This window comes from Lysobacter sp. K5869, assembly GCF_018847975.1.
GTDB lineage: Bacteria > Pseudomonadota > Gammaproteobacteria > Xanthomonadales > Xanthomonadaceae > Lysobacter.
The window spans coordinates 342,793-454,172 of record NZ_CP072597.1; the positions used below are offsets into that span (position 1 = coordinate 342,793).

The following is a 111,380-nucleotide window of genomic DNA, read 5'->3' on the forward strand; positions in this document are numbered from 1 at the left end:
AACGCAAGGCCGACTTCAAGCGCGAGAAGGACCACATGGACGAGGTGAAGGAGTACATGGACAAGCACCCGACGTATTTCCCGGGCTACAACGACTGGGTGCTGGAGTTGTAGCCGCCGAACGCGTGGCGGCGATCACTTCGCAGCCAACGCCTTGGCCGCTGCGCGCTTGCGCAGTTGCCGGCGCAGCAAGTGTTTGACCAGCGGCCCCGGCACCCGCCAGCCGCGCCAGCGCAGATGGCCGATGCGGTAGGTCGCCGTCGCGGTCGCCAGCACCCGGCCTTGTTCGTCGGTGAGGCGGCCGGCGGCGAAGCACAGCTGCCCGCGCCAATGTTCGATGCGGCCGTAGCCGAAGATGCGCCCCGGCCGCGCGGCCTGGACGAACACGGTCTTGGATTCGACCGTCACCGCGATGCGGTCGGGCGGCAGCTCGGCGTAGATCGCCGGGCCCATGCAGTCGTCGAGCATCGCCGCCAGCATGCCGCCGTGTACTTGGCCGAGCGGGTTGGTCAGCGCGTCGCCGACCTCGAAACTCACGCTGACGCTGCGGTCGGCGGGATTGTGGGCGTGGAAGCACCAGCCCAGCGTGGTCGCGGCGGCGGGCAGCGGCAGGCGTCCGTCGACCATCGCCCAGAACGTGTTGTCGGGCTGCATTCGCGCTTCTCCTTCCCATCGGTCAATCGGCGGCGAGCGACACCGCGCACAAGACGAAGCCCAGCAGCGACAAGCCCAGCGCACTCGCCACGCTGCCCACCGGCGTGCGCGCGCCGGTGGCGCGGCGCAAGCCCGCTGCGATCGCGACCGGCGGGGCCAGCGCCAACAGGCAATACGCTTGGAACAGCGTCAGCGACGCCATGCCCGGCCGCGACAATACGAACTCGTTCAGCAGCAACGCACCGGCCGCGACACAGGCCAGCCACGCGGCGCCGACCGCGCGCATCAGCGCGAGCAGCAACAGGCGCATGCGCGGCGGCACGCTGTCCCAGGATTGATCGGCCGCGGCGCGGTGATACGGCATGAATGTCCGCCGGGTCAGATAGGCGAGCGCGAACGCCAGCACGATCGCGAACGCGGCGACGTAGCAGGTCGCACCCATCCAAGCCCATGCACTCATGTCGGTCTCCCGCCGATGGCGCGGCCGCGGAGGAACGCGCGCCGTCTGCGCTGGCTACAACGCCCGCGCGCGGCCGCCGTGAACCGGCCGGCGCACGCGGCGCGGCCGGCTCGCTCACCGCGACTCACCTCGTTCGTGAACGCGTGTGACGCTAGGCCGCGATCCGCTGCGAGCGCGCCCACACAAGCCTCGCGGCGTCCGCGCCGGCGTGACGCGCGGCGGCAAAAAACTGCGGATGCGTGCCAGCGCGGCTTCGCGCGGCCTTGAACATCGCTTGCGTCCAATGCGCTTGCGCGTCGGCCCATGACCGACCTCCCCCATGCGGCACGCACGCGCACGCCGTGCGGCCGAGCGCGGTGCCGCGATCCGGCGGCATCGCGCGCGCGTCGTTCGCCGCGGCGCCGGCTTCGCGAGCGCGGCTCACGGCTGAACCTAAGCCGCTATCGGTGCGAAAACGCGAACGCCCGCGCTAACGCGGGCGTTCGCAGGTCCGGTCGTGCAGGCTGCGCCGCTCAGCTCAACGGCTGCAGCAACAGCATCAAGCACAGCACCCACATGAACAACGCGATGCCGCCGTCGAGCACCCGCCACGCGCGCGGGTTGCGGAACACCGGTTCCAGCAAGCGCGCGCCGAAGCCCAGCGAGACGAACCAGACGATGCTGGCCGCGCAGGCGCCGATCGCGAAGGCCCAGCGCAGTTCGCCGGCATAGCGCGTGGACAGGCTGCCGAGCAGGATCATGGTGTCGAGATAGACGTGCGGGTTGAGAAAGGTGAAGGCCAGACAGGTCAGCACCGCGGTGCGCAGGGTCTGCTGCTTGGCATTGCCGGCGTCGAGCGCGCCGGTGCCCAGCCAGGCGCGGCGCGCGGCCAGGAAACCGTAGACGCCCAGGAACGCGGCGCCGCCGAAGCGCAGCACCTGCAGCAGGCCGGGCCAGGCCTGCACCAGCGCGCCGATGCCGGCCACGCCGGCCAGGATCAGGACGATGTCGCTGAGCGCGCAGATCGCCACCACCGGGCCGATGTGGCGGCGGACCAGCCCCTGGCGCAGGACGAAGGCGTTCTGTGCGCCGATGGCGATGATGAGGCCGGCGCTGGCGAGAAAGCCGGCGAGGGCGGCGGCGGAAAACATGGCGGACTCCAAAACGATGACGACGACGGGGGACGCGGCATCCTGCCGCCCCGCCCGGATTAAGGCCAGCTAATTTTCCTTTACAGTGTCAAGAATTTCTAATGACGGCCGCCGGCCGGGAGCGCGCCATGGACCTCCTCCACCCGCAGTTGGCCGCGTTCGCGGCGGTGCTGGAAGAAGGCAGTTTCGAGGGCGCGGCGCGGCGGCTGTCGGTCACCTCTTCGGCGGTGTCGCAGCGGATCAAGGCGCTGGAGGACCGCCTCGGCCAAGTGCTGGTGGTGCGGCAAGCGCCGTGCCGGCCGACCCGCGCCGGCGAACGCCTGCTGCGCCGGGTCCGGCCGATGCAGGCGCTGGAAGCCGAGGCGCTGGCCGATTTCCTGGTCGAGGACCGCGCCAGCGCGGCTACGCGGCCCGTGGCGATCGCCGTCAACGACGATTCGCTGGATACGTGGTTCCTGGCGGCGATGGCGCAACTGCACAGCCAATACGGCTACCTGTTCGACGTGCGCGTCGACGATCAGGACCACACCCTGGACCTGCTGCGCAACGGCAGCGTGCTCGGCGCGGTCACCGCCGAGGCCAACGCCTTGCAGGGTTGCAACGTGCATCCGCTCGGGACGATGCGCTACCGCGCCATCGCTTCGCCCGAATTCGCCGCGCGCCATTTCGCCGGCGGCGTCGACGCGCAGGCCTTGGCGCAGGCGCCGATGATCGTGTTCAACCGCAAGGACGAGCTGCAGTGGCGCTTCGTCCGCCGCATCACCCGCGCGCGGCTGACGCCGCCGATCCATTACGTGCCGACCTCCAGCGGCTTCGTCGAGGCCGCCGCGCGCGGCCTGGGCTGGTGCCTCGCGCCGGAGCCGCTGGCCGGGCCGTATTTGCGCGCCGGCCGGATCGTGCTGATCGATCCTCAGCGCCATCTCGATGTGCCGTTGTACTGGCAACACGCGGCGGTGCGTTCGAGCGTGCTGCAACGCATCGGCCAAGTGCTGCGCGAAACCGCGGCCGAAGCCTTGCGGACCTGACCCGCGCGGTTGCTACCATCGCCCCGATCCACCGCGCGAGGCGTTCGTGTCCGCTACCGCTCCTTCCTCGCCGCCGGGCACCGCGCGCGAAGTGTTCGCCGCGTTCGCGCGCCTGGGGCTGACCGGCTTCGGCGGGCCGATCGCGCATCTGGCCTATTTCCGCGAGGAATTCGTGCGCCGGCGCGGCTGGCTCGACGACGCGCGCTATGCGCAGTTGCTGTCGCTGTGTCAGTTCCTGCCGGGTCCGGCCAGCAGCCAGATGGGATTGGCCATCGGCTTGTTGCGCGCGGGCTGGCGCGGCGCGCTGGCGGCGTTCGTCGCTTTCACCTTGCCCTCGGCGCTGGCGATGTTCGCCTTCGCCGCGCTGGCGCCGCGCTTGAACCAAGGCCTGGGCGCCGCCGCCGTGCACGGACTGAAGCTGGTCGCGGTGGTCGTGGTCGCGCACGGCTTGCTCGGTATGGCGCGGCGATTGACGCCGGATTGGCCGCGCGCCGCACTCGCCCTCGCCGCGGCGGCGCTGGTGTCGCTCAGCGGCAGCGCGTGGGCGCAGTTGCTCGCCATCGCCGCGGGCGGCGTGCTCGGACGCTGGTTATGCCGATCGGCGCGAACCGAAACCGCCTCCGGCTTCGCCCTGCCCTATGGCCGCCGCGCCGCCCTCGCCTTCGCCGCCGCGTTCGCGCTGGGTTTGGCGCTGGCCTTGCTGTGGCCGCAATCGGCGAGCGCGACGCCGACCGCGCTCGCCGCCGCGTTCTATCGCGCCGGCGCGCTGGTGTTCGGCGGCGGCCATGTGGTGCTGCCGCTGCTGCAGCAAGCGGTGGTCGACAGCGGCTGGATCGGCGCCGACCGTTTCCTCGCCGGCTACGGCGCGGCGCAGGCGATGCCCGGGCCGATGTTCTCGCTGGCGGCGTTTCTCGGCGCCGAAACGCCGCTGGCGGCGCCCGCGGCGGTGGGCGCGGCGATCGCGCTGGCGGCGCTGTTTCTGCCCGGTTTCTTGATCCTGCTGGCCGCGCTGCCGGCGTGGAAGACGCTGGCCGGCCGTCCCGCCGCGGCCAGCGCGATGGCCGGCGTCAACGCCGCGGTCGTCGGGCTGCTGGCGGCGGCGCTGTGGTCGATCTGCGGCGCCGGCGTGCGCGGCTGGTCGGATACCGCCATCGTCGCGGTCGGCTTCGCGCTGCTGGCCGTCGCGCGCTTGTCGGCGCTGTGGATCGTGTTGTGGTGCCTCCTCGCCGCGGTCGCGGCCAGTCTGCTCGGCTGACCGCGCGCGCTCAATCGATATGAACCATCTCGATTCCGCGCGCCGTGCATAAGCGCAACGGCGCGCCTTTGCGCAAGCTCTGCATGGGGTAACAACGGCATTGCGTCGAAGCCGCGGGCTGCGCGCCGGGCGGGACGAAGACGGGGCCATCGTAGACGCACGCGCTCTGGCATTGCTCGCTCACCCGGCAAGCCTTGCCGCCATCGCGCGTGGGCAGATTGCAGCCGGGCATGCGGCCCCGGCCGCTGAGCGTCCCGCCCCAATCGCCGCGCAAGATTTTGCAGCGCCGTTCGAGTCGAGCGACGCAAGCGCGCGTGGGATGCGCGAAGCAGGCCGCCTCCCGCGTGCGATAGTCCGCCGCTTCCTCGGCGTGGCCAGCGAAGACGAGCAGGCCGGCGGCCGCCAACAGGACGATTCTGGCGCTCATGCATTTGCCCTCGAGACGATACGCGTAGGTCCGCAATGCAACGGCCCGGGATGGGCGACGGGGTTTCGCTCCCGGCGCGTTCATCCGCAAACGCATTCCCCTTGGCGTTGCGCGGGGCGCCGTTCCAGCCGCGCCTACGCCGGCGAATGTCGTAAAACCGTCGCCCCGGCGGCGCCGCTGCGAGCAGATCCGGCAAGGTCTGCCGCCCGATTCGCGGTAAACGCGAAGGCGCCCCGGCGCGCTCGTCAGTCGCTGGCGCGCCTGTCAGTTTCGCGTCAGCGTCGCGACCGTTAAGGAATGCTAATGTCGCCCGTGGTTTACCCGCACGGCGATCCAACAGGACCATGACTATCAGCCCGTTCGCCGCCACCGCCGCCGCCCGTGCCGGACACCCGCTCAGCCGCCTCGCGCTGCTCGCCGCCGCCTGCCTCGCCCTGTCCGCCTGCGGCGGGGGCAAGGACAAGAAGGCCGGCGACGGCAAGGACCGCGCGGTCGAAGTCGGCTATGTGGTGATGCAGCCGACCACGGTCGCGCTGACCAACGAATTCAACGGCCGCGCCGTGGCCTTCCAGAGCTCGGAAGTGCGGCCGCAGGTCGGCGGGCTGGTGCAGCGCCAGTTCTTCCAGGAAGGCAGCCTGGTGCGCGCCGGCCAGCCGCTCTATCAGATCGATCCGAGCCTGTACCGCGCCTCGGTCGAGCAGGCCGAGGCCGACCTCAAGAACGCGCGCGCCGCGCTCACCGCCGCCGACCTGCTGGCCCAGCGCAACAAGTCGCTGGTGGCCACGCAGATGATCAGCCGCCAGGATTACGACAACGCCTTCGCCGCCGCAGGGCAAGCGCGCGCGAACGTCGCCCAGCGCGAGGCCGCGCTGTCCACCGCGCGCATCAACCAGCGCTTCACCACGGTGCCGGCGCCGATCGACGGCCGCATCGGCCGCTCGCTGGTCACCGTCGGCGCGCTGGTCACGCCCGATCAGGCCGCGCCGCTGGCGACGATCCAACGCCTGGATCCGATCTATGTCGACGTACAGCAATCCGCGCAGCAGTTGCTGGCGCTGCGCGAGCAGCTGTCGTCCGGCAGCGTGCAGGCCAGCGAGACCAGCGCGCGCATCGTGCTGCCCAACGGCAATCTGTATCCGCAGCCGGGCACGCTGCAGTTCTCCGAAGTGCTGGTGGACGAATCCACCGGCACCGTCACCCTGCGCATCCGCGTGCCCAACCCGGACGGTTTGCTGCTGCCGGGCATGTTCCTGCGCGCGCGGCTGGCGCAAGCCACGCAGGCGCAGGCCTATCGCCTGCCGCAGCAGGCGCTGGTGCGCGGACCGACCGGCGACGCCTTCGTCTGGGTGGTGGGCGCCGACAACAAAGCCGTGCAGCGGCCCATCGGCGCCGACCGCGTCGACGGCAGCGACTGGATCGTCAGCACCGGCCTCAATCCCGGCGACAAGGTCGTCACCCAAGGCATCGGCTCGCTGCGCCGCGACTCCGTTGTGCGCGCGGTGCCGGCCTCGACGCCGCAGAAACTGCAAGCGCCCGACGCCGCTTCGGCGGCGCGTCCGGCGAAGCAAGGCTGAGGCGCGCGCATGATTTCCCGCGTTTTCATCGAGCGCCCGATCTTCGCCTGGGTGCTGGCCATCGTGGTCATGCTCGGCGGCGCCTTCGCCATCCGCAGCCTGCCGATCTCGCAGTATCCCAACGTCGCGCCGCCCAACGTCAGCATCCGCGCCAACTACCCCGGCGCCTCGGCCGAGACCATCGAGAACAGCGTCACCCAGGTGATCGAGCAGACCCTGACCGGCATCGACGGCATGCTGTACTTCAGCTCGACCTCGACCTCGCGCGGGCAGGTCACCATCTCGGTCACCTTCGACACCAGCGTCGATCCCGACATCGCCCAGGTGCAGGTGCAAAATCAGGTCCAGCAAGCGATTCCGCGCTTGCCGCAGCAGGTGCAGCAGCAGGGCATCGTGGTGCGCAAGGCGAATCCCGACGATCTGATGCTGGTGGCGATCTACGACGAGAACAACACCGTCACCAACCGCGATATCGCCGACTACCTCACCACCAATTTCCAGGATCCGATCTCGCGCATCGCCGGCATCGGCGACGCCAACGTCTACGGCAGCCCGTACGCGATGCGGGTGTGGCTGGATCCGAGCAAGCTGGCCTCGTTCCAACTGATGCCCAGCGACGTGGTCGCGGCGATCCGCAGCCAGAACGCCGAGGTCGCCGCCGGCCAGATCGGCGATCAGCCGCAGCCGGCCACGCAGATGCTCAACGCGCTGGTGACCGCGCAGACGCGCTTGCAGACCGCCGAGCAGTTCCGCCAGATCGTGCTCAAGACCCAGCCCAACGGCGCCTCGGTGCGCTTGCAGGACGTGGCGCGGGTGGAGATCGGCTCGGAGAACTACAACTCCTCCAGCCTGCTCAATGGCCATCCCGCCGCCGGCATGGCGCTGCAGTTGGCGCCCGGCGCGAACGCGCTGGAATCGGCCGAGCTGGTGCGCGCCGAAGTCGCGCGGCTGGCGGCGAACCTGCCGCAGGGCTGGAAGGTCGCCTACCTCAACGACGCCACCGACTTCATCAAACTGTCGATCAGCGAGGTGGTCAAGACGCTGATCGAGGCGATCGTCCTGGTGGTGATCGTGATGTTCGTGTTCCTGCAGAGCTGGCGCGCGACGCTGATCCCGGCGATCGCGGTGCCGGTGGTGCTGCTGGGCACCTTCGGCATCATTTACGCCGCCGGGTTCTCGATCAACACGCTCACGTTGTTCGGGTTGGTGCTGGCCATCGGCCTGCTCGTCGACGACGCCATCGTCGTGGTCGAGAACGTCGAGCGGCTGATGCACGAGAACCCGAACATGACGCCGCGTCAGGCCACCATCGCCTCGATGCGCGAAATCAACGTGGCGCTGATCGCCATCGCCTTGGTGCTGTCGGCGGTGTTCCTGCCGATGGTGATGTTCGGCGGCTCCACCGGCGTGATCTACCGCCAGTTCTCGCTGACCATCGTCTCCTCGATGGCGCTGTCGGTGCTGGTCGCGCTGGTGCTGAGCCCGGCGCTGACCGCGACCTTGCTCAAATCGCCGCATGCGCTGGCGGCCGAAGGCCCGGGTTGGATCGCGCGGCGCGCGCCGGGCTTGGCGGCGCTGCCCTCGCGCCTGGGCCACGGTTTCAATCGCGCGCTGGAATCCGCCACCGGCCGCTATCTGAGCAGCGTGCAGTCGATCTTCCGCCACCGCTGGGTCGCGCTGCTGAGCTATGCGCTGATCGCCGGCGCGCTGGCGCTGCTATTCCTGCGCTTGCCGACCGGCTTCCTGCCGTCGGAAGACCAGGGCCGGGTCAACATCCAGTTCCGTCTGCCCGGCGGCGCCACGCTCGGCCGCACCAGCGAGGTGCGCGATCAGGTCAACGACTACCTGAGCAAGAACGAATCCGAACTGATCAGCGCCGCCTTCATCGTCGCCGGCGGCGGCGGCCCGACCGCGTCGCAGAACTCGGGCCAGGGCTTCGTCAGTCTGGTCGACTGGTCGCAGCGCGAGAACGCCGACGGCAGCGCCGACGCGATGATCGGCCGCGTGTCCAAAGCGCTGACCGGCCTGCGCGACGCCAGCGTGTTCGTGCTGGCGCCGCCGCCGATCCGCGGCTTCGGCCAGACCAGCGGCTTCACCCTGGAACTGCAGAACACCAGCGGCATGTCGCGCGCGGACTTCGCCGCGGCCAGCGACAAGCTGATCGCCGCCGCCCAGCGCGATCCGCTGCTCGGTTCGGTGCGCCCCACGCTGTTGCCGGACACGCCGACGCTGCGGGTCAACAGCGACGCGCAACTGCTCTCCAGCCTCGGCCTGACCCAGGACTCGGTGAATTCGACCCTGTCCACCGCCTGGGGCGGCACCTACGTCAACGACTTCATCGACCGCGGCCGGGTCAAGCGCGTGTACGTGCAGGGCGATGCGCCGTTCCGCAACGAACCGCAGAGCCTGTATCAATGGCATGTGCGCGGCGCCGACGGACAGATGACGCCGTTCTCGGCCTTCGCCACGCTCGGCTGGGCGCAGGCGCCGACCGCGCTGCTGCGTTTCAACGGCGTGCCGGCGACCGAGTTGCAGGGCACGCCCGCGCCCGGCGTCAGCAGCGGCACGGCGATGGCGCGCATGGAAGAGCTGGCGCGCGCGATTCCCGGGGTGAGCGTGGCGTGGTCGGGCCTGTCGTTCCAGGAACGTCTCTCCACCGGTCAAGCGCCGCTGCTGTACGCGCTGGCGCTGCTGCTGGTGTTCCTGTGTCTGGCCGCGTTGTACGAGAGCTGGTCGATTCCGATCGCGGTGTTGCTGGTGGTGCCGCTGGGCCTGATCGGTGCGGTGGTCGCGGTGACGCTGCGCGGGCTGGAGAACGACGTGTACTTCCAGATCGGCCTGATCACCACCATGGGCCTCGCGGCGAAGAACGCGATCTTGATCGTCGAATTCGCCGAACAGGCCGAGCGCCGCGGCAAAGGCACGGTCGAGGCCGCGCTGGAAGCCGCGCGCCTGCGCCTGCGACCGATCCTGATGACCAGCTTCGCCTTCATCTTCGGCGCGCTGCCGCTGGCGCTGTCGACCGGCGGCGGCGCCAACAGCCGCATCGAGATCGGCACCGCGGTGGTCGGCGGCACGCTCACCGCAACGGTGCTGGCGGTGTTCTACATCCCGCTGTTCTATCTGCTGGTGCGCAAAGCGGCGCAGAAGCTCGGCGGCTTGCGCCATCGCGGCGGCGAGGGGCCGCAGGCGCACTGACGCGACCGCGCTAGGGCGCGGTCGCGCGTGCCGGCGCCCGCGTCGCGCTTTCCGCGTTCCCGGCTCGCGTCGCGCGCGGGGCTTAGCCTTCGTTCAGACCCTGCGCACGCGCTGCAGCGATCGCGCGAAGCCGCATGCGCACGAGGTTTCGCGGTGTTTTTTCGCGCGACACCGCGGCCACGAACGCCCGGGCACAGACGCCCGGCGCCACCTCGCCCGCAACCCCTGTCGCAATACAACGCCCCTGGGCTGGCTAGAATCGCCGGGCCCGCGCCGGCCATGACGGCCGCGCGCTACGCGCACTTCACCTCCAGGAAGGACATCCCCCAATGAAGAATCGAATCGCATCGCTGAGCTTGCTGTTGTCCCTGGGCTTCTCGGGCCTGCTGCACGCCGCGCCGCTGGGCGCCGGCGCGACCGGCCAGGTCGAGGAAGCCGACGGCATGATCTCGATCGAAGGCACCAACCACGAGCGCAGCTTCGTCGGCACCGGCGGCGAACTGCACATCGTCGGCACCAACAACCGCATCACCGTCACCGGCCCGCTGTCGCTGGTCTCGGTCGACGGCGCCGGCAACACCGTGCAGGTGGATTCGGTCAAGCGCGTGGAGATCGTCGGCGCGCAATCCCACGTCTACTACAAGTCGGCGCCGACCAAGACCGGCCGCCCCGCGAGCTCGGTGACGGGCGCCGGCAGCGGCGTGTCCAAGCGCTGAGCCGATTGGGCTTTATCGCAACGGCTTCCCCGCGCGGGGCGCGGGGAAGCCGTTTGCGTTTCACCGTCCGCGCGAACGCGGCCGAGCCGTAACCTCGCGCAACCAGGGCGGCTGCGGATCGAACTCGCGCGCCAACCGATCCACGAACGCGCGCGTCTTCGCCGGCACCAATCGTCCCGGCGGCAGCACGACGTGGATCGCGCCGTCGTAATCCATGCGCCATTGCGGCAGCACGCGCACCAGCGTCCCTTGCGCGAGCTCTCGACCGATCAGCCATTCCGGCGCGGGCACGATGCCGGCGCCGCCGATGCACGCCGCCAACAGGCCTTCGCCGTCGTCGGACACGATCGCCGCGTCGATGCGCTGCACGCTGCGCTGGCGGCCGCCGACGAGTTTCCACTCCGGCCAGAACCGCGCCTTCGGCATGCCCAGGCAAGCGTGGCGTTGCAGGTCGTCCGGACGCTGCGGATGGCCGCGGCGTTGCAGATAGGCCGGCGCCGCGCACAGCAGGGTTTCGAATCCGGCCAAGCGGCGCGCGACCAAACGGCTGTCGGCGAGCTCGCCGATGCGCACCGCCGCGTCGAAGCCGTCGGCGATCAGATCGACGAAGCGGTCGGTGTGCGACAACTCCAGGCGCAGCTTGGGATAGTCGGCGAGAAACTGCGACAACCACGGCGCGATCCAGCGCTGCGCGAACGCGGCCGGCAACGCGAGGCGCAACAGCCCTTGCGGCGCGGCCGCGGCTTCGGCGGCTTCGACGTCGGCCGCGGACAGTTCGCCGAGGATCGCTTGCACCCGTTGCAGGTAGATGCGGCCCACCTCGGTCAGCGCCACGCGCCGGGTGGTGCGCGACAACAAGCGCACGCCGAGCCGCGCTTCCAGCGCGTCGATGCGCCGCGACACCACCGACGCGTCGCGCCCCAGCGCGCGCGCCGCCGCGGCGAAGCCGCCGTGTTCGGCCACGGCGGCGAAGGCTTCGATCTGCTGCAGTTCTCCGCCGGATCGTTCCTGCATAGGATGCACGAGTGATTTGGGTTTCCGCCCGATTATCGCCTTTGGCCGCAGGAATTACAGTGACCCTGCTTCGCCGCCCAAGCGGCGCCTCCCTCACTGGAATCCCTCATGTCCCCACGCGACGCCGTCTTCCCCGCCGCCCGGCACGATCTGTACCGCCTGCACCGTTATTCGCCCGCCATCCGCAGCGGCGGCTTCCTGTTCGTCTCCGGCCAGGTCGGCAGCCGCGAGGACGGCTCGCCGGAGCCGGACTTCGCCGCGCAGGTGCGGCTGGCCTTCGACAACCTCGCCGCCGTGCTTGCCGCGGCCGGCTGCAGCTTCGACGACATCGTCGACGTCACCAGCTTCCACACCGACCCGGAGCATCAGTTCGAGACGATCCAGCAGGTGCGGATGGAGGTCATGGGCGAAGCGCCGTATCCGAACTGGACCGCGATCGGCGTCAACTGGCTGGCCGGCTTCGACTTCGAGATCAAGGTCGTCGCGCGGCTGCGCGAGCACGCCGCGGGCGCAGCCTGATCGCCGCAAGCCGCGCTCGTGGCGCTGCGCAACTACGACGATTTCTATCGCCTGTACTGAGCGCGCGGCTCAGGCCCGCGCCGCGCGCACCGCATTCAATGCGCTGAGCCACAACACCGCGCCCGCGCCCAGGCACAGCAGCGGAATCGCCGCGGCGATCGGCCAGCGCCATGGCAACACGACGGCGAGCGCCACCATCGCCGCGCCGGTGAGGTAATGCGCGCGATTGCGGAACAGCGAGGCCAGCGGCAAGAAGTGCAGCCCGACGATGGCGACGCCGGCGGGCACGATCCACTGCGTGCGGTGAACCACGTTCAAGCCCACCACCGCGGCGGCGAACGCCGCCCATTGGCCGATGTTGACCCAGCGAAAATGGCGTTCGGTCCGCTGCGTTTCCGCCGGATCTTCGGCCGGCGGCGCCGGCGGCTCGGCGCGCAACGCCCGCCAGTGGATCAGGAACAACGCCGCGCCGGCGGCGACCGCGATCGCGGCCAGCCACGGCATCGATGGAAATTCGCCGAGCACCCCGCCCACCAGCCACATCGTGCCGAAGGCAGCCATGAACATGCCGCCGCGCGCGCGCGATCCCGTCATCGTGCTTCCCCTGGTCACCGCGCGCGATGCGCTGTTCGAGCGTGGACTGTAGCGGCCGGCGTGGGCGGCTTCGTCTCCCAGAAGTCGTGCTTGCGCGGCGATAGCGGAACGATGCGAAGCACCTGCCCCCAGCACAGGCCGCGAACTCAGGCCTTGTAGCCCACCCAACCTTTGAAGGTGAACGCCGCATAGAACGACTCGACTCCGTCGAACCCCGCTTCGCGCAGCAGCGCCGCATCGCGTTCGGGCGCGAGCACCGGCAAGCGCTCCCGGATCGCGGCGATCGAGCTTTCTGCCTGTTCCGCGGGCGCGCCGCCAGCGGCCGCGTACGCGGCGTAGCGCGCGAGCCAGCGCGCGGCGCCGTCGGCGGGGAAGCTGTGATGGGCGACGACCAGCGGCGCGCCGGGTTGGAGCCGGCGATGCAGTTGGCGCAAGGTCGCGAGGCGTTCGGCTTCGGGCAGAAAATGCAGGGTGAGCAGGCAGGCGGCCGCATCGAACGGGCCGTCGGGCGCGGTGTCGATGTAGCCCTCGTGCAGGCGCGCGCGCGGCGCCAGCGGGCCGAGCGTCGCCGCCGCCAAACGCAGCATTTCCGCCGACGGGTCGACGCCGTCGAAGCGCCAGCCCGGTTGCGCGCGCGCGAACGCGGCGAGTTCGAGCCCGCCGCCGGCGCCGAGCACCAGCACGCGCGCATCAGTGGGCGCGCGTTCGGCCAGCAGCAGGCCGGCCATCGTGTGCAGGTCGCGCAAGCCGGGGACGATGCGCGCGGTGCGCTCGGCGTAACGCGCGACGGCTTGCGGGTCGGAGAAAGCGTCGGCGGGGTTCATCGACGGGTCGCGGGTGGCGATTGGGCGAAAGATTCGGGGCTCGATTTCACGTAACAATTAATGTTCCATGTAGCCCGAGCTGTCAAGGCCAGCCCCAGCCGACGCGCGCGAACGCCGCGCTCCATCGACGCAAGCGCCTCTGAGGCCATGAAAGGTTCTTCCCGAAACGGCGACGCCACGCCGCCCGCGAACGCTCACTCCACGTCCGCGCCCGGCGGATGCCAATGCCGGTACACCGAGTAACTCACCCCGACCGCGCCGATCAGCACCGCCGGCACGTACAGCGCCCGATACTCGGCGACGCTGAAAAGCCCGACCCCGAGCGTGCCGCCGATCAGGAAGCTGACGATGATCAACAGGCACAGCGACACCCGCCGCCGTCCGACCGGCAAACCGCGGATCCAATGGCCGATCGCCAGACCGATGTCGGTGAACAATCCGGTCAGATGCGTGGTGCGCACGATCGCGCCGCTGTAGGTGGTGACCATCGCGTTCTGCAAGCCGCAGGCGCCGGCGGTGAGGAACACGCCGAGCACCGAGTGCCGCTCCAGCAGCGGCACCGCGGCGATCAACAACGCCGACTCCACCGCCAACGCCACGCCGTAGCGACGGCCGAGCCGCAAGGTGCTGTTCTGGATGATGAGGCCGCTGAGGATCGCGCCGGCCACGAACGACAGCGCCAACGCGGCCAATTCCAGCGCGACCGCGGGCCGGCCCTGGCCGATGGCCATGCCGAGCAAGGTGGTGGTGCCGGTCAGATGGGTGACGGCTTGATGTTCGTAGCCCAGGTAGCCGACCGCGTTGATCATGCCGGCGGTGGTCGCCAGACACGCCGCGCCGACCCAGACCCACCTCGGTAATGCGATCCCCATGGCCACCTCCGCTCGCGTCGATTCTAGCGCGGCGGATCGCGAGCATCGGACTGCGGCTGCGGGCGGGGAACGGCTACGCATCGCGGATGCCCGTCCGTGGCGGGTGGAGCCGAAGGCGCGGGCGCGGCGCTGGTTCTGTCGCGCGGCGCGACGAACCGATCTTCGCGGCCGAAACGCAGGACTGTGCTGCGGGGCGCGTTATCGCATCCGGCCAGCGCCGAGCATGCCCACTCTTGGATCAACTCCGGGCGCCTCGCCCGGCCCGTCGAAAAAGAAGCTTGTCATGACGATGTCCTTCCGCGCCGCTGCGCTCGCGCTCGCCCTGGTTTCGTTCGCGGCCTTGTCCGGCGAAGCCGGATCGCAACCGGCCGCACCCGCGACGACCCAGTGGATTTGCTTCTACGCCTCCGACCAGCATCCGGAGATCGGCGAGATCGGCTTCCTCGTAGAAGGCGGCCGCCGCTGCCCGTTCGTGCGCAACGATCCCACGTACGGCCCGATGATCTTCGTCCGTCGCGAACCCTGGAACTGACGCCCGCCGGGCGCCCGCGGCGATGCGGGCGAAGGGACGCCGCCGTCGCGGCGGCGTCCCCGTTCGCTCACGGAACGGTCGCCCGGATCAAATCTTGGTGATGCGGATCCAGTTGATGTTCCATCCGCCCTGCTGCGCGAACACGCCGACGTTGTAAGTGCCGGCGTTGACGTTGACCGTGTGCGACACGGTCGTCCAGTTCTGCCAGCCGCCGCTCGCCGGCACCTGCACCTGACCCAGCACCACGGCGCCGGCGTTCAAGTCCAGCGACAGCGCTCCGCCGCTGGGGCTGGCCACGCGGTATTCGACCCGGTAATTGCCGCTGCTCGGGAAGGTCACGTTGTTGTAGGCCATCCAGTCGCCGGTCTCGATCCAGCCGACGTTGTAGCCGCCTTCCGAACAAGCCTCGACCTGCACGCCGTTCTGCGCGCTGAAGTTCTCCGCTTCCAGCGTGGTGCTCGGGCCGGGGTTGCTGCCGCCGCCGCTGTAGACGCGCACGTAGTCGACGTGCATCTTCGCCGGCAGCTTGCTCTCGTCGACGTTGAAGCCCGGCCAGTTGCCGCCGATGGCGAAGTTCAGCAGCAAGAAGAAGTCGCGGTGAAACTCCTCGGTGCCGTTGACGCTGTTCTGGATGCTGGCCTCGTGGAACTTGTTGCCGTCGACGTACCAGCGGATCGCGTTGGCGTCCCATTCCACCGAGTACACGTGCCAGTCGGCCACGCTCAGCGGCGTGTTGCCGCCGTACTGCGCGTAGTTGCCGTTGTGGTCGCGCCAATGGATGGTGCCGTAGGTGCGGTCTTCGTTGTTGACGTGCTCCATGATGTCGATCTCGCCCGAATCGGGCCAGCCGACCTGCGGCAGGTTCGCGCCGAGCATCCAGAACGCCGGCCACGCGCCCATGAACGAGGGCAGTTTCATGCGCGCCTCGATCTTGCCATATTTGAAGGTGCGCACGCCCTGCGTCTTCATTCGCGCCGAGGTGTAACGGTAGCCGCCGAAATCCTCGCGCTTGGCGGTGATGACCAGGGCGTTGTTCTCGATGCCGGCGTTCTCGCGCCGGTAATACTCGAGTTCGTTGTTGCCCCAGCCGCTGGTTCCGTTGCCGGTCTCGAAGACCCAGGACGGGCCGATCGACCCGTTGAACTCGTCGCTCCACACCAATTGCCAGTTCTGCGCCCAAGCGCCGCCGGCGAACAGGGACACGACGAGGAACGCCGCGATCCGCATCAGCTGTTTCATGATTGTCTCCTCGTGGATGGTGAACACCGCTACGAGGCGGGACACGACGCGGCCGCGCGCCCGCATCGCTGCGCGGGGCGCACGAACACACCGGAAGGCTTTACGCGATGGCGCCGATCCCGCCTTCTCCAACGACGCTGTCCCGGGCGCGCTGGAGAGCCGATCCTAGGCGAGCGCGCGGCGCCGCGCCGCGACCGAGGCGACAGTTCGCGCGCTTTCGCGCCGATGCGTGACGCGCGCACGCTCGGCGCGTGAGGGCGATTGGGGCGCAGCGCGGCGAAAAACGCTCGGCACTGGACGATGGGAAGATGCGCTGCCTCAACTCGCGGCGAAAACGCCCGGCAACGCCGGCAGTTCGAGCGACTGCAGATACAGTATTCCGGCGCAAGTTCGGATACAGAAACGAAGAGGGCGCCGAACGGCGCCCTCTTAGAATCGCGGTCGATGCGCCGACGCTTACTTCGCGCGCACGATCTCGAACCCGCTCACGTCCACGCCGAGATTGAAACCGCGGCCGGTGCCGCTGACGGCCAGCGACACCTGGCCCTTGGTCATCGCCAGCGCCTCGCCGCTCTTCACCACGCCCGCATTGGCGCCGGCGGTGACGTAAGTGCCGTAGATCTCGCCGATGCCCTTGAGCTTGGTGAACTCGCCCTTGCCGTTTTCGATGCTGTACTTGCCCGCGGTCAGGCCGGCGCCGCGCACGTGGATGCGCACGTTGGCGCTCTGGCCGTTGTCGCAAGTGACACGGCCGCTGCCGTTGATGTGTTTGTAGATGACGGCCCAGCCTGAGGTATCGAACGTCATGTGGCATTTGGTCTCCGCACCGGCGGCGCGAGCCGGTTGGACCGCGAAACTGCCCGCCAAAGCGAAAGCCAGGACCGCTATACCCGCGATGCGCATGGTCATGCCTGTTTCTCCTTGAGTGAACCGGTCGGGGCCGGCGAAGCGCCCGCCGATGGGGCGCTCGCAGGCTGCCCGTACAAGCTGGAGCGGCCGACGTTAGCGCCGCGCGAAAAAGCCTGCGCGAGGCTGAATCGTTCGGACACGAGCGGCAAGAAACGCCGCGCAAGCTGAGCGGCGCCGCAATGCGCGCGTCGCGCATCGGTTTCGATCGCGCCACGCCCGCGACCGCGGGTCGCGCGCGGCGAAGTACACCGTCGGCGTGTATCGCTCGAGGGATCGGGCCCACTGCCTGATCGACATCGGCATCGGCGGCGCGGCGAAGATCGGAGGCGCGCGGCGCCGAGCGACGCGCCCGGTCGTGGTGGCGACGGCCGGCGCGCTACGCAACGCCGGCCTGGGCGGATACTCTGCGCACCTCCTCCGTTCGCGGTCACGCCGATGCGCCTGCTCCTGTCCGCCCTGCTCTGCATCGCCGCCACCGCCGTGCCCGCGCGCGCCGCCGAATTCGCGCTCGCGCAGCGCTGGATCCACGGCGCGCCCGGCGAACCGGCGTTGCAGGTGCAGGCCGCGGCGCCGGGGCTGTGGATCTTGCGCCAATCCAAAGCCAGCAACTTCGAGGCGCCGTTCCTGTATCTGATCGCCGGCGAGCGCGGCGCGCTGCTGCTGGACACCGGCGCCGAGCCCGCCGACGGCGCCGCGTTGCCGCTGCGCGCGACGGTCGACGGCCTGCTGCGGCAGTGGCAGCGCGAACGCGGCTTGGCGGCGCCGCTGGCGCTGACCGTCGCGCACACCCACGCCCATCGCGATCACGTCCACGGCGACGATCAGTTCCGCGACCGCACCGACACCCGCATCGTCGGCCGCGGCGCCGCCGAAGTCGCCGCGTTCTTCGGCCTGACCCGATGGCCGCAAGGCGAGGCGACGTTCGAGCTCGGCGGCCGCACCCTGACCGTGCTGCCGCTACCGGGCCACGAAGCCGCCCACATCGCGGTCTACGACCCCGCCAGCGCCAGCCTGTTCACCGGCGACACGCTGTATCCCGGCCTGCTGACCGTGCGCGACCTCGCCGCCTATCGCGCCAGCGCGCAGCGGCTGGCCGCGTTCGCGCGCGCGCACCGGGTCGAGCGCGCGCTCGGCGCCCACGTCGAAATGAGCGCGCGGCCGTACGCGCTGTATCCGCTGGGCAGCGCGTTCCAGCCCGAAGAACATCCGCTGCCGTTGAACCCGGCGCACATCGCGCAATGGACCCGCGAAACCGCGCGCCTGGGCGACTTCCTCGGCGAAACCGCGTTCGCCGACTTCGCCTTCGCGCGCGTGCCACAAGCCGGCGAGTTCGACGACCCGCCCGGCAGCCACGGCATGCTCGTGGCCGGCACCGACGCGGTGTATCTCTCGCATCTGCCGATGTTCCACCGCCCGCACGATTACCAACTGATCCTGCGCGCGGAGCTGCCCGAACCGAGCTTGCGCGCCTACCGCGACGACGCCCGCGCGCATCCGGACGAGTACTACACGCTGGTGCCGACGCAGCGCTGGGCGCTGCCCAAGACGATCCAGCCCGATGCGCGTTTCCGGGCCGACCTGTATCGCGGCCATTTCGAGCGCGGCGGCGCGCGCATCGCCGAAAACGTGGAAGTGCGGGTCGCGCGCATCGTCCACTTCCGCCGCTTCGAGCCGGGGCGCGAACCGCGCTCGGCCGAGTGGATCGCGTTCGGCGAAGGCCGCGAACATTTTCTCGCCCATCGCATCGAAACCCCGCCGGACGTCGACCAGATCGTGCGCATCGACGGCGCGCCGCGCGAAGGCGCGCAGCTGCGCCACGGCCGCGACAGCGGCGCGCTCAAGCCGGGCGAGCGCTTCGACGGGGTTCGGGTGTTGCGTCCGATCTACACCGAATACGGCGATCTGGCCGAATAGACGGCGCACGCGCGCCTCAGTGCAAGCCCGCGTTGCCGCGCAACGTCGCCACGGTCAGATCGACGAAGGTGCGCACCTTGGCCGAGGCGTAACGCCCCTCGCGATGCAGCACGTGCACCGGCACCGGCGGCGGCTCGTACTCGCTCAGCACGACCTGCAGCGTGCCCGCGGCCAGGTGCGGCGCGATTTGATACGACAGCAAGCGCGCGATCCCGAACCCGCTCGCCGCCGCCTCGATCGCCGAGTCGTTGGAACTCGTCGCCAGCCGCGGCTCGATGCGCTGGGTCTGCGCCGTCTTGCCGTGGCCGAACTTCCATTCGATGGTCGGGCTGATGCCCAACGCCGAAACGATGTCGTGCCCGGCCAAGTCCGCCGGCGCGCGCGGCTCGCCGCGTTCGCGCAAGTACGCCGGCGAAGCGCACAGCACCCGCCGCACCGTCGCCACCCGGATCGCCTGCAGGCTGGAATCGGGCAACTCGCCGATGCGCACGCCCACGTCGACGCCTTCTTCCAACAGGTTGACCACGCGGTCGAGGAACAGCGCCGACACCTGCGCGCCTGGATAGCGGCGCAGGTAATCGACCACCACCGGCAACACGAACATGCGGCCGAACTGGACCGGCGCGGTCACCGCCAACTGCCCGCGCGGCGCGGCGTTGACGCCGGCCGCGGCCTCTTCGACCTCGTCCACCTCCTGCAGGATCCGGCGCGCGTCGTCGAGGTAGCGGCGTCCGGCCTGGGTGGCGCGGACGAAGCGGGTGGTGCGGTCGAGCAGCTTGACCGCCAGCCGCTCCTCCAGCGCCGCCACCGCGCGCGTCGCCGCCGGCGCCGACAGGCCGAGCTTGCGCGCCGCGGCGGCGAAGCTCTCTTCCTCGGCCACGGCCACGAACACCGACATCAGGTGGAACCGGTCCATGCCGATTATTCCTATTTTCGGAATATTGAATTTAATCCAGCGCCGATTCCTGCGCCAGGGGAAATGGAGGACAGTGACGCCACGCCGAAGCACGGCGCCCTTCCCCGCCTCGAACCGAACCGGAGCCCCCCCATGAGCCGCATCGCCGTCGTCCAACCCGAAACCGCCGATACCCAGCAGCGCGAACTGCTGAGCGCGATCCAGTCCCAGCTCGGCGCCGTGCCGAACTTCCTCAAGGTGTTCGCCAACTCGCCGGCCGCGCTGCGCGCCTTCCTCGGCCTGTACGGCATCGCCGGCGACGGCGCGCTCGATCCGCTGACCCGCGAGCGCATCGCCCTGGCGCTGGCGCAGCAGAACTCGTGCGAGTACTGCCTGTCCGCGCACACCCAGATCGGCCAGAAAGCCGGCCTCGACGCCGGCGAGATCCAGGCCAACCGCGACGGCACCAGCCAAGACGCCAAGGCCGCGGTCGCGGTGAAGTTCGCCCGCTCGCTGGTCGAGCACCACGGCGAAGTCACCAGCGCCGAGATCCTGGAGGTGCGCAACGCCGGTTTCGGCGACGCCGAAATCGTCGAGATCATCACCCACGTCGGCATGAACCTGCTGACCAACATCCTCGGCAAGGCCAGCCGCGTCGAGATCGATTTCCCCAAGGTCTCGCTGGCCGCGGCCGCCTGATTCCCCACCCACCACAGCGGGCGCCGGATGCACCGGCGCCCCGATGTTCGGAGCCTTCCATGCCTCGCGCCTTCGCCCGCATCAGCTTCACCCCCAGCGTCCAGCAGGTGCAGGAACGCTACGGCGCGCGCGAGGCCAACCGCGCGTTCGAGCTCAGCGACGACGCGCGCGACGAGATCGGCGAACGCGAGGCCGAGTTCATCGGCGAACGCGATTCGTTCTATCAAGCCACGGTGGGCGAGGAAGGCTGGCCGTACGTGCAACACCGCGGCGGCCCCGCCGGCTTCCTGCGCGTGATCGACAGCAAGACCCTGGGTTACGCGGATTTCCGCGGCAATCGGCAGTACTTGAGCGTCGGCAATCTGGCCGCGAACGAGCGCATCTCGATCATCCTGATGGACTACCGCAACCGCCGCCGACTGAAAATCTGGGGCCGCGCCCGCGTCGTCCACGAAGACGAGAACCCGGAACTGATCGCGCGCCTGGAGATGCCGGCCTACCGCGCGCGGGTCGAGCGCGGCGTGGTGATCGAGGTGGAAGCCTGCGATTGGAACTGCCCGCAGCACATCACCCCGCGCTACACCGAAACCGAAGTCGAACAGATGCTGGCGCCGCTGCGCGAGCAATTGCGCCAATCGCAGACCGTCGCCGCCAAACCCGAGGTGCTCGGCGAAGGCGCGCTGGAACTGACCGTCGGCGCGGTCCGTCAGGCCACGCCGCGGGTGCGCGTGTACGAGCTGCGCGACCCGCAAGGCGCCGACTTGCCGGCGTTCGCGCCGGGCGCGCACCTGCGCGTGCCGGTGCCGACCGCAAACGGCGTCGAGTTGCGCCATTACTCGATCTGCTCCGATCCGGCCCGCCGCGACGTCTACGAAATCGCGGTGCTGCGCGAAGACGCCGGTCGCGGCGGTTCCAAGGCGCTGCACGCCGCGTTCGAGTTGGGCCTGCGCCTGCGCTGCGACCCGCCGCGCAACAATTTCGAACTCGAAGCCGGCGACCGGCCGGCGGTGCTGATCGCCGGCGGCATCGGCATCACCCCGATCAAGGCGATGGCGCATGCGCTGGCCGCGCGCGGCGCCGACTTCCGCCTGCACTACGCCGGGCGCAGCCTGCGCGAGATGGCTTTCGTCGAGACCTTGCGCGAACGTTTCGATTCGCTGCGGCTGTATCCGTCCGAACAAGGCCAGCGCCTGGACCTGCGCCGCGCGCTCGCCGAAGCGCCGGCCGACGCCTTGATCTATGCCTGCGGCCCGGCGCGGATGATCGAAGCGGTGGTCGCGGCAGCGGACGAACTCGGTCTCGCCGACCGGGTGCGCTTCGAGCGGTTCTCCGCGACGGCATCGGCCGACGGCCGCCCGATCCGGATCGAACTGCGCCGCAGCGGCCGCAGCGTGTCGGTCGCGCCGACCCAGACCGTGCTGGAAGCGATCCACCTCGCCGGCATCGACGCGCCGTCGGACTGCAACGCGGGCCACTGCGGCACCTGCGCGGTCAAGGTGCTCGACGGCGTCGCCGAACACCGCGACAGCGTGCTGACCGCCGCCGAGCGCGAACGCTCGAACCTGATGTGCATCTGCGTGTCGCGGGCGCAAACCCCGCACCTCGCGCTCGACCTCTGACTTCCTTCCTATTCCCCCACTTTCGGATCCCCGCGATCATGCGTCCCTTGCTCACCGCCGCCCTCGCCGCCTCGCTGATGCTGCCTACCGTCTCCGCTGCCGCCGCACCGCCGTCGGCCGAACCGCAAACCGTGCGACACCACACCGTGCAGGTCGACGGCGTCGACCTGTTCTACCGCGAAGCCGGCCCCAAGAACGCGCCGGTGCTGGTGCTGCTGCACGGGCTGCCGAGTTCCTCGCACATGTTCCGCCGGCTGATGCCGCTGCTGGCCGACCGCTACCGGGTGATCGCGCCGGACTATCCGGGCTTCGGCGCCAGCGCCGCGCCCTCGCCGGCCGATTACGACTACAGCTTCGACCGCCTCGCCGTCACCGTCGACCGCTTGCTGGAGCAACTGCGGGTCGAGCGCTACAGCTTGTATGTGTTCGACTACGGCGCGCCGGTCGGCTTCCGCCTCGCCGTGGCGCATCCCGAGCGCATCGAATCGTTGATCGTGCAGAACGGCAACGCTTACGAGGAAGGCATGGGCACGCTATGGGATCCGCTGCGCGCGTACTGGCAGGATCCGACGCCGCAACGCTCGGAGCTGATCGCGCAGAAACTGCTGAGCCTGGAATCCACCCAGTGGCATTACCTGCACGGCGTGCGCGATCCGGCGGCGATCGCGCCGGAAAACTGGCTGCTCGATCAGGCCTTGCTCGACCGCCCGGGCCTGCGCGAGATCCAGCTGCGGCTGCTGCACGACTACGGTTCCAACCCGGGCCGTTATCCCGCTTGGCAGGCGTACTTCCGCAAGTACCAGCCGCCGACGTTGATCGTGTGGGGCAAGAACGACCCGATCTTCCTCGCGCCCGGCGCGCAAGCCTATCTGCGCGACCTGCCGAACGCGCGGCTGCGTTTCTACGATACCGGCCACTTCGCGCTGGAAGAGGATCTGGTTCCCATCGCCGCCGAGATCGGCGAGTTCATGGACCGCCACGTGAAGCCGCGCCGCGACTGAGTTCGGTGGCGAACACCGCAACGCGCATCGGGTCGCTTGCGACCCGATGCGCGTTTTGCGCCTCACGAACCCTCACCTTGTGATGCGATTTCGGCCGCGCGCGCGGGCCTTGCGTAGCATCGCGTTGCAGCACCGCGAGCAACGTCTCCCCACCGCATCGTTCGATCCAGGCATCGCTGGAGGCCGGTTCATGCGCCCGATCGCATCGCATCCCTTATTCCTCGCGGCGCTGCTGGCGCTGCCCGCCGCGCACGCCGCGCCGACCGCGCTCGCCGGCTTGGGCGGCGGGGTCTGCACCGCCGCCGGCGTCAACGACTCCGGCGCCGCGACCGGCCAATGCCGCAGCGCCGCCGGCGATTTCCTGCCGACGTACTGGGCCGCCGGCAGCAGCGTCGCGTTGCCGCTGCGCGGCCTGGAACTCGATGGGCCGTGCGAAGCGCTCGGCATCGCCCGCGACGGACAGATCGCCGGCAACTGCGAGTTGGGCGAACAAGGCGAACGCTTGCCGGTGGTCTGGCGCGCGCCGTCGCTGCCCTCGGCCTTGCCCGAAGTCTTGAACGGCCGCACCGGCGACGACCGCGCCGCGGCGGTGGCGATCAACGCCGCCGGCGCCGTGGTCGGCATCAGCACCAGCCCGGGCGGCAAGGACGTTCCGGTGATCTGGAAGAGCGGCCAGACCGCCGCCACTTCGTTGCCCGTGCCCGGCACCTTGCCGCCGCTGCTGACGCCGGTGACCGAATGTCGGGTCATGGCGCTGGATTCCGCGGCGACGCCCGCCGCGGTGGGCAGCTGCGACCTGCGCCAGGGCGGCGTGGTCGCGGTTCGTTGGACGGCGAACGCGCTGGGCGGCTACAGCGTGACGATGCTGCCCGGCGTGCCCGGCGGCAGCGGCTGCATCGCCACCGCGATCAACGCCGCCGGCTACATCGCCGGCACCTGCGAGGACGCGGTCGGCGACATGGCCGCGGTGCGCTGGCGGCCCACGCTCGGCGCGCCTGCGCTGCTGCGCGGGCTGCCCCGCGACGCCGCCGCCGGCCAGCAAGTGTTCGCCGCCGACATCGGCGCGTCGGGCCTGGTCGTCGGCAACTACATCGCCGGCGACGGCCGCTCGCGCAGCTTCGTGTGGGCGCCGGCGGACGCGCCCGCGAACGAGGACGCGCTCGACCTCGGCCTGCTCGGCGGCTCGCAGGCGTATGCGCGGCAGATCGCCGACAACGGCCGCATTCTCGGCATGACCGACACCGCGCAAGGCGCGCAGATCGCGTTCTCGTGGACGCCGACGAACGAGATGCAGGACTTGGGCACGCTCGGCGGACACACCAACCTGCCCGCGGCGATGAGCGCGAACGGCGCATGGATCGTCGGCGTCAGCACCGACTCGGCTGGCCATCGCCGGGCCTACCGCATCGGCCCCAGCAAAAACGCCGCGGCGGCGCGCGCCGACACCGCGGCGGCGAGCGAAGGCATCTCGGAAGGCGGCTACCCCAGCTTCGAGCTGATCAATCCGATGCCCGCGTGCTCCGACAAGGACAGCCGCTGCAGCACCTGGATCAATAACGGCTTTTGTTCGTCGACCTTTTACACCGTCGCGCAAAAAGCGCAGTACTGCGCGGCCTCGTGTAGGCTGTGCGGAAAGTAGCGCGGCGCCCGCCGCTCAGCGCAGATAGCCGACAATCAGCCGCGTCACTTCGTCGGCGAGCGCCGTTTCGCCTTCCCGCGCCAACAGCTGCGGCCGGTACAGCACGGCGTTGTGGGTCACCGCCTCGATCGCGTGCACACAGACGAAGGTCGCCATGTCCAGATCGACCGGCCGCAGCTCCTCGCGGTGCGCGTCCAAGTACGCGCGGAACAGGCCGTAAGCTTCGCGGTTCATGAGCTCGACGTTTTCCAGCCGGCCGGTGCGCGGCACTTGCTCGGTCAGCGCGCGGTGCAGCTTCGGATCGATGCGGTGGGCCTGGATCGCGATGACCGCGAGCCGGCGCACCGCCGCTTCCAACGGCTGGCCGGCGACTTCCGCCATCGCCGCGCGGATCGTCCGGGTGAGTTCGTCGTTGTGGCGGTCGATCACCGCCGCCACCAGCGCTTCCTTGCTGGGAAAGTACTGATACAGCGAGCCGACGCTGACACCCGCGGCCTCGGCGATGCGGTTGGTGCTGGCCCTGTCGAAGCCATCCTTGACCAGAATGCGAGCGGTCGCCTCGACCAAGGCGTCGACGGTCGCGCGCGAGCGGTCCTGGGAAGCGTTCTTTCTGGGCTTGGTCAGCGGTTTGCGCGCCATGGCGGGGGCCGGTCCGAATACGAGTATCAAACACGAGTCATCGCTCATATTATTCGAGACAGGCGGCGACCGCCATGCGCGGTCCGCGGCCCGGTCCACCCTTGCCAGGGATGCAGCGATGAACACGCAAAGCCTCGCGGCGCAGACGCTTCAATGGCGCAGCGCCAGCCCGCGCCCGTATCCGACCACCGGCGGCCCGCCGAGTTGGCAGAGCCGTTGCATCGAGCGCGTGCTGCGATCGCTGCGCGCCAAACAGCGCTGGGGCTCGCCGGCAGCCGTGCACCGCGCGGTGTGCGCGGCCGCGGCGCGGCCCACCTCGCATGCGCCGGTCGGACTCGGCCGCGACGTGCAGGTGCGGCTGAGCTACGCCGAGGGCTGGCCGGTGTACCGCACCGCGCCGCTGCACATGCAAGACGACGGGAGCGGCTACGTCGTGTTCCTCCACGGCGGCGGCTACTTCAAGGAAATCGTGCGCGCGCACTGGCGCATCGTCGGCCGGCTGACGCGGGAAGCGCGGGCGCGCTGCATCGTGCCGATCTATCCGCTGGCGCCGCGCGCCACCGCGCGCGATCTCGTTCCCGCGACCGGCGCGCTGTTGCGCGACGTCCTTCGCGACGCCGGCGCGGCCGAGGTCACCGTGGTCGGAAACTCCGCGGGCGCCGGTTTGGCGCTGGCGGCGGCGCAGTGGCTGCGCGATCGCGGCCATCGCCAACCCGATGCGCTGGTGCTGGTCTCGCCCGGCGTCAACGCCGCGCTGGACACGCCGCAGCGCGCGGCCATCGCCGGCTACGATCCGCTGCAGGACCTCGCCGGCATTCTCGAAGCCGCCAAGCTCTACGCCGGCGATCTCGACCTCGCCCATCCCTACGTCAGTCCCTTGAACGGCGGCCTGCGCGGGCTCGCGCCGATGCTGATCTTCTCCGGCACCCACGACCTGCTCTATCCCGACAGCGTGGATCTGGCCGAACGCGCGCGCGCCTGCGAGGTTCCGGTCGAACTGCATCTGCGGCTCGGCCAACCGCACAACTACGCGGCGATGCCGACGCCCGAGGGACGCGAGGCGATGGCGCGCATCGTGCGCTTCATCGCGCAGCGCGCAGATGCCGCGCCCGCTGCCGGCGGCCTTCGCGAGGCTTGACCCGATTCCATCGATCGTTGTCGTCCGGGCCGCTTTCGGCGCGGGCCCGGGATGCCGATCATGGCGTCCCGTCAGCCCCTCCCGCCATCGAGAGCCCCATGGTCCTCCTCCGCATCGCGCTGTTGATCCTCGCCGCCGTCCTCGCCCTGCCGGCCCAGGCCGAACCGAAGGTTGAGTCGCTGCGCCTGTACGCCTTCGACTGCGGCCGCATCGTGTTCGACGATCTCGGCGCGTTTTCCGACACCGGCGAATACGACGGCCAACCGGGCGAGTTGTCCGCGCCCTGCTTCCTAATCCGCCATCCCAAGGGCGACCTGCTGTGGGATTCCGGCCCTGGCGACCGCCTCGCCGCGACGCCCGGCGGGGTCAAGATCCGCGAAGGCGTGCGCGCCGTCGTCGCCAAGACCTTGCAGTCGCAACTCGACGCCATCGGCTTGCGTCCGGACGATATCGAGTACATCGCCTTCTCGCATTTCCATTGGGACCACACCGGCAACGCCAACGCCTTCGCCCGTTCGACCTGGCTGCTGAGCCGGCGCGAAGTGCAGGCGCTGGAAGGCCAGCCGACGCCGACCAGCGTGACGCCGGACAACCTCTCCGCGTACAAGCAAGCCAAGGTCGAACTGATCGATCTCGACCGCGACGTGTTCGGCGACGGCTCGGTGCGGATCCTGCGCGCGAACGGCCACACCGCCGGCCATCAAGTGCTGATGCTGCGCCTGCCGAAGACCGGCACCGTGATCCTCTCCGGCGATCTGTTCCACACCCGCGAGAACTTCGAGCAAGGCCGCATGCCGGTGTTCAATTACTCGCGCGGCGAGACTTTGGGATCGATGGATCGCATCCGGCGGATCCTCAAGAACACCCAGGGGCGTTTGGTGATCCAGCACGACCGGCGCGATTTCGACGCGCTGCCGAAGGCGCCGGCCTATCTGGATTAGCGATGTCGTCCCGGCGGGCGACGGTCGTCCGCCGGGACATCGCGGCGTCCTCCCTATCGGCCGCATGCCGCGGCCGATGCGGCCGTACGTAATGCGGGCGGATTATCGCCGGCATCGGACGCCACCGGCTCGGCGTCCGACGCCGGCCTCTGAAGCGAGCCCGCGAACACCCACTCTCCCGGCGACGGATCGGGATCGTCGACGGCGTCCGGATCGGCGAGCCGGTCCAAGCGCGCTCCGGCGTCGCTCATCGCCGCGCCCAGTGCGTCGCGCGCGGCGCCCCAGCGGAACGGTTCGCCGGCGCGCCGCAGCCAGCGGCCGACCCAAGGGCGCTGACGCGCGAAGCCGGGCGTTCCGGCGGCGTCCACGTCCATCGCCGTGGCGATCAAGCGCGCGCCCGGCAGGGTGTCGGCCAGCCCTTGCAGCAAGACGCGCAGTTGGTCCACGCCGAGATACATCAGAACGCCCTCGGCGACGATCAAGGTCGGCCGCTGCGGATCGAAGCCGGGCGACGCGCGCAGCACCGCGGCGATCGGGCGCGCGGACAAGTCGGCGGCGACCAGGATCAACTGCGCATCGTCCGCGCCGATCTCGCGCAACGCCGCGCGCTTGATCGCGACCGTGCGCTCGCGTTCGATCTCGATGACCCGCAGGTGCGGCGCGCGCGCCAGCAGCGCCAGCGACAAGCCGTCGAATCCCGCGCCGAGCAGCACGACCTGTTCCGCGCCACCGTCGCAGGCCTGCAGCGCCCAGCGCCGGATATGACGTTTTCGCCAAGCGTAATGGGCGCCCAGACCGGGCAAGTACAAGGCTTCCAGCAGCGCCAACAGCCAGCGGCCGGGCGCGCGATCCACCGCGAACAGCAAGCGCCGGCCGGGCGCGCCGCAACGCTGCAGGCAAGCGTGGGCCAGAACCGCGCTGCGTTGCACGGCAGGGTCGGCGTCGCGCCGCGCTTGACGCACGCAGGCCGCGGCCAACAGCATCGAAGTGGAGATGCGCTCCATCTCAGGCCCGCATCAGCGCGAGGTGATGGCGATACCAATCGCTCTGCCAGCGCTCGCCCGGATCGAACTCGCGCTTGGCGCGCAGGAATTCGCCGAAGCGAGGATGCGCCGCCTCCAGCTGAGCGCGCGTGGCCCAGCGGTGATAGGTGAGGTAATAACTGCCGCCGAACCATAACGCGTCGTCGATCAAGGCGCGGAACGCGGCCGCGGCCGCGTCGATGCCGGCGGCGTCGTGGCGCACGTGCAGATTGAAGATCACGCAGGCCCAGGGCTCGCGCGCCCAGGCCAGCACGCTGGTCGGATCGCGTTCGATCAAGCGCACCGTGCCGTAGATCGGCTGCGCGCCACGGCGACGCAGACTGTCGGCCGCGCGTGCCATGAATCCGGCGAGCGCGGCGCGCGGCACGTACAGCTCGGTGATCATCTCCGAACCGCAGTGGCCCAGCGATCGGTCCACCGCGTCGTGGTAGCCGTCCAGATACACGCCGGTCTGCTGGGCGTCGCTGGCGTAGTGCTGGCCGTCGGTGGCGAGATAGAAATCGGCGTACTCGCGGAACGCGCGCGACGGCTCGCGATGCGCGAGCCAGAGCAAGCGGGCGAAATCGTCCGCCTGCAAATGGCGCGGCGCCGAAGCGGCCGCGCCCGGCGCGGGGCGATAGCACGACAGCACGCCGAGATCGAGAAAATCGTCGTTGCCCGGATCTATAGCGAACTGGAAATCGCCGTAGAGGCAACCCTCGGCGATGGCCTGGGCGAATGCGGCCTGCAGTTCGCCGACGCGCGCCAGCCGCACATCGCGCCGCAGCATCCGCCGCGGCGTCAAACGCAAGGTCAACGATGCGACCACGCCGAACAAACCGTATCCGCCGATCGCCAAGGCGAACCATTCCGGCCGCGAGGTCCGGCTCGCTTCGACGCACCGGCCTTGCGCGTCGATCAGCGTCAGCGCTTCCACGTCCTCCACGAACGGCGCGTAGGCCAAGCCGCGCCCGTGGATGTTCGAGGCCGCCGCGCCGCCGAGGCTGAAATCGTCGGCGCCGGTTTGCTTCTGCCGGATCGTCCAGTCGCCGGTGTTGTCCGGGCTCGACGCCAGCCACGCCAGCACCGCGGGCCAGCGGATGCCGGCTTGCACCGTCAGCAAGCCGCGCGCGTCGTCGAAACCGAGCACGCCGCATAAGGCCGAGGTATCCAGCACTGCGCCTTCGGACAAAAACTGCTGGCCGCCCATCGCGTGGCGCGCGCCGGCGGGAATCAGCGGCTGGCCGGTACGCGCGCATTCGCGCACGGCCGTGCAGGCCGCATCGAGCGAGGCCGGACGCAACACGCGGGCGCGGGTCGGATTGAGCCGCGCATGCACGTCGTTGAGCGATTCGAACGCGGGGACGCGGGATTCGGCGGTGGCGGACATGGGCGCGGGCACGGGACGGGATGGCCCGCACCGTACCGCTTGGTATCTCCGTCCGCTATTCGCGCAGTCGAAGTATCGGAATATGATCCCAACTGTCCCGCCGCCTGGAACCCGCGCCGCCATGATCGAACGCGAACGTCTGCTGGCCGCGCTCAAGCGCATCCTCAAGGAACGCGGCTGGCGCTACGCCGACCTCGCCGCCGCGCTGGGCGTGTCCGAACCCACGATCAAGCGCACGCTCGCCAGCGGCCGCATGAGCCTGGAGCGGCTGGAACAAATCTGCGATGCGCTCGACATCGATTTCTTCGAGCTCGCGCGCAATGCCCGCGGCACCCGCGAATCGCGCCGCCACTTGAGCGCGCATCAGGAAACCGCGCTGGCCGCCGAGCCGCGCCTGATGACGGTGTTCCACCTGCTCTGCCAAGGCTGGCGCACCGCCGCCATCGGCGAGGGCTACGGCCTGCGCAAGACCGAGCTGGTGCGCTTGCTCGCCCAGCTCGATCGCCTGCGCCTGATCGAGCTGTTGCCCGGCGACCGCGTGCGCCTGCGCGTGCCGCGCGATTTCTCCTGGCGCGACGACGGCCCGGTGCGCGCGCGCTATTTCCAGATGGCCAGCCGCGAATTCATCGCCGATGCCTTCGCCGGCGGCGAGGCGTATTTCGCCCTGGAAATCCGCGAGTTGGGCGAAGCCTCGGCGGCGACGCTGCGGCGCAAGCTGGAGAAGCTCGTCGCCGAGTTCAAGGAAGCCGCCGAACTCGACGTCGACCTGCCGCCAGAGCGCCGGCGCAGCGTCGGCATGTTGGTCGCGAGCCGGCCGTGGGTGTTCTCGTTGGTCGACAGCCTGCGCGAGAGCGCGCCGGCGCGACCGAAGTCCGGGCGCTGACGGCCGTCGATTCGGCGCCGCGGCCTCAGACCCAGCCTTGCTCGACCAATTCGCGCTTGAGGTAGGCGTAATAGATCGGCGCCGCCACCAGCCCGGGCATGCCGAACAAGGCCTCCATCGACAGCATCGCCAGCAACAGCTCCCACGCGCGCGCCTGGATCTCGCCGCCGACGATGCGCGCGTTGAGGAAGTACTCCAGCTTGTGGATCAACACCAGATACAGCAACGCCGCGGCGGCGACGTAGATCGACACCGACAGCCCGGCGACGGTGATCAGCGTGTTCGAGATCAGATTGCCGACCACCGGCAGCAAGCCGACCACGAAGGTCAGCACCACCAAGGTCTTGGCCATCGGCAGATGCACGCCGAACAGCGGCAGCACGATCAACAGGAAAGCGGCGGTGAAAACGGTGTTGAGCGCCGAGATCTTGATCTGCGCGAACACCACCCGGCGGAACGCGTCGGACAGGCGCGACGCGCGCGCCAGCAGTTCCGAACCCAAGGGGCCGAGCTTGAGCGGCTGCAGTTCTTCCTGCAGCGCGATCATCGCGCCGAGCACCATGCCGATCACCAGCCGCGCGCCCAGTTGCACCGCTTCCGCGCCGACCAGACTCAGGTCGCCGCGATGCTCGTCCAGCCATGCGCTCAACGCGCGCTGCAGGTCGCTCAGATCTTCTGGCAGATACGGCCGGGCCCAGGCCGGTACCTGGGTGCGCGAGGCGTCGATGATGTCCATCAGCCGCGCCAGCAAGGCTTGTTCGCCGCCGGTGTCGGCGCGGAAGAACGCGATCAGGCCCAGCGTCGCCAGGGTCAGGCCGCCGACCACCAGCGCGGCGATCAGCACCACCGCGATCAGGCGCGCCCATTGCCCTTTCACCCGCCGGTCGACCAGCCGCGCGAGCGTGTGCACGAGCTGGAACACCAGCAGCCCCGACAGCAACGCGCTGAGCAGGCCGAACTTGAGCACCAGGAACAGCGCCGCCGCGGCGAACAGCCAGGCCGCGATGCGCGCCGGCGGCGCTTTCAGCGAGGCCGCGGCGAGCGGGGAAGCGGTGCCGGCGCCGGGCGCCGCGACGGGTTCGACATGGGGATCCATTGCGGCCTTCCTGGGACTCGACGCGGCATTGTAGTGGGCGCTCTTGCGGTTTTTCCTCCGCCTTTCCGCCCGGGTGTCGGACCGGACGCCGGCGGCGGCGGCCGGCTCGCGCATCGGCCCGCCTCAGCGCGCAAAGCCACGGCCAAGGATGACGAATGTCATGCACTTCCGTGCCGAGGAGGGGCGACGCACAATGAGATCGCTGCGCCGGCGCTCGCGGCTTCGACCGCCGGCCGGCCGCGCCGCATCGAATGCGCCGGCCGCGCAGCGTCCGCAGTCCTCCCAGTGCCCGTCACGGAACCACGCCCATGACCTTTCGCCCCAACCTTCTTTCCCTCGGCCTGACCTTGGCGCTGGCCGGCGGCCTCGTCGCGTGCAAGCCCGCCGCCAACGAAACCGCCTCCGCGCCGACGCCCGCGCCCGCGGCGCCCGCCGCCGCGCCGGTGTCCGGCGTCGATCTGACCGGCACGGACAAGTCGGTCAAGCCGGGCGACGACTTCGACGCCTTCGCCAATGGCGGCTGGCGCAAGAACTTCGAGATCCCCGCCGACCGCTCCAACTACGGCGCCTTCACCGTGCTGCTGGAAACCGCGGAGAAGCGCAACGCCGAATTGATCGCGCAGCTCGCCGCGAGCAACCCCGCCGCCGGCAGCGACGCGCGCCGCATCGCCGACTTCCACACCGCCTACATGGACGAAGCCGGGATCGAGAAACGCGACCTGCAATCGCTGCAGCCGCAGCTCGACGCCATCGGCGCGATCGCCGACCGCGCCGCGCTGTCGCGCGCGCTCGGCGGCAGCGTGCGCGCCGACACCGATCCGCTCAACGCCACCAACTTCCACACCGACAATCTGTTCGGCGTGTTCGTGGCCAAGGGCCTGGAGCAGCCGGCCTACGTCGCCACCCTGATGCAGGGCGGCCTGGGCATGCCCGACCGCGAGTACTACCTGTCCGCCGACAAGGAGATGGCGGCCACGCGCACGGCGTATGAGGCGTACATCGTCGCGCTGCTGAAGCAAGCCGGCATCGCCGACGCCGAAGCCAAGGCCAAGTCGATCCTCGCCCTGGAAACCAAGATCGCCAAGGCGCACGTGCCGGTGATCGATTCGCAGAACGTGCACAAGTCGAACAATCCCTGGGAGACCGCGGCGTTCGCGCAGCGCGCGCCGGGCATCGATTGGACCGCGTTCTTCGACGCCGCCGGCCTGTCCGCGCAGAAGACCATCGTCGCCTGGCAGCCCAGCGCGATCACCGGCATCGCCGCCCTGGTCGGCAGCGAACCGCTGCCGGCGTGGAAGGATTACCTCGCCTTCCACGCGCTCGATCACGCCGCCTGGAACGAGGCCGTGCGCGGCCCCGGCGAGTTGCCCAAGGCGTACAGCGATCTCGCCTTCGGCTTCCACGGCACCACCCTGGCGGGCACGCCGCAGGCGCGCGAGCGCGGCAAGCGCGCGCTCGACGCGACCAGCGCCGCGCTCGGCGACGCGGTCGGCAAGGTCTACGCGGAGAAGTATTTCCCGGCCGCCTCGAAGCAGAAGGTCGAGGAAATGGTGCGCAACATCCTCGCCGCGTTCGACGAGCGCGTGGATTCGCTGACCTGGATGACCGCCGAAACCAAGGCCAAGGCGCGCGAGAAGGCCAAGTCGATGAAGGTCAGCGTCGGCTATCCCGAACGCTGGCGCGATTACGCCAAACTCGAGATCCGCCCCGACGACGCGCTCGGCAACCGCCTGCGCGCGGAGTTGCAGGAATACCGCCACCAGATCGGCAAGCTCGGCCAGCCGGTCGACAACGGCGAATGGTGGATGACGCCGCAGACGGTCAACGCGGTGCAGCTGCCGCTGCAGAACGCGATGAACTTCCCGGCGGCGATTCTGGACAAGCCGTTCTTCGATCCGGGCGCCGATCCGGCCGCCAATTACGGCGCGATCGGCGCGGTGATCGGCCACGAAATCAGCCACGGCTTCGACGACACCGGCGCCGAGTTCGACGGCCAGGGCAAGCTCGCCAACTGGTGGACGCCGGCGGACACGCAGCACTTCGACGAGGCCACCAAGAAGCTCGCCGAGCAGTACAGCGCCTACGAGCCGCTGCCGGGCCTGCACGTCAACGGCAAGCAGACTTCCGGCGAGAACATCGCCGACGTCTCCGGCCTGACCATCGCCTACATGGCCTACCGCAAGTCGCTCGGCGGCAAGGACGCGCCGGTGATCGACGGCTTGACCGGCGACCAGCGCTTCTTCCTCGCCTACGGCCAGACCTGGCGCAGCAAGATCCGCGACGCCGCCCTGCGCCAGCGCATCCTCACCGACGGCCACGCGCCGGCCGCGCAGCGCGCGCAGACCGTGCGCAACATCGACGCGTGGTACGACGCGTGGGGCGCTAAGCCGGGCGAGAAGCTGTATCTGGCGCCGGAGCAGCGGATCAAGATCTGGTAACGCGGCCCGCATCGGGCCAGCGCCCGCGACCGACGGCGAATCGCGCCGCCGGCCGCGGGCGCGAACGCTGCGATGCCGGCGCGAGGGGCGCGCGCGAAGGCGCCCGCCCCTCGCGGCTCACGGCCAGTTGTTGAGATAAAAGTAGTAGGCGTTGCGCTCGCCGCCGGGCTCGAACTCATAACGGTCGCAACGGCCGGTTCCAGGGCCGTAATCGCACATCGCTTGCTCGCGCATCCGCAGTTCGCTGCCTGCGGGGACGTTCTGCTGCAGCCAGTGTTTCTGCAGGCTGGTCCGGTGTTCACGGTCCGAGGCCTTGGCCTTGCGGCCCACGACCGTGATCACTACCGGCGCATCGGCAGTGGCTCGAGCGGAGGAGAATTCGAACTCAGGGCCGACCCCGTCGCGCGGATGCACGACGAATCCCGCGAAGGCCGGCCGCGTTTCATCCGCGTCCGCGGACTGCGGGCCCAGCGCGAGCAGCACCAGCCAGAGCGCGTGTTTCATCGGAACTCCTTGTAAGCCGTTGCGCGCGCTCAATCCAGGCGCGGCACCAGAATCGACGGCAGATCGCTGTCGGGATGCGCGCGCAGCAACTGATACGCGATTCCGCCGATGCCCGGCAGCAACGCCGGCGAGAACACTTCGCGCGGACCGCCCGAATACGGCCCGTAGCGCTCCAGCCCGGTGACGAGCGCGGCCAGCAGATCGGTCTTGCTCACGCCGTCCGGCCCGACGCCCGCGTCGATGGCCAACGCCACCAGTTCGCCGTTGCCGGAATCGCCGTGGCAAGCGCAGTGGTTCCAGCCCAAGCCCGCGCGCCACGTCGCGGCGCTGGCCCGGCGCAGCGTTTCCAAGGTTTGCGGCTCGCGCAAACGCGGATCGAGATCCACGCGGGCCAAACCGATGCCGGCCGAACCGTGGCACCACGCGGTCGACGCGATCACCCCGGGCAGCATGCGCAGGTCGCGCCAGTTGCCTTCTTGCGGGTCGTACAAGGAATCCTCGAACGCGAACGCGCCGTGCGCGGCGTCGAGATAGCGGGCCTGCCCGGTTTCCCGCGCCAGATGGGTCAGCGCCCAGCCGATCCCGCTGACGCCGTGCGAGAAGCCGCCCAGGCCTTGCGGCCAGCGTTCGTGCACCCAGAACAAGCGCCCGTCTTGCCGCTGCGCGCGTTCGATCACGCGATCGCCGACCTCGCCGGCCAGATCGGCGTACGCCGTATCGCCGCTCGCGCGCGCCAGCATCAGCAGCGGCACGATCGCGCCCGCGCTGCCCATCAAGACGTCGTTGATCCCGTCCGCCGCGACGGCTTCGGGCATTTCTTCGGTCGCGGCGACGGCGCGCGCGAGCCCTTCGCCGCCGTCCAGGCCCCAGCGCGCGAACGTCAGCCAACTCCAGATCTGCCCGCCCAATCCGACATAGGCGCCGGGGGACGGCGGCCGCAGCTTGACCCGTTCGCGCCGCTGATCGGCGCGCTTGGCCTCGGCGCGGATCAGGGTGCGCCGCATCGCGTCGAACAAGGCCTGCGCGCCTTCGACCGGGTCCGCGCGCCCCGCCGCGGTTTCGCGCAAGTACGCGCCGACCAGCAGCGCCAAGCCGGACACGCCGTTGAAAAGATCCGTATCCAGCGGCCGCACGGACCAGCCGGACGGCGAGAACCCCGGCGCGATCCACGCGACCGTGCCGTCGTCGCCGAAGATCGCGTTGTCGATCAATCCGCGCACGATCCGCGCGCCCTGTTCGCGGCGGCGCCGGTCGAGGTCTTCGATGCGCGGCTCCACGCGCATCTGCGGAAGATCGGGCGTCCAGCCGTCGTTGGAGTACGCGCTGATCAACGAGGCGTCGATGAAGCGCCGTTCGCGCGCGAAATCCGCCTGCCGCCAGCGCTGCCAAGCCGCGTGCGCCAGATCGCAGGCCGGCAGCCAACGGGTGCCGCGCGGCCCCTCCAGGCGCCCTTCGCGCACCCGGGTCGAGAACAGCGGGATGTCGCCGTCGAGCAGATCCTCGATCTCGGCGTCGATCACTTCGGGATCGCCCGGCGCGATCGACAGATTGGCCGCCATCTTCGCCATCAGCTCGTGCGCGGTGCGCCGCGCCTTGGCCTCGTCGTGCAGCGACACCGGATGCCACAGCATGCGCCCGATCTCGGCGTAGGTCTCGCTGGCGCGCGTCACCACGCGCACGCGGCAGTCGGCGAAATCGGCGAGCGCGGGGCGCAGGCGGCCGCCCGCGTCCATGCGCTGCAAAGTCGCGGTGGCGGCGTCGAAACCTTGCAGCACCTGCGGCCAATAGCGGTGCAGCACCGGCTCGGCGCTGGGATGGTTCTGCGACACCGGCGCGGCGACCCATTGCTTGCCCAGGCGCGCTTGGTCCGATCCGGCGCCGACGATGCCCGGCAGGCTCAGCATCGGTTGTTGCCCAGGCAACATCCCCGCAGCGGAATTGTCGACGCCGCGCCAGCCCAGGCTCGCGCCGCGCGTGGGCAGCAAGCCGATGTTGAGCACGGTGCCCGAGACCAGATCCGCCGCGCGGTCGTTGGCGTCGCCCAAGCCCGACGCGAGCACCGGCACCCGCGGCGTGAACAAGGTTTCGCAATCGACCACCACCGGATGGCCGCCGTGCGCGATCAGATTCTCGGCGTGCAGATCGGTGCCGCCGAGCAAGCGCATCGTCGCCAGCCAATGGCCGATGCCGGTATAGAAACTGCGCAGTTCGTCTTCGCCTGCGGCATGGCGATGAGCAATGAATTCGCTCCAGCCGTGTTCGCCGCCGTCGACCACGCGCGGCACCCGGATCGGCATCGGTTCGCCGTGCTCGCGGGCCAATGCGGCAAGGAAATCGCGCAGCGCGGCGTCGACGGCCAGCGAGCGCGGCTTGTAGATCAGCGCGCCGCCCGCGCAGCGGACGATGGCGACCGACTGTCCCTGGCAATGGCTGTCGCCGGCGCCGAAGCTCAGCGATTCCAGCTCGCCTGGATCGTTCGCGCACAGCGCGCGCAAGCGCGGCCGGTCTTCGCTCCAGCGCCGCGCGAACGACAGCGAGGCCGCGCGGCGGTGGTCGACGATGCGCGCAAGGCGCGGCATCAAGGTCGGGTAATGCGGGCTCAGCGCGTCCCAGAAATCGCGTTGCGACGCCAGTTCGATGAAGCGCTCCCAGCGCTCTTCGGCGCTGCCGTCCTCGCCCAACCGGCCGGTGACGCGCGCGGCGTTGAGTTCGAGCAGCAACAGGCGTCCGACCTTGGCGTGCAGCGCCGCGACGAGCGATTCGCGCGTCGCCGCCAGCACCGCCTCGCGCTCGCCGGCGCCCAGGCCGGCGACGGAGCGAAGCTGGGCCGCCAGATCGTCCAACGCGGACGAGGTCAGGCAGCCCAGCGTTGCTTCGAAACCGCGCGCGTCCGCTACGGACGCCATATCAACCGGGCGCTCCGCCGAAAACGGCGCACGACTCCCTGCGAGCGACAGCGATGCCATCGCCCGCGCATTCGACTTGCGCGCTCATGCGGCTCCCCCGATCAGAACTGCGGTATCGAAACCTTGTCGCTCAGCAGCACTGGATCGTGCCGCAGCCGGTACAGGCCGAGGTGTTTCTGGAGATGATTTCGTTGTCGCCGGCGATGTCGGCTTCGGCGAACTCGCCGCTGATGAACAGCGGGCCGGCCGGATTGTCGGCACCGGCATCGTTACGCCACGCAGCGACCACGTCGTTGTACTCGTTCATGACTGCTCTCCTTGTGTGCTTCGGGTGAGTTGCGAGGACACTTCTTGTGCCTAAAGACCCCGATAGACGGAGCAGCGAATCCGCTGCGCTCCTGTTCCTTCCGCCCGTGCCGTCCCAGACACCGCGGTAGCCTTGCACCCGGGGAATGGCCGAGTCAATGCGATTTGTCACCAATAATGTGACGCGCAATACAAGCCATTGCGCGTCTGCTCCACGCTCCTTGGCTGAATCGCGGGCCGGCCGACGGACGCGGCTTACGGCGTGGGCTGGGGGCAGGAGTCGTCGGAGGAGACGCAGATCGGCACCGGCTCGCCGCGCGCGCCGGAGCGCGAGACCGGAATCAGATTGAGGTGCCAGCGGACCTTGCCGTCGGCGTCGGGGGTGAGGCTGGTCCAGGCCCAGCGGATTTCGATGGCGCGGCCGGTGTAGGACTTGCGCGGCGCCAGCGGGGTGGCGGGGAAGAACCGTTCGTCGTTCATGCCGGACTGCGGTTCGATGAGGATTCCGTAGTCGGCGATCTTGCGGACGGAGGGGCCGGACAGTTCGATGGCGATGAATCCGACGCCCTCGCAACTGCCGACGTCGGGCCCGCCGATCCAGGCGACGAAGTCGACCTTCTTCACGCCTATCCGCGGCGGCTGTTGCGCGGAAGCATTGGGAAGCACATGAAACTTCGGGGACATGACCATGCTGCACGCATGCCCCGTCGCGGGCATCAGCGCCAGCAAAGCGAGAACGGCGAAAGCGGTTTTCATTAGCGAGGACATCCTGTCGTTCCGATGGGGATCGCGGTGCGTCTCAAGCGTCGAGCGCGCTGACCATGACGTAGTAGCCGTCGGGATCGCGCAACGCGAATTCCAACGTCCCGGTGCTCGGATTCAAGCCCGGCTCTTCTTCCAACGCAGGAGCCAACGCGCGCGCTCTCAGCAACGACGCATCGAAATCGTCCACACGGAAGAACAGCAACAAGCCGTTGCCGGGCTGCGCGTGTTCGGGGCTCGCGAGCGTCGGATGATCGTGCGCGCCCCAGCGGTGCAGGCAGAGCAGGACGGTGCCGTCCGCATCCAGAAGTTGCCCGAAGAAATCGTGCGCCGGCGCGGTCTTGGGCTGACCGAACAGCGTCTGATACCAAGCGAAGCTGCGAGCGACGTCGGCGACGCCGATGATGGTCCAGGTACGTTTCATTCGTGTCTCCCGCACACGCGCACGCGGCACGCGCTGTGTGCCAGGTTGCGGATTTACGATTGCCGCGACGTTTCCGCCGGCCGGTCGCGCGAAAAACACCGGCCGGACCCGCGCCGATTATGCGCTCGCGCAAGACCCGCCGTGCGCGCTCGAAGCCGCGCGATGATGCGTCGCATCATGTGCTAGCGTCGGGTTCCCCGATCTCCCGGAAGCCGCCGCCGCATCCGGGAAGCCCGCGTCATCGCGACCTGCCGCGCGACGCGCGCGGCCGCAGCCCGCCCGGGCGCGGATCGCGGCGGCTTTCAACGGACGGAGAACCAACGCATGAAGGGATGGACGATGAAAGCGGGCGCACTCGTGTTTTTCGCCGCGATGGTAGGCGTCGCCGCGCCGGCCGCGGCGGAGCCGACTTACGCGTGCACCGCGCAAACCGAGGGACATTTGTTCCTGGTGCCTTACGACAGCCCGACCGATCCGGGCTCGTACTATCAATGCCGAGGGAGTGCGTGGCGCTTGATCGGCGTCTGCAACCCGACCACGGGCTGCCCTTCGCCGCCGGATCCGAACGGGCCGATCGTGGAGATGTAAGCGCATCGCGCGCGTTCGGTGTCGCGATATGCAGCGGAGCCCGATGTCCGGGCTCCGCTTTTTGTTGTCGCGCCGTCAGCGCTTCACTCCGGTTACCAGGCTGTAGTGGCCGAAACTCGGCACCGCCTCGACCGATGCGAAGCCCGCCTCGCGCAATAGCGCATCCAGTTCTTCGGCGGTGTATTGCTCGCCTTCGGTCCAGCCCATCATCATCAGACTGAAACCGGCCGCGGCGAGCGGGCCGCTCTTGTCTTCGCGATACAACACCTCGTGCAGCACGATCCTGCCGCCCGGCGGCAGCGCCTGAAAACTCTTGCGCGCCAGGAAGGCGTTCTGCTCGCGCGGCCAGTCGTGGAAGATGTTCGAGTAGAAATGCAGATCCGCCGGCGGGAACGGGTCTTTCCACATATCGCCGGGATGGAAGTCGATGCGGGCCGCGGTCGCCTCGTCGAGGAATTCGCGCGCCAAGCCGCACACCGCCGGCAAGTCGAACAGCACGCCGCGCAGATTCGGCCAGACCGACAGCGCCCCTCGCGTGTGCACGCCCGACCCCGCGCCCACGTCGAGCATCGTGCGGTGCCGCGCGAGATCCAGCCGGGTCGGCCACACCGGTGCGTGCGCGGCGCCGAGGCTTTGCATGGCCCGGGTGAAGCGCAGGCCGAGTTCGCGCTGCTGTTCGTGGGTGCGGAAGATGTCGGGCTCGCCGTAGACCTTCGGCGCGTCGTTGCGCAGCGCCTCCTCCAGGCGTTCGAGCGAGAAGGTGCCGGCGTTGTCGTACATCAGATCCCAGAAGGCGCCGAAGTACGTCGCGCTGTCTTCGGTCAGCAGGTCCAGTCCGAGCGCGGTCAGGCGGTACGCGGCCGCGTCGCGGCGAACGAAGCCGAGCGCGGTGGCCGCGGCGGCGAGCGCTTGGGTCGGGCGCCGCGCCAATCCGAGCGCCTCGGCGAGTTCGGGCAAGCCGCATGCGCCTTGCGCCAGACGGCGGAACAAGCCGAGGCGATGCGCGATCAGCATCGCCGGGTAGACGAACAAGCCGAAGGCGACGTCGTAGGCGGCGCTGTCGTCGCGGTGCGAAGGATCGTTCATCGCGGCGCCGCCTGCGGCGCGGCGGCGCTCGCGGCGCGCGGGAACGCGGCCGCGACGCCCGCTTCGGCCGCGCGGTCGACGAACCACGCCGCCTCGTGGGTCCAATCGGCGAAGGCGTCGAACACGCGGTCGGCCAGCGCCATGCAGCGGCGCCGCTCCTCGTCGCTCAAGGCGATGCGCGCCAGTTCCGCGTGCTCGCCGTTCTGCATATGCCCCGACTCGAGGGCGAAATGGAAATCGCCCATGTAGCGCAGCTCGATGCCCGCCTGTTCCTCGATGTCGCCGGCGATCCGCGCCGTCAGCCCGAACAGCACGTTGCCGGTTTCCTCGATCGCCTCGACCACGGCCAGACGTTCGATGCCGTTGCAGTCCGACAAGAGCGCGCACAGCTCGTACATCAGCACGCGGCAACGGTGGGTTTCTTCCGACCACAGCAGCCGCATCGCATCGACCGTGGTGGTCGGCCGGCTCCAGCCGAGTTTCTCCAGATCTTCGAGGAACCAGGGCCAGTGATGGTCGTCCTCGTAGGTGTGAGCGTTGACCCGTTCTTGATGGGCATCGGCCGCCGGCACGCGCCGCAGCACGTAACGGTTGAGATCGGCGAAGGCCATGATGAAGAACGCCAGCGCAGGCATGAAGGCCAGCCGCGCTTGCGCGGGCAGGCGTTCGTCGCGCAGCCGGTCGAACAGCGGAAGACGGTCGTACGCGCGCTTTCTGCGCAGGACGTGGGCGAGCACGGTCTTCATCGGGGCCTCCTGCTTCCGTGCGGAATCCAGCGGCCGGCGTTGCGGCCGCCGCTGGAGCGAGAGCGCGGGTTCGGCAGCGCGGGTTCGCGGCCATCATCGGCGCGCGCCGACGTTCAAGGCAACGCGAGAGAGCGTGATTGTGTGTGAGCGAACTGAGATTTGCGCGGCGAGATCACAACCGCTCGGGCCGCGGCGCGACGGCCGCGCGGACGCGCCCGCGTTCGGTCAGGCGCCAGCCGTCCGCGCAGGCGACGATCAAACCGCGCCGCTGCAACTCCGTCAGCGCGATTTCGGCGAGCGCCTCGCGCTCCCATTTGAACAGCGGCGGCCGCTTCGACAGGATCGCGAGCGCCTTGCGTTCGGGGGCGGACAGATCCGGCACGGCGCGCTCAGACCAGCACTTGCCGGGTGCGCCGCAGGAAGGCGTGGATGTCGTACTCCGCGGCCTCGTCGATCATGTGTTCCGGCCGGCAGCCGTTGGGGCAACTCAGCCGCGGCGTGGTGCCGAACAAGCGGCAGATCAGCGGCCGCTCCTCATAAGCCTCGCAACCGTTCGGGCCGAGGTGCGGGCAGCTCCACGCGGCCAGCGCCGCGTCGCGCTCGGCCTCGGGCTTGAACGGCAGCCGCGCCATCTCCAGCGAGGACGCGGTCACCGGCCCGCAGCAATCGTGGCAGCCGTCGATGCAGCGGAACGACGGAATGCGTCGCCGCAAGTCTTCGAGATCCCGCTCGTCGCGCGTCATCGGTCGTCTCCCGCCAAACGCTGCCGCATCCGCGCCGTCGCGCGTGGTTTTCGGATAGTGCCCGCGCGGATCAGGCCTTCTTCAAGAACTCGGTGCGCAGCACCAGTCCCTTGACCTTCTCGACGTTGCATTCGATCAATTCTTCGTCGTCGGTCAGGCGGATGTTCTTGCACAAGGTGCCGCGCTTGAGCGTCACCGAGGTGCCCTTGACCTTGAGGTCCTTGATCACCAAAACCGAATCGCCGTCGGCGAGCGGGGTGCCGTTGCTGTCTTTCACGATCATATCGAACTCCAAAGGAACGGCGCCGGCGCGGCCGGGCCGTGGGTGTGCATTATCGCGGCTGCGGGCGGCGTTGCGCGCTCATGCCGCGGACCGGCTCGCGCCGCAGCGGATCGGCGTTTCGTGAGTCAGGAACAAGGCGTCTTGGTAGACGCGGCGGAAGCGCAGCGCGCGGACGGCTTGCGCCCGGGTCAGGCCGTTGGCGACGAAGTGCGCCGCCAGTTCGGCGTCGGTGGAACGCGCGTCGTTGCTCAGGTGGTCTTCGACGAAGGCCAGGATCGGCCAGGGCAAGGCCGCCAGTTCGGGATCGGGGTGCAGGGGCATCGGGGCGTTCGCTCGGCGTCAGCGGGCGTCGGCCGAGCCGTGCAGGCTCACCCGCGGCGCGATCCAATAGCACTGTTGGATCGCTTCCAGGACCAGGGCCAGGGCGAGATGCACGCCGGAGGAAATCAGGCCGAGCTTGCGCCGCTCGCGCCCCTCGGCGGTGTCGGCCGCGCGCCGCAGCGCTTCGTGCAGCGCCGCGCGCTGCGCGCTGCCGCGCGGGCAAACGCCGAAGTCGCAGGCGCCCGGGGCGATGCGTTCGATTTCCTCGAGCAAGTCGCCGCCGCGCAGGGCGCGGTAGACCTCGAGGAAGGTCAGATTGCCGCGCAGTTCGATCTCGACCGCGGCGGTGAGTTGGACGCCCACCTGGGTCAGCGTGGTCAGTTGGGGCAAAGCTGGGGACATGCGATCTCCGCAATCGAGGCGTCGCTGGCGCCGCCCACGGCGGGGCGGACGCGCACTGCGGCGCGCCGCGCGGGGCGGCACGCCATCAGATCAGAGCGATGAAGCCTATCAATAGATGTTTAATACATCAATATAGATGTGAAACTAATAAGCCCACCCTGCGGACGGGTGCCGAGCCGGTCGCGATGGGCGATCATTCGCCGCCCGTACGCCCGCCGCCGAAGCCACCGAACCCGCCGATGACCGCCCGCTTGTCCGCACCCGCCCGCTTCCGCTTCGCCCCGGCCTCGGAGCCGCGGCGTTGATCACCGCGAGCCAGTTGCGCGCCGCGCGCGCCTTGGCCGGCATGGATCAGAAGACCCTGGCCGAAAAGGCCGGCGTGTCGCTGCCGACGATCCAGCGCATGGAGGCCAGCCAGGGCAACGTGCGCGGCGTGGTCGACACGCTGACCAAGATCGTCAACGCGCTCGACGCCGCCGGTGTGGAATTGATCGGCGAGAACATGCCCAGCTACGGCACCGGCCGCGGCGTGCGCCTGAAGTCGCCGCCCGGCGCGGCGGACTGAGCCGCCGGCCGCGCGCCGCGGCGCGCGCGCGCGCCGACGGTTCCACTCGCGCGTGCGCCCCGACGGTTCCGCTCAGGCCGCGTCGGCGCCCGGTTCGCCGGCCGCGGGCGCCGCCACCGGCGCGGGTACGTCCGCCGAGGTCACCCGCCCCACCCACACGGCCGAACACAGGGCCAACCCCGCCGCGATCCAGCCGACCGTGCCGTATCCGGCGATGTGTCCGCTCGCGTCGGTGCTCAGCATCAAGCCGCCCAGCCACGCGCCGAAGCCCGTGCCCAGCGACATCACCGCGCTGTTCGCGCTGAGGTAGGCGCCGCGCTGTTCGGCCTGCGGCACCGTGGCCTGCAAGGCCTGCAGCGGCACCATGCGGCCGTTCATCGAGACCATGAAGAACGGGAAGAAGAACAGCATCGCCAGGAAGCCGACCGCCGGCAGGTGGGTGATGAACAACACCGGCAACAGCGACACCGCGACCGCGATGCGGTACACGCGCTGCTTGCCGTGGCGGTCGGCCAAGCGGCCGATCAGACGCGAGGTGAAGAACGCCGCGACGCCGCCGGCCATATACATCCACGACAGTTGCGACGGCTCGATGCCGTGGTTGGCAACCAGCATCGGCGAGATGAAGGGGATCACCAGCATCTGCGAGGTGGTCAGCATCAAGGTCAGCGCGAACGCGTTGAGATGGCGCGGGTTGGAGAACAGCTTGAACAGGTCCGGCAAGGCCTGCGCCAGCGGCGTGCGCCGCGACAGGTGTTGATCCAGCGGCGGCACCGTACGCGCGCCGCCGATCCAGATCAGCAGCGACAGCGCCACCAGCAGCCAGAACGGCGCCGACCAGTGGAAATGCGCGCCGAGCAGGACGCCGACCGGCACGCCGATCACCGAGGCGACCGCGAACGAGGTCATCACCGTGCCGGTCGCCGCGCCGCGGCGTTGCGAGGGGATCACGTCGGCGATGATCGCCATGATGATCGAGCCGAGCACGCCGCCGCTGATGCCGGCGAAGGCGCGCGAAGCGAGCAACAAGGGATAGCTGTCGGCCAGCGCGCAGGCCAAGTTCGACAAGGCGAACAAGGCGTACATCGCCAGCAGCAGCTTGCGCCGGTCGAAGCGGTCGATGTAGGTGGCGGCGAGCAGGCCGGACAGCCCGCCGCAAATCGAATACGCCGAGACGGCGGCGGCGAACTGCGCCGGCATGATGTGCAGGGCGCGCATGATCTGCGGGCCCAGCGGCATCATCACCATGAAGTCCATGATCAGGGTGAACTGGGTCAGCATGAGCAGCCACAGCAGGCTCCGCTCGCGCGAGGGAGTGATCGAGTACATGGGGACCCTTGCGGTCGCGACGACCGCGGTGGTGGGGGAAAAGGCGCTCAGTCTTCCAAGGTTTCGTGCACGCCTTGCGCGCCGCGCTTCCAGTAACCGGCGGCGTGCAGGCGCGATTTGTCGACGCCGCGCTCGTTCAACAGATGCTGGCGCACCGCGCGGATCGCACCGGATTCGCCGGCGGCCCAGACGTAGCCCGCGCCGTCTTGCGGCCAGCGCAAGCCGCGCACGGTTCGCAGCAACGGCGAGTCGCCGCCCGGCTCGGCGTAGTCGCGATAGCACCAATGCGCTTCCAGCGCGGCGGCGCTGGTCAGCTCGATGCGCGCGGCGGAGTCTTCGACTTCGATCGCCACGATGGCGCGCGCGGCGGCCGGCAATTCTTGCAGGCGGCGCGCGATCGCCGGCAGCGCGGTGTCGTCGCCGATCAGCACGTGCCAGTCGTAGCCGGCCGGAATCACCCGCGAACCGCGCGGGCCGCCGACGCCGAGGTAGTCGCCGACCCGCGCCTGCCGCGCCCAATCGCTGGCCGGGCCGGCTTCGTGCAAGGCGAACTCGAGTTCGAGTTCGCGCGCTTCGGTGTCGAAACGGCGCGGGGTGAAATCGCGCACGGCCGGACGCGGCGCGTCGTCGGCGTAAACGAAGCCGCTCGGCCCCAGCGTCGGCATGTTCGGGCGTTCTTCGCCGGGCGCGGGGAACAAGACTTTGACGTGATCGTCGAACGAGGCCGAGACGAAATCGGCGAGCGAGTCGTCGGCGAGCACGACGCGGCGCAGTTGCGGCGTGACCGATTCCACCCGGATCACGCGCAACAGCCGCAGTTTCAACGCATGGCGGACGCGCGCGACCGCCAGTTCGCTGGTTTCTTGCATGGGGGATGTCCTGTGGTTCGCTTGCGTGGGGGAAACGGCGGCGATCAGTCCTCGCCGCCTTCGATCTCGCGGGCGGCGCGGCGCAGGATCTCGGCGATCCGGCGCTGTTCGTCGACCGGCAGGTTGTCGCGGCGGTACAGCGCGGTCTTGAGCGCGCGGCGCGCCAGGCTCAGCTCTTGCAGCCAGCCGCCTTCGGACGGATCGGCCGGCTCCTCGCCGGCCAGCGCGCGCCGCACCCAATCCATCTTGCGCGCCATGTGGTTGAGCTTGGCCAGCATGGTGTCGACGCGCTCGCGGTGGGCCTGCAGATGCGCGATGCCCGGCTCGGCCAGCGCATAACGCTTGCGGTTGCCTTCCAGCTCGACGGTGACGTAGCCGAGTTCTTCCAGATACGTCAGCGCCGGATAGACCATGCCGGGACTGGGGCTGTAGAAACCGTTCGAGCGGGTGTCCAGCGCCTTGATCAATTCGTAGCCATGGCTCGGCTTCTCCTCGATCAGAACCAGCAACAGCAATTGCAGATCGTCGGAGCTGAACTTGCGCCCGCGCGAGAAGCCCTCGCCGTCGTCGAAGCCGCCCGGAAAGCCCGGCCCGCCCGGTCCGCCGGGGAACCCGCCGCGGCGTCCGCCGCCGCGGCCGCCGCGCGGGTGGTGGCCGCCGGCGTGGAAGATCGAATGCAAGGAAAAGCGCTCGAAGCGCTGGAAATCGTCGTGATCGCAGGAGGCCCGGCCGGGGCCGAACGGGAAGAAGCGGCGCATGATGGAGACCTTGGGTGTCGTAAGATGTGTTTTAAGATATATATCGTAAGATATGAAAGCAAGCGGTCCCGACGGACGGTCGAGCGGGTTTGGGGGACGGATCGGGGCAAGGACGAGGGCGACCGGTCGATGAGCGCCGCAGACGGGCTGGCGCCCGGTCGCTGCCGGCTGGCGCTTCGGGCCTGGCCAAGTGCCGGCTCGGCCGGGGCCGCGATCCCAAGGTTCTTCCAGCACCTCCAACGTCGAAACCTGGCTTCGCGCCGCGCATCGGACACGAGTTCTCAGCGCTGAGCGCCGCGGCCCGATCGGCACGCCATCGGCCGGCCTCTGCGTCGTTCCTGGCTCCCACCTTCCCGGCCGCGTCCAACGCGAAGAACCGGAGCGCGCGATCCGCAATGACGCGGTCGCGACCTTCGTCTGCCAAGAGCCTGCAGCCGAATCGCAAACGCGACGGCAACGCCGCCGCATCGCAACGACAGACTCCTCAGAGCCGAATGCGCGCGGCGTTCTCGAGCGCACCAAACGCATCAGATCGATTACCAAGCGTTACGTACCGGCCGAACGAGCGGAGGTAGGCTGCCGGACAGCGCCCAAAGAAACGCACGGCACTGTGGCGGCGACTCGCCTTACCGCGATTGCTCACCGAACAACGCGGCATCGCTTCGGCGCGAAGGGCGCGCGGCCATCGGCGCCGAACCGCGAAAGTTGCGCGCGATTCACGCGAGCCTCCACGCGCATCCGCCCCGACGACGTTCCAGCCGACGCCATCGACGCACTTCGACTACCGCCCCGAGCCCCCACATGCACAGCGCCAGCAACTTCATCCGACGTCTCACGCTGACACTCGCCGCGCTCGTCGTGCTGAGCGCGCTCGCCCCGCCCTCGCTCGCCGATTCGCGCGCGGACACGATCCGCATCGCCGTCTACCGCGGCCCCGCCTCGTGCGAAAACTGCTCGGAAACCCTGAAAACCGCGATCGAACGATTGAGCCCGCGCTACCGCGTCGACTTCGTCGGCGAAGACGAACGCATCGACATCACGCCCGCGACCTTGTCGCAGTACGACGTCTACGCCCAACCCGGCGGCGGCCAGGACATCCCCGGCGCGCTGGAGAGCCTCGGCGACGCACGCATCGACGCCGTCCACGACTACGTCGCCCGCGGCGGCCGCTACCTCGGCATCTGCATGGGCGCTTATCTCGCCAGCGCCTCCGGCCTCGGCCTGATCCCGCACGAACTGAATTCGGAAGTCGGGCGCCGCGGCTTTCCCGTCGCCACCAGCGACGACGCGGTCGTCGCCGTGCGCTGGGAAGGCCGAAAAGAAACGGTTTTCTACCAGGACGGCCCCTACCTGCTTCGCCCGGCGAACGACCCGGGCTTCAGAACCATCGCGACTTACGCCAACAACGACCTCGCCGCGGCGCGCTACACGCTCGGAAAAGGCTTGGTCGTCTTGAGCGGCCCGCACCCTGAAGCGGATGAGTCGTGGTTCGAGGAAGCCGGACTTCCCGTGGACGAGATGCCGAGCGACAGGCTGTTGCGCTCGCTGCTCAGCGGGCTGGAGCGATAAGCGCGCGAAGGGATCGAAGCGGATGGAACCGTAAATCCGTCGCCAGCCATTGCGTCCCCACAAAAGAAAAAGCCGGGCCCGCGACGATCGCGGAGCCCGGCCCTCGGAGAGCTGATCGACACTTCAGAGCATGCTCCGAAACGCTCCGATCTCCGACGAACACTCCATCACGGACAAATCGGATTGCACCCCGGCTCCACGTCCGCGTAATACGTTTCCGTGCGCGGCGTGAACGTCACCGGATAGTTCGGCGCGGCCGCGTCGTAATTGCTGACGCCGTACCACACCTTGCGCGCGGCGAGCGGGTTCTTGATCCGCACGTTCGACGCGCTCGCGGTCGCCAACACCACGCCGGTCTGCAGGTGGGTCAGCTTGGCGGTCACATCGCAGAGCGGACGCAGGCCCATGCCGCAATAGGTGTTGATCGAAATGCGCACGGTGCCGCTGGCGAGCGCGGACTTGGCGATGTTCTTGCACGCGACCATGCCCGCGGTCGGGCCGTAGGGGTCGCCCCAGCTGTAGGCGAAGATGCCGAACTGGCGGTTGCTGAAGTCGGCGCCGACGCAGGTCGGGTGATACGGCGGGTGCGCCGAGCCCAGCACGATGCCGATGCCGCCGCCGGTGGCGTTGGCGGTGAACTGGCCCGACGGCGCGAAGGCCTGATCGCCGGACATGGTGCTGACGAAGACGTTCTCGATCCCGGCCTGCAGCAGGTCGGACGCGGCGACGTCGACTTCGACGGTTTGCTCCTCGTAGTTCGCGCGCGCCGGCTTGGTCCAGGACCGTTCGGCCAGCTGCGAGGCGCCGCAGACCGGCGTGCAGAACGCGGGATTCAGAGTGAACGTGGGCGTCGCGGCGGCCGCGGTGGCGCCGGAGAGTTGGACCAGTCCGAGCGCGGCGAACAACGCCAGACTGCTTGCCGAAAGCCATTTCATGGTGCTTGCTCCTGTCATGGAATCGTGCGGTGGGCGGCGTGAGGGATCGCCCGCGCGGGGCGGGCGTCGCGCCGAACGCCCGGCCGCGGAGGCGGCGGGCGTACCGGTACTCGGAGGACGCGGCCATTTCGGATCATCGCGGGCGCGGTTTTTTCGCCTTCGCTGTGCCCACGGCGCGCGGCGCGGTTCGCCCGCCCGCGCCCCGCAGCGTTCGCGCCCCGCCGCGGGGCGCGGGCGACGGCCTGTTCCAGCAGCCCGCTCTTCCGCCTCGGCGCTCGAACCTTCCTCCGCACCGCGGCGGCGAAATTCGAGATGTCCAATTCCGCCGACCCAATGCGATGATGCCGACCGGTGTCCTGATCGATACGATCGGCACGATGGATCTTCGCAACCAGGCCCGGGACCGGCCGCTCCGCGCACCCACGGATATCCGGCTCCGGCCCGCGGCGGCGAACCGCGCCGTCGTTGCACCGAATCCTCTGCCGTTCCCGCCGGAGAACCACGCGATGACCGTCACCCCCCGAGCCCCGCTTTCGCTCGCGATCGCCTTGATCGCGCTTTGCGTCGCCGCGCCGCTGCGCGCCGGCGCGCCGGTCGCGGACCCGATCGAAGATCCGGCCCTGCTCGAAGGCGGCTACCTGGCGCTGCATCCCGACGTGGAGTATCGCCAGCTCGGCATTCAGGCCTATCGGCGCGGCCAACTCGACACCGCGCTGCAGCGCTTCCGCCGCGCCGGTTACTACGGCGACAAGCCCTCGCAGGCGTTCGCGGCGGAGATGTACTGGAAGGGCGAAGGCGCGCCGGCCGATCGCGCCACCGCTTACATCTGGATGGATCTGGCCGCCGAGCGCGGCTATCCCGATCTGGTCGCGCTGCGCGAGCGCTATTGGGCGGCGATGACGCCGGACGAGCGCAAGACCGCGCTGGAGAAGGGGCCGGCGGCCTACAAAACCTACGGCGACCCGACCGTGAAGCCGCGCTACGAGCGCGAACTCCGGCGCAAGCGCAATCAGATCACCGGCAGCCACGTCGGCATGGACATCGGCGTCGGCGGCGGCCGCGCGGATCAGCCCGAACTGCGCGAGCAGATTCCGCCGGGCAAGTTCTACGCGGAAACCCATTGGAACGCGCAGCGCTACTGGACCCGCCAGGACAAGCTGTGGCGGCAGCGTTTGGGCGGGACGGTCAGCGTGGGCGATCTCGAACGCTTGGGCGGCGAGCAGCCGGCGGAGTCGCAGCAGCCGGCGGCGCCGGCCGGCGAACCTGCCCAGGCGGAGCCGGTGCCCGTGCCGAAGAATTGAAGCGTCGAGGATCCCGCTAGGAAACCGCGGCCGGCAGCTTCTCTTCCGGCGCCTCCAGGCGCAGCACCAGATAGCGCATGAAGAACTGCGTGATCGGCCCCACGCACAGCGCGAACACCAAGGTGCCGAGGCCGGCGACGCCGCCCAGGGCCACGCCGCAGGCGAGCACCACGATCTCGATGCTGGTGCGCACGCGCCGGATCGACCAACCCGTGCGGCGCGCGAATCCGGTCATCAACCCGTCGCGCGGGCCGGTTCCGAGTTGCGCGCCCACATACAGCGCGGTGGCGAGCGCGCACATCGCCACGCCGCCGATCAGATAGGCGCAGCGCAACGGCAACGATTCGGGCGCCGCCAGCCAATGCAGGTTGAGGTCGGTGAACGGCCCCAGCAGAAACGTGTTGGCGACGGTGCCCAGTCCGGGCATCTGCCGCAGCGGAATCCACAGCAGCAACACCGCCACGGCCACCGACACCATCACCATGCCCAGCGACAACGGCAGATGCCGCGACGCGCCCTGATGGAACACGACCCACGGCGAGCCGCCGAGCGTGCTTTGCATCAGCAAGGCGTTGGACACGCCGTACAGCCACAGCCCCGCCAGCAGGCGGACGAGGCGCTCGGGCAGGCGGCCGGCGCGGAGTTGGGCGATGGGGCCGAGATTGGCCAGTCCGAGGGGCGAGGAGTCGGGGGTCATGGCGCCAGTATCTGGACGATTGGCACTTCCACGTAGAGCCACTTCCGCCATAGTGGCCTCATGAACCGATCCCTGACCCCGGAACACCTGGCCACCTTGGTCGGCCAGTTCCCGCGCAAGCCGGCCTACCGCGGGCTGCGCCAGATCCTGCAGGAACTGATCGGCGACGGCCGCATCCCGCTGGGCACGCGCCTGCCCAGCGAACGCGCGGTGTCGCAGGTGCTGGCCGTGTCGCGCAACACCGTGACCCGCGCCTACGCCGATCTCGCCGCCGCGGGTTTCGCCACCGCGCGCCAAGGCGCGGGCACCTACGCCGCCGTGCCCGGCGAGCGCCGGCGCGCGCACGAACACGCGCTGCGCTCGTTCGCCGGCGCGCACGCGCCCGAAGGCGCGATCGACCTCAACTGCGCGTCCACCACCGCCATCGCCGGCGTCGCCGCCGCCTACGAACGCGCGCTGGAACGCTTGCCCGGCTATCTGGGCAGCGACGGCCACCGTCCCGTCGGCCTGCCGGTGCTGCGCGAACTGATCGCGCAGAAATACGCGCGGCGCGGCTTGCCGACCGACCCCGACCAGATCATGGTCACCGCCGGCGCGCTGTCGAGCACGGCCATCGTCGCGCGCGCGCTGTCGCGGCCCGGCGACCGCGCGATGATCGAATCGCCGGTGTACCCGAACGTGATCGAAGCGCTGCGCCTCGGCGGCGCGCGTCTGGTCGCCTCGCCGATGAGCGATGCGCTGGGCGACGCGGGCTGGGACTTGGACGGCATCGAAGCCGCGCTGCGGCAGACCCGGCCGCATCTGGCCTATCTGATTCCCGATTTCCAAAACCCCACCGGCTTCCTGATGAGCGACGGCCAGCGCGCGCGCTACGCCGCCGCGCTGCGCGCCACCCGCGCGACGCCGCTCGTGGACGAATCGCTGCAAGCCATCGTGCTGTCCGACATCGCCATGCCCCTGCCCTTCGCCGCGCACGCGCCGGACGCGATCACCGTCGGCAGCGTGTCGAAGCTGCTGTGGAGCGGGCTGCGCGTCGGCTGGATCCGCGCGCCGCGCGAACTCATGGAACGGCTGATCAAGGCGCGGCTGCAGCTCGACCTCGGCACGGCGCTGTTCGATCAACTGGTGGTCACCGAACTGCTCGACGACAGCGAGGTCATCGCCGCGCGGCGCGCGCAACTGCGCCAGCGCCGCGACGTGCTGGCGCAAGCGCTGCGCGAACGGCTGCCGGACTGGCGCTTCCGCCTGCCCGACGGCGGCATGACGCTGTGGCTGCAGTTGCCCGAGGGCAGCGCGACGCAGTTGGCGGCGAACCTGGAAAGCGTCGGCGTCCACGTCCCGCCCGGCCCGATGTTCAGCGTCGAAGGCGGCGGCGATCAGTGGCTGCGCATCCCTTACGTGCGGCCGGAAGAGGAACTGATCGAAGCGGTGCAGCGCATGGCGCAGGTCTGGTCGCGGGCGCCGGCGCGCGCCGCGAGGCGCCAGGAAGGTTCGCGCGCGGTCATTCTTTAGACGGCCGCGCGCCGCGCGGCGAGCGGCTCAACCGAACGGCAGCAGGTGCCGGTGCGGGAAGTTCGACCGGTTCCAGTGCGAGACATAGCAATGCGGCGCCGCCAGCACGACGCTGAACTGGCATTTCGGCCGCAGCGCCTGCAGCGCTTGGTACTGGGCCTCGGTCAGCATCGCGTTGCGCAGGCGGAACCCCCAGCATCGTTCCATCGTCGGCGAACGGAACAACCGTTCGTAGTCCTCGAACGGCGTCGAGCTCCAGTCTTCCGGCTGCGCCTCGAGCGAAAGGAACGGCGCCAGCGAGTCGGTGAAATCGACGAAGCGCAGCGACGGCAAGCGTTCCGCCCGGGCCAGACGGCCGATGAAGCCGCGGGTGCGGAAATCGCCACCGGTGCGGACCGACGCGAGATCGGGCAGGTCGAGATCGAAGAATCCGGATTCGGGCGCTTGCGGCAGGACGAGCTTGCGCAAGGCCGGCATGAGCGCGAGCAAGGCCGGCAGATGATCGTCCTCGACCGTCGCCTGATTGTGGTCGCCGGGATCGGAGGCGGCGATCTGAAGATCCGTCAGCTTGCCGAAGCGCGGCGCCGCGGCGATAAGCTCGCGGAAATCCCAAGTCTTGAGGCCGTTGGCGCCTTCGTCCGGGCCGGCGATGCGCAACTGCACGATGTGCGCGGCGACCTCGGGCCGCGCCAGCGCGGCCGACGCGATGGCCCAACTGTCGTGATCGTCGCCGTGGTAGTCGACTGCGAGCGCGCCGCCGAGGTCGACGGCGGCGAGGCGGGAACGATGGTCGGGATAGGCGAACGCCTCATCGGCGGCATCGTCGGCGTCCCACTGTTCCGCGGCGGCTTCGTTGAGCGCGCGCTGAGCCGCGTGGATCGTCTTCAACGCCTGGGCCATCGTCGTCATTGCGGTCCGCTTCGGAGCAAAGGGAAGAAGGGTGCGAGTCTAGCGCTACAACGCGGCGGCTTCTCGCGTCGCGTTTTAGCCGAACGCACCCTGCTCCCTCCTCAAGCGAACGACCCCGCAAGAAACGACGACTTGTTGGTGATCAGCCATTTCCCCTCCACCTCATGAACCACAAAATGATCCACGAACGAATTATTGCCGATGCGAACGCGCACCGTCGCCGCGGAAAGGTGCGGCGAAATATGGCGGATGTCGAGAATCCCCTCGTCGCGCGGCGCGCCGGACGAGGCCGGACTGGCTCGCCCGTGGATCAGCGTCCGATACGCCTGCGCCGTCATCGATTCGAGCGCCCCGTCGCGCAGCCATTGGATCTGGCAATGCGGATGGAAGACCTCCTCGAACTTGCGGCTGGAGGGATCGTACGCGAGACTGAAATAGTCGCCGACGAGCGATACGACCTTCGATGTTTGGTCCATGGCGGTTCCCCCTTCATGAAATCTGCGAGGCCCGCATAGTGCTGCCTCATCCCGCGTCGCACCACTGCGATCCGGGCATTCCTGCCATTACGGAAACGCATCGATGATGGAAGAGCTCGACGGCGGGCTGGTGGGCGGCTTGATCGCGCTCGCCGCCGTGGCCGACCACCACAGTTTCGGCCGCGCCGCCGAACGCCTCGGGAAAACCCAGCCCGCCGTGAGCCGGGCGGTCGCGCGCCTGGAAGAGCGGCTCGGCGCCCGGCTCGTCCACCGGACCAGCCGGCATGTCGAGATCACCGAAGCGGGCCGCGAGTTGCTCGACCGCACGCTGCCGCATCTGCGCGGTCTCGACGAGGCGACGGCCCAGGCCGCCGAGCACGCGCCCTCGATCCGCGGAACGCTGCGCGTCGCCTGCGACGCCTTGTTCTCGCGTCTGGTGCTGGCGCCGCAACTCGCGGCCTTCCTGCGCGAGAACCCGCACCTGCACCTCAAGCTGGAGACCAAAAGCCAGCTTTCGGATTTGGTCGCCGAAGGCTTCGACCTCGCCGTGCGCTTCGGCGCGCCGCCGTTGCCCACGCTGGTGTGTCGCCGGTTGCTCAACACCCGCGTCTTGACGGTCGCCGCGCCGTCCTACCTGGCGCGGAAAGGCCGTCCGACGCACCCGAACGAACTGGTCGAACGCGATCACGAATGCATCCTGGCCATCGACCCGTCCACCGGAAGGCCGTTCGAGTGGGAGTTCTGCAAAGGCGAGGACAAGATCGCGGTCGACGTTCGCGGCCATCTGACGGTGACCGACGCGGGCACGAAACTCGGCGCTTGCTTGGCGGGCCATGGCATCGCGCAGGTCATCGACATCGGCCTCGGCGATCACATCAAGAGCGGGCAGCTTGAGGTGTTGTTCCCGCAGTGGCCGGACGAAACCTTTCCGCTGTACATCTACTATCCGAGCAGAAGCCATGTTCCGCGGAAGGTTCGCGCATTCATCGATTTCATCGTCGGGACGTTTCCCAGCGGCGCGATCCAAGACGGCATCGCTTCGACTGGGTAGATGACCGCTCAACGCGCCCAAGGCGCTGACGCGAAGATGCGCCTGCGTCCATCGCGTCAGCGAGCTTCGTTCACCATCTTGAACGATTCGAGTCCGCACACGGCGCGAAAAATCCCACGAAAGATCGCGTACCGAGAGCCGATGAGCAGCGGCGGATCGACGGCCTTCTCACCATCGGATGCGAGAGCGCCGCCGCATGCGCCGATGCGCGGCGCCGAACTTCGTCGGCGCGCAAGATCACTCACGCCCACCGAAGCTCACCTCATGACGCCAATCACACCGCACCGGGATCGATGCGCCTAACTTCGCTCCGCAAACATCGATCTTCGCGAGCGCCGCGATTTCCGCCGCCGCGATCCGTTTCGATCGGCCGCACGCGACCATGGAGGAGCAATGAAGGCCCTTCCCCTTTACTTCGCGATCCTGCTGGCAGCCTCCGTTCCCGACGCGGCCTCGGCCCAAGAGCCCGGCGATGTGTGCCAGGCGGCCTGGAAACAATCGTCCGCGTCGAAGTCCTGCACCAGCGTCATGCAGAAACTCGAGAACGGACGCTGCGGCGGCAAGACCCAATGCCTGCCCAAGAATTACCCCCTCTATCCCTCGGGCATTTCCCTCGAAGACACCAAGAAATTGGTCAACTGCGACGGAGAACTGAAGCTCGACGAAGCCGACTGTCCTTCTTCGTCCAAATACTCCACGCACACCTACGCTGAAGTGATGTCGGGCTACAAGCCCACCACCTACAGTACGCACGACCCGACCTGCCAAGCCGCGTGGGACGCCTCCTCGGCGAAGAAGACCTGCGTCACCGTGGAATTCATCCAGCGCTCCGCCGCGGGCGACTGCACGATCCAGGCGCAATGCGCGTATGGCCAGGGCCACGTCGAGCGCGACATGAACAATGTCGTGCAGACCGGCCCCGGCAGCTTCGCGCTGGGCTCGCAACCGCCGCGTAGAAGCACGGTGACGGTGTCGACCGCGGATGCGAAAAAGCTCAGCAATTGCGATGGGTATCTGAAGACCGGCGCTTGCGACTGACGTTCGTTTCGCGCCCGGGACGCCGTCCCTTCCAGCGAATCCCCGCTTCCTCCCGATCCGACACAGGAGCCGTGAGCCATGAAGACACCGCGATCGCCCAAGGTCCTCGCCTGCCTGTCTGTGTTGCTGGCGATTCCGATCAGCGCCCACGCGATCCAGCAGGGCGACGTCTTCAAGCTCTACCTCGGCGCGCCGACCCCAAGCCACCCGACCACCGACTCGACCGGCTTCGACTACGCCGCGGCGGTCGAAGGAAACTGCGGCGTCGTGCAGCGGGCGACTTACGCCAGCTACTTGCTCAAGACCAACGTCGGCGGCAGCAAGCTCGAGCTCAAGAACTGCGGCAAGGATTCCGATGGTCACCTCGCGTGCGAGATCAAGATACTGACCGGGAGCTATCGCGACTATTATTGGTATCAGTCGGACGGCTACGTACGGCCCACCGGCAGCTCGGGCAACGAGCGCTTCTCGTTCATTCCCGTGGACAGCTACAAGTTCAGCTCGCAGAACCTGGGCAACTACCAAGTCGAGGTCTACAAGATCCGCGATCCCTCGGGCCGTTACATGGTCGTCGGCGGGAAACAATCGGACTGCGGCGTGAACTACCTGCGATTCGACACCAAGGACGCTGCGCAGGCGGTCAGTGTAACGCTCGGGTCTTGAGCGCGGCGATTGTTCGGCGACGAAAGCGCTCGGCGCGAACCTTTCACCGGAAGCCGCTCACTTCGATGAACGCTAATTCCCCGCGCGATTCGGCGCGGGAGATATCTCGTATCTCGATCAGAACACAGACCGCTCCGACAGCCCGCTGGAAAACCTCGACCGCTTTCGCCGCGCTGTAGAAGCCGTCGAAAAATCGGCGCCCACCCAGGGCGCCGATTAGGTAAGCGGTCTAAGGGCGGGCGAAGCCTCGCCCGCCCCCGACTTTTTCGCCGCCGCTCAGGGCAAGGCGTTCAACGTCGCCCGCACCGGCTTGGAGAAGTTGAAGCCATCGTGCCGGTCCCAATTCACCGACCAGGTCATGACGCCGCGGAAGGTCGGATACGCCTGCTGCGGCCGGATGGTTCCGCAGTTCTGCAGCCGCGTCAGGCAGTTCAGCGCATTGGCGATCGTGGCCGCCGAGGCCTGTCCGCTGTTGGCCGAGGACGGGCCCGAGGGCAATCCGAACGCCACTTGGTCCGGCCGCAGGCCGTTGAAGACGACGCCGGTGTTGTTGTTGGTCCGGAAGCCTTCGATCAGCATCAGGCTGGCGCCGACCAGCATATCGACCGACCCCTCGGGCAAGCCGTTCTGGCTGTACGGCGAATACATCGCGCCGTTGTTGTAGTACTGCACATGGATCAGGTCCAGCTCCTGGCGCAGTCCGTCGATGATCGGCAGGTAAGCGCCCCAGATGCCGCTGTACGCGACGAAGCCGCCCTGCACGTACGGATGCTCGGGCGCCATCGACAGGTAGAACGACGGACCGATGCGCGTATTGAGCTGCTTGATCGCCGTGACCAGATTGGTCTGCACGGCCGCGCCGTGGTAGACGCCCGCGCCGCTTTCCAGGTCGATGTCGACGCCGTCGAAACCGTAGTAGCGGATCAGGTCTTCCATGCTGTTGACGAAGTTGGCGACCTGCGTGGCGTTGTTCAACGTCACCGTGCCGTTCTGGCCGCCCAGCGACAGCACCACCTTCTTGCCGCGCGCGCGCGCCGCGGCCACGTCGGCCTTGAACTGCGCTTCGGTTCCGGCGCCCGGATCGACCGTGAAGCTGACCGCGCCGTTGCCCGCATCGTCGCCGAAAGCGACCACGATGACGTCGAAGTCGTTGGAGACCTGGCTGATCGGGAAGGTCGCACCGGAGGGATTGGTGAAGTTGTGCCAGTAACCCACCAACGCATGCCGCGGCAGGGTGTTGTCGCCGCCGCCGGCGCTGGTGGTCGCGCTGATCTGCGTGCCTTGCGCCGAAGCGTTGCCGGCGTTGTCGCGCGCGCGAACGCGGAAGGTGTAGGCCGTGGACGCGGTCAAGCCGGTGTTGCTGAAGGACGTACCGGTGGGCGAACCCACCAACGTGCCGTCGCGGTAGACATCGTAGCCGGCGACGCCGCTGCCGCCCGGGTTGTCGGTGGAAGCGCTCCAGCTCAGGTTGATCGAGGACGAAGTCACCGACGTCGCGGCCAGCCCGGCCGGCACGCTGGGCGCGGTGGTGTCGGGCGTCCCGGCATTGACGGTGATATTGGCCGCCGACGACGTCGTGCTGGCGCCTTCGTTGTCGGTGGCGACCGCGGTGATCGCGTAGTTGCCCGCGGCCGCATTGGTCCAGGTCGCGCTGTAGGGCGAGGTGGTGTCGATGCCCAACGACGTGCTGCCGCGGAAGAACTGCACCTGGGCGACGCTGCCGTTGGCATCGGCCGCGTTCGCCGCGACGCTGATGGTGGCGCCCGCGCTGAAGGTCGCGCCGTTCGCCGGCGTGGTCAACGCGACCGTCGGCGGCGTGTTGCCGCCCGCGCTGCAGGCGCCCAGATCCTGGTAGTAGCCGCAGCTGGGGCAGTGCGTGGGCGGCGTATTCCAGATCTGCGTAGTCGCCTGATACAGCCGCCCCTGATAGACGAGCTTGCTGCCCGCGTTATAGATGGTGGACGCGTTCCAGTCGGCGATCCCCGCGCAGCTGACGCTCTGCGCGTGCGCGGACGACAGCCCGGCCGCCAGCAAAAAGCCGGACAGCAAGACGCCTGTCGATCGGATGCTCATTAGGTTGGTTCTCCGGTGCCTGATGGATGGGGAAGGAGGCGGGCGCGGACGCGCCGACCCCAAGCCACGCGCGGCAAACCCGCTGCGGCGCGGCCATTCCCCCCAGAGAACTAACGAACAACGGTGGCGCGGTCGGTTGCCGATCCGCGCAGTGCGCCGCATGCGTGTGCGGCGCTATCGGTCGCCGCCGACTGTGGTGGGCGGCGACGCGCGTGTCAAGTTGCCCGTTTCCGAATAAATGCGGCGGTCGTCACGCCGCGAACGTTGCGGCCGCATGCGTCTTAAATCGGAAGCCGCCCGCTTCAAGGCAAACGAGGGGTCGATCTAAGGCGAACGGCGGCGGGGCCAGCGGGGCCGCGGAGCGCATTCCGGGTTAAGCGGCTCGCTCCAGGTCCCGAGGACGCCGCGCGGCCGTCGCGCACGGCCCGGAAGCGCGAACGCTTCCGGGCCCGCGTCTTGCCCGACTTAATAGACCAGATACTCCAGACGCTTCTTGCTCAATTCCGCAGACGATTCGTTGCGCACGTCGGCGCTGAAGCCCTGCCCCGTCAGGGTGTCCTTGTTGATCAGGAAACTGAAGATGCTCGGACCTTTGCCATCGGTGCCCCTGGGATATTGCGCGTTGCCGTGGCAACCCATGCATCCGCCCATCACCAGTTGGTCGGAATTCGGAGGCAGCTTCTTCACGCCGAGGATGCTCGACAGCCCGCGCTTGGCCAGCAGAGTGAATTCCTGTTTGTCGGGGTTGGGGTCCTTGACTCCGCCCTTGAACAACTGGATGCCGGGCTGGCCGCTCTCGATCACGATGTTCGCCAGGTAAAAGTCCTGGGTCAGCGGATCGGGCTTGGCCGGGGTGACCGAGCTGTCTTCGTTCGTGGGCAACACCTGCAGCCCCACGAGACGGTAGTACTGCCACACCGAATTCTTGAACGCAGGCGTGCTGGCCATGGCCTTCTGGACTTCGTTGTTGACGTCGTTGACGGCGCTCGTCGCTATCGGCGGATTCTGGACCTTGATCGGCCCCGAAAACCCGGTCGGCACGGTGAATTGGCCGGGAACGACATCGTAGCCGTGGGCGCTGTCGATCGGGCCCGCCAAGGGCAGCGTTACCGCGGTCCGGTTCGACCCGGAGTTGAGGATCGCCGTCGGCCGCGTACCCGGCTGTACCGATGCGTCGTACTGCATTTCGTTATAGAGGTTGATGAGATACAGCCCGGTGTCTTGCTTATCCGGCGTGGTCAGGCTGTCCACCTGTTCGAAGGTGGTGTAGACGAACGTCGGGTAGTTTTCCATCTTGCGCAGGATGTGCACGCCGACCAAGCCGAAGGTGGCCACCCGGGACTGGGTCACGCCATTGACCTTGTAGTAGTACACGGCGTCGGCCGTGTGATAGCGGCCGGACGCGATCAACTCGGGCGTCATTTCCCGCCACGCGGACTTCACCTCCACCGATTCCCCCTGGTTCGTCGCGTTGGGAGGCAATTCCAGCGACGCCGGGGGACTGTCGGCGTTGTAGATGGATTTTATGTAGTCGTACTCGACCGGATTGACCTTGGCCTGGAACAGGATGATGTGATCGTCCTGGGGATTGGGCGACGGCGTGCTGCCGTTCTTCGGGAAGAAGATCTGGTTCTGGCCGATCTGGCTGTTCTCGTCGAGATTGTTGAACCGGGCGCCGATCGAATTGACCTTCAGGTTTCCCTGGTAGACGTACTCGGGAGTCAGGGTGGAGAGATTCCCCTTGGGGGCCGATCCCGCGGGGAACAGCTCGGAGCGGTGAGCGAAGGTTTCCCACAGCAACTGGTTGCTGCTGAAGTTGGACCTGATGTTTTTGCCGCTCTGGTAGAAGTCGTTGGCGCCCGATGCAGCGAAGTTGCGGCCCGGATCGATGGCTCCCCGCACGACCGGCGACCTGCCGGCCAAGTTGACGCCGTTCTTCTGCGCGGGGGAATTGAAGTGGATGAACTGCCGCCAGGCGAAGCGCGCGTACTGCGCGTGGGTGATGTTGGGGTTGTAGGGATCGTAGTTGTACGCCGGCGGCGCGGCGGGCAGAGCCGCCGGGGTCGCGGTCAGGTCGGTCGGCGTGATGGGGTCTCCGCCCGGAAACACGGTTTTTTCATCCTTGGCGACCGCCGAGACGGCGGCCGTGGGTTCGGTTTTCGTACACGATGTGGACATCGCCAGCGCGCCGGCGAGCGCGCCGAACATAAGGATATTGGTCTTCATTGCCGCACTCCGTCGTTGTTGCGCTGCGTGGTGAATCCACGATCCATCGCGGCAGCCATGGGAATTCATGCGTTATCGTGCCGCCCCATTTCGCTGGGGGACGTGGCGGAGGCGGGTCAGCCCGCGAACTGGTACCACTGGATGACGAAGCTGGTGTCGTTGTAATCCATATCGGCGCCGTCTTCCGTCACGTACAAGGTGCCGCCGCCGAATATCTTGTTCTGTATGAAGAACACGACCGGATTGCCCGCCGAGATCAGCGGAATATTCGGACCGCTGCTGCCGAACTGGACCTGCATCCCGTCCGCCATCGTGAACCGGCCGGCGCCGTTCTGGAGGAAACCGACCTGCGTGCCGCTGCCCGAGATTGGGAAGCTCTCCTGACTGCCGTCCAGACCATAGAAACTGATGGGCCGGCCGCCGGAGTCGATGATTTGGACGTATTGCGTGTATGCGGCCTGATGCATCGCCGTGAACGTCACGAGCTTGCCGGTGGGGATGTAGGCCAGCGACTGAGGGGCCGACCATTGGATGCCTGCCACGATGGAATCTCCTTAGATTGATGGGCTTCCAGGACTGGGTGAGGCGCCGCTGCCGCTTCCACGAGCGGCCATGCCGCTGAACGCTACGCGCGGCGACTTTCGTTGATCAACGACGCAGGGCGATAAGCGATGAAATGGTCTTGAGCTTCATGGACGACCGCCTCCGCGATTCAACGCAAGCGCCGTCGTCTTAGGTTCAAGCATCTGCGCCTTAGCCCTTCGCCAGCTACTACGCTGTCGAGCGGAGGCTGCGGCCAACTTTTTTGATCGATGCTTGATTCAGCTCACAAAAACCGGCGACTGTTACGCGCCAGTGCGACTTCGCTCGCAAAAGCATTCGCAATCGACGAGCGAGAGGTTTCATCGATGCAACAGCCGAATCGGCGTTGATGCTTCGGAGAAAAAGGCGATTCGACCTTAAGGCAGGCAACCACGAGACCATTCCTGCTAGCGGATGCCATAACGCTGAAGTCGGCGCTCATAACGGCGTCGGATCGGCAAAGAAGAGCTCTACGCTCGATGGGTGCTGCGAGCGCGCAAGAACTCAGGCAGCGGCAAGTGGATGCTTAACCTCGAGGTTCCAGACCCACGCCCTCGCGGGCGTTCTGAAGGCCGGTGGGATCTATCTGGACCGCCCCAGTCGCCGAGCACGCCTTAGCTTCGGATGTCGTCAGGCCGCTTAATCGCCCGATCTTTCAAAAGCCTCGCACGTGCGGCAGAAGCGAAGCAGCGCGGACACGAATTCCAACGGCGCCTCCAACGGGGAGTATTCGCCACCCGGTATCACATCGCCCTGCACATGGATCGCGCCGACGGCCCGAAGCCCCGAAACATATTCCGCGCCGTCTGTCCCGCCTCCGGCGCCGCGCAGATACAACATCGGAACGTCGATGCGCTTGGGTATCGCATTACGCTCGGCGTCCATTTCCATGGCCCGATACCAGTCGAAGCCAGCCCGCAGAGCCTCAGGGCGTGCATAGGCCTCTACGAACGCGCGACGAAGATCGGAGCCCACTTTGTTCGAATCGCAGGCAAGCGCGTCGATGAAGTAGTCGAAGTAGGCCTTTTCGTTACCGCGCACCAAGACTTCAGGCAATTGAGGCAAGGCGTGGAAGGCGAAATGCCAGATGGTCGGCGTAGCGATGATTTCCTTCCACGGGGCCACGCCCGGAACAACGGTGTTGATCACGGCCGCCCCCACGATGCGTTCGCAATGGTCCCGAGCCGCAGCAAAAGCGATCATCCCGCCGACATCGAGTCCGGCCACCACGATGGAGTGCGCGCCGCATCGCTCGACCGCATCCAACACGAGCTCCGCCAGCACGGACTTTTCAGCGGACGGCGGTGCGCCGCGGGAGCTCGCAATCGCCGGCAAGTCCACCGCCAACACCCACCTGTCCGCGGCCAGCGCCTCCATGACCGTCGAATAGAGCGCACTGCTGTGCGGCCACCCGTGCAGCAGCACCAGCGCAGGGCGCTTTGGATTTCCCGCCTGATGGACGCCCACTTGCAGCGGGCCCACGGGAACCGAGGCGAAACGGATCTGCGAGTCTTCCGACATGACGAGTCCTCACGACGCAGAAGGGCCAGCCTTTCCCTGTGCACGTGTCAGCAACGTCGATGCCGCGCGAAAGCTGCTTAACAAAAAGGTGCTGTGGTCTCGATCGCGCGATGCACACCTTAGCCGACAGACGCATGGCATGGCGGGGCGCTTGGCAGCGCGAGCAGGGATATCGGACACGCTCGGAACGCCGCTGCGCCCTCATCCCTGGTCTTGCGGAGGCTATTCCGCTCGGGAGCGACTCAACAGGCGAGCGGAGGCTCGTGAGGCAACGCAACTCAGCGACTGTCGTCAGCGAAATGAGCCGCAGGGGCGACGTCCGAATGCCGAGGCTATCCGTCGAGGCGCGGACACCGACGATCCACCATCGAAAAAAGTCGCGCCTGCCGACCTAGGATCCCGCGTCCTGCAGGAGAAGTCGCTTGACGTTGCGGCGTGGTGGGCCCACCAGGACTCGAACCTGGAACCAAAGGATTATGAGTCCTCTGCTCTAACCATTGAGCTATAGGCCCGCAAGAGGCGAGATTCTAAAGCACCGGCGCGGGCTCGTCAGCCCGGCTTTCGGCCGCCCGCTCGGACCGAACTCCGCTAGCCGATGGCCGTGTCCCCGCACCCGGCTCGCGGAACTGCGAATCCCCTCGCCTTTATACGATTCCCGCGGCCCGACTTGCCCAGGGTGGGTCGCATTTTTCGCGCCAGGGACTCGGCAGCATGGTCTGGACACGCGCGGCAGACGCGTGCCTGCGCCGCAAGGCGCTGCGAGCGCGAGGACGACATCGCCGCGCTCGCTCATTGGAGGGGGGCCACGATCCGGAGGCATCGCCGTCTACGGCGAGCGTTCGGTATCGCCTCACCCATCGAATGAGGTCTTTATGTCGCGCACTACCCCGCTTCGTTTCCACGCTGTGTCGCTCGCGTTGTTGATCGGCTCCGCGAGTTCCGTCCACGCCGCCGATCCCACCGCAAACGCATACGCGGCGAACAACGACACGATCGCCGCGGCGCCGACCGCCGTGCCGCCGTTCAAGCACCCCGGCCTGTTGATGACGCAAAACCGCCTGACCAACATCCGCGCCGCCGCCCAATCCAGCGCCGGCAGCGCGATGAAGACCGGCTACAACCGCTTGCTGCAAGACAACCGCGGTTCGCACACCTATGCGCATCAGGCGCTGGCGACGGTGGAGGTGGTGCGCGCGGCGGGCGGGCCGCAGGAGGGGCGGTGGAAGAACGATGGCTTCGCGGCGTATCTCAATGCGCTGCGTTGGGCGGTGTCCGGCGATACGCGCAATCGCGACAAGGCGATCCAGATTCTCGATGCGTGGTCGGCGAAGTTCGCCGGCTTCACCCTGGCGCCGGGCACGGATGCGCCGCAGGCGTGGCTGGAGGCGGCGTGGGGGTTGCCGGTGTGGGTCAGTGCGGCGGAGATCCTGCGCCATCACGACGGCGGCGCGGCGGGGTGGCCGCAGGCGTCGCAGGACCGGTTCAACGGTTATCTCAATAAGTTGTATGGCTATGCGAACCAAGCCTCGGCCCGCACCAACAATTGGGGCGTGTCCGGCGCCTTGGCGATGATGGCGGCCGGCGTGTATCAGGACGACGCCAATCGCTACAACGCCGGCTTGAACCGGATGAAGCAGCTGATTCCGCTGATCGTTTACAGCAGCGGCGAGGTGCAGGAGTTGGCTGCGCGCGATTGCCATCATCCGCAGTATTCGCTGGCCGGCATCGCCCAGGCGGCGGAGATGGCGACGATCCAGGGCGATACCAGCGTGTGGCTGCTCAAGGTCGGCAACGAGGCGCAGCCGCGGTTCTCGCGCGGGCTGGAGTACATGGCCAAGTCGATTTTGTACGGCGAAGGCGTGCGCGATTGCCGTTCCAACGGGCTGTATCCGGGCTACAGCGAGATCGCGGTCAACGGCTACATGAATCGCGGTACGCCGATCGCGAATTTCCAGAACGCGACCAAGCGCGGGCGGCCGGATGCGAACGCGGCGGAGTTCATCGGGTGGTCGGCCGCGACTCATGGCCGCGACGATTTCTGATCGATTGCAACGCGCGCAGGCCGCACTGAGGCGGCCTGCGCGCGCAGTTCATCGCGCCGAGCTCATCGAATAAGGCCGCTGCTTCGGATGGCTGGCCCAGTCGCGATTGGGCTGTGCCTGCATGACGAAACGCAGCTCGCCGCCGGCGACGATTTCTTCGTGGCGCAGGAACGCGCGATCCAGCGGCTGGCCGTTGAGCGTGGCGCCGCCGATGTAGGTGTGCGCGTCGTCCAAACCTTCGGCGACCACGGTGAAGCGCTTGCCGTTGGGCAGGTTGAGCGTGGCTTTCGGCAGGAACGGGCGGCCGATGATGTATTCGTTGCTGGCCGGCGCCACCGGATAGAAACCCAGCGCGGTGAACACGTACCACGCCGACATCTGACCGAGGTCGTCGTTGCCGGCGAGCCCGTCGGGACGCGGCGCGTACTGGCTGTCCATGATCTGCTTGAGCCGTTCCTGGGTGCGCCAGGGTTGGCCGGCGTAGCCGTAGAGATAGGCGACGTGGTGGCTGGGTTCGTTGCCGTGCGCGTACCAGCCGATCAGGCCGGTGATGTCTTCCATGTGGGCGAAAATCTTCGGATCGACCTTGGCCTCGAACACTTGGTCGAGCCGCGCGATCAACTTGTCGGCGCCGCCGTGCGCGCTGGCGAGACCGGCCACGTCCTGCGGCACGTACCACGAGTACTGCCACGCGTTGCCTTCGGTGTAGTCGCTGCCGTAGCCGCTGACGCTGGGGTCGAAAGGTTCGCGGAAACTGCCGTCGCGCTTGCGCGCGCGCATGAACCCGGTCTTCGCGTCGAACGCGTGCTTCCAGTTGCCGGCGCGCTTCTCGAACCGCGCGGCGACGTCCTTGCGTCCCATCGCCCCGGCCATGCGCGCGATGGTCCAATCGTCGAACGCGTACTCCAAAGTCTTCGACGCCGCCTCGCCTTCTTCGTCGATCGGCACGTAACCCAGTTGCTTGTACTGCGCGATGCCGTCGTACGGGCCGTAATCGGCGCTGGCGACCATCGCGTCCAAGGCTTCGTCGGCGTCGTAGCCGCGAATGTCCTTCATATAGGCGTCGGCGATCACCGGCACGGCGTGGTAGCCGATCATGCACCACGTCTCCTGCCCGTGGAACGCCCACACCGGCAGGATGCCGTACGGGCTGGCCTTGCGCGACGCCAGCAGCGAGCTCACGAAATCGTTGTTGCGCCGCTCCGGCTGCACCAAGGTCAGCAGCGGATGCAGCGCGCGATAGGTGTCCCACAGCGAGAACGTGGAGTGATAACGAAAGCCCTTGGCTTCGTGCACGGCGTTGTCCGGCCCGCGATAACGGCCGTCGCTGTCCATGAACAAGCTCGGCCCCATCAGCGAGTGGTACAGCGCGGTGTAGAAGCTCTTGCGCATCGGCTCGGCGCCTTCGGCGTCGATCGCCGACAGCGCCTCGCTCCAGCGCTCGCGCGCCTGCGCGCGCACGCGGTCGAAATCGAAACCGGGCACTTCGGCGTCGAGGTTGGCGATGGCGCTGTCTTCGCTCACCGGCGAGATCGCGACCTTGACGATCAATTCTTGTCCCGGCGCGTCCTTGAAATCGAGGCTGGCGACGAGCTGGCGGCCTTCGATCTGCGCGCGCTGGGTCGGGTCTTTCTCGCCCGGCGGCGGGAAGCCTTTGTAGACGACATCGGCTTCGGTGTCGTGGAAGGCGTGGCCGCTGACCGGCCGCGAGAAGCGCATGGCGAAATACAACTGCCGCCCCGGCGCCCAGCCGCGGGTTTCGCGGAAGCCGGTCACGGTGCCGTCCGCGCGCAGGCGCACGCGCGACCACTGCACCTTGCCGGGGTAGTCGTACAGGCTGGTGCGCAAGTCGATCAGCAGATGCGCCGCCTGCCCGCCCGGATAACGGTAGCGGTGCACGCCGACCCGCTCGCTAGCGGTGAGTTCGGCGCGGATCTTGTAGTCGTCGAGAGTGACGGCGTAATAGCCCGGTTGGGCGACTTCGTCGTCGTGGCGGAACGCGGAGCGGTAGCCGCTGCGCGGCGTCTTGGAATCGCCGCGTTCGAGCTTGACCTCGCCGGCGATCGGCATCACCAGCACGTCGCCGAGGTCGGAATGGCCGGTGCCGGAGAAATGGGTGTGGGAGAAGCCGACGATGGTCGGATCGCCGTGGCGGTAGCCGGCGGCCCAGCCGTAGGCTTCTTTGCGCGGCTTGATCTCGGTGTCCGGGCTGAGTTGGATCATGCCGAACGGGACCGTGGCGCCGGGGAAGGTGTGGCCCTCGCCGCCGGTGCCGATGAACGGGTCGACCGCCTCGAAGGCGCGGCGGCCGGCGTCGCCGGCGGGCGCGGCCGGGGCGGCGAACGCGGCGGCGGCCAGGGCCAGGGCGGCGGCGGCGAGGCGCCAGCGCGGGAGGCGGCCGGCCGGCGCCGGGGGGGCGCCGGCTCGCGACGGGCGCGTTCGGGACGGGCTCGTTCGGAACTGGGTCGTTCGGGACTGGATCGGCCGGGCCATCCGCAGTACTCCGTCAGCATTCGTGATCGGGAATGGGACCGGCGACCGGCCGCGGGGCGGGCCGCCACTTTTAGATCGTTCTAAATATCGGCAAGCTAGCACGCACCCGGAACGTGTTCATGCTGCATTGCAGAATGCAGCGACGGGGCTCAGGCCGCAGGATGGCGGCATTTAGAACGATCCAAAAGCGCTCAACCCCTCTCCAGATCGTGCCCGGCCCATGACCGTCCGACCACCCACCGCGAGGTGCCCAAGATGAACGACGCGCCCGCCCCCCGAGGCCGGGTCACCCTGGCCGACATCGCCCGCGCCTGCGGCCTGTCGCGCGCGACCGTTTCCCTGGTGCTGCGCGGCAGCCCGCTGGTGCATGCCGATACCCGCGCCCGGGTCGAAGCCGAGCTCAAGCGCCAAGGCTACGTCTACCACCGCGGCGCGGCCAATCTGCGGCGCAAGGTGTCGACCGGCGTGGCCCTGGTCATCAACGACCTGTCCAACCCGTTCTTCGCCGAATTCGCCGCGGGCGTGGACGAATGGCTGGCCACGGCCGGCTACGTCACCCTGCTCGGCAGCACCAACGAATCGGTCGAACGCCAGCAGGCGGTGCTGACCTCGCTGATCGAGCACGACCCGGCCGGCATCATCCTCTCGCCGGCCGAAGGCAGCGACGGCACGCGCCTGCGCAGTCAGGTCGGCGAACGCACGCCGGTGCTGGTGTTCAACCGCGAGCTCGAAGGCACCACCTGGGACTTCCTCGCCCTCGACAACACCCACGGCGCGCGGCTCGCCACGCGCCATTTGCTCGATCGCGGCCATCGCCGCATCGCCTTCTTCGGCGGCCACCGCGACTCGTCCTCGTGCCGGCAGCGCCGCCAGGGCTATCGCGAAGCGCTGGCCGAGGCCGGGATCGAGCCGGAACCGCAGTGGCTGGTCGAATGCGCGCCCACGCGCCTGGAAGCCGCGCAGCAGACCGGCGCGCTGTTCGTGCGCGATCCCGCGCCGACCGCGGCGGTTTGCTACAACGACGCGGTCGCGCTCGGCCTGATGGCCGGACTGGTCTCGCGCGGCCGCCGCGCCGGCGCCGATTTCGCCGTGGTCGGCTTCGACGATATTCCCGAAGCCGCCGTCGCCTCGCCGCCGCTCACCACCATCGCGGTCGATCCGCGCGCGCGCGGCCGCCAGGCCGCCGAGCTGATCCTCAAGCGCCTGCGCGAACCGGCGATGCCGCGCGCCCACACCATCGCTCCGGTGCGTCTGCAGGCCCGCAGCAGCAGCGAAGTGCACCTGCCCGGAGAGTCCGCATGAGCCGTCGCGACATGTCCTACACCGCCGCGCTCGCGGTGGTGACCACGATCTTCTTCACCTGGGGCGGCCTGACCAGCCTCAACGACGTGCTGATCCCGCATCTCAAGGCCGTGTTCAACATGAACTACGCCCAGTCGATGCTGATCCAGTCGACCTTCTTCGGCGCGTACTTCCTGATGTCGCTGCCGGCCAGCCGGGTGGTGGCGAAGTTCGGCTACAAGAACAGCATCGTCATCGGCCTGATCGTCGCCGCCGCCGGCGCGTCGCTGTTCTTCCCGGCCGCGCGCATTCCCTCGTATCCGCTGTTCCTCGGCGCGCTGTTCGTGCTCGCCAGCGGCATCACCTTGTTGCAAGTGTCGGCCAATCCCTACATCAGCCTGCTCGGCGATCCGGCCGGCGCGCCGAGCCGCCTGAATCTGGCGCAGGCGCTGAACTCGCTGGGCACCACGGTGTTCCCGACCTTCATCGGCCCGCTGATCCTGTCCACCGCGGTGCTCAGCGCTGCGGATCTGGCGGCGATGAGCGCCGTCGATCAAGCCGCCTACCGCGCCCACGAGGCCGCGGCGGTGCAAGTCCCGTACATGATCATCGCCGGCTGCCTGGTGCTGCTGGCGGTGTTCGTCTACACGATGCGCATTCCGCCGCTGACCGAAGCGACCGAAAGCGCCGACCCGGCCCACCACAGCTTCGGCGAGGTGTTGAGCCAGCGCCATTTGCTGTTCGGCGTGATCGCGATCTTCGTCTACGTCGGCGCCGAGGTCTCCATCGGCAGCTTCCTGGTCAATTACTTGTCCGAACCGCAGATCGCCCACTTCGATCACGCCACCGCCAGCAAATACCTCGGCCTGTATTGGGGCGGCGCGATGGTCGGCCGCTTCGTCGGCGCGGTGCTGCTGCGTTTCGTCGACGCGCGCAAGCTGCTGGCGCTGGCCGCGGTCGCGGCGATCGCGCTGCTGGCGCTGACCATGAGCACGCAGGGTTCGGTCGCGATGTGGACGGTGCTGTCGATCGGCCTGTTCAACTCGGTGATGTTCCCGACCATCTTCACCATCGCCATCGAACGGCTCGGGCCGATGACCAGCAAGGCCTCGAGCCTGCTGATCATGGCCATCGTCGGCGGCGCGGTGATTCCGCTGCTGCAGGGCGTGTTGTCCGACCGCATCGGCATCCAGCATTCGTTCGTGATTCCGGCGGTGTGCTACGCCTTCATCGTCTGGTACGGCCTGTCCGGCTCGCGCATCCGCGCCGGCCAAGGCCAGCACGCCAGCGCGCAAGCTTCGGGAGTGATGCATTGATGTCCGCCGTTTCCACGCCGTCGGACGAGCGCGCCAGCGGCGCGATCGTCTGCTTCGGCGAAGCCTTGATCGACTTCCTCGCCCGTCCGGCCAAGAGCCCCGGCGAGCCGCGCCATTTCGTCGAATACGCCGGCGGCGCGCCGGCCAACGTCGCCGTCGCCGCCGCGCGCCTGGGCGCGCACGCGCGCTTCGTCGGCATGCTCGGCCAGGACATGTTCGGCGATTTCATCGCCGAGCAGCTCAACGGCTACGGCGTGGACACCCGCGACGTGCGCCGCACCAGCGAAGCCAAGACCGCGCTCGCGTTCGTCTCGCTCGACGGCGACGGCGAACGCAGCTTCAGCTTCTATCGTCCGCCCGCGGCCGATCTGCTGTTCCGCGACGGCGACTTCCGCCACGACGGTTTCGACGACGCCGGCGTGTTCCACGTCTGCTCCAACAGCCTCACCGAGGAAGCCATCGCCGCGGCCACGCTCGCCGGCATGCGCCGCGCGCGCCTCGCCGGCGCGCTGGTGAGCATGGACATGAACCTGCGCCCGTCGCTGTGGCCGGCCGGTTTCGATCCCGCGCCGCGCTTGCTGGCGGCATTGCTGGAAGCCGATCTGATCAAGCTGTGCGGCAGCGAGTTCGAATTCCTCGCCCGCCACCTCGGCGGCGAAGAAGCCGCGCTGCAGCGGCTGTGGCACGGCTACGCGACCTGCGTGCTGATCACCGACGGCGCCACGCCGATCCGCTGGTACACGCGCACCCGCAGCGGTTCGGTGGCGACGTTCAAGGTCGCGCCCAGCGACACCACCGGCGCCGGCGACGCCTTCGTCGGCGGCTTGCTGCGCCGCTTGATAGCGCTCGGCGTGAACGCGGCCAACTTCAACGATTTCCTCCAGCGCGAAGACGATCTGGTCGGCGCGCTGCGCTACGCCGCCGCGGCCGGCGCGCTCGCCACCACCCGTCACGGCGCGTTCGCCGCCATGCCCAGCGCCGCCGACGTCGAACGGCTGATGCAGGAACAAGCCCAGGAACTCGCATGAATCTTCCGTCGAACCCGCTGCCGAACTTCCGCGAGGCCGATACGCTGCTGGCGCACATCCGCGACACGATGGCGTTCTACGATCCGGTCGCGCTCGATCCCAACGGCGGCTTCTTCCATTACTTCCGCGACGATGGCGCCGTCTACGACGCCTCGCACCGGCACTTGGTCAGCTCGACCCGCTTCGTCTTCAACTACGCGATGGCGGCGGTGGAATTCGGCCGCGACGACTACCGCGAACGCGCGCGCCACGGCCTGCGCTATCTGCGCGAGGCGCACCGCAACCCGCACACCGGCGGCTACGCCTGGACGATCCGCGACGGCCAGCCCGAAGACCGCATGAACCACTGCTACGGCGTGGCCTTCGTGCTGCTGGCGTACTCGTGCGGGGTCAAGGCCGGCATCGGCGAAGCCGCGGCATGGATGGACGAAACCTGGAACCTGCTGGAAGCGCGCTTCTGGGAGCCCGAGTACGGCCTGTACCGCGACGAAGCCGACGCCGACTGGAACTTCACCGGCTATCGCGGCCAGAACGCCAACATGCACATGTGCGAGGCGATGCTGGCGGCGTACGAAGCCTCCAACGACGCGCGTTACCTCGAGCGCGCGCTGACGCTCGCGCAGAACATGACCCAGCGTCAGGCCGCGCAAGGCGATGGTTTGGTGTGGGAGCACTACGACCGCGACTGGAACATCGACTGGGATTATCACCGCGACGATCCCAAGCACCTGTTCCGCCCGTGGGGCTTCCAGCCCGGCCATCAGACCGAATGGGCCAAGCTGCTGCTGATCCTCGACCGCCACCTGTCCGCGCGCGGCAACGCGCCCGCGTGGCTGGTCCCGACCGCGCGCCACTTGTTCGACACCGCGGTCGCGCGCTCGTGGGACGACGAATTCGGCGGCCTCGCCTACGGCTTCGCGCCCGACGGCGCGGTCTGCGACGACGACAAGTACTTCTGGGTCCAGGCCGAATCGCTGGCCACCGCGGCGCTGCTCGCGGTGCGCACCGGCGAAAACCTGTACTGGCAGTGGTACGACAAGCTGTGGGCCTATGCGTGGCAGCACCTGGTCGATCACCGCTACGGCGCGTGGTATCGCATCCTCGACCGCCGCAACGGCAAGTACAGCGACGAGAAGAGCCCCGCCGGCAAGACCGATTACCACACCATGGGCGCGTGCTACGAAGTGATCCGCTGGCTGCGCGCCCCGTAAGCCCCTTGTAGGAGCGGCGCGAGCCGCGACCGCGAACCCTCGCTTGCGTCGTATGCGGGGGTTCGCGGTCGCGGCTCACGCCGCTCCTACCGCCAGCGCCCCATGCGCGCATTCATGCGCCGCCCGTCGGAAACGCCCCGCGTCACCCCGAAGCGCTGACATTCCCTACGCAACCGCGCAACATCCGCCCTTCTATCCTGGCCGCTCCCCTCATCCCGGAGCACCGCCATGGACATCCAGCGCATCGCCGACCGCTACGTCGAACTGTGCCGCGCCGGCGAGCACGCCCAGATCCAGGACGAACTCTACGCCGACGACGCCGTCAGCATCGAAGCGCCCGGCAACCAGTCCGGCCCGCTCGGCAACGTCGAAGGCTTGGAGGCGATCCGCGAGAAGGGCCGCAAGTTCATGGACGACGTGGTCGAAATCCACAGCAGCTGGTGCAGCGACCCGGTCGTCGGCGGCGATTGGTTCACCCTCGCCATGGGCATCGACGCCACCTACAAGAGCATGGGCCGCATGCCGATGTCCGAAGTCGCGGTGTACAAGGTGCGCGACGGCAAGATCGTGCACGAGCAGTTCTTCTACGGCTGAGGCACCCAGCGCGAACGGTACGTCACGGTGCGCCGCTTAGCCGAACACTAGTGCGATAACGCCGAGAACCAGGATGAGCAGCGTCGCCGGCAGCCATGCCAAGACCACCGCGATGAGCGCGTGCCAGGCCGGCCGCAACGCGCCTCCCGCGCTTCGATGCGCGCGCCAGGAGGCCCGTTGCGTCATCGCTACGCCCCAGGCCAACAGCGGCTGCAACAATGCGACCATCAGTGCCGCCAGCGCTATCGATTCTGCTTCCATCAAGGTTGCGATCGCGACCGCCGCGAAGGCTAACGGCGACGCCCACAACACCACCACGGACAGGCCGATGAGCGTGTTCGCCCGCGAGCTACGCCGCAAGGAGCGCAGATTCCAGCACAGCATCAATGCGCCGGCGAGCAGGCCGCCGAAGAGGCTGGCGACGCCGATCTGTTCGGCGCCGAACAGCCGGGAAGCTGACGATGCGCGCGGATCGTCCGCCACCTCGGTCTTGGGCGCAGACCAGATGTCGTGCTCGCTCAAGCACGCACCCCGGCCGCGAGCCCGGCCAAGAACGCGGGCGCCAGCAGATAGATAAGTAGCAACGCCATCGCGACAATGGAAACGATACAGGCCGCCCACCATGAGCTCCGCGGCAAACCGCGCCGGCGACGGGCCTGCAATTCGTCGCCCTGGAGGATATAGCCGACGGCCATGACGGCCGCAGCCTGCAGCGCCAACAACGCGCCCATCTGCAACGGCACTCGCTGCGGATCATGGTTGTAGCTAATGGCCATCGCCCCGTAATCGACGAACGCCACCGTCGGAGCGATCAGCAGCGCCGCCATCGCAAACGAGAACCATGCCCAGCCACGATTGCCGCGTGCGCGGTAGTTCAGCGCAATCATCCACACGCCGGCGACCGGCGTCGCCAGTAGGCTCGCCACGAACATGGCTCTGAGCGTGAACCAGGGCAACGACGAATGCGTGGCGGGGTCGAGCGCGGCGACCGCCGGATCGATTCCCTTGGCGTAAACGTCATCTTCCATGCACGCCCCTTTGCGGCCGTACCGTCTGCGCAGCGAAGATAACACCGCCCCGGGTAAATGGCCCAAACGAAACAGGCCCCGCGAGCGGGGCCTGTTTCTTCGTACGCGGACTCGCCCGACCGATCAGTCGATATCGAGGAAGCTGCGCAGCTGTTCCGACCGGCTCGGGTGGCGCAGCTTGCGCAGCGCCTTGGCTTCGATCTGGCGGATGCGCTCGCGGGTCACGTCGAACTGCTTGCCGACCTCTTCCAGGGTGTGGTCGGTGTTCATGTCGATGCCGAAGCGCATGCGCAACACCTTGGCCTCGCGCGGGGTCAGCCCGGCGAGCACGTCGCGGACCGTCTCGGAGAGGTTGATGTTGGTGGTCGCTTCCACCGGGGACTCCACGTTGGTGTCCTCGATGAAGTCGCCCAGATGCGAGTCTTCGTCGTCGCCGATCGGAGTCTCCATCGAGATGGGCTCCTTGGCGATCTTCATGACCTTCCGGATCTTGTCCTCCGGCATGTCCATTTCTTTCGCCAGCTCTTCCGGCGTCGCTTCGCGGCCGTACTGCTGCAGCATCTGGCGGCTGATGCGGTTGAGCTTGTTGATCGTTTCGATCATGTGCACCGGGATGCGGATGGTGCGCGCCTGATCGGCGATCGAACGGGTGATGGCCTGACGGATCCACCACGTGGCGTAGGTCGAGAACTTGAAGCCGCGGCGGAACTCGAACTTGTCCACCGCCTTCATCAGGCCGATGTTGCCTTCCTGGATCAGGTCGAGGAACTGCAGGCCGCGGTTGGTGTACTTCTTGGCGATGGAGATCACTAGGCGCAGGTTGGCCTCGACCATCTCCTTCTTGGCCTTGCGCGCCTTGGCCTCGCCGTAAGCGACGGCGCGGCTGATTTCCTTGAGCTCTTCCAGGGTCAGCAGCGAGTTGGTCTCGAGCTCGATGGTGGCCTGCTGTTCGGCCACGATCTGGTCCTTGACGTCGCGCAGGCCCGAGGACCACTTCTGCTTGCGCTTGAGCAGCTCGTCCACCCACTCCAGATTGGTCTGGTTGCCTTCCCAGGCGCGGATGAAGTCCTTGCGCGGCATCTTGGCCACGCGGGTCGCCAGATCCAGGATCTTGCGCTCGCGGTCCTTGATCGAGCCGACCACTTCGCGCAGGTTGCGCATCAGCGTGTCGGTCAGCGCCAGCGGCAGCTTGAGCGTGATGAACACCGCCGCGATCTCTTCGCGCAGCTTGGTCGCGTTCTTGTGCGCCGCGCCGTACTTGGCGTGGGCCTTGTGAAACTTGGCGTGCAGGTCGGCGATGGCCTCCATGCGCGCGGCGACTTCGACCGGATCGGGACCGGACGCGGTCTCCTCGGCCTCTTCGTCGCCGCCGCCGGCTTCTTCTTCCTCGTCCTCGTCGGAGTCGGCATCGGAATCCTCGGCCGCGGGCGCGGGCGGAGCCGGCGGCTCGGGCTCTTCGTCGAGGTGGTCGTTGAAGCCGACCACGATTTCGGCGAGGCGCTTCTTGCCGGCCTTGTGCTGCTCGTAATCGTCGAGGATCAGCTGGATCGTGCCCGGGTACAGCGCGAGCGAGGCCTGGACCTGGTTGAGGCCCTCCTCGATGCGCTTGGCGATGGCGATTTCGCCTTCGCGGGTCAGCAGCTCGACCGTGCCCATCTCGCGCATGTACATGCGCACGGGATCGGTGGTGCGGCCGCCTTCGCCGTCGAGCGCCGTCAACGCGGCCGCGGCTTCTTCGGCGGCGGTATCGTCGACTTCGCGGTTACCGGTGTTGCCGTCGGCGAGCAACAGCGTTTCGGCATCGGGCGCGACTTCGTGCACCTCGATGCCCATGCCGTTGATCATGCCGATGATGTCTTCGATCTGTTCGGCGTCGACCAGATCGTCGGGCAGGTGATCGTTGACCTCGGCATAGGTCAGATAGCCCTGCTCCAAGCCCTTGGAGATCAGGAGCTTGATATCGGACGGAGGGGGCTGACGTTCGTTGGCCATGGGCTGCGCCACCGCGCTTTGAGGGTAGGGAACGCTCCAGTATATCAGGTCCGGCGCCCCCGACCCGGACAATGCGGGGGCGGCGGGCCGGATCAGGACCGGAGGAGGAAAGTGACCGGGCCGTCGTTGACCAGGCTGACGACCATATGGGCGCCGAAGCGGCCGGTTTCCACCCCTCCTGCATGACGTTGCCGACAGGTTTCGAGCAAACGGTTGAATAGCGGTTCAGCCAGCCCCGGCGCGGCCGCGGTGCTGAAGCCCGGGCGCATGCCGCTGCTGGTGTCGGCCGCCAGGGTGAACTGGCTGACCAGCAGCAGCCCGCCGCCGGTGTCCGCCAGCCCCCGGTTCATGCGACCGGCCTCATCGGCGAATACACGGTATCCGAGCAGACGTTCGGCCATCCGCGCGATCTGCGCCTCGCCGTCGCCCGGTTCGACCCCGACCAGGGCCAGCAACCCCGGCCCGATCGCCCCGACCGTTTCGCCGTCGACCGTCACCCGCGCCTCGCTCACCCGCTGGATCAAGCTCAGCATGCCGCCGCACCGCCTCTAAGTTCAGGGATCGCCAGTGTACGGCCTGCAACGCGCTGGCTACGGCGGCCTTCGTTCGCATTCGCCGCCGCGCCCGCGCGAACCCCGGCGTGGGCGCGGCGGCTACACTCGCCGGCATGAGCCCCGCCACCGCCCGCGCCGCCGCCCGCGTCCTGTATTTCTTCGCCAGCCTGATCGGCCGCCTGCCGTGGTCCTGGCAGCAACGCCTGGGCGACGCGGTGGCCTCGGTCTGGCAGCGCCGCGACGGGCGCGAGGCGCGAGTGGCCCGGGTCAACCTGAGCCTGGCCTACCCCGAGCTGCTGCCGGCCGAGCGCGAGCAGTGGCAGCAGGCGATCGTGCGCACCACGGCGCGGCAAGCGGTGGAAACCGTGCGCCTGTGGACCCGCCCGCACGCCGAAAACCTCGGCCTGCTGCGCGAGCAGCACGGCACCGAGCTGTTCGACGCCGCCCTGGCCGCGGGCAAGGGGCTGATCGTGGCCGCGCCGCATTACGGCAACTGGGAGCTGCTGAACCAATGGCTGGCGATGCGCACGCCGCTGGCGATCCTGTACAAGCCGCCGGAGTCGCCGGTCGGCGAGGCGTTCTTGAACCTCGTGCGCGCCGACACCGACGCCGAGCGGGTGACCCAGGTGCGCGCCGAAGGCTCGGCGGTGCGCCAACTGTGGAAACGGCTCAGCGCCGGCGGCGTGGTCGGCATCCTGCCCGACCAGCAGCCCAAGGCCGGCGACGGCGAGTTCGCGCCGTTCTTCGGCGTGCAGGCGCTGACCATGACCCTGCTCGGCCGGCTCGCCGAACGCACCGGCGCGACCGTGCTGTTCTGCTATTGCGAACGCATCGACCAGCATCCCGACGGGCCGGGCTTCGCCCTGCGCATCGAAGCCGCGCCCGACGGCATCGCCGACGCCGACCCGCGCCGCGCCTGCGCCGCGCTCAACCAAGCGGTGGAACGCATCGCCCGGCGCGATCCGGCGCAGTACCAGTGGACGTACAAGCGCTACACCCTGCGTCCGTCCGGCGACGGGCGCGACAATCCGTATCGGTCGATCGAAACCGACCGTCGCTGAGCCGAACCGCCCGCGCCAGCGCGCGCGAGCCGGCTCGCGACGCCCGCGCGCGGACGCGAGCGATCCGCCGCGCGACGGAAGCCGCGCACGCATTCGCCCCGCTACACTGCGGAAGAACCTCGCCTCGACCGCACGATGACGCCCACACCGCCCGGCTCCGATCCCGCAACGCCGTCGCCGCCCGCCGCCGACGGCGTCGCCGCGCACGAACCGCAACCGGCGACGACGGCCGAGCCAACGCAAGCGCAGCCGACGACGGCCGCCGAACCGATGCAAACGCAGCCGGCCGCGACCGAACCGCCACGCCACGCCGACGCGCCGGCCGAACCGCCCGCGCCGCAAGACGGCTGGCAGCGCCTGCCCGCGCGCGCGATCCCGCTGTGCACGATCGACATCAGCCTGTCGCTGGCGGTGGTGTTCGCGATCGCCGCGGTGATCGTCGGCGTGCTCAGCCTGGGCCGCCACAGCGGACTCGCCAGCGGCCTCATCGGCGCGCTGTTCGGCGCCGGCATCGGCATGTGGATCGGCTTTCGCCGTTACCGCAACACCTTGTGGAAACTCGACGCGCACGGCTTCGCGGTGCGCCGCGGCGTGGCCTGGCAGCGCGAGACCACGGTGCCGCTGACCCGGGTCCAGCACCTCGACCTCAAGCACGGCCCGCTGCAGCGCATGCGCCGGTTGGCGACGCTGGTGGTGCACACCGCCGGCACTCGCCACAGTTCGGTGGCGATCGACCATCTCGACGCCGACGACGCCCAGCGCCTGCGCGAGCGCCTCGGCCGCCAGCTCGATCTCGAAGACGACGAGGCCCGATGAGCGCGCCCGCGCCCGTCGAGGACATCGCATCCGCCGCCGGCGAACCGGTCGCCGACCGCCGCCTGCATCCGATGTCGTGGCTGTTCGTGCTGGTGCAGAACCTCAAGCACTACATCCTGCCGCTGCTGGCCGTGATCTTCATCGGCGGCGGCGACCGCAACGAGTTGTGGTCGCTGATCAGCGTCGGCCTGCTGGTGCTGTTCTCGCTGTGGCAGTACTTCACCTATCGCTACGGCGTCGGCGGCAACGGGCTGGTGGTGCGCAGCGGGCTGCTCAACCGCAGCCTGCGGGTGATTCCGTTCGTGCGCATCCAGAACGTGGCCGTGCACCAGACCGTGCTGCACCGCCTGTTCGGCGTCGCCGAGGTGCGGATGGAATCGGCCGGCGGCAAAGAGCCCGAGGCGCAGATGCGCGTGCTCAAGCTGGCCGACGCGCTGGCGCTGGAAACCCTGGTGCGGCGTCGCGGCGCCGATCCCGCGCAGGCCGCGGAAGACCGCGCCGAAAGCCTGCTGCGGCTGACGCCCGCGGATGTATTGCGGTTGGGCCTGGTGTCCAACGGCGGCCTGGTGCTGGCCGGCGCGGGCCTCGCCACGGTGATGCAATATGGACCCGACGTCAGCCGCCGCCTGACCGAACGGACGCTGCGCGGCGGCGCGCATTGGCTGTTCGGCCGGGTCGAGGGCTATCACTTCGACACCACCGGCTACGCGCTGCTGGCCGTGGCCGGCATCCTCGCCGTCGCCGCCGCGCTCAAGGGCTTGTCGGTGGCGCTAGCGCTGCTGCGCTATTACGGCTTCGAACTGAGCGAACAAGGCCGCCGCCTCACCGCCGAGCGCGGCCTGCTCGCGCGCTGGCGCACCACGGTGCCGCGCCGGCGCATCCAGGCGTGGACGCTGGAAGAAGGCGTGCTGCACCGCTTGCTGCGTCGGCGCCGGCTGGCGGTGGACACGGTCGGCGCGGACGAACACGAGGAAGGCCGCGCGCTCAAGGAACTCGCGCCGATCGCCACGCCGGCGGTGTGCGACGGGCTGATCGCGCATCTGCTGCCGCACGCGCGCTGGGACGCGCTGCACTGGCGGCCGCTGCCGAAGGCGGTGTGGTGGCGCTTGTTCCTGCCCGATCTGCCGTGGACGCTGCTGGCGGCGTTCGTCGGTTACTGGCATCTGGGCGAATGGAGCCTGCTCGCGCTGCTGTGGCTGCCGTGGGCGGCGTTCAAGGCGCAGCGGCGCGCGCGGCGCATGGGCTATGCGATGGACGCCGAACTGGTCGCGGTGCGCGAAGGTTGGTGGCACCGCCACTGGCGCTTCGCCGAGTTCGACAAGCTGCAGGCCTTGCAGATCACCCGCTCGCCCCTGGACCGCCGCTGCGGGACGGCGACGCTGTGGCTGGACACCGCCGGCGCGGGCGCGCTCGCGGCGCCGCTGCGGATCCGGTTCTTGCCGGTGGACGATGCGCGGGCGCTGTACGAGCGGTTGGCGGCGTCGTTGGCGAAGCGGCCGTTGCGGTGGTGAGGGCGTCGCGGGGTTGATGCTTTCGCCGTGGGTGTTTTTCGCGGTCGCAGCTTACGCAGCTCCTACAGGGGCTTGGTGTAGGAGCTGCGTAAGCTGCGACCGCGACAATTCACCCGCGACGAAATCGGCCCAACCGAAAACCCCTCAGGCGCCCGGCCCCCAATACCCCAGTTCGCGCCGGATCTGCAGCCCGCGAAACCACGCCGACAGCGGCTTGCCGCGCAAGGCGCCGAGCTTGCCCGCGAGCAAATCCTCCGTCGCCGCGATCACCCGCTGCGAGGACAAACCGTCGCGATACGGATGGATCGCATCGGCGTACGCGTCGATCGCGGCCTGCAGCTGCGGCGTCGGCGCGAACGCCTGCGCCAGGCGCTGTTCGAGCTGCGCCGGATCGTCGAAATCGATCATGTGCGGCTTCGGCGCGCGATTGCGGAAGGTCACCACCGGCTTGCGCTGGACCACGAATTCGGACACCACCGAGGTCGTATCCGCCACCAACACATCGGCCGCGCGCTGCGCGGCGATCAGCGCTTCGGTCTCGACGAACGCGGCGTTCGGCCCGGCCAGCGAGCGGTAGCGCTCGAACAGCTCCGGCGCGCACTTGGGGTGCAAGGTCAGCAACCAATAGCGCCGCCCCTCGGCGACCTGCGCGGCGATGGCGTCGAACAGATGCGGCGCCGCGCTCAACCGCTCGGTGAAGGTGGAAGCGAACATCGCCACCGGCCGCGCGCCGGCCGGCGCGCGCAAGGCCGCGGAGGCGCCGTCGTCGTCGCGGAACAGCGGATCGAGCTTGGGCCAGCCGGTTTCGACCACGGCGAAGTGGCCGGCCTGCGCGGCCAGTTCGCGGAACGGCGCGGTGGTCGCCGGCCCTTGCGTGCAATACAGATCGAACAGGCCGCGCACGCGGAAATGGCCGCGCGCGTCGGCGCGCTTTTCCACGTTGAAGCCATGGAACAACTGCACCTTGGCCCCGGCCACGAACGGCGGCACCCAATTGGCCGCGCTGAACACCGCGCGCGGCTTCAGCGCCACCGCCGCGCGCAAGCCGGCGCGGCCGGATTCGAGCATGCGCACCGGCGCCGGCAGCGCCGAACCGGCGGCGCCGTCGGCGAACCAGGCGTGGGCGACGTGGCCGGCCTCGTGCAACGCCTGCGCCAGCGGCTGCAGGATCGGCAGCGCGTAGCGTTCGGTGGCGAAGAGCAGGTAGTCGGACATGGCGGCGGCGCGGAAGAGTCGAGAAACGAGTGTAGAGGAACGAGGAACGAGCGGATGCGTCCGCCAGCCGACTCGTTCCTCTCCACTCGTTCCTGCCCCAAGCGTTATGCTCGCGCCCAAGCCGCCCCCGCCGGACCGCCGCCATCGACCTGCCCCCGCCCCCGCCCGCGCCGACCGATCCCGCCGCCCGCCCGCGGCTGTCGGCCTGCATCATCGCGTTCAACGAAGCCGACCGGATCGGCGATTGCCTGGCCTCGCTGGCGTTCTGCGACGAGATCGTGGTGGTGGATTCGCAATCCACCGACGCCACCGTCGCCCTCGCCCAGGCCGCCGGCGCGCGCGTGCTGCAGCGGCGCTTCGACGGCTTCCGCAGCCAGAAGCAGTTCGCGATCGAGCAAGCCGCGCACGATTGGGTGCTGTGCCTGGACGCCGACGAACGCGTCGGCGACGAATTGCGCGCCGCGATCCTGGCCGCGCGTGAGCGCGGCTTCGGCGATGCCGCCGGTTACCGTTTCGCCCGCCTGTCCGAGTATTTCGGCCGCTTCCTGCGCCACGGCAACGCCTATCCCGACCGCGTGCTGCGCCTGTTCGACCGCCGCCGCGGCGGTTGGCGCGGCAAGCGCGAAGTGCACGAAGCCGCCAGCGTCGACGGCGCGGTCGTCACGTTGCGCGGCGATCTGATCCATTACCCGTACCGCTCGCTGCAACAGCAGCTGGCCAAAACCGAACGCTATGCGCGGATGATGGCCGAGCACGAGCACGCGCGCGGCAAGCGCGCGACCCTGGCCAAGCTGGTGCTGGCGCCGGCGTGGCGGTTCTGGCGCGGCTATCTGTTGCGCGGCGGCTTCCGCGACGGCTGGCACGGGCTGGTCTACGCCTATGTGCGCGCCAACTACGTGCGGCAGAAGACGATCATGCTGTGGATGCTCGGCAACGGTCAGCCGGTGACCACGCCCGAGCGCAAGGACGGCGGCGCGGACTGAGCGCCGCGGCTCACTGCGGGCCGCTTTCGCGTTCGATCAGGGCGAAGCCGTACAGCACGCCGACGGCGACGGCGTAGAACGAGGCGATCAGTTGGTGGGCGAACATCGACTGGGTCAGGCCGCAGGCGATGTAGGCCAGCACCAGCACCAGCCCCGCCAGCGCGCTGCTGCGCGCGCGGCCGGCGCTCAGCGCGCGCAAGCGGCGCGCGAACAACGCCAGCGGCACCAGATAGATCGCCAGGATCGCCAACAGCCCCGGCACGCCCATCGTCGCCGCCCATTCGAACGCGTCGCTGTGGGCGTGGCCGAGCTTGCAGAAGCCGACCCGCGGCGCCGGCGGCGCGCATTGCGGCGTCGCCATCACCACGGTCTCGAACCGGCCGACGCCGACGCCGGCCAGCGGATGCTCGGCGAAGGTGTCGCCGGCCAGTTCCAGCAAGGTCATGCGCGCGCCCAGCGAGGACTCGTAGTCGCCGCCGCGCTGAACCCGGTCCATGTCCGACACCAGCTCGGTCAGGCGGATCTGCTGCGCCAGCGGCGCGATCCAGTGGCTCGCCGCCACCATCAGCAGCAGCGCCGCCAACACCGCCCACGACAGCTTGCGCGCGCGTCCGCCGCTGACGATCAACGCCACCAGCAGCACGATCGCCAACGCCGGCCACACCCCGCGGCTGCCGCTGAGGATCACCGCGCCCACGCCGAGCGCGCAGGCCAGCGCGGTCCACAGCAATTCGCCCGGCGGACGCGCGAACACCGCCAGCACGATCAGCGCGATCAGCGCATCGGCGAACACGATCGCGTTGGCGGTCCAGCCCAAGGCGCGCTCGGTGCCGGTCGAGACCTGATACAGCGCCAGCACGAACGCGCCGGCCATGCCGAACAGCGCGCCGCGCCACAGCCAGCGCCGCGACGGCCGCCACGCGTAGATCAGCACGGCGAAGAACGGCGCCGCCAGCAGCCGCAGGCGGTTGTCGGCCTCGCGCCAGCGCACGTCGAAGTGGAATTTGGAGAACAGCACCACGACCGCCGCCAATACCGCCATCGCCAGCAGCCAGCGGTTCTCGCGCCCGACCTCGCGCCAGCCGCGCGCGAACGCCGACGGCGCCAGGGCGAAGGCGATCAGCGCCAGCGCGGCGAACGGCGTCAGCCCCCACGGCGTGGACAACAGCAGCGCGGGCAGCAGGAACAGGCCGGCCTGCAACAGGCGCAGCGCCAGCCGCTCGCGCGACGCGGCGGGGCCGGCGTCGGCCGGCGGAATCGACGGGGTGGAAGGCAATGCGGGCACTCTCGATCCCGTCAGTCGTACTCGTGATCGTCGTCGTTGAACGGCAACGCCGGCGCGGCCGGGCAGTCGACGCGCGCGGCGTACGGAATCAGCCACCACTCACGGCGGTTGGAGCGGCCGATCATCTCGGCCTTGGCGCGGTCCACGCAGTCCGGCACCGCCGGCGCCTGCACGAACAGCCAACGCTGCTGCGGCGCCTGCGCCTGCCAGGCCAGCCCCAGTTCGAGCTGCTTCTGCCAGCCCATCAGGAAGCCGAAGTTGGCGGTCTTGGACTGCGACATCAACAGGTTCTGTTCCTTCCACGCGACCAGACCGAGCTCGGCGTCGGGGCCGATGCGCTGCGCGGTGCGGGTCATCACCCCGCGCGCGGACGAGGAATCGTTGAGCACCGGCGTGATCAGCAGGCCGTACAGCACCCACACGCCGCACAGCGTCGCCACCATCGCCCGCGCCGGCCGGCGCCAGCCCGCCCACAGCAGGCAGGCCGCGCCCCAGGCGCCGATCGCGATCACCCCGGCGGCGAGCGCGCGGCCGTGGTCGGCGAAGCCGCGGTCGGCGATCAGCTTGGTCTCGAACTTGGGATCGCCGAACCACATCGACAGGCCGACGCCGAGCATGGCCAGGGTCAGCACCACGGTGAAGCCCAATGCGACCCGCCGCGGCCACGCCTTGCGCAGCAGGCCCGGCAGCAGCGGCGCGAACATCAGGCATGCCATCGGCAGCGCCGGCAGGATGTAGACGTCGCGCTTGCCGTGCGGGATCGAGAAAAACACGATCACCAGCAGCCACCACACCAGCGGCAGGAGGTAGCGCGGATCCAGCCGGCCCATGCGCCGGCCCCAGGCGCGCAGCGCCCACGGCAGCGCCAGCATCAGCGGCAGCCACATCGAGAACATCACGCCGAGGTGGTACCAGACCGGCTGCGGGTGGTCCCAGGATTTGGCGTAGCGGCCCGCGGTCTGGCGGAACAGGATGTCGTTGAGATACGCCTGATAGCTCGGATCGCCCGCCTGCGTGGCGACCAGCACCATCGGCACGACCCACAGCGAAATCGCGAACAAGAACGCCAGCGGCCCGAGCCAGAACCGCGCATCGCCGATGCCGGCGCGCACCGGCATGCGCACCCAGGCCAGCGCGCGCGCGCCGAAGCCCTGCGGCGCCATGCGCGCCTGCAGCGGCCGCAGCAGCGCGGCCAGCGCGAGCGGCAGCAACATCAGCAAGGCGATCGCGCCGACGCCCTTGGTGATCACGCCGATGCCGGCGGCGAACCAGCCCAGCGCCCACCAGCGCCACGCGGGGCCGGTCAGCAGATGGCGCAGCAGGCCGTAGTTGGCGAAGGTGATCCAGAACACCACCGACGGGTCGATCTGCGCCTTCTTGGCCTGATAGGCGAAGTGCAGCGTGGTCAGCAGCGCCCAGCCGGCGTAGTAGCCCACGCGCGGGGTCCACAGGCGGCGGCCGAGATCGACCACGCACCACAGCGTGCCCAGCGCGGCCAGCAGCGAGGGGATGAGGAACGCGACGCGCCAATTGCCGGTGACGAGGTAGGAGACCGCCTCGGTCCACATGAACAGCGGCGGCTTGTCCGAGTACAGCTCGACCCCGCGGTGCGGGAACAGCCACTGGCCGGTCTCGACCATCTGCTTGGCGACCAGGGCGAAACGCGGTTCGTCGGCGGGCCAGGGATCGCGCAGGCCGAGGCCGGCTCCGAGCACCAGCCAGGCCGCGACCCAGAACAGCCACGCGTGGCGGGACAAGGGGTTCTTGAACATGCGGGGAATGATACGCAGGCGAAAGTGACGGGTGGAGAGGGCGCACCGCACAACTGCGCCGCCGCTCACCTTCGGCTCATGCGGCGCCCGGCGCGGCGCCGCGTTCGGACCGCCCGCTCAGCCCGCGCGGCGCAGGCGGGCGTAGAAGAAGCCGTCGCCGCCGTCCTCGCCGGGCAGGCGCTGGCGGCCGACCTCGCGGTCGTGGCCGAAGGCCGGGCCGAGCGCCTCGACGCGGGCGTCGGCGGTGCGCGCGAGGAAGGCGCGCACCTGATCTTCGTTCTCGGCCTTGAGGATCGAGCAGGTGGCGTAGACCAACGCGCCGCCGGGCGCGAGGGTGCGCCACAGCGCGTCCAGCAGGCGCGCCTGCAGGACCGTAAGCGCGGCGATGTCGGATTCGCGTCGGTGCAGGACCACGTCGGGCTGGCGGCGGACGATGCCGGTGGCCGAGCACGGCGCGTCCAGCAGCACCGCGTCGAACGCGGCGCCGTCCCACCAGGCGTCGAGGTCGGCGGCGTCGGCCGCGCGCAGGCGCACGCGTTCGCCGTCGGCGTCGAAGCCGGCGCGCGCCAAGGTCGCGCGCACCCGCTGCAGGCGCGCGGCGTCCACGTCCAGGGCGGTCAGATGCAGCGACGCGTCGCGTTCGAGCAGGTGCGCGCTCTTGCCGCCGGGCGCGGCGCAGGCGTCGAGCGTGCGCGCGCCGGGCGCGGGCGCCAGCGCCTGCGCCACGCGCTGGGCGCTGGCGTCCTGCACCGACACCGCGCCCTGGGCGAAGCCCGGCAGTGCGGCGACCGCGTGCGGCTCGTCCAGGCGCAGCGCGTCGGCGAGGTCGTCCGGCGCGGCGGCGGCGATGCCGGCGTCGTGCAAACGCTGCAGGTAATCCTCGCGCGAGGCCTGGGCGCGATTGACCCGCAGCCACATCGGCGGCGCCAGCGCGCTTTGCGCGAGGATCGCGTCGTAGTGTTCGGGCCAGTCCTTGCGCAGCATCCCGCGCAGCCAGCTCGGCCAATGCGAGTGGCGCGGGTCGACCGCCGGCAGGCCGTCGCGCTGGGCGCGGCGCAGCAGCGCGTTGACCAGCCCGGCCTGATGCGCGCGGCCGAGCAGGCGCGCGGCCTGCACGGTGGCGTCGAGCGCGGCGTGGGCCGGCAACCGCAGCGGATCGAGCTGGGCCAGACCGGCCAGCAGCAGCGCGCGCAGTTCGCTGTCGCGCGGCGGCAGCAGGCGCGGCATCCATTCGGTCAAGGCCGCTTCCAGGCGCAAGGGCTGACGCAGCACGGCGAAGCAGATCGCTTCGACCAGGGCGCGGTCGCGCGAATCGGCCAGCGCCGGCAGCGCCGTGGCCAGTTCGGCCTTGAGCGAGCGGCCGCGGTGCAGCACCGCGTCGAGCGTGCGCGCGGCGATCGCGCGCACGCGCGCGCCTGGGTGGCCGTCGTCGGCGGGCAGCGCCGGCGCGGCCGTGTGTTCGTTGCGGACGCGCGCGGACGCAACGGCGCCGGGTTCGCGGCCCGGGCCGCGTGCGCCGGGCGGACGCGGCCGGGCGCCGGCGCGCGCGGCGCCCGGGCCTGCGGCGCCCTCGCGCCGGCGCTCACCGGCGGCGCGGCCTGCGCCGGCGGCGCGGGGGGCGTCGTCGCGCCGGCCGGGCGTACGCGCCGCGCTGCGCGGACCGTTGCCGCGTGCGCCTGGGCTGTGGCGGCTGTCGCTGCGTGCGCCGTCGCCACGTGCGTCATTGCCGCGCGGGCTCTCGCCACGCGGGCCATCGCTGCGCGGATTGCGCTCGCGACCTGCGCCAGCGCCGGCGCGCGCCGCTGCGCGCTCGCGACGCTCGCGCCGGGCCGCCGACGTGCGCAGCGGGTCCTGCTCGCCGCGGCGCCGCGGCGCGGCCGCGCGCTCGCCGTCCGCAGCGGCGGGTCGCTCGGGCGCGGCCGGCGGGTAGCGCGCGGCGTCCAGCGAATCCAGCTTGCGCAACCGTCCGGCGGTGGGGCGCGCATCGCCGTCGCGCGGCGCGTCGGGCTTCGGCGGTTCGCGGCGCTCGCTCATCTCAGCGCACCATCGCCAGATCGCGGCGTCCGTTCAAATAATCGGCGGCGGTGATCGCCTTGCCGCCGTCGCGCTGCAGCACGCGGATGCGCAGCGCGCCTTGGCCGCAGGCGATGTCGATGCCCTCGCGCCCGGCCAGCAGCACCGCGCCGGGCGCAGCGTTGTGTTCCAGCGGCAGCGCGGCGGCGCCGTGCACGCGCACGCGGTCGCCGGCGATCAGCGCATCGGCCATCGGCCAGGGATTGAACGCGCGCACCTTGTTGGCCAGCGCGGTCGCGGGCAAGTTCCAGTCCAAACGCGCTTCGGCCTTGTCGAGCTTGTGCGCGTAGGTCACGCCCTGCTCCGGCTGCGGATACGGCTGCGGCACCAGCCCCACCCGCAGCAAGCCCAAGCCATCGCGCAGCACCTGCGCGCCGATGTCGGCGAGGCGGTCGTGCAGCTGGCCGCCGGTTTCGCTGGCGCCGATCTCGGTGTCGTTGGCGAGCAGCACCGGCCCGGTGTCCAGACCCTTTTCCATGCGCATCAGACACACGCCGGTCTCGTCGTCGCCGGCCTCGATCGCGCGCTGGATCGGCGCGGCGCCGCGCCAGCGCGGCAGCAGCGAGGCGTGCAGGTTCCAGCAGCCGTGCACCGGGATGTCCAGCACCGACTGCGGCAGGATCAGCCCATAGGCGACCACGATCATCAGGTCCGGTTCCAACGCGCGCAGCGCCTTGCGCGAGACTGCCTGCTTGAAGTTCTCCGGCTGCAGCACCGGAATCCCGCGCAGCAGCGCCTCGCGCTTGACCGGCGACAGCGTCACCTCGCGCCCGCGCCCGGCCGGCCGGTCGGGCTGGGTGTAGACGGCCACGACCTCGTTGTACTGCGCGGCGGCGCGCAGGGCGGGAACGGCGAATTCGGGGGTGCCGGCGAAGACGATGCGCATGGTGGGGGGAGCAGGGGAATGGGGGGAGTGGGGAAACAGGGGAATGGCGGCGGCGCGGGAATCGCGGATCGACGGGACACGAGGTTACACAGGCGATGGAAGGAGCCGAAGGCCGAAACCGCCCCATTCCCTTCTTTCCCCGCTCCCCTCATGCCCTTGGCTGCAACGGAAACACAAAAAGGGAACAGGACAGACGCATCGCGCCCACACCCTGCTCCCTTCGTTCCCGCTTTCCGGCTCCGGCGGTTACGCCGACAACCGCTTCTGCTTGGCCAGCTTCTTGCGCACCATCTCGCGCTTGAGCGGCGAGAGGTAGTCAACGAACAGCTTGCCTTCCAGGTGGTCCATCTCGTGCTGCACGCACACCGCCAGCAGGCCGTCGGTGGTCAGCTCGAACGGCTGGCCGTCGCGGCCGACGGCGCGCACGGTGATCTGGTTGGCGCGGGTCACGTCGGCGAAGATGCCGGGCACCGACAGGCAGCCTTCTTGATAGACCTGCTCGCCGGCGCGTTCGACGATTTCGGGATTGATGAAGACCAGCGGCTGGTTCTTCTCTTCCGACACGTCGATCACCATGAAGCGCTGGTGCACGTCGACCTGGCTCGCGGCCAGGCCGATGCCCGGGCACTCGTACATGGTCTGGAACATGTCGTCGAGCAATTGCTGGAACGCGGGTTCGGTCACGCGCGCGGGGTCGACCGTCGCCGCCTTGGTGCGCAGTCGCGGGTCGGGGAATTCGAGGATGGGTAACAGGGCCATAGGGCACCTAAAATGGGGGCGTGGGTCACATACGCAAGTTTTCGTTGCATTGTACCCCCATTCCAGGCCGTCACGGACCGTGAATGCCTGATAGTGTTGCGCGACTTCTGGGCTATAGTCCGGGTGCCCGCATAGGGCAAACCTGGAAGGGGAATCAGGTAGATGGCCGCCATGTTTAAACCGATCCGCGCGGTTTTCGCCGCCGCGTTGCTGACTGTCGCCACTTACGCCATCGCGGCGGAATTGCGCGGCGACCACCCCTCGACCTACACGGTCAAGCGGGGCGACACCCTGTGGGACATTTCTGCGCGCTTCCTCAAGAAGCCGTGGCTGTGGCCGGAAATCTGGCAGGCCAACCCGCAGATCAAGAACCCGCATCTCATCTATCCCGGCGACGTCATCTCGCTGGCCTACCTGGACCGCGTGGCCCAGGCCCAGGTCCAGCCGGGTCCGCGCCAGGAGGCTCCGATCACCGGCGTGCCGCTGTCGGAGATCGAACCGTTCCTGAAGAACCTGCGCGTGGTCGACAAGTTCGAGGATCTGCCCTACGTGGTCGGCCTGGAAGAAGATCGCCTGCGCGTGACCCAGGGCCAGGTCGCCTACATCAAGGGCCTGCCGGAATCGAGCCCGGGCACCCGCTACGCCGTGGTCCGTCCGACCCAGCGCTACACCCGCCTGGACCGCGTGGCCTGCTGCGACATCATGCGCGCCGCCGATCTGGACTTCCGCGGCAAGCGCACGGTCGACTTCGAGGCCATCTGGACCGACGTGGTCGTGCCGGACAAGGGCCGCGAGCTGCTCGGCTACGAGCTGCTGCAGATCTCCACCGGCACCCTGAGCCGCGGCGCCGTCGGCGGCATGCAGGCCTCGACGCTCGTGATCGACGACACCGGCCGCGAAATCCGCGTCGGCGACCGCCTGATCCCGGTCGAAGCCCAGCCCTACGACCTGCAGTTCTTCCCGCATCCGCCCAAGGCGCAGTTCGACTACGGCCGCGCCCAGGTGCTGTCGGTGGCCGATCTGGTCAAGAACGGCGGTCCGCGCGACGTGATCGCGCTGTCGGTCGGCGCCCGCGACGGCATCGACAACGGCACCGTGTTCTCGACCTGGCGCGTGGGCAGCCGCGCGGTGGATCGGGTCAAGGTCGGCCCGGACCGCGACGAAACCACGGTCGGCAAGAACTCGCGCGTGCGCCTGCCGGACGAATTCGCCGGCCACGCGATGGTGTTCCGCACCTTCGACAAGGTCAGCTACGCGCTGGTCATGGACGCGGTGCGCCCGACCAAGGTCGGTTACGAGCTCAAGCATCCGGATTCCCCGTACTGAGTCCGCGACGCGGAGTTCTCCTACGGTTTCCAGCGACGGCGCCTTCGGGCGCCGTCGTCGTTTGCGGGCTAGGCTGGGGCATGCCCGATCGCGATGCTTCCGACCCGTCTTCCGATTCCCGCCCCGGCGCAGCCGGCGCGCGGGACGCCCATTTCGACGATGCGGCCGCGCGCGAAACCGGTTTCGATGCGCGCGCCGACCGGCCGCGGCGCGATCCGGCTCGCTGCGACCGCTCCCGCCTCGGACCGGCGCATTCCGACGCGGCTCGCCCCGACCCAGCGCCTCGCGGCGCGACCCGCTCCGGCGCCGCCATCGGCAACGAAACCGGCGCCCTCGCCCTGCTGCGCCTGCTCGCCGCCGGCGGCGCCAGCGCGGCCCGGCGCGCGCTGCTCGACGCTTGCGGCGGCGCCTCGGCGGCCCTGGCCGCGGGCGCGCCGGCGTGGGCGCGCGCGGAGCTGTCGGCGCAACAGATCGCCCGGCTGCGCGGGCCGGCCGATGAAGCGCTCTGGCGCTCGGCCGGCTGGTGCGCGGACGCCGACCGGCGCCTGCTCGACTGGCTCGCGCGGCCCGGCCGCCAGCTGATCGCCTGGAACGACCCGGACTACCCCGCGCTGCTGCGGCGCGCGCCGAATCCGCCGCTGGCGCTGTTCGTGGCCGGCGAACCCGGCCGGCTGTGGCATCCGTCGGTGGCCGTGGTCGGCAGCCGCTCGCCGACCCCGGCCGGCACCGCCAACGCCGCCGATTTCGCCCGCGCCCTGGCCCGCAGCGGGCTGGCGGTGACCAGCGGGCTCGCCGCCGGCATCGACGCGGCCGCGCACCGCGCCGCGCTGGAGGCCGGCGGGCTCACCGTCGCCGTACTCGGCACCGGGCCGGATCTGGCCTATCCGCGCCGCCACGCCGACCTGCTCGAACGCATCGCCGCCGAGGGCGTCGCGGTCAGCGAGTACCCGCCCGGCACCGAGGCCCGGCCCGCGCACTTTCCGGCGCGCAACCGCATCGTCGCCGGGCTCAGCCTCGGCGCCTTGGTGATCGAGGCGGCCGAGCGCTCCGGCGCGCTGATCACCGCGCGGCTGGCCGCCGAATGCGGGCGCGAGGTGTTCGCCGTGCCCGGCTCGATCCACAACCCGCTCGCGCGCGGCTGCCACCGGCTGATCCGCGAGGGCGCCGGGCTGGTGGAAAGCGCCGCCGAAGTGGCCGCCGCCCTGGCCCCGGTCGCGGCCGAACTGGCCGACGGCTTGCGTCGGCGCCTGGGCGCCCCCATTGACGGTGGCCACGCGGCGGTCATACAGGCCGGTCAGGATGATCCCAGTCCCGTCTCAGGAGACTCCGATCCGCCCGATTTCGCCGACCCGGACTACCAGTCCTTGTGGAATGCGCTGGGCTTCGACCCCACCGGTATGGATGAACTGGTCCACCGTACTGGATTGACGACCGCGGAACTGTCCTCCATGCTGCTGGTCATGGAGCTTGAGGGTCGCGTTTCGGCGCAGCACGGCCGTTACTTCCGCAACCGCTGAACTCGTATCGGTGTCGCCCACCGGCGGTTCACCCGGCCAATCAGCAAGTTCTGACCCACCGCGCCGCATGCGGCGCAGGCCGAGGGAAATGAAAGAGAGCATCCTGGACGTCCTGCTGTACCTGTTCGAGCACTACTTCACCGACGATGCGGACCTCGTCCGCGACCGCGATTCGCTCCGCAGCGGCCCCCTGTTCGAAGAACTGGGCCAGGCCGGTTTCAGCCCCGCCGAGATCAACAAAGCCATCGAATGGCTCGACGCCCTGGCCCAGCAGCGGCCCAGCGTCAGCCGTCCGCGCGCGGGCGGACCGACCCGGATCTACTTCGGACCGGAACTCGACAAGCTCGATGTCGAATGCCGCGGCTTCCTGCTGTTCCTGGAACAACACGGCATCCTCGACGCGGACCAGCGTGAACTCGTGCTCGACCGCGCGATGGCGCTGGATCAGGACGAACTGGACCTCGACGACCTCAAGTGGGTCGTGCTGATGGTGCTGTTCAACCAGCCCGGCTCCGAGGCGGCCTACGCCTGGATGGAAACCCAGATGTTCGAGGACGAACCCGAGCCGGTGCACTGAGCCGGCCCGACGGCGCCCGCGCGGCGCCGTCGTTGCGTTCGTTTACCGCCACGGCGTCGCCGTGCCGTGGCTTTCCCGTTCGGTCGGCGATGCCGTTGCGGGCGTCGCTCTCCGCGATCGACGGCAACGCGTCCAGCCGCGCGCCGCTGCGCCGGCCGCTCGTATCGCCTCGCCACGCGACGCACTCCCTTCGCCCGCTCGTCGCCGCCCGCGCGCCCATCCGTCGCCGCCGTCCAAACTTGCGTCGAACCCATGTAGCGTTTTGTGCGCTGCGTGGTAGTTTCATGCGGCTCGCGCATGCCGGGGTGGCTGCGCGATGCGCCATTGCGCAACGCTGACGCGCTATCGACGCAGCGGCGCTTTTCATGACAGGGACGCCCGCGGCCGCCGCAACGCCGGCCGCGGTTTTCGGGGGGACAACTGATGACGAACTGGTTCTATCACGATCCGTCGCAGGGCCGGGTCGGCCCGATCGACGCCGCGGCGATGCGCGAGCATTTCCACGCCGGCCGCATCCATCGCGACACCTTGGTGTGGCGCGAAGGTTTGCGCGAATGGCAGCCGCTGCAACGGCTGGAGAGCGAACTCGGCCTGGGCGCGACACCGCCGCCGCTGCCGCCGGGCATGGCCGCGGCAGCCGCCGCGACGACGCCGCAACCGGCCGCGACGCCCGCGCCCTCCGCGCAGGGACGCGCCGATTTCACCGCCGCGCTCGACGCCGCCGACACGCCGCGCGCGCAGCCGGCCGCGGCCGCGCCGTCGCCGCAGGAATCCGCCGCGCCCGCGGCGACGAACGCCTCCGCCACGGCGCCCGCGGCCGCGAATGCGGCGACCGACACGCTCAGCGTCTCCGCCGCGCCGTCCTCGTCGCAGACCCACGCCCACCGCAGCGTCAGCCCCGCCGACTACGCCCCGGCCCACGTCCGCCGCCAGGCCGCGCCGCCGCCCAAGCGCGGCCTGTCGGGCTGCGCGATCGCGCTGATCGTGCTCGCGGTGCTGGCGATTCCGATGCTTGGCATCCTCGCCGCGATCGCGCTGCCGGCGTACCAGGACTACACCCACCGGGCCAAGCTCACCAACGCGCTGTTCGCCGGCAACGACTACAAAATGCAGGTCGCGCAGTACTACGCCGCGCACGAAAGCTGCCCGACCAACGCCAGCGAAGGCTTCCATCCGGCCGCCGACTACGCCGGCCCGCAGGTCGCCTCGGTCGAATTCGGCCGCATCAAGGGCGGCGGCGAGTGCGCGATCCAGTTGGAACTGCGCGGCTTCAACCGCGAGCAGTTGGACGGGCACAAGGTCTGGCTGACCTTCGATCCGGCCACTTCGGCCTGGGCCTGCAGCTCCGACGTGGAACGCAAGGCGCTGTTGCCGCAGGTCTGCCGCGACTGACCCTCGCGCCTGCCCGCGCGGCCGCGCGCCGCGCGGGTCCGCTTCCGCGGGGCGTGCGCGCGGCGCAGGCGCGCGTTCGCTCGGCCGCGAGCGCGCGGAGGCCCGCGCGCATCCGCGGCGCGAAACCCGCTTCGCGCCACGCGCGCATCGCGCCCTACGCCGCCGCATCCCACCCCCGCGGCGCCTCGCCGCGCCAATCGCCATGATCGGCCTGCGCCGCGATGGCATCATGGCCGCCGATCGAGACCAGGAAACGGACGCCGCGATGGCCCAGTGGTACTACAGCGACGAAGAGCGCAACCGGCACGGGCCGCTGGAACCGGCGCAAATGACCGCGCTGCACGAGCGCGGCGAGCTCGGCCCCGACACCCTGGTCTGGCGCGACGGCCTGAGCCTGTGGCGCCCGTGGCGCGAACTCGCCGGCGAGCTGATCGCCGCGCCCGGCTTCGCGCCCGCCGCCGATCCCGCCCAGGCCGAGCGGGCCAGCGCCGAGCGCACCGCCGCGGCCGTCACCGCCGCGCTGGCCCAGGCCGAAACCGGCGCGGCCTTGTCCGGCGCGCGTGCGGCCTCCACGCCTATCGCGACCGGCGCGGGCACGACCGCCGCGCAGTCCGCCGAAGGCGCCGCCGCCCCGCACTCGCCCTACAGCGCCCCGCGCGCCGAAGTCGCCGAAAACAGCGAGGTCGTGCACGGCGCGGACGTGGTCCCGGCCGGCTTCTGGCGCCGCGCCGCCGCCTACCTGATCGACTCGACCCTGGTCGGCATGGCGTATTACGCCATCTTCACCACGCTGTTCCTGCTGGTATTCGTGGTCGGACTGGTCGGCGACGGCACGAAATGGCTGGAAAACGCCACTGCGATGACCGCGCTGATGATGGTCGTGAGCTACGGCCTGTACGGCATCGTCAGCGTCGCCTACTACGCCGGCCTGGAGTCGTCCTCGATGCAGGCGACCCTGGGCAAGCTCGCGGTCGGGATCAAGGCGGTCGGCGCCGACGGCGAGCGCCTCAGCCGCGGCCGCGCGCTGGCCCGCTGGGCCTCGTCCTTCGTCAGCTACGCCACCTTCGGGGTCGGCTACCTGATGGTCGCCTTCACCGACCGCAAGCGCGGCCTGCACGATCTGGTCGCGCGCACCCAGGTGGTCGACCGCTGGGCCTACACCGCCCGCTCCGACCTGCAGCGGCGCGACCTCGGGCCGGTGACCTGGGTGGTGCTGATCCTCGGCGGCGTGGTCTGGATCGGCGCGATCGGCTTCGTCGGCGCCGCCCTCGCCCTGGGCATGCGCTGAGCGTGGCCGGGCCGCGGTCACAGCCGTCTCAAGCTGAACGGGGCACACTTCGTCACGTGCCCTTGAGGCAATTCGATGCCACTTTATGGCGCCCGGCCGGGCCCCGGCCGGATCGTCCAGCTTGACAGCCGCGCCCGCCTCATGATTCCACTAGAAAAAGGAAACCTGAACGCCCGCGGCCGAACGTCGCGGGCGTCGCCTTCTTAAACCCCCTTGCCGCGCCGGCTCCGGCCCGCGCCGCCGCCCCCAAACGAGAACGAGCAGTCGAGCAGCGCCCCGCCCCGGGCCCTGCGGAGTCCCCATGGCGAAGAACCTCCTCATCGTCGAGTCGCCCGCCAAGGCCAAGACGATCAACAAGTACCTCGGCAAGGACTTCACCGTCCTGGCCTCCTACGGCCACGTCCGCGATCTGGTGCCGAAGGAAGGCGCGGTCGATCCGGACAACCACTTCGCGATGGAATACGCGGTCATCGAGAAGAACGAGAAACACGTCGATGCCATCGCCAAGGCGGCGCGCGGCGCCGACAATCTGTTCCTGGCGACCGACCCGGACCGCGAAGGCGAGGCGATCAGCTGGCACATCGGCGAGATCCTGCGCGAGCGCGGTTTGCTCGAAGGCAAGCCGCTGCAGCGCGTGGTGTTCACCGAGATCACCCCGCGCGCGATCAAGGAAGCGATGAACCAGCCGCGCGAAATCGCCGCGCCCCTGGTCGACGCGCAGCAGGCGCGCCGCGCGCTCGACTATCTGGTCGGCTTCAACCTGTCGCCGGTGCTGTGGCGCAAGGTCCAGCGCGGTCTGTCCGCCGGCCGCGTGCAGTCGCCGGCGCTGCGCATGATCGTCGAGCGCGAGGAAGAGATCGAAGCCTTCGTCGCCCGCGAGTACTGGACCATCGAGGCCGAGTGCGCGCATCCGCAGCAGGCCTTCACCGCGCGCTTGCTCAAGCTCGACGGCAAGAAGTTCGAGCAGTTCACCATCACCGACGGCGACACCGCCGAGGACGCGCGCAAGCGCCTGGTCAAGGCCGCCAACGGCGCCCTGCACGTCACCGACGTGACCAGCAAGGAACGCAAGCGCCGCCCGGCGCCGCCGTTCACCACCTCGACCCTGCAGCAGGAAGCCTCGCGCAAGCTCGGCTTCACCACCTCGCGCACCATGCGCGTGGCGCAGAAGCTGTACGAAGGCGTGGCGCTGGGCGACGAGGGCACGGTCGGCCTCATCAGCTATATGCGTACCGACTCGGTGAATCTGTCGCAGGAAGCGGTGGCGGAAATCCGCGACGTGATCGCCCGCGATTACGGCACCAAGGCGCTGCCCGACAAGCCCAACACCTACCAGACCAAGTCGAAGAACGCGCAGGAAGCGCACGAAGCGATCCGCCCGACCGCCGCGCTGCGCACGCCGGCGCAGATGGCGCGCTTCCTCGACGACGACGCGCGCCGCCTGTACGAACTGATCTGGAAGCGCGCGGTGGCCTGCCAGATGGTGCCGGCCACGCTCAACACCGTCAGCGTCGATCTCGCCGCCGGCGCCGACCACAGCTTCCGCGCCTCGGGCACCACCGTGGTCGATCCGGGCTTCCTCGCCGTGTACGAGGAAGGCAAGGACGCCAAGGCCGCCGAGGACGAGGACGAAGGCCGCAAGCTGCCGGCGATGAAGACCGGCGACCGCATTCCGCTGGATCAGATCCACGCCGACCAACACTTCACCGAGCCGCCGCCGCGTTATTCGGAAGCCTCGCTGGTGAAGGCGCTCGAGGAATACGGCATCGGCCGTCCCTCGACCTACGCCTCGATCATCCAGACCTTGCTGTTCCGCAAGTACGTCGAACTCGACAGCCGCCGCTTCCGTCCGACCGACGTCGGCCGCGCGGTGTCGAAGTTCCTGTCCGGCCACTTCACCCGCTACGTCGATTACGACTTCACCGCCAAGCTCGAGGACGAGCTCGACGCGGTCTCGCGCGGCGAAGAGGAGTGGGTGCCGCTGATGGAGCGGTTCTGGGAACCGTTCAAGAAGCTGGTGGAAGAGAAGAAGGAATCGGTCGACCGCAGCGAGGCCACCGGCGCGCGCGAGCTGGGCACCGATCCCAAGAGCGGCAAGCCGGTCAGCGTGCGCCTGGGCCGTTACGGGCCGTACGCGCAGATCGGCACCGCCGAGGACGAGGAGAAGCCGACCTTCGCTTCGCTGCGTCCGGGCCAGAGCATGCACACGATCTCGCTGGAAGAGTCGCTGGAGCTGTTCAAGCTGCCGCGCAAGCTCGGCCAGCACAACGGCGAGGAAGTCAGCGTCGGCATCGGCCGTTTCGGCCCGTTCGCCAAGCTCGGCAGCACCTACGCGTCGCTGAAGAAGGAAGACGACCCGTACACGATCGATCTGGCGCGCGCGGTGTTCCTGATCGAAGAGAAGGAAGAGATCGCGCGCAACCGCATCATCAAGCAGTTCGACGGCAGCGACATCCAGGTGCTCAACGGCCGTTTCGGTCCGTACATCAGCGACGGCAAGCTCAACGGCCGCATCCCCAAGGACCGCGAACCGGCTTCGCTGACCTTCGAGGAAGTGACCAAGCTGCTGGAGGAAACCGGCAAGCCGGTGCGCGGGCGTTTCGGCAAGAAGACGGCGGCCAAGAAGGAACCGGCGGCGAAGAAGGCCGCGACCAAGAAGGCGATCAAGAGCGCGGAGGGCGATGCGCCCGCCAAGAAGGCCGTCGCGAAGAAGGCGCCGGCGAAGAAGGCGGCTAAGAAGGTCGTCAAGAAGGCTGCGGCGAAGACGACGGCGGGTAAGAGCGCGACCAAGACCGTGGCTAAGAAGGCGGTCAAGAAGGTGGCGAAGAAAACCGCGGCGAAGTGATCGCGGCGGGTAGCGGCGCGGTAAGTCGCGTCGTTGCCGGAGCATGAAAGCGAGCGTCCTTGGGCGCTCGCTTTTTTTGTTTTCGGGTCGCCTCTGCTGTTGCTGCGGCTGTTGCTGCGGCTGTTGCTGCGGCTGTTGCTGCGGCTGTTGCTCCCGCACTGGCTCTTGACCGGACGCAACCTCACCCGAGGCCCACGTTCCGCAGCCCCGGAGGGCGCGCGCATGGATGCGCGCGTGCGCCGTAGGGGCATGGATGCCCCTTACGGCGCAGCCCCGCGCCCGGTGCTGGACCTAGTGGCTCTTGATTCGAAAACAGGGAAAGCGCCTTTCTTTGGTTACTTTCTTTGGCAAGACAAAGAAAGTAACTCGGCCGCTTGCGGACGAAAGCTCTTAGCGTTTGATCTTCGCTTGTCGTCGCGCGCTCTTGCGAGAGAAAGCGGAAGCAACATCAAAATGGATTCCGGCTTTCGCCGGAATGACGGCGTGTGAGCTGCGCTTCTCGCACGTGGTGGAACACCCTCACTCCCGTCATTCCGGCGAAAGCCGGAACCCATTTTGACTTTGCTGAGAGCTCGCTCTCAGCGCAACAACGAGTGAGGACAAGCTCCAATCCAAAGCGTTCCGTCCGCAAGCGGCCGGGTCACTTTCTTTGTCTTGCCAAAGAAAGTAACCAAAGAAAGGCGCTTTCCTTGTTTTCGAATCAAGAGCCACTAGGTCCAGCACCGGGCGCGGGGCCGCGCCATAAGGGTCATCCTCCCATGGCGCGCGTGCGCATCCATGCGCACGCCCTTCGGGGCTGTGGGGCGTGGGCTTCGGTTGGACATACGTCAAAGCGAAGAGCAACATCAGCGGCAACAGCAACAGCAACAGCAACAGCAACAGCAACGGTTGTTGCTGTCGTGTTGATGGGCAACGCTCGCCGTCGTCGCGTTGCCGCGGTCGCAGCTTGCGCAGCTCCTACAGTCGGATACGAAACTTGCCGGAGACCCTGTAGGAGCTGCGCAAGCTGCGACCGCGAAACCACAACTAGGCCGAAAGCCTCACCGCCGCCGCGATCGCGCAATCGCGCCTCACGCCGCTCCCGCAAACATCCATCACCACCGCGCACCCCATCGACATCGCCCCAACCGCCAGCGACCCATCGCCGCACCCCGCCCCGCCATCCGTGACGCACCCCGCGTTTCCCGCACAACCCGCGCCACCGCACGCCCGCGCATGTCCCCCCAGGCGACCGCCCGCACAGAATCGCCCGCGCGCCGCCACTAGGATCGGGCGCACAAACGCCGGGGCGCCGCCGCGCGGCCGCACCCGTCCCGAGACGCGATCGCAATCGCGCCGGAAGCTCACGATCGCGAGCACTCGCCATCGCCACAACCTGTTGGGGGGCCCGTCATCTTGCCCATCGACAGGAGTCGTCATGACCCGCATCCAGCGCTGCACCCTGCTGTCCGCCGCCGTCGCCCTGTGCGCGAGCGCGCTGCCCGCTTCCACCGCCTTCGCCCACGGCACCTTCGTCAATCCGCAGAGCCGCATCTACAAGTGCTATCTGGGCAATAAGGAAAACCCCTCCGATCCCGCCTGCCGCGCGGCCTGGGCCGTGGCCGGCTCGCAGCTGTTCTACGACTGGAACGGCATCAATCAGGCCAACGCCAACAGCAACCATCAGGCCGTGGTGCCCGACGGCAAGCTGTGCAGCGGCAACAACCCGACGTTCAAGGGACTGGACGTGCTGCGCAGCGATTGGCAGGCCACCAACGTGCGCTCGGGCAGCAGCTACACCTTCACGTTCTATGCGACCGCGCCGCACGCGACCAAGGATTGGACGTTCTATGTCACCCCGCAAGGCTGGAACCCGAATTCGGCGCTGCGCTGGGGCGACATGCAGCAGTTCTGCAAGACCGGCAAGGTGCCGCTGTCGAGCGGCAACAACTACCACATCACCTGCACGCTGCCGGCGCGCACCGGCCGCCACGTGATCTACAACACCTGGCAGCGCTCGGATTCGACCGAGGCGTTCTACACCTGCATGGACGTCAATTTCACCAACTCGCTGGCCGAGGCGAATTCGCCGTGGCGCGAGGCCGGCCCGCTCAACGTCGTCAACGACTATCCGGTCGGCACCGCGGTGACCTTGCGTGTGTTCAACCCCGACGGCAGCGACGCGGAGAAGATCGAAACCGTGTTGCGCGCCGGCGAGACCTCCACCGCGCAGTGGCCGCAGCGCGTCGCCGCGCAGGTCAACGCGCACGCCAAGTTCGCCCGCATCGGCCAGCAGCGCGGCGGTCAGGTGCAGGCGCAGTCGGGCACCGACAACCGCGTGTATCTGAGCGGCAACCGTTCCTATGCGTTCGACGTGCGCTTGCCCGACTCGGCCAAGCCCGCGGCCGATCACGCCCATCACGGCCACTGACGCGCCGGCGTCGCGGCGGCATCGGCGCGCCGCCGCGACGCGTGCGACACTGCGTTTTTCCCCGCAGAGCCGCCGCATGTCCGCCTCGCCGTTGAGCATCGAACAATCCGCCGCGACCTTGGCGCGCGGCGGCGTGCTGGTGTATCCGACCGAGGCGGTGTGGGGCATCGGCTGCGATCCGTTCGATCAGGCCGCGGTGCTGCGCTTGCTCGCGATCAAGCAGCGGCCGGTGGATAAGGGCGTGATCCTGATCGGCGCCTCGCTCGAGCAACTCGACCCGCTGATCGACTGGGCCGCGCTGCCGCCCGAGCGCGCGCAAGCCGTGCGCGCGAGCTGGCCCGGCCCGCACACCTGGGCGCTGCCGGCGACCGCGGCCGTGCCGGCGTGGATCAGCGGCGCGCACCGCAGCGTCGCGCTGCGGGTCAGCGCGCATCCGCAAGCCAGCGCGCTGTGCCGCGCGCACGGCGGGCCGCTGGTGTCGACCAGCGCCAACCTCGCCGGGCAACCGCCGGCGTTCCGGCGCGAACAGCTCGACCGCGCGGTGTTGGCGCTGGCCGACGGCGTGTGCGAGGGCGAGACCGGCGGCTTGACCGCGCCGACGCCGATCCGGGTGGCATCGACGGGCGAAGTGCTGCGCGGGTGAGCGCTCGCGCCGCGGGACGGAGGCGCGCTGAAGTCTCTGGATTCCCGCGTTCGCGGGGATGACGGGCTTGAGGATGCGCACAAATCGGGTGACGCGACGGCACGGACGTCAGGACTGACGAAAAGCATCGGGCCGAGCTCCCGCCGCGACACCCTCGCCCCTGTCGCCCCCGTACCGCCCTTCGCGCTTCCCGCCCCTCGCTCCTAGCTCCCGCTCCCCGCTGCTCTCTGCTCTTCGCTCCTCGCGCTCAGCTTCCCGCCCCTCGCCCTCGCCTCTCGTTCCTCATTCCTCGTTTCTCGCTCCCCCTCCACTCCGACACCACCGCTACCCACCCAGCGCTAGCCTCACCCCAACCCGAAACGGAGAGCCGCGCCATGACCTCCCTCCCGGCCTGGTCGATCTGGGCCTTGCTCTCCGCGGTGTTCGCCGCGCTCACCGCGGTGCTGGCCAAAGTCGGCGTCGCAGGCATCTCGGCCGACTATGCGACGCTGGTTCGCACCGTGGTGATCCTCGCGGTGTTGGCGCTGCTGGTGCCGCTGAGCGGGCAATGGGTCGATCCGCGCAGCCTGCCGGCGCGCTCGCTGCTGTTCCTGGCGCTGTCGGGGCTGGCCACCGGCGCCTCGTGGCTGTGCTACTACCGCGCCCTGCAGCTCGGCGAAGTCGCCCAGGTGGCGCCGGTGGACAAGCTCAGCGTGGTGCTGGCGGCGCTGTTCGCGGTGGCCTTCCTCGGCGAACGGCCGGCGCCGCGCGAATGGCTGGGGCTGGGACTGGTCGGCCTCGGCGTGGTGGTGCTGGTCTGGCGGCGCTGAACCGCCGCCGGACGGTGCCCGGATCGACTTTTCCCTAACGCCCGGGTGGCGCAAGATGCGCACATGCGTTCCGCCTCGAACCGCCGCCGTCGCTGCATCGTTGCCGCCGTCGCCGCGGCGTGGCTGCTCGCGTCCGGCACGGGCTCGGCCGCCGACGCGCCGGCCAAGCCCGGCGGCGAAGTGCTGATCTACCGCTGCACCGACGCCCAGGGCCAGCTGAGCCTGCGCGACACGCCCTGCGCCGCCGGCCAGCGCCAGCAGACGATGAGCATGATGCGTCCGGTCGATCCGCCGCCGCGCCCACGCGACGCCGCGCCGCCGCCGAGCGAACGCGCCGCGTCCGCCGCGCCGCCGCAATATCTGGTGGTGCGCACGCCGCAGCCGATGTACGACTGCGTGCGCCCCGACGGCAGCCGCTACGTCAGCGACAACGGCGACGGCAATCCGCGCATGATGCCGCTGGTCGATCTGGGCTACGGCGTGCCGTACTACGAAGGCACCTCGCTCGGCCGCCGCATCGGCGCGCCGGAGCCGCGCCTGGGCGATCCGGCCGGCCGCATCGAGCCGAACGTGCGCATCGCCGATTCGTCCTCCACCCGCATCGCCATCGGCGGCCGCCACGGCCATGTTTCGTATTCCAACGAGCGCGGCTACGTGATTCCCGGCGGCTACAATTACGGCTACGGGGCGTATTACGGCAGCCAGTTGGTGCGCGACGAATGCCATCCGCTGCCGCAGCAGGAGGTGTGTTCGCGGCTGCGCGACCAGCGCTGGGCCGGCGACCGCCGCTACAACAGCGCGCTGCAGAGCGAGCGCGCGCAGATCACCACCGAACAGCGCGGCATCGACGCGCGCTTGAACGCCGATTGCGGAGCTTACTGATGCGCGTGTGGGGCTTGTGGGTGTTGTTGTTGGCCGCCGGCGGCGCGCAGGCTCAGGGCAAGGTGGTGATCTACCGCTGCACCGACGCGATCGGCCAGCTCACCGTGCAGAACAACACGCCGTGCCCCAAGGGCAGCACGCAGGAAAAGCGCGTCATCGAGGACGCGCCGGTGTCGTCGGCGCCGCCGACGGTGATCACCGGGCCGGGCCAGTACCCCAATCCGGGGCCGCCCGCGCCGCCGATGCATCAGCCGGTGTCCTCGCAGTTGCCGCAGGTGGCGCGTCCGCCGCAGGCGCTGCCGCCGGCCGCCACGGCGCCGTCGCCGCTGCCCAAATCATCCATCGCCGACGCCGACCGCCTGCCGCCGCCGGCGCTGTTCGAGTGCCGCACCTACGACAACGGCCGCTACCTCAACGACGACGGCAAGCCGCCGCAGCGCTGCGCGCCGTTGCAGACCACCGGCCTGGGCAACGTCGGCACCGGCGCGGGCGTGGCCTGCCAGATGGTCGACGACCAATGCCAGCGCATTCCCGACGAGCGCCTGTGCGATAACTGGAAGCAGCGCCTGCGCGAAGCCGAATCGGCGCTGCGCTTCGGCCGCGCCGACAACCGCGACGCTTCGTCGGCGGAGTTCGCGCGGATCCAGCGCATCGTGGTGGAGAGCACCTGCGGCAAGTAATAACGCAGCAAGCGTCCGCCGCCGCGCGCCTGCCGCGCCGTTTGCCAAGCCCGGAGCCCGGTGCCACAGTCCGCGCATCGCCGTCGCGATCCGCGCGTCATGCCGCATCCCGCTCCTGACGAACTCCGCCGCCTCCATCGCCTGTACTGGATCGAACTGATCCTGGCCTGGGCCGGCCTGTGCGCGAGCATCGTCTGGTCGAGCGAGTACGACGAGCCCTTCCGCTACTCGCGCGAGGCCGCGTGGATGCCGTGGGCCTCGCATGCCTTGCTCGTGGCCTTGTCGCTGGGCTGCTTCGCCGCGCTGCGCCGCTGGCAGCCCCGCCTCGCGCTCGGCCGCAGGCCGACCGGCCTCCACCTGATCCTGACGATGCTGATCGCGATCGGCCTGTACGCCTTGCTCGGCGCCGTTCCGATCGCGCTGCACCGCGGCGCCGACCCGCAACCGCTGACCGCGATCGAAGCGGCCGATCCGGGCTATTCCGGCTGGAGCCGCAACTGCAAGCGCCGCGTGCGGATCCAGGGCGACACGCCGTTGCGAGGGCTGCGCCTGTGCGTGCGCGATTCCGCGCTGTACGAGCAATTGGCCGCGAGCGGGCGGATCGAAATCGCCGCCACCGTGTCGCGCTACGGCATCGCTGTCCAGGGCTTTCGCGCGGCGCCCGCCGCTCAGAACCCGTAGCGCAAGAACCCGCCGTCCACCGCGATGCATTCGCCGGTGATGTAGCCCGCCGCAGGCAAGCACAGGAACGCGACCGCCGCGGCCACTTCCTCGGGTTCGCCGATGCGCCCGGCCGGCGTGCGCAGCAGCACTTCGTCCAGGTAATCCGGGTCGGCGAGCTTGTCGGAGGTGCGGCGGGTGCGGATGTACCACGGCGCCACCGCGTTGACGCGGATGCCGTCCTCGGCCCATTCCACAGCCAGATTGCGGGTCATCTGATGCATCGCCGCCTTGCTCATGCCGTAGGGCGAGCCGGTGCGCACGTGGGTCGTGCCCGAGACGCTGCCGACGTTGACGATGCTCGACGCCGCATGGCGGGTCAGCAGCGCGTGGGCGTAGCGCGAGAGCTCGAACGCGGAGAACAGGTTGATCTCGAACACCTGCCGCCATTCGTCTTCGGTGTAGTCGTTGGTCGGCTTGCTGAGGTTGCCGCCGGCATTGTTGACCAGGATGTGCAGGCCTTCGCCGAAGTCCTCGACCCAGTCCAGCAGTTCGCGGCGCTGTTCGTCGTCGGCGACGTCGGCGACGAAGCCCTGCACCTCGCGCTCGGGGAAGTCCTCGACCAGTTCGGCGCGCGCCGACTCCAGCGCGGCCGCGTCGCGCGCGGCCAGCAGCACGTCGGCGCCGAAGCCCAGCAGTTCGCGCGCGATCGCCCGGCCGATGCCGGCGCTGCCGCCGGTGACCAGCGCGAGCTGTCCGTCCAATCGCCAACGCTTGGGGTCCATCGCTGCCTCCGTCACGGCTGTTGCGGGTTGCGCGCGCGGCGCGCGACCGGCGTAGCATACCGGCCAGACCGTCGAGAGGATGCCGCGATGAAGTCCAGCCCCGTTGCCGTCGTTGCGGCCAGCGCCGCGCTCGTCGCCGCCCTGGCGGCCTGTTCCAAGCCGCAGCCGCCGGAGAAGGAGCGGCCGGTCGATCCGCAGGCCACGCAGATGCGCGACGCGATCCAGAAGCCCATCGAGAAAGCCAAGAGCGTGGAGCCCAGCGTCGATCAGGGCGCGCAGCAGACCCGCGACGCGGTCGAGGCGCAGGGCGGCTGAGGATTCGGCTCGCGGCCTGCGCGAACGGCGCCGGGCTCGCGGATCGTCCGCGAACGCGCCCGGCTTCGCGCAACGGCGCCCGCGGCCGATGTCCGGGCTTCGCCGCGCGACGCCCACGCTCGCCGCCTGCGCCTTCGTAAGCGCGCGAAACCTGCGGCTACGCCTCGCTCAACCGCACCGCGACCGCGCAAACGAAAAACGCCGCATCGGAACCGATGCGGCGTTTTCGTTCGCGCGAGGAGCCGGCGCGACGCCGGCCTCGCGATTTACAGCGTGCAGAAGCAGTAAGCCACCGTCTTCACCGGCGCGCCGTTGCCCGGCTGCGTGGCGTTCTCGACGAAGCGCAGATCCGCGGCCGCTTGCGGCACGGCCTTGAGCAGCAGGCTGCGGGCGAAGTCGGAACGGCCCAGCACCGCCGCGCCCGCGCCGCTGCCGGCGAGGTTGGCGAAGAAGCGCTCGAACGGCGTGGTCGCCTTTTCGACGTAGCGCACGCGGAAGTCCTCGGCCTTGCCCAGCTTGGCGCGCTGGGCGACGTCGTCGATGGCCGCCTGCAGGCCGCCCAACTCGTCGACCAGACCGCGCTCCTTGGCCTGCGCGCCGCTCCACACGCGGCCGCGGGCGATGGCGTCGATGTCGGCCACCGGCTTCTTGCGCGCCTCGGCGACGCGGCCGGTGAAGTCGGCATAGCCCTTGTTGATGACGGTCTGGATGACCTGCCCGACTTCCGGCGACAGCGGACGGGTGATGTCGTAGGAACCGGCGAAACGGGTGGTGCCGACGCCGTCGGAATGCACGCCGATCTTCTCCAGCGCGCGCGGCACGGTCGGGATCAGGCCGAAGATGCCGATCGAACCGGTGATGGTCGAGGGGTCGGCGAAAATGCGGTCGGCGTTCATCGAGATCCAGTAACCGCCCGACGCCGCCAGATTGCCCATCGACACCACCACCGGCTTGCCGGCGGCCTTCAAGCCGACGATCTCGCGGCGGATCTGCTCGGAAGCGAACACTTCGCCGCCCGGCGAGTTGACCCGCAGCACCAGCGCCTTGACGTTCTCGTCGTCGCGCGCCTCGCGCAGCAGCGCGGCGGTGGACACGCCGCCGACCGTGCCCGGCGGCTGCTCGCCGCCGGTGATCTCGCCCTCGGCCACGACGATGGCGACCTGCGGACGGCTATCGGCCGGGTTGCTCAGGCGGTCGAGGTTGAACAGGTAGGCGTCCATGTTGATCTGACGGAAGCCGCCGTCGGCGTCTTCGTCGGCGACGCCGCGCTTGGCCAGCATCGTGTCGACTTCCTCGCGGGTCTTCAGGCCGTCGACCAGCTTCAGGCCGAGCGCGTACTTGCCCAGGTCGCCCTTGACCGCGTCCAGGCGCGCCGGCAGTTCGTCGATGGCCGCGCTGAGCGCGGTCGCGTCGATCTTGCGCGCCTTGGCCACGTCGCCGAGGTAGCGCTGCCACAGGTCGTTCATCCAGAACAGGTCGGCGGTCTTGGACTCTTCCGAGGCCGCGTCGAGGATGTAGGGTTCGGCCGCCGACTTGAACTCGCCGACGCGGAACAGGTGCACGTCCACGCCGAGCTTGTCCTGCAGCAGCTGACGGTAATACAGGCGATAGCGGCCGAGGCCTTCGAGCATCATCCCGCCCATCGGGTCCAGATAGACCTCGTTGGCCTGCGCGGCGATGAGGTACTGCTTCTGGTCCATGCTTTCGGAGAAGGCGATCACTTCCTTCTTGGCCGCGCGCACCCGCGCGACCGCCGCGGCGACTTCGCGCAGCCCGGCCATGCCGCCGGCCTGGAGCTTGTCCAGGCGCAGCACCACGCGTTCGATGCGCTTGTCGTCCTTGGCCGAGTCCAGCGCGCGCACGACGTCGCGCAGCTGCACTTCCGGATTCTTGTCGCCGAGCGCGCGGTTGAGCGCGCGCGAGGCCGGATCGGCGCTGTATTGCTCGACCAGCGCGCCTTCCGGCGCGATCACCAAGGTGGTGCGGTCCTGGAACGGCTTGGTGTTGCCGCCGAACATCATCGCGATCAGCACGATCAACATGAACCCGAAGAACGCCAGGTTGAAGACCAGGCGGCGGGTGAAGTTCATCGCGTCCCAGACGCCGACGAAGAAACGGGCCAGCGGCCCGCGACGTGGGAGGGTCTCGTTCATTGGCACAGGCTCCGTGTGTACGCGCTCAGACTAACCCGGCGCGGGGCGGGGTTTCACCCGCCATTCGTAACGTAGGGTGGTTGCAAAGTTGCGATCCGGCCGCAATCCGTTCATTTGCGCAACGCTCGGCGGCCGGGGCGGCCCGGTTCCGGACCGGGCCGGCCGCAGCGCGCCTCAGGTGCAGCCGGTCTCGTGCGGATCGACCTCGTGCGGGCGTTCCCGCGCCATCCGCTCGGCCAGCCGCTCGGGCTGGCTGGAACGCAGGAAGCGCCAGCACAGCAGCACCGCGGCCACGGTCAGGCCGGCGATCAGGCCGATCCACATGCCCTTCGGCCCCCAGCCCAGCCCCAGGCCGAGGCCGGCGCCGATCGGCATGCCCACGCCCCAGTACGCCAGCGCGGCCAGGATCATCGGCACGCGGGTGTCCTTGAGCCCGCGCAGCGCGCCGGCCGACAGCACCTGGATGCCGTCGGGGAACTGGAACATCGCCGAATACAGCAGCAGCGACGCGGCCATCGAGGCCACCGCCATGTCGGTGGTGTAGAAGCCCACCAGCAGATCGTTCGCGCTCAGCAGCAAGATGCCGGAGAACAGCTGCGTGCACAGGACGATGGCGTAACCGGCGAAACCGGCGCGGCGCACGCCGGCGTAATCGCGCCGGCCCAGCGCGTGGCCGACCCGCACCGTGGTCGCCTCGGCCAAGCCCATCGGCACCATGAAGCACAGCGCGGAGAGATTGATCGCGATCTGGTGCGCCGACGCCGGCACTTGGCCCAGGCGCCCGATCAGCAGCGCGGTGACGATGAACAAGCTGCCTTCCATCAGCACGGTCACGCCGATCGGCAAGCCGGTGGCGAGCAGGCCGCGGATGGTCGGCCAATGCGGTTTGTCGAAGCGCTCGAACAGGTGCAGATCGGCGAAGCGCTTGGCGTTGCGCAAGACGAAGAAGAAACCGATCGCCTGCACCCACAGCATCGCCGCCGAGGCGATGCCGAGGCCGCCGGCGCCCAGTTCCGGCAGGCCGAACTTGCCGAAGGTCAGCACGTAGCCCAGCGGCAGCAGCACCAGCAGGCCGCCGGCGCTGAGCAGCATCGTCGGCAAGGTCCAGTGCAGGCCTTCGCTGAGGTAGCGCATGCAGAAGAACAGGGTCAGCGCGGGCACGCCCCAGCGGATGCCGTGCAGGAACTCGCGCGCGCCGGGAATGATTTCCGGCGCGATGCCCATCGCCGGCAGGGCGAACGGGATGAAGGTCAGGAACGCGAACAAGAACACGCTCAGCAGCAGCGCCATCCACAGCGCCTGACGGAACAGCGCGCCGATTTCGCCGCGGCGGCCGGCGCCTTCGAGCTGCGACACCGACGGCGGCACCGACAGCAGGGTGCCGATGGGAACCATCATCGGCAGCCACCACAGCGCGGTGCCGATGGTCACCGACGCCAGCGTGGTGGTGCTGTGGTGGCCGGCCAGGGTGTTGTCGACGAAACCGATCAGGCCGGTGGACACGTGGCCGGCGACCAGCGGCGCGGCCAGGACCAAGGTAGTGCGGATTTCCCGGAGCAGGCCGGGACGGGAGACGGAGGGGGACGACGCGGACATGGGGGGAACCAACGGCGACTGCGGCCGCGCATCCGGTCGGGGCGCTGGCGCCGGGTCGCGGCGGACGGCTATCTTACCCGCTCGAAAGTGAAGGCCAGGGGAGCCTTCGCTGCCAATCAGCACGAGCTCGACACGCATGAGCGCACCTACAGAAGCCACGGCGCCCGCGCCGGCCGGTCACGGCCACGACGAGCACCCGAGCCACTGCGAAAACTGCCAGGCCGAACTGCACGGCCACTATTGCCACGCCTGCGGCCAATCGGTGCACAACCCGGTGCGCAACCTCGGCCATGCGCTGGAGGAGGTGTTCGAGTCGTTCTGGCACCTCGACGGCCGCGTGTTCCGCACTTTGCGCGATCTGCTGTCTCCGGGCAAAGTCGCCCGCGAGTATCTGGCCGGCCGCCGCGTGCGCTACATCCCGCCGCTGCGGTTGTTCGTGATCGTCTCGGTGGTGACCTTCTTCGTCGCCCAGTTCGCGATCCACATCGAAAGCAGCGGCCACTTCGACATCGACACCGCGCAGAGCACCACGGTGCGCCTGGGCAACGTCAAGAAGCAGATGCGCAACGCCGACAGCGTCGCCGAGGTCGAGGAACTGCGCGCGCGCATGGTCGCCGACCTGCGCACCGCCGCGGCCGCCGCGCCGGTCGCGCGCAACACCATCGAGGCGTCGATCGTCGCGGTCGAGCGTCAGGCCGACAAGCGCATCGAGGCCTTGCGCGCGTTGCAGGGGCTCGACGCCGATCAAGTCGCCCAGCAGCGCGCCGAGGGCGTGCGTCTGGCCGGCGCGCCGCGGCCGGGCTCGATCCAAAGCGCCAAGAATCTGGCCGACGTCGAGCGCTTGCGCGACGAGCGCATTGCCACCGTGCAGGCGCAGCGCGACGCGGCCACGCCGGAAGCGCGCCGATCCTCGGATTACCCCGGGCTGATCCGTCAGGCCAACATCGAAGCCGGCTGCCGCATCGCCGAATTGCAGGTCGCCCACGCCGCCGCCAGCGAAGGCGCGGCGGTGCGTCCGCCCGACCGCCAGCGCTACGGCGACGCGGAATGCGACGACGACGAAGGCCCGCTGTCGTTCAACGGCCGCCCCTGGGATCCGAAGACCAATCCGCTGACGGTGCAGTGGTGGCCGCAGTTCGCCAACGACTGGCTCAACCGTCAGGTCGGCAAGGGCGAGGTCAATTTCCAGCGCGCGAGCAAGGACCCGGCGCTGTACATCCACGCGCTGATCGGCGCGATCCCCTCGGCGCTGTTCCTGATGGTGCCGATCTTCGCCCTGCTGCTGAAGCTCGCCTACGTCGGCTCGGGCCGCGGCTATCTCGAGCATCTGGTGGTGGCGCTGTACAGCCACATCTACCTGTGCCTGGCGCTGCTGGCGATGTTCGTGCTGATGCTGCTGGGCGACGCGATCGCGCCGCACTGGGCCGGCTTCGTCTGGTTCAAGGGCCTGGGCATCGGCTTGCTGTGGACGTGGATGCCGATCTATCTGCTGATCATGGAAAAGCGCGTCTACAACAACGGCTGGCCGTTGACGCTGCTGCGCTACACCGTGATCGGCGGCGCTTACTTCTTCTTGTTGAGTCTGGCGACGGTCGCGCTGATGACCGCGGCGATCGTGCGGATGTAAGCGGTGCGGGTTTGAACGACGCGGATGCGGCCGGTTCGGAGGCGAGCGAAATGGATGCGGGCGAGACGATTTACGAAGTCACCTTGGACGTCGACGCGTCGATCCGCGCCGACTTCCTGAACTGGCTGCGCCCGCACATCGCCGAAATCTGCGCGCTGCCCGGATTCCTCGGCGCCGACCTGCACGAAACCCGCGACCCCGCGCCCGCCGCCGGCCGCACGGCGCTGTGCGTGCGCTACCGCCTGCGCGACGCGGCGGCGTTGGAGGCTTACCTGCGCGACCACGCACCGCGGATGCGCGCCGACGGACTGGCGCGGTTCGCCGGAAAGTTCGAGGCCTCGCGGCGGGTGATGCGGATCTTGCCGCGCTGAACGCGTTGGCGTTCGTAGGAGGGGCGCAAGCCGCGAACGTGGAGCCGCACCCACGACGGACGTTTCGCCGCAGCCGCGATGACGCGGTCGCGGCTCACGCCGCTCCTACAGGGTCTCCGGCCGGTTTCGCTTCAGACGGTAGGAGCTGCGTAAGCTGCGACCGCGAAACCGCAACCACGGCGGAACTTGCGCAGAAGCCGCAAT

General features: G+C 69.2%; 104 protein-coding genes, 1 tRNA gene and 1 pseudogene (1 of these 106 running past the window's edge). 53 read left to right on the forward strand and 53 right to left on the reverse strand.

The genetic code is table 11. The features are described 5' to 3' along the window. Positions 1-113, forward strand: partial view of a hypothetical protein gene (locus tag J5226_RS01425; protein ID WP_215838076.1) — the 3' end only. Its footprint begins 2,656 nt before the window's first position; 113 of the gene's 2,769 nt are visible here — the last part of the coding sequence; the start codon falls outside the window, past its left edge; its stop codon occupies positions 111-113. A 21-nt stretch (positions 114-134) separates the two neighbouring features. On the opposite strand, the gene J5226_RS01430 is transcribed toward J5226_RS01425, so the two are convergent. The 3 genes from J5226_RS01430 to J5226_RS01440 all read right to left on the reverse strand — a co-directional run bounded on the left by J5226_RS01430 (position 135) and on the right by J5226_RS01440 (position 2,243). Beyond that, positions 135-653: a PaaI family thioesterase gene (locus J5226_RS01430; protein WP_215838077.1), complete on the reverse strand. Its 519-nt coding sequence runs from the start codon at positions 651-653 to the stop codon at positions 135-137. 22 nt (positions 654-675) lie between these two features. Continuing rightward, on the reverse strand, positions 676-1,113 hold the full coding sequence (locus J5226_RS01435) for a hypothetical protein (RefSeq protein ID WP_215838078.1): 438 nt from the start codon (positions 1,111-1,113) through the stop codon (positions 676-678). Positions 1,114-1,625: 512 nt separating this feature from the next. Next, positions 1,626-2,243, reverse strand: a complete 618-nt coding sequence (locus J5226_RS01440) for a LysE/ArgO family amino acid transporter (RefSeq protein ID WP_215838079.1) — start codon at positions 2,241-2,243, stop codon at positions 1,626-1,628. Between the two features lie 128 nt (positions 2,244-2,371). On the opposite strand from J5226_RS01440, the gene J5226_RS01445 reads away from it, so the two are divergent. Both J5226_RS01445 and chrA read left to right on the forward strand, forming a co-directional pair. Continuing rightward, a complete protein-coding gene (locus tag J5226_RS01445) occupies positions 2,372-3,268 on the forward strand; it encodes a LysR family transcriptional regulator ArgP (RefSeq protein WP_215838080.1) in 897 nt (298 codons plus the stop codon). Positions 3,269-3,314: 46 nt separating this feature from the next. Then, the gene (gene chrA, locus J5226_RS01450) at positions 3,315-4,523 is read left to right on the forward strand and encodes a chromate efflux transporter (protein WP_255322959.1); all 1,209 of its coding nucleotides are present in this window, start codon (positions 3,315-3,317) and stop codon (positions 4,521-4,523) included. A gap of 10 nt (positions 4,524-4,533) precedes the next feature. Here chrA and J5226_RS01455 read toward each other — a convergent pair whose 3' ends face one another. Then, entirely contained in the window at positions 4,534-4,950 is a 417-nt protein-coding gene (locus J5226_RS01455) for a hypothetical protein (RefSeq protein WP_215838082.1), read from the reverse strand. A 344-nt stretch (positions 4,951-5,294) separates the two neighbouring features. Here J5226_RS01455 and J5226_RS01460 point away from each other — a divergent pair, with 344 nt between their 5' ends. From J5226_RS01460 to J5226_RS01470, 3 genes are all read left to right on the forward strand, one after another. Beyond that, the gene (locus J5226_RS01460; RefSeq protein WP_215838090.1) at positions 5,295-6,524 is read left to right on the forward strand and encodes an efflux RND transporter periplasmic adaptor subunit; all 1,230 of its coding nucleotides are present in this window, start codon (positions 5,295-5,297) and stop codon (positions 6,522-6,524) included. Between the two features lie 9 nt (positions 6,525-6,533). Continuing rightward, positions 6,534-9,722, forward strand: a complete 3,189-nt coding sequence (locus J5226_RS01465) for a multidrug efflux RND transporter permease subunit (protein WP_215838092.1) — start codon at positions 6,534-6,536, stop codon at positions 9,720-9,722. Between the two features lie 329 nt (positions 9,723-10,051). Continuing rightward, complete coding sequence (locus J5226_RS01470; protein WP_215838093.1) at positions 10,052-10,438, forward strand: DUF3060 domain-containing protein; 387 nt, start codon at positions 10,052-10,054, stop codon at positions 10,436-10,438. Positions 10,439-10,498: 60 nt separating this feature from the next. Here J5226_RS01470 and J5226_RS01475 read toward each other — a convergent pair whose 3' ends face one another. Further along, positions 10,499-11,452 (reverse strand): LysR family transcriptional regulator, encoded by a 954-nt coding sequence (locus J5226_RS01475; RefSeq protein WP_215838095.1) that lies wholly within the window; start codon positions 11,450-11,452, stop codon positions 10,499-10,501. A 108-nt stretch (positions 11,453-11,560) separates the two neighbouring features. On the opposite strand from J5226_RS01475, the gene J5226_RS01480 reads away from it, so the two are divergent. Beyond that, a complete protein-coding gene (locus J5226_RS01480) occupies positions 11,561-11,971 on the forward strand; it encodes a RidA family protein (RefSeq protein ID WP_215838097.1) in 411 nt (136 codons plus the stop codon). 69 nt (positions 11,972-12,040) lie between these two features. Here J5226_RS01480 and J5226_RS01485 read toward each other — a convergent pair whose 3' ends face one another. From J5226_RS01485 to J5226_RS01495, 3 genes are all read right to left on the reverse strand, one after another. Then, a complete protein-coding gene (locus J5226_RS01485; RefSeq protein ID WP_215838098.1) occupies positions 12,041-12,565 on the reverse strand; it encodes a hypothetical protein in 525 nt (174 codons plus the stop codon). 146 nt (positions 12,566-12,711) lie between these two features. Then, positions 12,712-13,389 (reverse strand): class I SAM-dependent methyltransferase, encoded by a 678-nt coding sequence (locus J5226_RS01490; RefSeq protein ID WP_255322960.1) that lies wholly within the window; start codon positions 13,387-13,389, stop codon positions 12,712-12,714. Between the two features lie 194 nt (positions 13,390-13,583). Then, positions 13,584-14,261 carry a YoaK family protein gene (locus tag J5226_RS01495; protein WP_215838100.1) on the reverse strand — a complete coding sequence of 226 codons (678 nt, stop codon included), beginning with the start codon at positions 14,259-14,261 and terminating at the stop codon, positions 13,584-13,586. Here J5226_RS01495 and J5226_RS01500 point away from each other — a divergent pair. Beyond that, complete coding sequence (locus J5226_RS01500; RefSeq protein WP_215838102.1) at positions 14,260-14,793, forward strand: hypothetical protein; 534 nt, start codon at positions 14,260-14,262, stop codon at positions 14,791-14,793. The two genes, J5226_RS01495 and J5226_RS01500, sit on opposite strands and share 2 nt — an antisense overlap. An 87-nt stretch (positions 14,794-14,880) precedes the next feature. Here J5226_RS01500 and J5226_RS01505 read toward each other — a convergent pair whose 3' ends face one another. Beyond that, positions 14,881-16,032, reverse strand: a complete 1,152-nt coding sequence (locus J5226_RS01505) for a carbohydrate-binding protein (RefSeq protein WP_215838104.1) — start codon at positions 16,030-16,032, stop codon at positions 14,881-14,883. A gap of 456 nt (positions 16,033-16,488) precedes the next feature. Further along, positions 16,489-16,839, reverse strand: a complete 351-nt coding sequence (locus J5226_RS01510) for a hypothetical protein (protein WP_345778193.1) — start codon at positions 16,837-16,839, stop codon at positions 16,489-16,491. Here J5226_RS01510 and J5226_RS01515 point away from each other — a divergent pair, their 5' ends adjacent. Then, entirely contained in the window at positions 16,840-17,109 is a 270-nt protein-coding gene (locus J5226_RS01515) for a hypothetical protein (RefSeq protein WP_215840571.1), read from the forward strand. A gap of 267 nt (positions 17,110-17,376) precedes the next feature. After that, the gene (locus J5226_RS01520) at positions 17,377-18,855 is read left to right on the forward strand and encodes an MBL fold metallo-hydrolase (protein WP_215838107.1); all 1,479 of its coding nucleotides are present in this window, start codon (positions 17,377-17,379) and stop codon (positions 18,853-18,855) included. 16 nt (positions 18,856-18,871) lie between these two features. On the opposite strand, the gene J5226_RS01525 is transcribed toward J5226_RS01520, so the two are convergent. After that, positions 18,872-19,771, reverse strand: a complete 900-nt coding sequence (locus tag J5226_RS01525; RefSeq protein WP_215838108.1) for a LysR substrate-binding domain-containing protein — start codon at positions 19,769-19,771, stop codon at positions 18,872-18,874. 132 nt (positions 19,772-19,903) lie between these two features. Between J5226_RS01525 and J5226_RS01530 the strand changes: the two genes are divergently transcribed. The 4 genes from J5226_RS01530 (at position 19,904) to J5226_RS01545 (ending at position 24,708) form a co-directional block, all read left to right on the forward strand. Continuing rightward, the gene (locus J5226_RS01530) at positions 19,904-20,449 is read left to right on the forward strand and encodes a peroxidase-related enzyme (protein WP_215838110.1); all 546 of its coding nucleotides are present in this window, start codon (positions 19,904-19,906) and stop codon (positions 20,447-20,449) included. A 59-nt stretch (positions 20,450-20,508) separates the two neighbouring features. Beyond that, on the forward strand, positions 20,509-22,068 hold the full coding sequence (locus J5226_RS01535; protein ID WP_215838112.1) for a pyridoxamine 5'-phosphate oxidase family protein: 1,560 nt from the start codon (positions 20,509-20,511) through the stop codon (positions 22,066-22,068). Positions 22,069-22,106: 38 nt separating this feature from the next. Beyond that, the gene (locus J5226_RS01540) at positions 22,107-23,069 is read left to right on the forward strand and encodes an alpha/beta hydrolase (protein ID WP_255322961.1); all 963 of its coding nucleotides are present in this window, start codon (positions 22,107-22,109) and stop codon (positions 23,067-23,069) included. Between the two features lie 190 nt (positions 23,070-23,259). Then, complete coding sequence (locus J5226_RS01545) at positions 23,260-24,708, forward strand: hypothetical protein (RefSeq protein ID WP_215838113.1); 1,449 nt, start codon at positions 23,260-23,262, stop codon at positions 24,706-24,708. A 15-nt stretch (positions 24,709-24,723) separates the two neighbouring features. Here J5226_RS01545 and J5226_RS01550 read toward each other — a convergent pair whose 3' ends face one another. Then, entirely contained in the window at positions 24,724-25,473 is a 750-nt protein-coding gene (locus tag J5226_RS01550; protein WP_215838114.1) for a TetR/AcrR family transcriptional regulator, read from the reverse strand. On the opposite strand from J5226_RS01550, the gene J5226_RS01555 reads away from it, so the two are divergent. Both J5226_RS01555 and J5226_RS01560 read left to right on the forward strand, forming a co-directional pair. Next, positions 25,466-26,485 (forward strand): alpha/beta fold hydrolase, encoded by a 1,020-nt coding sequence (locus J5226_RS01555; RefSeq protein WP_215838115.1) that lies wholly within the window; start codon positions 25,466-25,468, stop codon positions 26,483-26,485. The genes J5226_RS01550 and J5226_RS01555 overlap by 8 nt on opposite strands. A 98-nt stretch (positions 26,486-26,583) precedes the next feature. Next, positions 26,584-27,426 carry an N-acyl homoserine lactonase family protein gene (locus J5226_RS01560; protein WP_215838116.1) on the forward strand — a complete coding sequence of 281 codons (843 nt, stop codon included), beginning with the start codon at positions 26,584-26,586 and terminating at the stop codon, positions 27,424-27,426. A gap of 53 nt (positions 27,427-27,479) precedes the next feature. Here the strand turns inward: J5226_RS01560 and J5226_RS01565 are convergent, their stop codons facing one another. Continuing rightward, positions 27,480-28,430 carry a class I SAM-dependent methyltransferase gene (locus tag J5226_RS01565; protein ID WP_215838117.1) on the reverse strand — a complete coding sequence of 317 codons (951 nt, stop codon included), beginning with the start codon at positions 28,428-28,430 and terminating at the stop codon, positions 27,480-27,482. A 1-nt stretch (position 28,431) separates the two neighbouring features. After that, complete coding sequence (locus tag J5226_RS01570) at positions 28,432-29,838, reverse strand: FAD-binding oxidoreductase (RefSeq protein ID WP_215838118.1); 1,407 nt, start codon at positions 29,836-29,838, stop codon at positions 28,432-28,434. Between the two features lie 121 nt (positions 29,839-29,959). Between J5226_RS01570 and J5226_RS01575 the strand changes: the two genes are divergently transcribed. Further along, positions 29,960-30,721, forward strand: coding sequence for a helix-turn-helix transcriptional regulator (locus J5226_RS01575; protein ID WP_215838119.1), 762 nt, complete (start codon positions 29,960-29,962; stop codon positions 30,719-30,721). Positions 30,722-30,746: 25 nt separating this feature from the next. Here J5226_RS01575 and J5226_RS01580 read toward each other — a convergent pair whose 3' ends face one another. Further along, complete coding sequence (locus tag J5226_RS01580; RefSeq protein ID WP_215838120.1) at positions 30,747-31,817, reverse strand: AI-2E family transporter; 1,071 nt, start codon at positions 31,815-31,817, stop codon at positions 30,747-30,749. A gap of 308 nt (positions 31,818-32,125) precedes the next feature. On the opposite strand from J5226_RS01580, the gene J5226_RS01585 reads away from it, so the two are divergent. Next, on the forward strand, positions 32,126-34,255 hold the full coding sequence (locus J5226_RS01585; protein ID WP_215838121.1) for a M13 family metallopeptidase: 2,130 nt from the start codon (positions 32,126-32,128) through the stop codon (positions 34,253-34,255). Between the two features lie 117 nt (positions 34,256-34,372). On the opposite strand, the gene J5226_RS01590 is transcribed toward J5226_RS01585, so the two are convergent. From J5226_RS01590 to J5226_RS01610, 5 genes are all read right to left on the reverse strand, one after another. Then, a complete protein-coding gene (locus tag J5226_RS01590) occupies positions 34,373-34,759 on the reverse strand; it encodes a hypothetical protein (protein WP_215838122.1) in 387 nt (128 codons plus the stop codon). A 29-nt stretch (positions 34,760-34,788) separates the two neighbouring features. After that, positions 34,789-37,665, reverse strand: coding sequence for a type 2 lanthipeptide synthetase LanM family protein (locus J5226_RS01595; protein ID WP_215838123.1), 2,877 nt, complete (start codon positions 37,663-37,665; stop codon positions 34,789-34,791). A gap of 130 nt (positions 37,666-37,795) precedes the next feature. Next, a complete protein-coding gene (locus J5226_RS01600; RefSeq protein WP_215838124.1) occupies positions 37,796-37,972 on the reverse strand; it encodes a DUF6229 family protein in 177 nt (58 codons plus the stop codon). 254 nt (positions 37,973-38,226) lie between these two features. After that, the gene (locus J5226_RS01605) at positions 38,227-38,727 is read right to left on the reverse strand and encodes a hypothetical protein (protein WP_215838125.1); all 501 of its coding nucleotides are present in this window, start codon (positions 38,725-38,727) and stop codon (positions 38,227-38,229) included. Between the two features lie 43 nt (positions 38,728-38,770). Further along, the gene (locus tag J5226_RS01610) at positions 38,771-39,157 is read right to left on the reverse strand and encodes a VOC family protein (protein WP_215838126.1); all 387 of its coding nucleotides are present in this window, start codon (positions 39,155-39,157) and stop codon (positions 38,771-38,773) included. A gap of 339 nt (positions 39,158-39,496) precedes the next feature. On the opposite strand from J5226_RS01610, the gene J5226_RS01615 reads away from it, so the two are divergent. Continuing rightward, complete coding sequence (locus tag J5226_RS01615; protein WP_215838127.1) at positions 39,497-39,745, forward strand: hypothetical protein; 249 nt, start codon at positions 39,497-39,499, stop codon at positions 39,743-39,745. A 75-nt stretch (positions 39,746-39,820) separates the two neighbouring features. Here the strand turns inward: J5226_RS01615 and J5226_RS01620 are convergent, their stop codons facing one another. From J5226_RS01620 to J5226_RS01650, 7 genes and pseudogenes are all read right to left on the reverse strand, one after another. Further along, positions 39,821-40,831, reverse strand: a complete 1,011-nt coding sequence (locus J5226_RS01620) for a methyltransferase (protein WP_215838128.1) — start codon at positions 40,829-40,831, stop codon at positions 39,821-39,823. Beyond that, entirely contained in the window at positions 40,828-41,577 is a 750-nt protein-coding gene (locus tag J5226_RS01625; protein ID WP_215838129.1) for a hypothetical protein, read from the reverse strand. Before J5226_RS01625 ends, J5226_RS01620 begins: the two co-directional genes overlap by 4 nt. 172 nt (positions 41,578-41,749) lie before the next feature. Next, complete coding sequence (locus J5226_RS01630; RefSeq protein ID WP_215838130.1) at positions 41,750-41,959, reverse strand: hypothetical protein; 210 nt, start codon at positions 41,957-41,959, stop codon at positions 41,750-41,752. Between the two features lie 7 nt (positions 41,960-41,966). Continuing rightward, entirely contained in the window at positions 41,967-42,320 is a 354-nt protein-coding gene (locus tag J5226_RS01635; protein ID WP_215838131.1) for a YkgJ family cysteine cluster protein, read from the reverse strand. Between the two features lie 70 nt (positions 42,321-42,390). After that, positions 42,391-42,600: pseudogene (locus tag J5226_RS01640) on the reverse strand (alkylphosphonate utilization protein); the annotation flags it as partial. A gap of 81 nt (positions 42,601-42,681) precedes the next feature. After that, positions 42,682-42,924: a hypothetical protein gene (locus J5226_RS01645; RefSeq protein ID WP_215838132.1), complete on the reverse strand. Its 243-nt coding sequence runs from the start codon at positions 42,922-42,924 to the stop codon at positions 42,682-42,684. A gap of 18 nt (positions 42,925-42,942) precedes the next feature. After that, positions 42,943-43,326 carry a hypothetical protein gene (locus J5226_RS01650; protein ID WP_215838133.1) on the reverse strand — a complete coding sequence of 128 codons (384 nt, stop codon included), beginning with the start codon at positions 43,324-43,326 and terminating at the stop codon, positions 42,943-42,945. 301 nt (positions 43,327-43,627) lie between these two features. Between J5226_RS01650 and J5226_RS01655 the strand changes: the two genes are divergently transcribed. Next, a complete protein-coding gene (locus J5226_RS01655) occupies positions 43,628-43,891 on the forward strand; it encodes a helix-turn-helix transcriptional regulator (RefSeq protein WP_215838134.1) in 264 nt (87 codons plus the stop codon). A 72-nt stretch (positions 43,892-43,963) separates the two neighbouring features. Here the strand turns inward: J5226_RS01655 and J5226_RS01660 are convergent, their stop codons facing one another. From J5226_RS01660 to J5226_RS01670, 3 genes are read right to left on the reverse strand one after another with little or no spacing between them, the layout of a single operon-like run. Then, on the reverse strand, positions 43,964-45,220 hold the full coding sequence (locus J5226_RS01660; RefSeq protein WP_215838135.1) for an MFS transporter: 1,257 nt from the start codon (positions 45,218-45,220) through the stop codon (positions 43,964-43,966). A 47-nt stretch (positions 45,221-45,267) separates the two neighbouring features. Further along, positions 45,268-46,089, reverse strand: a complete 822-nt coding sequence (locus J5226_RS01665) for a siderophore-interacting protein (RefSeq protein WP_215838136.1) — start codon at positions 46,087-46,089, stop codon at positions 45,268-45,270. 44 nt (positions 46,090-46,133) lie between these two features. Then, entirely contained in the window at positions 46,134-46,847 is a 714-nt protein-coding gene (locus J5226_RS01670; RefSeq protein WP_215838137.1) for a PadR family transcriptional regulator, read from the reverse strand. Between the two features lie 705 nt (positions 46,848-47,552). Between J5226_RS01670 and J5226_RS01675 the strand changes: the two genes are divergently transcribed. After that, positions 47,553-48,416 carry a BPL-N domain-containing protein gene (locus J5226_RS01675; RefSeq protein WP_255322962.1) on the forward strand — a complete coding sequence of 288 codons (864 nt, stop codon included), beginning with the start codon at positions 47,553-47,555 and terminating at the stop codon, positions 48,414-48,416. 167 nt (positions 48,417-48,583) lie between these two features. Here J5226_RS01675 and J5226_RS01680 read toward each other — a convergent pair whose 3' ends face one another. Next, entirely contained in the window at positions 48,584-49,351 is a 768-nt protein-coding gene (locus J5226_RS01680; RefSeq protein WP_215838138.1) for a hypothetical protein, read from the reverse strand. A gap of 506 nt (positions 49,352-49,857) precedes the next feature. On the opposite strand from J5226_RS01680, the gene J5226_RS01685 reads away from it, so the two are divergent. Then, positions 49,858-50,652 carry a hypothetical protein gene (locus tag J5226_RS01685; RefSeq protein ID WP_215838139.1) on the forward strand — a complete coding sequence of 265 codons (795 nt, stop codon included), beginning with the start codon at positions 49,858-49,860 and terminating at the stop codon, positions 50,650-50,652. 16 nt (positions 50,653-50,668) lie between these two features. Here the strand turns inward: J5226_RS01685 and J5226_RS01690 are convergent, their stop codons facing one another. Next, positions 50,669-51,349 (reverse strand): hypothetical protein, encoded by a 681-nt coding sequence (locus J5226_RS01690; RefSeq protein ID WP_215838140.1) that lies wholly within the window; start codon positions 51,347-51,349, stop codon positions 50,669-50,671. Positions 51,350-51,409: 60 nt separating this feature from the next. Here J5226_RS01690 and J5226_RS01695 point away from each other — a divergent pair, with 60 nt between their 5' ends. After that, entirely contained in the window at positions 51,410-52,861 is a 1,452-nt protein-coding gene (locus tag J5226_RS01695) for a PLP-dependent aminotransferase family protein (RefSeq protein ID WP_215838141.1), read from the forward strand. Between the two features lie 27 nt (positions 52,862-52,888). Here J5226_RS01695 and J5226_RS01700 read toward each other — a convergent pair whose 3' ends face one another. Together J5226_RS01700 and J5226_RS01705 are read right to left on the reverse strand one after the other, a co-directional pair. Further along, positions 52,889-53,770 carry a hypothetical protein gene (locus tag J5226_RS01700; protein ID WP_215838142.1) on the reverse strand — a complete coding sequence of 294 codons (882 nt, stop codon included), beginning with the start codon at positions 53,768-53,770 and terminating at the stop codon, positions 52,889-52,891. A gap of 101 nt (positions 53,771-53,871) precedes the next feature. After that, the gene (locus J5226_RS01705; RefSeq protein WP_215838143.1) at positions 53,872-54,246 is read right to left on the reverse strand and encodes a nuclear transport factor 2 family protein; all 375 of its coding nucleotides are present in this window, start codon (positions 54,244-54,246) and stop codon (positions 53,872-53,874) included. Between the two features lie 103 nt (positions 54,247-54,349). On the opposite strand from J5226_RS01705, the gene J5226_RS01710 reads away from it, so the two are divergent. The 3 genes from J5226_RS01710 to J5226_RS01720 all read left to right on the forward strand — a co-directional run bounded on the left by J5226_RS01710 (position 54,350) and on the right by J5226_RS01720 (position 56,998). Then, entirely contained in the window at positions 54,350-55,297 is a 948-nt protein-coding gene (locus J5226_RS01710) for a LysR family transcriptional regulator (protein WP_255322964.1), read from the forward strand. A 393-nt stretch (positions 55,298-55,690) separates the two neighbouring features. Further along, complete coding sequence (locus tag J5226_RS01715; protein WP_215838144.1) at positions 55,691-56,335, forward strand: hypothetical protein; 645 nt, start codon at positions 55,691-55,693, stop codon at positions 56,333-56,335. Positions 56,336-56,413: 78 nt separating this feature from the next. After that, on the forward strand, positions 56,414-56,998 hold the full coding sequence (locus J5226_RS01720) for a hypothetical protein (RefSeq protein ID WP_215838145.1): 585 nt from the start codon (positions 56,414-56,416) through the stop codon (positions 56,996-56,998). A gap of 276 nt (positions 56,999-57,274) precedes the next feature. On the opposite strand, the gene J5226_RS01725 is transcribed toward J5226_RS01720, so the two are convergent. The 5 genes from J5226_RS01725 to J5226_RS01750 all read right to left on the reverse strand — a co-directional run bounded on the left by J5226_RS01725 (position 57,275) and on the right by J5226_RS01750 (position 63,912). After that, complete coding sequence (locus J5226_RS01725; RefSeq protein ID WP_215838146.1) at positions 57,275-59,071, reverse strand: glycosyl hydrolase family 18 protein; 1,797 nt, start codon at positions 59,069-59,071, stop codon at positions 57,275-57,277. A gap of 465 nt (positions 59,072-59,536) precedes the next feature. Further along, entirely contained in the window at positions 59,537-61,297 is a 1,761-nt protein-coding gene (locus tag J5226_RS01730) for a hypothetical protein (RefSeq protein WP_215838147.1), read from the reverse strand. A gap of 116 nt (positions 61,298-61,413) precedes the next feature. Further along, positions 61,414-61,839 (reverse strand): hypothetical protein, encoded by a 426-nt coding sequence (locus J5226_RS01735; protein WP_215838148.1) that lies wholly within the window; start codon positions 61,837-61,839, stop codon positions 61,414-61,416. 679 nt (positions 61,840-62,518) lie between these two features. Continuing rightward, the gene (locus J5226_RS01745; protein WP_215838150.1) at positions 62,519-63,400 is read right to left on the reverse strand and encodes an alpha/beta hydrolase; all 882 of its coding nucleotides are present in this window, start codon (positions 63,398-63,400) and stop codon (positions 62,519-62,521) included. Positions 63,401-63,836: 436 nt separating this feature from the next. Continuing rightward, positions 63,837-63,912 (reverse strand) — tRNA-Ile (locus tag J5226_RS01750). A 360-nt stretch (positions 63,913-64,272) separates the two neighbouring features. On the opposite strand from J5226_RS01750, the gene J5226_RS01755 reads away from it, so the two are divergent. Next, positions 64,273-65,442 carry an alginate lyase family protein gene (locus J5226_RS01755; RefSeq protein WP_215838151.1) on the forward strand — a complete coding sequence of 390 codons (1,170 nt, stop codon included), beginning with the start codon at positions 64,273-64,275 and terminating at the stop codon, positions 65,440-65,442. A gap of 48 nt (positions 65,443-65,490) precedes the next feature. Here J5226_RS01755 and J5226_RS01760 read toward each other — a convergent pair whose 3' ends face one another. After that, complete coding sequence (locus tag J5226_RS01760) at positions 65,491-67,935, reverse strand: GH92 family glycosyl hydrolase (protein WP_215838152.1); 2,445 nt, start codon at positions 67,933-67,935, stop codon at positions 65,491-65,493. 255 nt (positions 67,936-68,190) lie between these two features. Between J5226_RS01760 and J5226_RS01765 the strand changes: the two genes are divergently transcribed. The 5 genes from J5226_RS01765 to J5226_RS01785 all read left to right on the forward strand — a co-directional run bounded on the left by J5226_RS01765 (position 68,191) and on the right by J5226_RS01785 (position 73,365). Beyond that, entirely contained in the window at positions 68,191-69,237 is a 1,047-nt protein-coding gene (locus tag J5226_RS01765) for a LacI family DNA-binding transcriptional regulator (protein WP_215838153.1), read from the forward strand. After that, positions 69,234-70,532 (forward strand): sugar MFS transporter, encoded by a 1,299-nt coding sequence (locus tag J5226_RS01770; protein ID WP_215838154.1) that lies wholly within the window; start codon positions 69,234-69,236, stop codon positions 70,530-70,532. The genes J5226_RS01765 and J5226_RS01770 overlap by 4 nt, the downstream gene beginning before the upstream one ends. Beyond that, positions 70,532-71,560, forward strand: coding sequence for a carbohydrate kinase (locus J5226_RS01775; RefSeq protein ID WP_215838155.1), 1,029 nt, complete (start codon positions 70,532-70,534; stop codon positions 71,558-71,560). Before J5226_RS01770 ends, J5226_RS01775 begins: the two co-directional genes overlap by 1 nt. Further along, positions 71,557-72,771: an AGE family epimerase/isomerase gene (locus J5226_RS01780; protein WP_215838156.1), complete on the forward strand. Its 1,215-nt coding sequence runs from the start codon at positions 71,557-71,559 to the stop codon at positions 72,769-72,771. The genes J5226_RS01775 and J5226_RS01780 overlap by 4 nt, the downstream gene beginning before the upstream one ends. A gap of 228 nt (positions 72,772-72,999) precedes the next feature. Continuing rightward, positions 73,000-73,365 (forward strand): nuclear transport factor 2 family protein, encoded by a 366-nt coding sequence (locus J5226_RS01785; protein WP_215838157.1) that lies wholly within the window; start codon positions 73,000-73,002, stop codon positions 73,363-73,365. Between the two features lie 36 nt (positions 73,366-73,401). Here J5226_RS01785 and J5226_RS01790 read toward each other — a convergent pair whose 3' ends face one another. From J5226_RS01790 to dtd, 4 genes are all read right to left on the reverse strand, one after another. After that, entirely contained in the window at positions 73,402-73,887 is a 486-nt protein-coding gene (locus J5226_RS01790) for a hypothetical protein (RefSeq protein ID WP_215838158.1), read from the reverse strand. Next, positions 73,884-74,393 (reverse strand): hypothetical protein, encoded by a 510-nt coding sequence (locus J5226_RS01795; protein ID WP_215838159.1) that lies wholly within the window; start codon positions 74,391-74,393, stop codon positions 73,884-73,886. Before J5226_RS01795 ends, J5226_RS01790 begins: the two co-directional genes overlap by 4 nt. 123 nt (positions 74,394-74,516) lie before the next feature. Next, positions 74,517-76,385 (reverse strand): RNA polymerase sigma factor RpoD, encoded by a 1,869-nt coding sequence (gene rpoD, locus J5226_RS01800; protein ID WP_215838160.1) that lies wholly within the window; start codon positions 76,383-76,385, stop codon positions 74,517-74,519. A 92-nt stretch (positions 76,386-76,477) separates the two neighbouring features. Further along, positions 76,478-76,918 carry a D-aminoacyl-tRNA deacylase gene (gene dtd / locus J5226_RS01805; protein ID WP_215838161.1) on the reverse strand — a complete coding sequence of 147 codons (441 nt, stop codon included), beginning with the start codon at positions 76,916-76,918 and terminating at the stop codon, positions 76,478-76,480. Positions 76,919-77,052: 134 nt separating this feature from the next. Here dtd and J5226_RS01810 point away from each other — a divergent pair, with 134 nt between their 5' ends. The 3 genes from J5226_RS01810 to J5226_RS01820 all read left to right on the forward strand — a co-directional run bounded on the left by J5226_RS01810 (position 77,053) and on the right by J5226_RS01820 (position 80,327). Beyond that, entirely contained in the window at positions 77,053-78,000 is a 948-nt protein-coding gene (locus J5226_RS01810) for a lauroyl acyltransferase (protein ID WP_215838162.1), read from the forward strand. 135 nt (positions 78,001-78,135) lie between these two features. Continuing rightward, the gene (locus J5226_RS01815; protein WP_255322965.1) at positions 78,136-78,816 is read left to right on the forward strand and encodes a PH domain-containing protein; all 681 of its coding nucleotides are present in this window, start codon (positions 78,136-78,138) and stop codon (positions 78,814-78,816) included. Further along, the gene (locus J5226_RS01820; protein ID WP_215838163.1) at positions 78,813-80,327 is read left to right on the forward strand and encodes a PH domain-containing protein; all 1,515 of its coding nucleotides are present in this window, start codon (positions 78,813-78,815) and stop codon (positions 80,325-80,327) included. The genes J5226_RS01815 and J5226_RS01820 overlap by 4 nt, the downstream gene beginning before the upstream one ends. 144 nt (positions 80,328-80,471) lie before the next feature. Here the strand turns inward: J5226_RS01820 and J5226_RS01825 are convergent, their stop codons facing one another. Beyond that, positions 80,472-81,542, reverse strand: a complete 1,071-nt coding sequence (locus tag J5226_RS01825) for a CDP-glycerol glycerophosphotransferase family protein (RefSeq protein WP_215838164.1) — start codon at positions 81,540-81,542, stop codon at positions 80,472-80,474. A 149-nt stretch (positions 81,543-81,691) separates the two neighbouring features. Here J5226_RS01825 and J5226_RS01830 point away from each other — a divergent pair, with 149 nt between their 5' ends. Continuing rightward, positions 81,692-82,525, forward strand: a complete 834-nt coding sequence (locus tag J5226_RS01830) for a glycosyltransferase family 2 protein (protein WP_215840295.1) — start codon at positions 81,692-81,694, stop codon at positions 82,523-82,525. A 10-nt stretch (positions 82,526-82,535) separates the two neighbouring features. Here J5226_RS01830 and J5226_RS01835 read toward each other — a convergent pair whose 3' ends face one another. The 3 genes from J5226_RS01835 to rsmB all read right to left on the reverse strand — a co-directional run bounded on the left by J5226_RS01835 (position 82,536) and on the right by rsmB (position 86,989). Then, positions 82,536-83,810 (reverse strand): O-antigen ligase, encoded by a 1,275-nt coding sequence (locus J5226_RS01835; RefSeq protein WP_215838165.1) that lies wholly within the window; start codon positions 83,808-83,810, stop codon positions 82,536-82,538. A gap of 11 nt (positions 83,811-83,821) precedes the next feature. Beyond that, a complete protein-coding gene (locus J5226_RS01840) occupies positions 83,822-85,582 on the reverse strand; it encodes a glycosyltransferase family 39 protein (RefSeq protein ID WP_215838166.1) in 1,761 nt (586 codons plus the stop codon). A 117-nt stretch (positions 85,583-85,699) separates the two neighbouring features. Beyond that, positions 85,700-86,989: a 16S rRNA (cytosine(967)-C(5))-methyltransferase RsmB gene (gene rsmB, locus J5226_RS01845; protein WP_345778194.1), complete on the reverse strand. Its 1,290-nt coding sequence runs from the start codon at positions 86,987-86,989 to the stop codon at positions 85,700-85,702. Between rsmB and J5226_RS25280 the strand changes: the two genes are divergently transcribed. Continuing rightward, on the forward strand, positions 86,948-87,670 hold the full coding sequence (locus J5226_RS25280) for a hypothetical protein (RefSeq protein WP_255323145.1): 723 nt from the start codon (positions 86,948-86,950) through the stop codon (positions 87,668-87,670). The two genes, rsmB and J5226_RS25280, sit on opposite strands and share 42 nt — an antisense overlap. On the opposite strand, the gene fmt is transcribed toward J5226_RS25280, so the two are convergent. Further along, positions 87,618-88,541 carry a methionyl-tRNA formyltransferase gene (gene fmt, locus J5226_RS01850; RefSeq protein WP_215838168.1) on the reverse strand — a complete coding sequence of 308 codons (924 nt, stop codon included), beginning with the start codon at positions 88,539-88,541 and terminating at the stop codon, positions 87,618-87,620. The genes J5226_RS25280 and fmt overlap by 53 nt on opposite strands. 246 nt (positions 88,542-88,787) lie before the next feature. Continuing rightward, complete coding sequence (gene def / locus J5226_RS01855; protein WP_096381593.1) at positions 88,788-89,300, reverse strand: peptide deformylase; 513 nt, start codon at positions 89,298-89,300, stop codon at positions 88,788-88,790. 171 nt (positions 89,301-89,471) lie between these two features. Here def and J5226_RS01860 point away from each other — a divergent pair, with 171 nt between their 5' ends. From J5226_RS01860 to J5226_RS01920, 13 genes are all read left to right on the forward strand, one after another. Continuing rightward, the gene (locus J5226_RS01860; protein ID WP_215838169.1) at positions 89,472-90,626 is read left to right on the forward strand and encodes a LysM domain-containing protein; all 1,155 of its coding nucleotides are present in this window, start codon (positions 89,472-89,474) and stop codon (positions 90,624-90,626) included. 80 nt (positions 90,627-90,706) lie between these two features. Beyond that, the gene (gene dprA / locus J5226_RS01865) at positions 90,707-92,143 is read left to right on the forward strand and encodes a DNA-processing protein DprA (RefSeq protein ID WP_215838170.1); all 1,437 of its coding nucleotides are present in this window, start codon (positions 90,707-90,709) and stop codon (positions 92,141-92,143) included. Between the two features lie 88 nt (positions 92,144-92,231). Then, entirely contained in the window at positions 92,232-92,720 is a 489-nt protein-coding gene (locus J5226_RS01870; protein ID WP_215838171.1) for a DUF494 family protein, read from the forward strand. 423 nt (positions 92,721-93,143) lie between these two features. Continuing rightward, the gene (locus J5226_RS01875; protein ID WP_215838172.1) at positions 93,144-94,112 is read left to right on the forward strand and encodes a GYF domain-containing protein; all 969 of its coding nucleotides are present in this window, start codon (positions 93,144-93,146) and stop codon (positions 94,110-94,112) included. A gap of 229 nt (positions 94,113-94,341) precedes the next feature. Then, positions 94,342-95,400 carry an RDD family protein gene (locus J5226_RS01880; RefSeq protein ID WP_215838173.1) on the forward strand — a complete coding sequence of 353 codons (1,059 nt, stop codon included), beginning with the start codon at positions 94,342-94,344 and terminating at the stop codon, positions 95,398-95,400. Between the two features lie 301 nt (positions 95,401-95,701). Then, positions 95,702-98,245, forward strand: coding sequence for a DNA topoisomerase I (locus tag J5226_RS01885; protein WP_215838174.1), 2,544 nt, complete (start codon positions 95,702-95,704; stop codon positions 98,243-98,245). Between the two features lie 33 nt (positions 98,246-98,278). Further along, positions 98,279-98,734 carry a hypothetical protein gene (locus tag J5226_RS01890; protein WP_215838175.1) on the forward strand — a complete coding sequence of 152 codons (456 nt, stop codon included), beginning with the start codon at positions 98,279-98,281 and terminating at the stop codon, positions 98,732-98,734. 928 nt (positions 98,735-99,662) lie between these two features. Next, positions 99,663-100,655 carry a lytic polysaccharide monooxygenase gene (locus J5226_RS01895; protein WP_215838176.1) on the forward strand — a complete coding sequence of 331 codons (993 nt, stop codon included), beginning with the start codon at positions 99,663-99,665 and terminating at the stop codon, positions 100,653-100,655. 76 nt (positions 100,656-100,731) lie between these two features. Continuing rightward, the gene (locus tag J5226_RS01900) at positions 100,732-101,298 is read left to right on the forward strand and encodes a Sua5/YciO/YrdC/YwlC family protein (RefSeq protein WP_215838177.1); all 567 of its coding nucleotides are present in this window, start codon (positions 100,732-100,734) and stop codon (positions 101,296-101,298) included. Positions 101,299-101,672: 374 nt separating this feature from the next. Continuing rightward, entirely contained in the window at positions 101,673-102,107 is a 435-nt protein-coding gene (locus J5226_RS01905; protein ID WP_215838178.1) for an EamA family transporter, read from the forward strand. A 63-nt stretch (positions 102,108-102,170) separates the two neighbouring features. Then, entirely contained in the window at positions 102,171-102,989 is an 819-nt protein-coding gene (locus tag J5226_RS01910; RefSeq protein WP_215838179.1) for a DUF4124 domain-containing protein, read from the forward strand. Continuing rightward, a complete protein-coding gene (locus J5226_RS01915; protein ID WP_215838180.1) occupies positions 102,989-103,669 on the forward strand; it encodes a DUF4124 domain-containing protein in 681 nt (226 codons plus the stop codon). Before J5226_RS01910 ends, J5226_RS01915 begins: the two co-directional genes overlap by 1 nt. A gap of 99 nt (positions 103,670-103,768) precedes the next feature. Continuing rightward, positions 103,769-104,350, forward strand: coding sequence for a hypothetical protein (locus J5226_RS01920; protein WP_215838181.1), 582 nt, complete (start codon positions 103,769-103,771; stop codon positions 104,348-104,350). Here the strand turns inward: J5226_RS01920 and J5226_RS01925 are convergent. Then, positions 104,338-105,114, reverse strand: coding sequence for an SDR family oxidoreductase (locus J5226_RS01925; RefSeq protein WP_215838182.1), 777 nt, complete (start codon positions 105,112-105,114; stop codon positions 104,338-104,340). The genes J5226_RS01920 and J5226_RS01925 overlap by 13 nt on opposite strands. 87 nt (positions 105,115-105,201) lie before the next feature. Here J5226_RS01925 and J5226_RS01930 point away from each other — a divergent pair, with 87 nt between their 5' ends. Then, positions 105,202-105,429 carry a hypothetical protein gene (locus tag J5226_RS01930; RefSeq protein ID WP_215838183.1) on the forward strand — a complete coding sequence of 76 codons (228 nt, stop codon included), beginning with the start codon at positions 105,202-105,204 and terminating at the stop codon, positions 105,427-105,429. A 266-nt stretch (positions 105,430-105,695) separates the two neighbouring features. On the opposite strand, the gene sppA is transcribed toward J5226_RS01930, so the two are convergent. Continuing rightward, the gene (gene sppA / locus J5226_RS01935) at positions 105,696-107,582 is read right to left on the reverse strand and encodes a signal peptide peptidase SppA (protein WP_215838184.1); all 1,887 of its coding nucleotides are present in this window, start codon (positions 107,580-107,582) and stop codon (positions 105,696-105,698) included. Between the two features lie 174 nt (positions 107,583-107,756). Further along, on the reverse strand, positions 107,757-109,178 hold the full coding sequence (locus J5226_RS01940) for an MATE family efflux transporter (protein ID WP_215838185.1): 1,422 nt from the start codon (positions 109,176-109,178) through the stop codon (positions 107,757-107,759). Positions 109,179-109,314: 136 nt separating this feature from the next. Here J5226_RS01940 and J5226_RS25285 point away from each other — a divergent pair, with 136 nt between their 5' ends. Together J5226_RS25285 and J5226_RS01950 are read left to right on the forward strand one after the other, a co-directional pair. Further along, positions 109,315-110,805, forward strand: a complete 1,491-nt coding sequence (locus J5226_RS25285; protein ID WP_255322966.1) for a DUF3667 domain-containing protein — start codon at positions 109,315-109,317, stop codon at positions 110,803-110,805. Between the two features lie 50 nt (positions 110,806-110,855). Next, a complete protein-coding gene (locus tag J5226_RS01950) occupies positions 110,856-111,176 on the forward strand; it encodes a DUF4286 family protein (protein ID WP_215838186.1) in 321 nt (106 codons plus the stop codon). The last annotated feature ends 204 nt before the right edge of the window (positions 111,177-111,380 follow it).

What these genes read in the sequence shown, in the direction of transcription:
- J5226_RS01940 (WP_215838185.1), bottom strand. Translation starts at nt 109,178, where the DNA reads ATGTCCGCGTCGTCCCCCTCCGTCTCCCGTCCCGGCCTGCTCCGGGAA.
- J5226_RS01880 (WP_215838173.1), top strand. Translation starts at nt 94,342, where the DNA reads ATGGCCGCCGATCGAGACCAGGAAACGGACGCCGCGATGGCCCAGTGG.
- J5226_RS01680 (WP_215838138.1), bottom strand. Translation starts at nt 49,351, where the DNA reads ATGAAATGGCTTTCGGCAAGCAGTCTGGCGTTGTTCGCCGCGCTCGGA.
- J5226_RS01460 (WP_215838090.1), top strand. Translation starts at nt 5,295, where the DNA reads ATGACTATCAGCCCGTTCGCCGCCACCGCCGCCGCCCGTGCCGGACAC.
- J5226_RS01665 (WP_215838136.1), bottom strand. Translation starts at nt 46,089, where the DNA reads ATGCAAGAAACCAGCGAACTGGCGGTCGCGCGCGTCCGCCATGCGTTG.
- J5226_RS01490 (WP_255322960.1), bottom strand. Translation starts at nt 13,389, where the DNA reads ATGAACCCCGCCGACGCTTTCTCCGACCCGCAAGCCGTCGCGCGTTAC.
- J5226_RS01730 (WP_215838147.1), bottom strand. Translation starts at nt 61,297, where the DNA reads ATGAAGACCAATATCCTTATGTTCGGCGCGCTCGCCGGCGCGCTGGCG.
- J5226_RS01785 (WP_215838157.1), top strand. Translation starts at nt 73,000, where the DNA reads ATGGACATCCAGCGCATCGCCGACCGCTACGTCGAACTGTGCCGCGCC.
- J5226_RS01915 (WP_215838180.1), top strand. Translation starts at nt 102,989, where the DNA reads ATGCGCGTGTGGGGCTTGTGGGTGTTGTTGTTGGCCGCCGGCGGCGCG.
- J5226_RS01470 (WP_215838093.1), top strand. Translation starts at nt 10,052, where the DNA reads ATGAAGAATCGAATCGCATCGCTGAGCTTGCTGTTGTCCCTGGGCTTC.
- J5226_RS01815 (WP_255322965.1), top strand. Translation starts at nt 78,136, where the DNA reads ATGACGCCCACACCGCCCGGCTCCGATCCCGCAACGCCGTCGCCGCCC.
- J5226_RS01475 (WP_215838095.1), bottom strand. Translation starts at nt 11,452, where the DNA reads ATGCAGGAACGATCCGGCGGAGAACTGCAGCAGATCGAAGCCTTCGCC.
- J5226_RS01875 (WP_215838172.1), top strand. Translation starts at nt 93,144, where the DNA reads ATGACGAACTGGTTCTATCACGATCCGTCGCAGGGCCGGGTCGGCCCG.
- J5226_RS01555 (WP_215838115.1), top strand. Translation starts at nt 25,466, where the DNA reads ATGAACACGCAAAGCCTCGCGGCGCAGACGCTTCAATGGCGCAGCGCC.
- J5226_RS01580 (WP_215838120.1), bottom strand. Translation starts at nt 31,817, where the DNA reads ATGGATCCCCATGTCGAACCCGTCGCGGCGCCCGGCGCCGGCACCGCT.
- J5226_RS01895 (WP_215838176.1), top strand. Translation starts at nt 99,663, where the DNA reads ATGACCCGCATCCAGCGCTGCACCCTGCTGTCCGCCGCCGTCGCCCTG.
- J5226_RS01795 (WP_215838159.1), bottom strand. Translation starts at nt 74,393, where the DNA reads ATGGAAGATGACGTTTACGCCAAGGGAATCGATCCGGCGGTCGCCGCG.
- J5226_RS01900 (WP_215838177.1), top strand. Translation starts at nt 100,732, where the DNA reads ATGTCCGCCTCGCCGTTGAGCATCGAACAATCCGCCGCGACCTTGGCG.
- J5226_RS01770 (WP_215838154.1), top strand. Translation starts at nt 69,234, where the DNA reads ATGAGCCGTCGCGACATGTCCTACACCGCCGCGCTCGCGGTGGTGACC.
- J5226_RS01440 (WP_215838079.1), bottom strand. Translation starts at nt 2,243, where the DNA reads ATGTTTTCCGCCGCCGCCCTCGCCGGCTTTCTCGCCAGCGCCGGCCTC.
- J5226_RS01510 (WP_345778193.1), bottom strand. Translation starts at nt 16,839, where the DNA reads ATGACGTTCGATACCTCAGGCTGGGCCGTCATCTACAAACACATCAAC.
- J5226_RS01605 (WP_215838125.1), bottom strand. Translation starts at nt 38,727, where the DNA reads ATGAAAACCGCTTTCGCCGTTCTCGCTTTGCTGGCGCTGATGCCCGCG.
- sppA (WP_215838184.1), bottom strand. Translation starts at nt 107,582, where the DNA reads ATGAACGAGACCCTCCCACGTCGCGGGCCGCTGGCCCGTTTCTTCGTC.
- J5226_RS01590 (WP_215838122.1), bottom strand. Translation starts at nt 34,759, where the DNA reads ATGAAACACGCGCTCTGGCTGGTGCTGCTCGCGCTGGGCCCGCAGTCC.
- J5226_RS01760 (WP_215838152.1), bottom strand. Translation starts at nt 67,935, where the DNA reads ATGGCCCGGCCGATCCAGTCCCGAACGACCCAGTTCCGAACGAGCCCG.
- J5226_RS01650 (WP_215838133.1), bottom strand. Translation starts at nt 43,326, where the DNA reads ATGTCCCCAGCTTTGCCCCAACTGACCACGCTGACCCAGGTGGGCGTC.
- J5226_RS01840 (WP_215838166.1), bottom strand. Translation starts at nt 85,582, where the DNA reads ATGTTCAAGAACCCCTTGTCCCGCCACGCGTGGCTGTTCTGGGTCGCG.
- J5226_RS01755 (WP_215838151.1), top strand. Translation starts at nt 64,273, where the DNA reads ATGTCGCGCACTACCCCGCTTCGTTTCCACGCTGTGTCGCTCGCGTTG.
- J5226_RS01575 (WP_215838119.1), top strand. Translation starts at nt 29,960, where the DNA reads ATGATCGAACGCGAACGTCTGCTGGCCGCGCTCAAGCGCATCCTCAAG.
- J5226_RS01435 (WP_215838078.1), bottom strand. Translation starts at nt 1,113, where the DNA reads ATGAGTGCATGGGCTTGGATGGGTGCGACCTGCTACGTCGCCGCGTTC.
- J5226_RS01505 (WP_215838104.1), bottom strand. Translation starts at nt 16,032, where the DNA reads ATGAAACAGCTGATGCGGATCGCGGCGTTCCTCGTCGTGTCCCTGTTC.
- J5226_RS01535 (WP_215838112.1), top strand. Translation starts at nt 20,509, where the DNA reads ATGCCTCGCGCCTTCGCCCGCATCAGCTTCACCCCCAGCGTCCAGCAG.
- J5226_RS01445 (WP_215838080.1), top strand. Translation starts at nt 2,372, where the DNA reads ATGGACCTCCTCCACCCGCAGTTGGCCGCGTTCGCGGCGGTGCTGGAA.
- J5226_RS01530 (WP_215838110.1), top strand. Translation starts at nt 19,904, where the DNA reads ATGAGCCGCATCGCCGTCGTCCAACCCGAAACCGCCGATACCCAGCAG.
- J5226_RS01520 (WP_215838107.1), top strand. Translation starts at nt 17,377, where the DNA reads ATGCGCCTGCTCCTGTCCGCCCTGCTCTGCATCGCCGCCACCGCCGTG.
- J5226_RS01645 (WP_215838132.1), bottom strand. Translation starts at nt 42,924, where the DNA reads ATGCCCCTGCACCCCGATCCCGAACTGGCGGCCTTGCCCTGGCCGATC.
- J5226_RS01635 (WP_215838131.1), bottom strand. Translation starts at nt 42,320, where the DNA reads ATGACGCGCGACGAGCGGGATCTCGAAGACTTGCGGCGACGCATTCCG.
- J5226_RS01670 (WP_215838137.1), bottom strand. Translation starts at nt 46,847, where the DNA reads ATGCGCCGCTTCTTCCCGTTCGGCCCCGGCCGGGCCTCCTGCGATCAC.
- J5226_RS01765 (WP_215838153.1), top strand. Translation starts at nt 68,191, where the DNA reads ATGAACGACGCGCCCGCCCCCCGAGGCCGGGTCACCCTGGCCGACATC.
- J5226_RS01500 (WP_215838102.1), top strand. Translation starts at nt 14,260, where the DNA reads ATGGCCACCTCCGCTCGCGTCGATTCTAGCGCGGCGGATCGCGAGCAT.
- J5226_RS01885 (WP_215838174.1), top strand. Translation starts at nt 95,702, where the DNA reads ATGGCGAAGAACCTCCTCATCGTCGAGTCGCCCGCCAAGGCCAAGACG.
- J5226_RS01745 (WP_215838150.1), bottom strand. Translation starts at nt 63,400, where the DNA reads ATGTCGGAAGACTCGCAGATCCGTTTCGCCTCGGTTCCCGTGGGCCCG.
- J5226_RS01585 (WP_215838121.1), top strand. Translation starts at nt 32,126, where the DNA reads ATGACCTTTCGCCCCAACCTTCTTTCCCTCGGCCTGACCTTGGCGCTG.
- J5226_RS01950 (WP_215838186.1), top strand. Translation starts at nt 110,856, where the DNA reads ATGGATGCGGGCGAGACGATTTACGAAGTCACCTTGGACGTCGACGCG.
- J5226_RS01540 (WP_255322961.1), top strand. Translation starts at nt 22,107, where the DNA reads ATGCGTCCCTTGCTCACCGCCGCCCTCGCCGCCTCGCTGATGCTGCCT.
- J5226_RS01860 (WP_215838169.1), top strand. Translation starts at nt 89,472, where the DNA reads ATGTTTAAACCGATCCGCGCGGTTTTCGCCGCCGCGTTGCTGACTGTC.
- J5226_RS01545 (WP_215838113.1), top strand. Translation starts at nt 23,260, where the DNA reads ATGCGCCCGATCGCATCGCATCCCTTATTCCTCGCGGCGCTGCTGGCG.
- J5226_RS01610 (WP_215838126.1), bottom strand. Translation starts at nt 39,157, where the DNA reads ATGAAACGTACCTGGACCATCATCGGCGTCGCCGACGTCGCTCGCAGC.
- J5226_RS01710 (WP_255322964.1), top strand. Translation starts at nt 54,350, where the DNA reads ATGATGGAAGAGCTCGACGGCGGGCTGGTGGGCGGCTTGATCGCGCTC.
- J5226_RS01695 (WP_215838141.1), top strand. Translation starts at nt 51,410, where the DNA reads ATGAACCGATCCCTGACCCCGGAACACCTGGCCACCTTGGTCGGCCAG.
- J5226_RS01870 (WP_215838171.1), top strand. Translation starts at nt 92,232, where the DNA reads ATGAAAGAGAGCATCCTGGACGTCCTGCTGTACCTGTTCGAGCACTAC.
- J5226_RS01725 (WP_215838146.1), bottom strand. Translation starts at nt 59,071, where the DNA reads ATGAGCATCCGATCGACAGGCGTCTTGCTGTCCGGCTTTTTGCTGGCG.
- J5226_RS01525 (WP_215838108.1), bottom strand. Translation starts at nt 19,771, where the DNA reads ATGGACCGGTTCCACCTGATGTCGGTGTTCGTGGCCGTGGCCGAGGAA.
- J5226_RS01455 (WP_215838082.1), bottom strand. Translation starts at nt 4,950, where the DNA reads ATGAGCGCCAGAATCGTCCTGTTGGCGGCCGCCGGCCTGCTCGTCTTC.
- J5226_RS01480 (WP_215838097.1), top strand. Translation starts at nt 11,561, where the DNA reads ATGTCCCCACGCGACGCCGTCTTCCCCGCCGCCCGGCACGATCTGTAC.
- J5226_RS01465 (WP_215838092.1), top strand. Translation starts at nt 6,534, where the DNA reads ATGATTTCCCGCGTTTTCATCGAGCGCCCGATCTTCGCCTGGGTGCTG.
- J5226_RS01705 (WP_215838143.1), bottom strand. Translation starts at nt 54,246, where the DNA reads ATGGACCAAACATCGAAGGTCGTATCGCTCGTCGGCGACTATTTCAGT.
- dprA (WP_215838170.1), top strand. Translation starts at nt 90,707, where the DNA reads ATGCCCGATCGCGATGCTTCCGACCCGTCTTCCGATTCCCGCCCCGGC.
- dtd (WP_215838161.1), bottom strand. Translation starts at nt 76,918, where the DNA reads ATGCTGAGCTTGATCCAGCGGGTGAGCGAGGCGCGGGTGACGGTCGAC.
- rpoD (WP_215838160.1), bottom strand. Translation starts at nt 76,385, where the DNA reads ATGGCCAACGAACGTCAGCCCCCTCCGTCCGATATCAAGCTCCTGATC.
- J5226_RS01920 (WP_215838181.1), top strand. Translation starts at nt 103,769, where the DNA reads ATGCCGCATCCCGCTCCTGACGAACTCCGCCGCCTCCATCGCCTGTAC.
- J5226_RS01570 (WP_215838118.1), bottom strand. Translation starts at nt 29,838, where the DNA reads ATGTCCGCCACCGCCGAATCCCGCGTCCCCGCGTTCGAATCGCTCAAC.
- J5226_RS01565 (WP_215838117.1), bottom strand. Translation starts at nt 28,430, where the DNA reads ATGGAGCGCATCTCCACTTCGATGCTGTTGGCCGCGGCCTGCGTGCGT.
- J5226_RS01690 (WP_215838140.1), bottom strand. Translation starts at nt 51,349, where the DNA reads ATGACCCCCGACTCCTCGCCCCTCGGACTGGCCAATCTCGGCCCCATC.
- J5226_RS01430 (WP_215838077.1), bottom strand. Translation starts at nt 653, where the DNA reads ATGCAGCCCGACAACACGTTCTGGGCGATGGTCGACGGACGCCTGCCG.
- J5226_RS01620 (WP_215838128.1), bottom strand. Translation starts at nt 40,831, where the DNA reads ATGAACGATCCTTCGCACCGCGACGACAGCGCCGCCTACGACGTCGCC.
- J5226_RS01825 (WP_215838164.1), bottom strand. Translation starts at nt 81,542, where the DNA reads ATGTCCGACTACCTGCTCTTCGCCACCGAACGCTACGCGCTGCCGATC.
- J5226_RS01495 (WP_215838100.1), bottom strand. Translation starts at nt 14,261, where the DNA reads ATGGGGATCGCATTACCGAGGTGGGTCTGGGTCGGCGCGGCGTGTCTG.
- J5226_RS01905 (WP_215838178.1), top strand. Translation starts at nt 101,673, where the DNA reads ATGACCTCCCTCCCGGCCTGGTCGATCTGGGCCTTGCTCTCCGCGGTG.
- J5226_RS01820 (WP_215838163.1), top strand. Translation starts at nt 78,813, where the DNA reads ATGAGCGCGCCCGCGCCCGTCGAGGACATCGCATCCGCCGCCGGCGAA.
- J5226_RS01810 (WP_215838162.1), top strand. Translation starts at nt 77,053, where the DNA reads ATGAGCCCCGCCACCGCCCGCGCCGCCGCCCGCGTCCTGTATTTCTTC.
- J5226_RS01660 (WP_215838135.1), bottom strand. Translation starts at nt 45,220, where the DNA reads ATGTACTCGATCACTCCCTCGCGCGAGCGGAGCCTGCTGTGGCTGCTC.
- J5226_RS01700 (WP_215838142.1), bottom strand. Translation starts at nt 53,770, where the DNA reads ATGACGACGATGGCCCAGGCGTTGAAGACGATCCACGCGGCTCAGCGC.
- fmt (WP_215838168.1), bottom strand. Translation starts at nt 88,541, where the DNA reads ATGCGCATCGTCTTCGCCGGCACCCCCGAATTCGCCGTTCCCGCCCTG.
- J5226_RS01910 (WP_215838179.1), top strand. Translation starts at nt 102,171, where the DNA reads ATGCGTTCCGCCTCGAACCGCCGCCGTCGCTGCATCGTTGCCGCCGTC.
- J5226_RS25285 (WP_255322966.1), top strand. Translation starts at nt 109,315, where the DNA reads ATGAGCGCACCTACAGAAGCCACGGCGCCCGCGCCGGCCGGTCACGGC.
- J5226_RS01715 (WP_215838144.1), top strand. Translation starts at nt 55,691, where the DNA reads ATGAAGGCCCTTCCCCTTTACTTCGCGATCCTGCTGGCAGCCTCCGTT.
- J5226_RS01485 (WP_215838098.1), bottom strand. Translation starts at nt 12,565, where the DNA reads ATGACGGGATCGCGCGCGCGCGGCGGCATGTTCATGGCTGCCTTCGGC.
- J5226_RS01720 (WP_215838145.1), top strand. Translation starts at nt 56,414, where the DNA reads ATGAAGACACCGCGATCGCCCAAGGTCCTCGCCTGCCTGTCTGTGTTG.
- J5226_RS01600 (WP_215838124.1), bottom strand. Translation starts at nt 37,972, where the DNA reads ATGAACGAGTACAACGACGTGGTCGCTGCGTGGCGTAACGATGCCGGT.
- J5226_RS01560 (WP_215838116.1), top strand. Translation starts at nt 26,584, where the DNA reads ATGGTCCTCCTCCGCATCGCGCTGTTGATCCTCGCCGCCGTCCTCGCC.
- J5226_RS01625 (WP_215838129.1), bottom strand. Translation starts at nt 41,577, where the DNA reads ATGAAGACCGTGCTCGCCCACGTCCTGCGCAGAAAGCGCGCGTACGAC.
- J5226_RS01780 (WP_215838156.1), top strand. Translation starts at nt 71,557, where the DNA reads ATGAATCTTCCGTCGAACCCGCTGCCGAACTTCCGCGAGGCCGATACG.
- def (WP_096381593.1), bottom strand. Translation starts at nt 89,300, where the DNA reads ATGGCCCTGTTACCCATCCTCGAATTCCCCGACCCGCGACTGCGCACC.
- J5226_RS01685 (WP_215838139.1), top strand. Translation starts at nt 49,858, where the DNA reads ATGACCGTCACCCCCCGAGCCCCGCTTTCGCTCGCGATCGCCTTGATC.
- J5226_RS01615 (WP_215838127.1), top strand. Translation starts at nt 39,497, where the DNA reads ATGAAAGCGGGCGCACTCGTGTTTTTCGCCGCGATGGTAGGCGTCGCC.
- J5226_RS01925 (WP_215838182.1), bottom strand. Translation starts at nt 105,114, where the DNA reads ATGGACCCCAAGCGTTGGCGATTGGACGGACAGCTCGCGCTGGTCACC.
- J5226_RS01930 (WP_215838183.1), top strand. Translation starts at nt 105,202, where the DNA reads ATGAAGTCCAGCCCCGTTGCCGTCGTTGCGGCCAGCGCCGCGCTCGTC.
- J5226_RS01775 (WP_215838155.1), top strand. Translation starts at nt 70,532, where the DNA reads ATGTCCGCCGTTTCCACGCCGTCGGACGAGCGCGCCAGCGGCGCGATC.
- J5226_RS01595 (WP_215838123.1), bottom strand. Translation starts at nt 37,665, where the DNA reads ATGGCGTCCGTAGCGGACGCGCGCGGTTTCGAAGCAACGCTGGGCTGC.